Genomic DNA, 113,516 nt, shown 5'->3' with positions numbered 1-113,516 from the left:
CCGTCCTTGACCGCCTTGTGCAGCGACCGCATGACGTCGAGGCGGGTGTAGTTCGGAGAAAGGATCCAGACCGCGTCGACGTCATCGGCCGTCAGCAGAGCCTCCAGGCTCTCGTGCATGCGGCACGAACCGAGGCCAAGGGCTTCAACTTCGCCTGCAAACTTCTCGCGGTTTTCCGGCTTGCGGCTGTAGACACCGGTAACCTCGACATTGCGCACGCCGATCATCGATTTCAGATGGAAATGGGCGATGAAGCCCGATCCAACGAAACCCACGCGCAGGGCCTGCTTGGGTAGCTGTGTCATTCTCTTCTCCCGTTTGTTCCAAAGCAACTCCAGGAAAGCTGAATGGTTCTCCGTTCGGAATTGCGTTATTTCATAGGGTTAGGTCATTTTTTCGGCGGCGCGGTGCTGCCGCGAATGTTGAGCGCCGTGGGCAGAACGATCGCCGGAACGGCGGCGGTGGCGTCGTCCGAAAGGATGTCGAGCAGCAGGGACATGGCCGTACGGCCGATATCGGCGCGCGGCTGGCTCACCGTCGTCAGCGGCGGATAGAAAGCCTTGCTCAAATAGAGATCGTCGAAGCCGACGACGGAAACATCGCCTGGCACGTCAAGGCCACGCCGCCGCAGCGCATGGATGGCGCCATAGGCCATTTCGTCGTTGGCGACAAAGATTGCGGTTGGTGGCTCCGGCAGGGCGAAGAGCGTCTCGACACAGGCTTCGCCCGATTCCAGCAGGTAATCACCGCGCACCTCATAGCCCTCAGGGATCGGCAATCCTGCGGCTGTCATCGCGGCCCGGAAGCCGTCGCGGCGATGGACCGCCATCCCCTCAGGCAAGGGACCGGCGATATGGGCGATGCGGCGGTGGCCGAGGGCGATGAGATGCTCGACCGCGGTGCGCGCCGCCGAGGCATTGTCGATCTGTACATGCGGAAACGCGGCCGTCTCGATCATCTCCAGCGCCACGACGACAGGCAGGTGCGAAAGATCGGCACTTTCTCCCGGCTGCGGTTCCGGCAGCTTGCCTGTCATCAGGATCATGCCGTCGGCATGACCGTCGCGCAGCATGTTGAAATATTCGACCTCGCGGTCGGGATCGTTCTCGGTGTTGCCCATGAGGACGGCGTAGCCCGCCGCGCGGGCGGTCGCTTCCACGCCCTTGAGGATTTCCAGATAGAACGGATTGCCGACGTCGCGAACAACGAGCAGCACCGACATCGACCGGCGGGTCCTTAGGTTTCGCGCGCTGACGTTCGGCCGATAGTTGAGTTCGCGCGCAAGCTCGTGGATGCGCTTGCGCGTCTCGTCGGTCACCAGGCTCGAGCCGCTGAGCGCGCGCGACACGGTCGCGACAGAGACGCCGGCGCGTTCAGCAATATCCTTGATCTTCGGCCGCTCGCTCATGCCCGCATCGCCCGCCCGCGGCCATAGAACAACATCAGAAGAAGTAACGTCGCGCCGAACACCATCTGGCGTCCGGATTCGTCGATATTGACCGTCGTCAGGATGCCCTGGAGGATGACGAGCAGCAGCGCACCCGCCATGGTGCCGGTGTAACCACCCTTGCCACCGGCAAGCGAGGTGCCGCCGAAGACGACCGCGATGATCGACGACAGCATGTACTGCTCGCCGACATTGGCGAAGGACGAGCCGGAGTAGCCGAGCAGACAAAGCCCGGCGATCGCGGCGAACATGCCGGATATTGCAAAGAGACCAATGCGCATCAGCCGGACCGGCACTCCGGCCATATAGGCAGCGTGCTCGTTCGAGCCGATCGCGTAGATGCGATGGCCGAAGACGGTGCGATTGAGCATGAAGGCCATGAACAGCCCGATCGCAATCCAGAGCCAGATGATGCCGGGCGTTCCAAGGACGAGTGGCTGGGTAACGAAGGCGGAGAGCCCTGGTGCGGCTCTTCCGGACGGGATGCCCTGGCGGATCACGACAAGCAGGCCCTGCAGCACGCCGAGCATGCCAAGCGTCATCACCAGCGGCGGTATGCGCAGCAGGGTGACTCCGAGGCCATTCAGCAAGCCAAAGAACGCACCGGCGGCAAGACACGCAAGCACGGCCGGCAGGATGCCGCTATCGGCCCCGTTCATAACGTTGCCGGCGATGATCGCCGACAGCGAGACGACCCCGCCAACAGAGAGGTCGATGCCCTCGCGCCCGCCAAGAATGACGACGTTCTGGCCCGCCGCGACGATGCCGAGCAGGGACGCGACAATCAGCAACCGCATGATCTGGTCGGCAGAGGCAAAGCCGGGCGACAGGTTTTCGCCGAGGGCGAGCAGCGCCACGATGAGCACGAGCGCGACGACCAGTGGCTGCCTGATGAAAGCGGAAATCACACTCATGTGCGCGCCCTCCGGCCGGCAAGCACGCCCGCCATCAACACGATGAGGATGGCGAGGCCCTGGACGAAGTTCTGCCATTCCGACGGCGTGCCCATGAAGAAGACGAGCGAATTGACAAGGCCGATGGTCAAGGCGCCGAAGAGCGAGCCGACTACCGTCGTCCAGCCGCCGGCAAGGGCGCTGCCGCCGAGCACGACGGCGGCGACGCTGTAAAGCGTCATCTTGCCGCCGACGAGCGGATCACCACTGGCGGTATCCCCCGTCAGGCAGAAGGCTGCCAGCGCGGAGAAGAGACCGCAGAACAGGTAGCCCTTGATACGGACGGCAACGACCGGCAACCCCGTCTGGTATGCCGCCTGCTGGTCATCACCAACCGCCAGCAGTTCCGTCACGATCCGCGTGCGCGACAACAGAAAGAGCAGCAGGGCGAGAGCCGCGAGCACATAAAAGACGAAGGGTACGCCGAAGAGGCGGCCGCCATAGGTTCGCCAGAAGAGCGCCGGTGCCGGCGTGCCCGCAACGGGCATGACATAGAGCGCCAGGCCGGTGAAGAAGATGCTGGTGGCGAAGGTCGCAACGATTGCCTGCAGGCGAAGGGCGGCGACGACGACGCCGTTGACCAGACCGCAGGCAAGGCCGATCAGAATACCCAGCGCCATCGCGAGCAGCACCGCGCCTGCCCCTCCGCCCCACCGCTCCATCAGGACGACGATCGCGACATTGACCAGCGACAGCGTCGCGCCGGCCGAGAGATCGATGTCTCCTGCAGAGACGACATAGGTCTGGGCGATCGCCAGCATGATCAGCGCCATATAGGTGCTGAAGAGGCCCGTGATCGAGCGGAAGCTCAAGCTGTTGGGCGAGAAGAGGCCGTTGAGCACCAAGAGGGCGATCACGATGGCGAGCGCGGGCAGGAAGGGATAGCGCTCCAGCCAGGATCGGAGGCCGCCCGCTCCCGAAGCTCGCATGTCTGTGGTGGTCGATGTCATCACGCGGCCTCGTATGCAGCCTGGTAGAGATTGTAGCGGGTGCGATCGTCACCGGTCAGTTCACGCGTCACCGAACCGCCATTGAAGACGAGGATCCGGTTGGCATTGCCGAGCAGTTCGGCGTCTTCCGACGAATAGAGCAGGATGCCGAGGCCTTCGGCGGCAAGTTGCCGGATCAGGGCGAAGAGATCGGACTTGGCCGAAAGGTCGATGCCTTTGGTCGGATCGTCGAGCAGCAGCACGTCGGGACGGTCGATCAGCCAGCGGGCGATGATGACCTTCTGCTGGTTTCCGCCTGAAAGCGAATTGATCGGATGGAACAGGCTCGCAAATTTGGTGTGCATCGCCTCGAGCGCCGGCGTTACTTTCTGCCTCAGGCGCGACGGGCGCGCGATCATCAGCCGATCGCGCAGATAGTGGATCGGCGTGACGTTTTCGATGATCGGGCGGCCGCTGATGACGCCGTCGCGACCGCGGTCGCCGGAAACATAGGCGCAGCCACGGCGGATGGCATCGCGCGGGCTTTTCGCGTCGTAACGGTCCCCACCGATCGTCACGTCGCCCGATGTCACTGGACTGGCGCCGAAGATCGCTCTCAGCAGCGCCGACTGCCCGTGTCCATGCAGACCGCCAAGGCCGAGGATTTCGCCCTGCGCCACGTCGAAGCTGACATCACGAAAGCCCTTGCCGCCGAGGCTTCTAACTGAAATGGCCGCCTTCGCCTGGGCTGCGACTGCCGCCGGCGCGGAAGAACGCGCCGCCGGCATGTCGCTCGACCCGCCGACCATCAGCCGGATGACCGTTGCCGGGTCGGTCTCGGAGAGCTTGAGCGTCTCGATCGTCTCGCCGTCGCGGATGATCGTGACGCGGTCGCCGATCGCGGTGATTTCGTCCATGCGGTGCGAGATGAAGATGATGCCGCGCCTCTGGGCTTTGAGCCCGCGCAGGATTTCGAAGAAGCGGTCGACCTGGGCGCGGTCAAGCGCCGAGGTTGGTTCGTCGAAGATCATGATCGGCGCTTCGCTGGCGAGCGCCTTCATGATTTCGACCAGTTGACGCTGGTCGGCCCTAAGATTGCCCACAAGCGCTTCCGCATGGAAACCTTCGCCTGCCACTTCGGAAAAAAGTGCGATGTAGCGCGCCGCCCGCGCCCTCAAGGCCTGCCGGTCGATGAAGAGGCCGGCCTTCACCGGCAGGGCGGACAGGCAGATGTTCTCTTCGACGGAGCGATGGCTCGCAAGGCTGAGCTCCTGGTAGAAGATGCCGATGCCGGCTGCGCGGGCGGCTTGAGGCCCGGATATCGAAACCGGTTTGTCGTCGATCAGGATCTGGCCGCCATCCGGCCGCACGCTGCCGGCGATGATCTTGCAGAGCGTGCTCTTGCCGGAGCCGTTCGACCCCATCAGCACATGCACCTCGCCGGCGGCAATCTCAAGGTCGCCGCGGCGTAGCGCCAGCGTTGCGCCGTAAGCCTTGCTCACGCCGTTCAGTCTCAGTTTCGACATCGGCTGTCGTCCACCATTTTGGTTGCTTGCCGCATCACCTTACGGACCGCGCTCGGCGCAAGCTCAGGCGCAGCGATTTTTCATGTCCGGTGCGCCCCGCCTCGGCAACGGTTGGCGACGCGGGTCGCCGGGCGGCTCTGTTCAAGCCGCCCGGCAGACGAGAGCTTACTTGAACAGAGCCGTCGCGTCGTCGATCGACAGCGCGCTGGTGTAGGAATAGTAGCCCGGCTTGCCGTCGAGCTGCTTGGCCGCATCGGCAAGGTTCTTCGAGTCGATGAACGGGATCGGCAGGTACATGGCGTTCTTGTACTGCCCGGCCGTTGCCGGCTCCTTCAGTTCCTTGCCCTGAAGCATCAGCACGGCGACGTTGAGCGCACTCGCCATGACGCCCGGCGGATTGACGGTCGCGCCGGAGTTCAGCTTGTCTTTCATCCAGAGATCGATGAAGTCCTTGCGGATTTCGCCAGTTGCGGCGATCTGGCCGGTCTTGCTGGCATCCATGATCGATTTCCAGGCTCCGGCCGCCATGCCGTCCTGCACGACGACGCCGTTGATATCAGGATAGGTCGCAAGGATGTTCTGCATCGCCTGCTGGCCCTGCGCCTGATCCCAGTTGGCGTTGACTTCGTTGACCACCTGGATGTCCGGGAAGTCCTTGAAGACGCTCTTGTAGCCGGCGACGCGCATCTCGTTGGCCGGATGGCCGGCAACGCCGTTGATCGCCACAACCTTACCCTTGCCGCCGAGCGTGTCGGCCAGCCACTTGGCGCCGGCTGCACCCCAGGCCGTCTGGTCGATGCCGACATAGGTCGCGTCCGGCGACGACACTTCGGCGTCGGTCGCAATCACCAGAATGCCGGCCTCCTTCGCCTGGGCGAAGATCGGATCGAAGGCCGTCGGGCTGTTCGGGTTTATGATGATGGCGTTCACACCCTCGGCGATGAAGTTGCGCACATGCGCAATCTGCCCGGGCACGTCGACATTGGCGCTCTGGACCGAGACCTCGACGTCGACGCCTTTTTCCTTCCATTTCGCCGCGGCCTCCTTGGCCTCGTCGATCATCTGCGTGCGCCACTCGCTGCCAACCCAGCCGTTGGACAGGCCGATCTTGAACGTCTCGGCATTGGCGAAAGAAGCGGAAATGGCAATGGTAGCGACAGCGCCAAGCGCTGCGGCGATAAATTTCTTCATAAGATCCTCCCAAATCTTGCGGGATCCATGAAGCCAGAAAATGTAATCGATTTCAATGGGGGCTTTCAGGGATTTTTGCCGGGTTTGGATTTCCGGTCCCGGGCGGTGACTGGGCATTCCGGCAACAACTGGCGGCATCCTTCAGGAAACGCCTCGGACGTGCGGTCGAGCGACGCGCAATATCCCTTGGCTCCCCCCTCCCCGCTGTGCAACAGCAAGGGCAGAGGCGGCGACGATTCGTTGTGCCGCCAACTGGGATGAAATGCAGGAATGAAGCCATGACATGAAGGCGCTTAGGGACTGGTCCCGATGGCCGCCGAAGCGACGGCCGGGCCGTTGCTCAAATTGCAACACTTCGTTGCTTGCCGGCCGGCTAGCCGCAATTTGCCCTCTCCCCCTACTGTGAAATCTGGGCAAAGAACAACAACTGGCTCCCAACCAGAGGAGAACATCATGACCGGAAAAACCGGAGCCGCCTCGGGCGCGCTCTATCTGCACATCCTTGTGCTGGCGATCGTCATCGTCTCCGAGCTGATCGGCATTCAACGCCTTCCGATCGGCATCGGCACAGTCATCTTCCTGCCGATCCTTTACGCGTTTGCGCTCGGCATCCTCGTCAATCCTGCCATTTTCAAGGCCAGCGCCAAGTTCCTGACGCGCGATGCGGTCAAGCTTTCCGGCGCGATGATCACCGTCGCCATCATGCCGTTCATCGCCAAGTTCGGAACGACCGTCGGCCCGCAGATCTCCAAGATCATCGAGGCCGGCCCGGCGCTGGTGCTGCAGGAACTCGGCAATCTCGGCACGATCATCGTCGCCTTTCCGGTCGCGGTATTCCTGCTCAAGATGGGCCGCGAGGCCGTCGGCGCCACCTATTCGATCGACCGCGAGCCGAATCTCGCGCTGATCGCAGACAAGTATGGCCTCAACTCGCCGGAAGGTGCGGGCGCGATGGGCGTCTACGCCACCGGCACACTGATCGGCACGTTCGTCTTTGCCATCATGCCGCCGATCATCCACGGCCTCGGCATCTTCGACGTGCGCGCACTCGCCATGTCCTGCGGCGTTGGCTCGGGCTCGATGCTCGCTGCCTGCACCGGCGGTCTCGTCGCTGCCGTTCCCGACCAGAAGGACATCATCCTGGCGCTTGCCGCCGCCAGCAACATCCTGACATACGCCACCGGCCTCTACGTCGGCATGTTCGTCGCGCTGCCCTTGACCGAGTGGCTCTACAACAAGGCTCGGCCGTCCGAGCGTCGCGCTCAAGCCTGATCGGGAGAAATATCATGGCTAATCAGACCAACACTTCCGCCAACTACGCAGACGATCTCCCGCTCGCCACTGAGGACGAGCGCAAGCTCGATGTCGTCGGCCATGCCGGCCTGCTTCTGATCGCTTGCGCCATCGGGCTTGTCGCCAACTGGGTCGGCACCGGCACGTCGCCGCTGACGGCGCTGCCAGGCATGGCGACGCTCTATGTTGCCTGCATCATCGGCCTGGCGCTTGCGCGCTTCGTGCCCTTCTACCTGCCAAGCGTCGCCTGGGTCTCGCTGATCGCGATCCTGATCACCATCCCCGGCGTGCCCGGTGCTGCCTGGGTCAGCGAAAAGGTCGAGCATCTGAACTTCCTCGCCCTTGCCACGCCGGCGCTCGCCTATGGCGGCCTGGCACTGACCGCGAGCGAATTCGCGATCGCCCGCCGCTCCGGCTGGAAGATCGTCATCGTCGCCATCTGCGTGATGATCGGCACCTATATGGGCTCGGTCGTCGTCGCTGATCTCTTCCTGCGCCTTGGCCAGTAGCAGGAGCGATTCCAGGAAAAGCGTGAAGCGGTTTCCGTCCGGAACTGCGTAAACGAAAACAATTCGGCCGGCGCGTAAGCGCCGGCCGGCCCATTCCCCATCGACAGGATGCACGCCATGACCCGCCACGACATCACCCCCGAGCGCATCGAGGAAACCATCCGTTGGCGTCATCACCTGCATGCCTATCCGGAACTGGCCTTCGAGGAGCGACAGACCGCGGCCTTCGTTGCCGGCCGGCTCGCGGAGTGGGGCATTGCGGTGAAGGACGGCTTTGGCGGCACCGGGCTTGTCGGGACGCTCTCGCGCGGCACGTCGAAACGCACGATCGCCATCCGCGCCGACATGGACGCGCTGCCGATCGTCGAGACGAGCAGCGTCGCCTATGCGTCGAAGACGCAAGGAAAGATGCATGCATGCGGCCATGACGGCCATGTGGCCATGCTGCTTGCCGCCGCCCGGCAGGCGAGCGAAATGGACTTCGACGGCACAGTGCACTTCATCTTCCAGCCGGCCGAGGAGGCCGAAGGCGGCGCACGGACCATGGTCGCCGACGGGCTCTTCCGCGATTTTCCGGCTGATGCCGTCTATGCGCTGCACAATTGGCCGGCGCTCGACGCCGGTTCGGTCGTTGCCCGCGACGACGCGATGATGGCCGCCTTCGGCGTCTTCGAGATCATCATTACCGGTCGCGGCGCCCATGGCGCGATGCCGCATGAGGGCGCCGATCCGCTGGTCGCTAGCGCCCAGATCGTCACGGCCCTGCAGACCATCGCCAGCCGCAACGTCTCGCCGCTCGAAGCCGCCGTCGTCTCCGTCACCCAGATCCACGGCGGCGACGCCTGGAACGTGATCCCCGAGAAGGCCGTGATCCGCGGCACGACGCGCTGGTTCGACAAGGCGGTCGGCGACACGCTCGAAAACCGTATGCGCGCGCTCGTCACGGCGCTTGCCGAAGGGCTCGACTGCAGGGCTGAACTCGACTACCAGCGACGCTACCCGGCCACAATCAACGATGCAGCAGCGGCAGCGTTGGTGCGATCTGTTGCCGCTGAGGATCCTGCGCTGACCGTCGTCGATGCCGCCCCGAGCATGGCGGCGGAAGACTTCGCCTTCATGCTCGACGAGCGCCCCGGCTGCTACCTCTGGCTCGGCGCAAAGCGCGACGGCGAAAACCCCGGCCTGCACTCGCCGCACTACGATTTCAACGACGCGATCATCGGTCATGGCGTAAACCTCTGGACGCGCCTGATCGCGACCTCGCTTGGCCGTTGACCCCAAAGGGAATCCGTCGCATCCATGACCGCCATGGACGTACTCGACGCGAAAGCGCTCAGGATCTTTATGGCGGTTGCGCGCATCGGCTCGATCCGGGGCGCGGCCGAACATATGGGGCTGGCACCATCGGTCGTCAGCCGGCAGATCGCCGACACCGAGCGCGACATCGGCCTTTCCCTGTTCGAGCGCACCGCCCGCGGCACGGTGCTGACCGACGCCGGCGAACTGGTGCTCGAACACGGCAAGCGGGTGCTCGAGGACAATGGGTTGCTCGCCGAACAGCTCGACCAGATCCGGGGTGTGCAGCAGACCCGCATCCGCATTCGCTGCGGCGAAGGCTTCATGGCCGACCTGGTGGAAAACGGGCTTTCCTCATTCTCCAAGGCGCATTCCTACGTCCGCTACATCGTCGAACTCGGCAGCACCGAAGACGTGGTTGATGCCATCGCCAACAGTGACGCCGATATCGGCATCGCCTACACCCCCTTCACCGACCCGCGCATCCGGGCGCTCGCAATCGCCCGCCAGCCACTCTGCGTCATCGTGCCGACGGGGCATCCGCTCGCGGAACGAAACGATCTGAGCCTCGCGGATTGCCTGACGTCGCCTTGCGCCCTGCTCGGTAAGGGCAACGGCGTGACACAACTGGTGGCGCGGGTGGCCGCCGATGCCGGACTGGCGCTGGCGCCACTGCTTGAAACCCATTCGATCGAGGTGTTGCGCCGTTTCGTCGCCGCCGGCCTCGGCGTCACCTTCCTGCCGCGAACGGCCGTTGCGGTCGAAATCGCGCGCGGCGCCATGAGGGCCATTGATCTTGCCGATCCGCTGCTGAGCGAGGCGACCGCCCACCTTATGGTGCGGGCGCACCGCCGTCTGCCGATTTCGGTCGAAAAGCTCGGACAGCACCTGGCAACGGAAATGCAGTCGTTTCAGCGCTGACCGGCCGGCCCCTTCCCGCCCTTCCCGATACTCGCGCCCTCTACTCCCGGTGACTGCGGCGTCCTTTCGCCAGCAGTCGGGCGCCCGTCCCGCACCGAACGCAACGGCTTAGACGTTGCGACACCAGCAACGCATTGTACCAGCCACGCCGTCTACCGACCCACCACCCCGCATGCCACCCTCATCCGATCATCAGAACGATACGAGGGTAGAACGGATCATGACAGCGGAACGAACGAATGTTGGCGTGGTGGGATTGGGGGCCATGGGGCTCGGCATGGCGACAACGCTCGCGGCCAAGGGCTTCGCGGTCAAGGGTTTCGATCTGTCTGAGGCGCGGCGCACACTTGCCGCCGAAGCCGGCGTCTCCCCTGTTGCCGCACTCGCCGAAGTGTTCTTCGACACCGATTTCATCGTCTTCTCACTGCCGACGGCCAAGGACGTCGCAGCCGTGGTCGAGGCCAATCTTGAAGCGCTGAAAGCGGCCGGCCGCCGCGTCGTGATCATCGACACCTCGACATCGGAGCCTGATGTCTCGCGCGATCTGGCCGCCGCCCTTGCCAGCCTCGGCCATGGCTTTATCGACGCGCCCGTTTCCGGCGGGCCAGCCGGTGCGGCGAACGGCAAGCTGACGATGATGATCGGCGGCAGCGACGCCGATGTCGCGCTTGCCGCTCCGGTCATCGAGGCGATGTCGGCAAAGGCGCTGCATGTGGGTGAGAGCGGCGCCGGCAACGTCGCCAAGCTCGTCAACAACCTGCTTGCCGCCGCCCACATGGTGACGACGGGCGAGGGCCTGAAGCTGGCGCTTGCCGCCGGGCTCGATGCGGAAGAAGCGCTGACGGTGCTGAACGCTGCCTCCGGCAAGTCGATGATCAGCGAAGTGCATTTCCCGACCTGGGTGATGAACGGCCGCTTCGACAGCGGCTTCACCATGGGGCTGATGCGCAAAGACGTGCGCCTCGCCAGTGAGCTTGCGGCACGAACTGGCGCCCAACTGCCGCTCGCGGCCGCTGTCGCCAAGCTCTGGGCCGAAAGCCCGCTCGACAATGCCGAGGATTTTACCCGCATGGGCGCCTTCCGCCCGGCCAACGACAACTGACACCAAGGGAACAACGATGAACGACATGACCATGCCCGCCAAGGCCGAGCGCATCCGCGCCCTCTTCCACGGCCTCATTCCCGGCACCGAGATCGGCAGCTTTGTCGACGGCGCGCTTGTGCCCGGCTCCGGCGACGAGCAGAAGCTGACCGATCCGGCAACCGGCGAAGTCTTCGCCACTTTCAAGGATGCCGGCGCAGATGTCGTCGATGCGGCGATGCAGGCAGCCGCGCGCGCCCAGTGTGAGTGGATTTCGATGACGGCGTCCGCCCGCGGCCGGGTGATGAACGAGATCGCCCGCAAGATCCGCGAACGCGCCGGCGAAATCGCCGAGCTCGAAAGCCGCTCGGCCGGAAGGCCGATCCGCGACATCCGTGGCGAGGCCGTGCGCGTCGCCGAAATGTTCGAATATTACGCCGGCTGGTGCGACAAGCTGCATGGCGAAGTCATCCCGGTTCCGACATCGCACCTCAACTACACCCGCAACGAGCCGCTCGGCGTCGTTGCCCAGATCACTCCCTGGAACGCGCCGCTCTTTACCGGCGGCTGGCAGATCGCGCCCGCCATCTGCGCCGGCAATGGCGTGGTGATCAAGCCGTCGGAGCTGACGCCGCTCAGCACGCTGGTGCTCGGCGCGCTCTGCGAGGCCGGCGGTGCGCCGCGCGGCCTCGTGAATGTCATTGCCGGGCAAGGGGTGACGGCGGGCCAGGCGATGGTCGCCCACCCGAAGACGGCGCTCGTCGTCTTCGTCGGTTCGGCCCTTGCCGGTTCGGCAATTGCGGCTGCGGCCGCAAGGAACGTCGTGCCCTGCATCCTCGAACTCGGCGGCAAGTCCGGCAACATCGTCTTTGCCGATGCCGATCTCGACCGCGCCATTGTCGGCGCCCAGTCGGCGATCTTCTCCGGCGCCGGGCAGAGCTGCGTTGCCGGCTCCCGCCTGCTCGTGCACCGCTCTGTGCACCAGCAGTTCGTCGAACGGTATGCAGAGGCCGCCGAGCGCATTCCGGTGGGCGATCCCTATCTGGACGCCACGCAGATCGGCCCGATCAACAACGCCCGCCAATGGGCAAAGATCGAAGAAATGGTGCGCCAGGGCGTGGCTGAGGGCGCGACGCTTGCAACCGGCGGCGCCAAGCCGGCAGCGCTTCACGCCTCTGGCGGCTTCTATTTCGCGCCGACCATCCTCGACAATGTCAAGCCGAACATGACGATCGCCCGTGAAGAGGTGTTCGGCCCGGTCGTCGGCGTCACAGTCTTCGACGACGAGGAAGAGGCAGTAGCCCTTGCCAACGACAACCCCTACGGCCTTGCCGGTGCGGTCTGGACCCGTGACGTCGGTCGCGCGCATCGGGTGGCCTCCCGGGTACGCGCGGGCACCTTCTGGATCAACGGCTACAAGACGATCAGCGTCATGTCGCCCTTCGGTGGCTTCGGCCGTTCCGGCTACGGTCGATCCTCCGGCCGCGATGCGCTGATGGCCTATACCCAGACGAAAAGTGTGTGGGTCGAGACCGCGGAGAACCCGGCCGTCGTCTTCGGCTACGCCCCGGAAGCGTGAGCATCAGATCACCCGCCTGAAACGAGAATGGGCCGGCATTTGCCAGCCCATTCTTTGTCTGTTGGTATCGCACGATCAGGCCGCGCGGCCCCAGCTTTCGCGGACGCTTTGTGCCTCGAGCTTGAACTTCGCCAGCATCGTGCGCAGCTGACGGCTTTCTTCGGCGAGCGTACCGCTGGCCGCCGTGGTTTCTTCCACCATCGCCGCATTCTGCTGGGTCATCTGGTCCATGTGGTTGACCGAGGTGTTGATCTCCTGCAGCGCCGTCGCCTGTTCGCGGGCGGCCGTCGCGATCGTGTTGACGTGGCCGCTGACGTTGTTGACCAGCGTCTCGATCTCAAGCAACGCCTCGCCGGTGGAACGCACGAGCGACACGCCGTTCTCGACCTCCGATGCCGACCTGTGGATCAGCGTCTTGATCTCCTTGGCGGCGTTGGCCGAGCGCTGGGCGAGCTCGCGCACTTCCTGGGCGACGACGGCAAAGCCGCGGCCGGCTTCGCCGGCACGGGCCGCTTCGACCCCTGCGTTGAGCGCCAGAAGATTGGTCTGGAAGGCGATCTCGTCGATGACCGAGATGATCTGGTTGATGCGGTTAGAGGAATCCTCGATCCGGCCCATCGCGTCGACCGCGCTGCGCACGATCTCACCGGAACGGCCGGCGCTTTCCTTGGTGGCGCGCACCATCTCATGCGCCTCGTTCGCCCGCTCGGAAGCGGTGCGCACGGTCGAAGTGATCTCGTCGAGGGCGGCTGCGGTCTCTTCGAGCGCTGCCGCCTGCTGTTCCGTACGCTTCGACAGGTCATTGGCAGCCGAGCTCAGCTCGGCGGAGTTGTCGTTGATCGTGCTTGCTGCGGTGCGCACGTTCTGCATGGTCGAGCGCAGCGTCACCATCGTCTGGTTGACGTTCGTCTGCAGCTCGGCAAAGGCGCCGTGGAATTCGCCGCGCATCGTCTGCGTCAGGTCGGCATCGGCAAGTGCTGCGATCACCCGTCGCACTTCGTTGACCGTCTGGTCAACGCTCGAGACCAGTTCGTTGACGCTTGAGGCGAAGCGATTGAGGTCATCGTTCTCATAGTCCTTGGTGATGCGGCCGGTGAAATCACCGGCGACGGCCGAGGCAACGACCACGCTGATATTGGACTGGAGATCGCTGCTGCGGGCATGAAGTGCTGCTTCCTGCGCCTTCATCGACCGCATGGCGATGCCGTTCTTGCGGAAGACTTCGACCGCACGGGCCATCTCGCCGATCTCGTCCTTGCGCGAGACATCCGTGCCAATGCCGTCGAGCTTGCCGTCGGCCAGTTCGCTCATGGTCGAGGTCAGTTCGCGCACCGGAATGACGATGCCACGGCGGGCAACGACGAGGCTGACGCCGACGCCGAAAAGCACGCAGGCCGCAGCGGCCGCGGCAAGGATGGTCATGGCGACGGACGAAGAGTTGAGGGCTTCGGCGCGGGCCGCGGCCAGCGCGTCACCGGAATAGGTGCTGTAGGCCTTGACCGTCGTCGTCACCGTCTTCTGCGCGTCGAGCGCCTTGTCGAGTGCGGCCTTAACGGCAGCCGCGTCCGAGGCGCCCTTGTCGGCGGCAACGGCGACCATCGCCCGGATCTGGTCGAAGTAGCTGTTCAGCGTGATGCGGATGTCGTTCAGAAGCTTGTCTTCCGCATCGTCGGCGACCGCCTCGATCTTCGTCAGACGGCCGAGCATTTCTGCGGCGCGCTTCTCGGTTTCCGTGCCGAAATCGGCGGCCTTCTCGGGCGCCGCGGCAAGCTGATAGGTCATGCGGCTGATGGCGATGATATCGACGCGCAGGTCCATTGCCTCGCGCGCGGCCTCTTCGCGCGCGCCGACATCGATGATCGTCGCGCCGAGCGAGGAAAGACCGCGCGCACCGGCAAGCGCGATCAGGATGGAGGATATGCCCATGACCACGACCACGAGGCCGACCTTGGTCAATATCGAAAGGTTCTTGAACGTCACTGCCGTGACTCCTTGGATGTCGCGATCGCGCTGTTGGCAGGGGACATGGTCAGCCATACCGGCGGGAGGAAGACCGGCTGTTTGCGAGCGCTGTTCGGGAGGGATTGCAGCGCGCACTGACCAATAAGTACTTAGTAATTTCGAATTTAAATTCGGGTTAAAAAAGCGATCGCGTCTTTTCGCAATCGCAGCAAAAACAATTCTGCATGTCTCTGAAACGACGACGGGCGGGCGATCGCTCGCCCGCCCGCAGACCACCGCAGCAGTCTTGGGAGATTTCAGTCTGCCGCTCCCCAGGGAAAGGGGATGAATTCAGGCCTCGAAACGGGCGATTTCCGTCCCGGCCTGCAGATAGGCGCCGGCCGCCGCACTGAGGCGAATTTTGCCTGCCCGCGATGCTGTGACCTGGGTTTCCATTTTCATCGCCTCCATCACGGCGATCAGATCGCCGGCGGCAACCTCTGCGCCATCCTCGACCTTGAAGGCCTGCAGCGTGCCGGAGATCGGCGCGGCAATGCTCGCCGCATCCTCGACCTTTGCCGCAACCGGTGCGGCGCGCGTTCCGGAAAGCCCGCCGAGCCCTGCGAGCAACACTGCAGGGATGCCGAGTGCGTGTCGCTTGCCGTCAATCTCGACATGGGTGCGGATCAGATGCTGGTCGGCCACCGGCTCCGGCCGGGCAGCGGCGGCAAGACGGTCGGCAAAATCGGTCTCGATCCAGCGCGTGTGAACCTTGAAGCCGTTCTCGCCGACAAATTCCTCCGTTTCGATCGCGGCACGGTGGAAGGGCAGAACCGTGGCAATGCCTTCGATCCGGAACTCCATCAGGGCGCGCCGGGCGCGCCTCAATGCCTCCTCGCGGGTGGTGCCGGTGACGATCAGCTTGGCCATCAGCGAATCGAAGGTGCCAGGCACGGTCGAACCCGCGCTCACGCCGCTGTCGAGCCGGATGCCGGGACCGGACGGCGCCTCAAAGGCGGTGATGGCGCCCGGCGTCGGAAGGAAGCCCCTGCCAGGGTCCTCGGCATTGATGCGGAATTCGATCGAGTGGCCGCGTGGTGCGGGCGTCTCGGTGACGCGCAACGGCAGGCCGTCGGCGATGCGGAACTGTTCGATGACGAGGTCGATGCCGGTCGTCTCTTCCGTCACTGGATGTTCGACCTGCAGGCGCGTGTTCACTTCGAGGAAGGAGATCGTGCCGTCGAGGCCGAGCAGGAACTCGACCGTGCCGGCGCCCGCATAGCCGGCGGCCGCGCAAATCTTCTTGGCGGCGTCATGGATCGACTGGCGCTGCGCGTCGGACAGGAACGGCGCCGGCGCCTCCTCGACGAGCTTCTGGTTGCGCCGCTGCAACGAGCAGTCACGGGTGCCGAGCACCAGCACGTTGCCATGCTTGTCGGCAAGCACCTGTGCTTCGATGTGACGCGGGCGATCGAGGAAGCGCTCGAGGAAGCACTCGCCGCGGCCAAAGGCGGCCTTGGCCTCGCGAACGGCGGATTCGTAGAGTTCCGCCACTTCCTCCATCTTCCAGGCGACCTTGAGGCCCCGACCGCCGCCGCCATGGGCCGCCTTGATGGCGACGGGAAGCCCGTGCTTCTCGGCAAAGGCGATGACTTCGGCTGATGTCTCAACAGGGCCGTCGCTGCCGGCAACGAGCGGCGCGCCGACACTCAACGCGATGCGACGGGCCTCGACCTTGTCGCCGAGCGCCTCGATGACCTCAGGATCCGGACCGATCCAGATCAGACCCGCATCGATCACTGCCCGGGCGAATTCGGCCCGCTCGGACAGAAAGCCGTAGCCGGGATGGACCGCGTCGGCGCCCGAGCGCTTGGCGATTTCGATCAGCTTGGCGATATCGAGATAGGTCTCGGCCGGGCGGCTGCCGGAAAGGCCATAGGCCTCGTCGGCCAGCTTGACGAACAGCGCGTCCATGTCCGGATCGGCATAAACGGCGACCGATTGCAGGCCGTGGTCGCGACAGGCCCGGATGATGCGCACTGCGATCTCGCCGCGATTGGCAATCAGGACTTTCTGCATGGGTGTCTCCTCACTAACTTCTGGGCGGCCGGGCTGTGGTCTCAGGCCCTTGCGGGCCGAACATCCGCGAACGTCGTCACGGGCCGGAAACGGATCTGGGCATTGACCGGGATCTGCCCGGCGAGATCGAGATGATGTTCGGCGACCGTGCCGATGACCGGGTAGCCGCCGGTCAACGGATGGTCGGCGAGAAAGAGCACGGGCTGACCGCTGTGCGGCACCTGGATGGCGCCGGTCGCCGTTCCCTCGCTCGGCAATTCCGCCTTGTCCTTGCGTTCGAGCGCAGTTTCACCGGAAAGGCGGATGCCGACACGGTTCGACTGCGGCGTCACCTGAAACAGCTGGCCCGAGAGGCTGGCGATGCCTGCCTCGGTGAACCAGTCGCTGCGCGGACCCATGACGACGTCGAGCGTCACGGTTTCACCGGGCACGGGAAAGGCGAAGGCCGGCGCTTCGGTGAGCGACACGCTCGCCAGCGCCCCGCTCTCCTTCTCGACGATCAGCACGGCACCCGCCGTGACCGGGGCCGGACCGACGACTGCGAGCGTGTCGGTCGAGGCGCTGCCGAGCACCGGCTTCACCTTGAAGCCGCCACGGATGGCGAGATAGCTGCGCGCGCCTGATGGCGCCTGGCCGAGCGTGACGGTGTCGCCGGGTTCCAGCGAGACCGGCTGATAGGTCTCGGCGCTGATCATGCGGCCAGCGGCGTCTAGGATCGATATTGGACAGGGCGCGCCGGTGAGCGCGATGACGGCGCGGCCGGACACCTCGAACGAAAAGCCGCCGAGGATGATTTCAAGGCAGGGTGTTCCGGCGGCATTGCCGACGACACGGTTGGCCGCCTGCAGCGCCCCGCGGTCGAGCGCCCCGGAGGACGATACGCCCTGACCGGTCTGGCCGTAGCGGCCGAGATCCTGGAACAGTGCCGGCATGGGTGCCGCCAGCACCTTCAGTGTGACCGCTGCCGTCGCGGCACTTGGCTGGGCAGTATCCTCCGCCTTGACCGGTGCAGGCGCAACCGTAACCGGCCGCTTTGCCAGATCGACGAAGCGCACCCGATGGCCGGGCTGGAACAGCGCCGGTGGATCGCGCGACAGGTCCCACATCTTTTCCGGCGTCGTGCCGATGATCTGCCAGCCGCCGGGGCTTGCCTGCGGATAGACGCCGGAAAACGCGCCTGCGAGAGCGACCGAGCCGGCCGGGATCCGGGTGCGCGGGCTCTGGCGGCGCGGCACCTGCAGCGCCGGATCACCGCCGACAAGATAGCCGAAGCCGGGCGCAAAGCCGCAGAAGGCGACGGTAAACGTGCTCTCGGTGTGGCGGCGGATGACCTCGTCGACGGAAAGCCCGGTCAGCTCGGCCACATCAGCAAGGTCTTCGCCGTCATAGCGCACCGGAATCTCGACCAGCTCCTCCGACGGAGCGATACGGGCCGAAAGGTTACGCGTGGCAATTTCGCCAGCCAGCCTCTCCGCGGTGAGCTTTTCCGCACGGAAGCGGATCATCAGCGTGCGGGCAGCCGGGACCATGTCCACGATGCCTTGCACCGGATCGGCTTCGAGCGACGCAAACAGCGCCAGCGTCTCGTCGAGATCGGCAAGTTCGACCAAAAGGGTCGTCAGGTTGACGGGCAGGAAGCGCATCGGATCCTCAGGCGTGATAGGCGGTGTCGGGAATATCGGTGATGAACATATGCCCCGGCGCGTGGGTGATGGCAAAGGGCACGCCGGACGCCATCACGGCCGCCTGCGGGGTCACGCCGCAGGCCCAGAACACCGGGATTTCACCGGGTTCGATCCTGACGGGATCGCCAAATTCGGGCCTTGCCAGATCCTTGATACCAAGTTCTTCGGGTGCACCGATATGAACCGGCGCGCCGTGCACGGCCGGGAATCGTCCGGAGATGGTTGCGGCGTCGGCAACCCGGCTCGCCTTGATCGGCCGCATGGAGACGACCATGTTGCCATGCAGGCGGCCGGCCGGGCGGCAGGCCCTGTCGGTCAGGTACATCGGCACGTTGGACTTGTCGGTGATGTGGCGGATCTCGATGCCGGCTTCGACCATCGGCGTTTCGAAGGTGAAGCTGCAGCCGATCAGGAAACTGACGAGATCGGGATGCTCCGCCCAGGCGGCGGTCGCATCGGCCGTTTCTTCGGCCAACTTGCCATCGCGCCAGATGCGATAAAGCGGCAGGTCGGTGCGCAGATCCGCTCCGGGCGCCAAAAGGGTTGCATGCGAGCCAGGATCGGAAACGTCGAGCACCGGGCAGGCCTTCGGGTTGCGCTGGGCGTAGAGCAGGAAGTCGAAAGCCCAGTCGCGCGGCAGCACGATCATGTTTGCCTGGGTGAAGCCGGGTGCAACCCCGGATGTCGGCTCGACGCTGCCGCCGCGGTAGCGCGCGCGGGCGGCGCGTGCCGGTGCGGCATCGATGTGCCCAAGGTTCTCAATCGCAATCATGGTTTCCTCCCAGTATCGCTCAGGCAGCCAGGAACGACCGGACGGTGATGCCGTCGGCTTCGAAGGCCCCGCGGATCGCCTGCGCGATTGCGACTGCGCCGGGGCTGTCGCCATGCACGCAGATCGACTGCGCATCGATCTTGATGGTCGAGCCGTCGATCGCCTCGAGCGTGCGCTCGCGGGCAAGCTGCAGCATGCGGCGGGCGATCACGGCCGTATCGTGCAGCACGGCACCCGGCTCGCGGCGCGAGACGAGTTGGCCATCCGGCGTGTAGGCCCGATCGGCGAAGGCCTCGGCGACGGTTTTTAGGCCCGACTTGCGGGCAAGGTCGAGAATGGGCGCACCGGCCAGACCCATGAGCACCAGATCCGGGTCGATGGCCTTGATGCCATCGATCACAGCCTGGCCCTGTTTCGGGTCATGGGCGATGCGGTTGTAGAGCGCGCCGTGCGGCTTGACATAGGTGACAGCGACACCGGCAGCGGCGGCGACGCCCTTCAGCGCGCCGATCTGGTAGATGACGTCGGCGGTCAGTTCCGCGCTCGTGACGTCCATGTCGCGTCGGCCGAAGCCGACGCGATCGGGATAGGAGACGTGCGCCCCGATCGACACGCCCTTTTCGGCGGCCGCCTTGACGGTTTTCAGGATGCCGAGCGGATCGCCGGCATGAAAACCGCAGGCAACATTGGCGCTGGAGACGATGGAAAGCATCGCCGCATCGTCGCCCATGCCCCAGGCGCCATAGCTTTCACCAAGGTCGCTGTTCAGATCGATGGCAGTCATGTCGGATCTCCCTGGATCGCGCCGGCCCCGGCCATTCTGGTTCGAGGTCGCGAGCTTAATCGGTTCTCGTGGTGCGGGCGGAAGTGCGGGCGAAGGACCGCCCGCACTTCAACTCGTTGCGCGCTTAAGCCGAAAGCAGCGCGAAGATCGGGCCGATGGACTTGTAGCCCATGTACCAGGTCAGCGCGCAGACGAGCACGCCGAGCGCCAGCAGCCAACGGGGATAGCGGTAGCCACCCATAAGGTCGGAGCGGGCCCAGGCCGCATAGATGAAGATCGACAGTCCGATCGGCAGGATGAGACCGTTGAGACCGCCGACGAAGACGAGCATCTGGGCCGGAGGCGTGGTGATGACCACGTAGAAGAACAGCGACACGGCGATGAAGATGACGGTCGCGGTGTTGCGGCCGCGTTCGGTGATGTCCTGCTTGAAGATAGTGATGAAGGAAACCGAGGTGTAGGCGGCGCCGATCACCGATGTGATGGCCGCGGCCCAGAGGATGACGCCGAAGATGCGCATGCCGATGTCGCCGGCGGCTGCCTGGAACGCCTGGGCTGCCGGGTTCGCACCCTTGCCGGAAATGTCGATAACGACGCCGCTGGCGACAACGCCGAGAACGGCGAGGAACAGCACGTAGCGCATGACGCCGGTGACCGCGATGCCGGTCAACGCTGCGCGGTTGACCGCGCCGAGGTTCTCGATGCCGACCGTGCCCTTGTCGAGCAGGCGGTGGGCGCCGGAATAGGTGATGTAGCCGCCAACAGTGCCGCCGACGATGGTGGTGATGGTGGCAAAATCGATGGTGGACGGCAGGAACGTCTGGAACAGCGCATCGCCAACCGGCGGAGCCGAGGCGAAGGCAACGTAGACGGTCAGCGCGATCATCAGGATGCCGGCAAGAATAATGAAGCGGTCAACCGCCATGCCGGCGCGCTTCGACAGGAAAATCCCGATCGAGAGAAGCGCGCTGATCGCACCGCCGATTTTCGGGTCAAGGCCAATCATCGCGTTCACGCCAAGGCCGGTGCCGCCGATATTGCCGATGTTGAAGAACAGGCCGCCGACGATGACGAGAACGGCGAGCAGATAGCCGGAGCCTGGAATGGCCGCATTGGCGAGATCCGAGGCGCGCATCTTCGTCAGCGTCACGATCCGCCAGATGTTCAACTGCACGACGAAGTCGATCAGGATCGAGGCGAGGATCGCGAAGGCAAAGGCCGCGCCAAGTTTGGTGGTGAATGTCGCCGTCTGGGTGATGAAGCCCGGACCGATGGCCGATGTGGCCATCAGGAAGATCGCGGCGGTCAATGCCGCACGACGCGACTTGACCGACATCGGCGCCGGTGCAACCGGCACGGCTCCCGTGGATGAAATAGCTGACTGTTCCATGAACCCCTCCTTTGTGCGGACCGCCTCTCTGAAGTCTCCGAGGACGGCCCGTGTGAATTCGTTAACGGATGCCACGGTGACACGTTTCACAATTCTGTCAAGATTGTTCAACAATTTTACGCATCGTTCTACCAATCTGCTTAAATGTTGAGCAAAATGCTTGTACCAGAGCGCGAACTGGCCATGTCTGCGCACGTTCTGGCCACATTTGCGACCGCCCTTGCCTCTTTTCACGCTTCAACGATAAGGAGACGGCTGCGGGACTTCTCATTCCATGTCCGTCCGATGGACCATTGGCGTGATGCGGCGTGCCTCAGTCCACAGGCTGCGTCGCTCCGCTCATGGCTCCGGCGGGCGCAAACCGCTATATCGATGCGCAGGGGCGCGGCGTTTCATGCCCGCCCGGGTCAAGGGGCTCTGATGGTCGAAAACGATACCACATCGGCGCTTGCGCCGCGGCTGGCGGAGGAGATCCGCGACAAGCTGATCGCTGGCGAATTGAAGCCTGGGCAGCGCCTGTCGGAAGCGGCACTCAGCGCCGGCCTGGATGTGTCGCGCAACTCGCTGCGCGAGGCATTCCGTCTGCTGACCAAGGAAGGCCTGCTTCGGCATGAGCCCAATCGCGGCGTCTTCGTCGCAACACCCAGCATGGCCTCGATCATCGACATCTACCGGGTGCGACGCATGATCGAATGCCAGGCGCTTGCCAAGGCCTACCCTTACCATCCGGCAGTGGCGCGCATGCGCGCCGCCGTCGGGCGCGCCCGGGCGGCTCGCGCCGCCAAGGACTGGGTGACCGTCGGTAGCGAGAACATGGTCTTTCACGCGGCGATCGTCGATCTTGCCGACAGCCAGCGGCTGAACGTGTTTTACGCCCAGATCGCCGCCGAACTGCGCCTGAGCTTCGGCCTGCTGGCCGATCCCGAACTGCTGCACGCGCCCTATGTCGACCTCAACGCAGCCATCCTCGAAAAGCTCGAGGCCGGCATGACGGCAGAGGCTGCCGCATCGCTTGAGGCCTACCTGACGCAGTCGGAGCGTACGGTGCTTGCCGCCTTCTCGCGGATTGATTCGGCCAACGGGTAATGCGAGGCTCGTCGGTGCTGGCGCCTCTGACAGGCTCCACCCGGCAAGGCTTAGCAATGACGACGATTTTTGCTGCCACCTTCGAACGCACGCTCGACAACCTGCTTGTAACCTACGGCCGGGAAGTGGCGCGCGGAACGAAACTTCAAGCCTGGCTTTTCAACGATGTCGCGAGCCGCAAGGCGGCGGAAGAGAGGCTCGCCGCCTTCGGCGTCGAAGCAAGATTGCACAGCGCCTACAAGCCGCTGCTGCACTTCTTCCTCGAAGAGGTGGACCGCCGGGACCTTCGCCTTGTTGTCATCGGCTATCCGCAGCATGAGAACGCAGCGCAGAACCGTTTCCTGCTCGAAGCCTATCCGCTCGCCGCGATGGTCGGCGATGCCGAAATTCGCTTTAAAGGGGGCAGCAGCACCGCCCTTACCTACGATGTGGCGCTGACCTTCAGCGACGGGCGTCAGGAAAAGCACGTCGTTTTTGCGCCGAACCGCATCCACGCCGATTTCATCGGTGAAACCCAGCTATCGCCGACCGGCTGGATCCGCGTCGACGGCTTCGGCAGCCTTCACGACGGCCATCTCGAAACCGACTACGAACAGCTTTTTGCCGGCGCCATGCGGGCGATCGTCGACCATGCCTGGGGCGATCGCGAGCCGTACTTCGAGGAGCTCAACATCCGCGTGGGCCTGCCGATAGCCGACCTTCGTCTGCCCGTCGGCGAGGAGACCGTGAGCCTTCTCGAAGCGCTGCACGAGGAATTCTACTTTTCGCTGCTGGAAGTATTCCAGAAGAGATCGGACCGACCAATCGGGGACCGCGGTCTGCAGCCCGGCCAGATCGTGCCCGAGGTTGCCCTTGCCGCCGGCGACCCAGCCGTCATCGTCGAGACGCGCCCGCTGCAACAGAGCGACAGCGAAGCTGCACCGCAACGCCTGCAGACCGCCGAAGCGCCGCTGACCCTGGCGCAGATCCACGCCGAACTGGCCGCAATCAACGGCGATGCGTTCACGGCCACATCGCGCGCCGGTCGAACGGTGCGCGCCCGTTACAGACAAGGAACCGACGCGGCCGTCATGATCAGTGGCGGCCAGCACGCCAACGAGACAAGTGGGATTGTCGGGGCGCTTCGCGCTGCACAGGTGCTCGCCACCCGTCCGGGCGCCCATTTCACCATTTCGCCACTCGAAAACCCCGACGGCTATGCCGTGCACCAGCGGCTAAGGGCCGACAATCCTGCGCACATGCACCACGCCGCCCGCTATACGGCCTTGGGCGACGACCTCGAATACCGCACCGGCGCAGCACTTCACGAGCGTGAGATCCGCCTGCAGGCCGAGCGGCTAAGCGGTGCGCAGTTGCACCTTAACCTCCACGGCTATCCTGCGCACGAATGGACCCGCCCCTTGTCCGGCTATGTGCCACGCGGCTTTGCGACGTGGACGCTGCCGAAAGGTTTCCTCCTGATCTTGCGCCATCACGCCGGATGGGAGGGCCGGGCCGAACACCTGCTCGAAGCGGTCACCGGGCGGCTCCAGGCGGTCCCGGAACTGCTCGCTTTCAACAGCCGCCAGATCGCCTCCTGTGAAACCTATGCCGGCGAGATCGGCCTTCGCATGGTCAACGGCTTTGCCTGCATGATCTCATGCGACGAGCGCCATGTGGCGCCGCTGACGCTGATCACAGAGTATCCCGATGAGACGATCTACGGCGCCGCCTTCGTCGCCGGCCACACCGCGCAGATGCAAACCGTGCTCGCCGCCTATGACGCGTTCCAGCAGATGATGGCTGTTTTTTGAGGACTTTACGGCTCGACCCATTCGCGGCGAAGGCTGCAGCGTTGACGGGGAATACGGTAAAGCCTCTGCGAGCCGCATTGCGCCGTCATTCAGTGTCCCGATAAACCGTCGCCTGTCGCGCTGCCGCACGCCGCAACGTTGCTGCAATCGTGGTCGACCAGACGTGGCGCACACGCCCATCGGATTCGGAGATCTTCAATGCGCCTGCTCCTTGTCGAGGACGAACTGGAAATGGCGGCAGCCCTCAGGGCAGCCCCTGGTCGCTACGACATGATCCTGGACCATGCGCCATCGCTCGACCACGCTTTGGCCGCCCTCGCAAACCACGTTCACGACGGCATCATCCTTGACCGGCAATTGCCTGACGGAGACGGACTGTCGTTGATCCCGCGGGTGCGCGCGCTGAAATCGGGCATTCCGGTGATCGTTCTGACAGCGCGCGGCAAGCGTCGAGCGTTGCACCGTGCCCCCTGTCTGCGCGCCAGCGTCTCCAGCACCAGGAGTTCCCGCCGCGGACAATAAAATCAGCAGCTTGATTGATTTGTGCAATGTTGGCGCAATCCGTCCAACCGGCAAATGCCCCGTAGCTTCCAAAGCCCATGGCCGCACACTTCGTGCGCGAACCGCGGTCAGAGGAAGCAAGCGCCGACCGGCGCCTGTCCCATCCACGGAGCAATGTCATGCGGCAAGTCCACAACCGCCCCATCTGGTTCAGTCTCACTCTCCTCGCCGTCCTCGGTGCCCAGCCGTCCCGGGCCGCGGATTTTTCCGCGCCCGATTATCAGGATCAGCCTGCCTTCAGCTGGAGCGGTGCCTATGTCGGTGCCCATGGCGGCCTAGGTTTCAGCGGCAGCCCCAATCCCTTCGCTGACCGCAACGGCGTCGCACTCGGCGTCCAGGCCGAAAGCCGGCCTCACCTTCGACCAGACGCTCGTCTACGGCACGGCCGGCTATGCCATGACCAACTACAAGAAGGGCGGCGACGTGAAGAACGATGTCGACTTCAAGGGCGGCTACCTCCTTGGTGCCGGCGTCGAACAGGCGTTCGCCGGCGGTCTCTCGGCCAAGATCGAGTACAATTACATCATGACGCCGGATGTCCGCACCAGCACCGCTTCGGGTTCGAGCGAAAAGGACATCAACAGCCACGTCATCAAGGCGGGCGTCAACATGCGCTTCTGAGCGCGATACGCTCACGTGCACAGCGGCGCCGCCCTCTCGGCGGCGCTGCAACAATCGCGGATCGCCCGCGGCCGCATCCGGTTTTGCGGGCTCACGGAAACCTCGTTCATCCGGTAGGCGGACGGCTAGGCGGCCGCCTCCGTCGCCAGATGGTCGGGCGTTGCAAGTCGGCGCCAGATCGGTGTCAACGCCGCGACAATTTCACAATAGAGGTCGTATCGTCGGGTGTAATGTGCACCGAGCGCGGCATTCGGCCGATAGTGCCGGTCCGTTCGCACCATTGCGGCAGCTCCGGCAGATACGTCGGCAAAGAGCCCGACGCCGACACCGGCGGTGATCGCCGCGCCGAGCGCGCCGGTTTCCCGCGACCGAGCGACCGTCACCGGCACATTCAAGACATCGGCGAAGATCTGTGGCCAGACCAGGCTGCGCGATCCGCCACCCGACAGCACCGCTTCGTCGAAACCGGCGCCTGCAGCGCGCATCGCTGCGATATGCTGGCGATGACCGAAGGCGACGCCTTCCAGCAAGGCGCGCACCAGGTGGCCCTTGGTGTGCCAGCCGGCGATGCCGTAGAACCCGGCGCGCGCACTGCCATCCTGTTGCGCTCCGTAGAGGAACGGGTGATAGAGCGGGTCGTTAGCCGCCGGCTTGATCTCGGCCGCCAACTGGCAGCAAATATCGAAAGGCGAGCGACCATCCTTGCCGTCGTGCGGAAAGAGTTCGCGCACCAGCCATTCGAGGTTGGCCGCCGAGGTCGCGCTCGCCTCGATCGCCATGTAGCGATTTCGATCAAAGGTCGAGAACATGAAGATTGGATTGGCGAGGTCGGGCTGATCGATGATCACCTGGTTGATGCTCCAGGTGCCCGCAATGATCGAGGCCGCTCCCGTCTTTGTCACACCCGAGCCGATCGCCGAAGCGACCACATCGAAAAGGCCACCGACAACAGGCGTTCCGGCTGCAAGCCCCGTCTGCGCCGCAGCCTCCTCGGTGACCCTGCCGACGATTTCATCGCTTTCCGCAAGCGCGGGCAAGATCGCCATGCATTCCGCCAGGCCATAGGCCTGCATCAAATTGCGATCATAGCGGCGGCCGGCGACATCGATCAGGCCCGCCCCACTCATGTCGGAAACGTCGCTGACGCGCGCACCGGTCAGCCGGTTGACGACAAAATCCTTGCACAGGAATACGGTCCCGATCTTTGCAAAGAGGTCCGGACGATAGCGCTTGAGCCAGGCAAGCAGCGTCGGCGTCTGCGATGCCCAAGGCTTCTGCCCGGCAATCGCATAGGTCTGCTCGCCCACGCCTTGCGCCTGCCATTCCTCCACGAGGCCGGCGGCGCGCGTGTCGAGCGACTGGATGCCAAGCAAGGGTTCGCCGGCGCGATCGAGCGCATAAAGGCCATTGCCGTGGCCGGCGCAACCGATCGCCGCGATCTCGTCGGCGCGAATACCCGCGCGCTCGATGCAGGTGCGGATCACCACCTTCGCGTGGCTCCAGAGTTCACCGAGCCCCCGCTCGACATGGCCCGGCGTCGGAACATGGCTATGTCCCTCCTCGGAGGCCATGGCGACCTCGTTTCCTCTTCGATCGAAAATCACCGCCTTGATCACGGTGTTGCCTGCGTCGATCCCGAGCAGATACTCTCCCATGCGCGAACCCCTCCCAAGGTTCTATCCTTTTCGGCCAAAGTGCAGCCGCAGTCCTCGACGGCGTCGCGCTCCACCCTGTCATAAGCGACATCGCGCCTTGAGGCGCGACGCCAATCCAGCCATGCTCAACCGCGCTGGTAAAGCGCGTAGGCTTCCTCGCCGCCGGCATCCTCGTGGATGATCGCCATCAGGCCGCGCACAACGGCGCTCGGATTGGCATGCTGGTAGATGTTGCGGCCATAGACCATGCCCATTGCGCCCTGGCGCATCAAGGCCGCCGATTTGTCGAAAACATTGCGCAGATCCTCCTTGCCGCCGCCACGCACGAGAACCGGGCAACGCGCCGCTTCGACAACCCTGTGGAAATCCTCCGCGTTCGTTGTCGGGTCCGCCTTGACGATATCGGCGCCCATCTCGCGCGCCAGTCGGGTCAGGGTCACGATCTTCTCGGCATCGCCATCGACCATGTAGCCGCCATGCTCGGTGACAGGCTGCATCACCAGGGGCTCGATCATCAGCGGCATGCCGTACTTGTCGCAATCGGCCCGCACCCGCGAGATATTGGCGACGCATTGGCGGAAGAGATCGGGCTCGTCCGGCAGCATGAAGAGATTGACGACGACGCAGGCCGCGTCCATCGCCAAAGCGCCGATCAGCGGTTCGGCCTCGTTCTGCAGCATCGCCCACATGTGCCGGTGGCGGATGCGATTGTACGGGTTGCCCATGTCGAGGCGCATGACGAGCGCCGGCTTGTCCTTGCCGGGCAGGTCCTGCAACAGATCCGCCTGGCCGTAGTTCATCTGGATCGCGTCCGGACCGGCGGCGACCAGTGCCTTGACTACGGATGACATGTCTTCGAGACCGTTCAGGAAGGACGGTTCGTTGCAAACGCCGTGATCGATCGCGACATCGAGGCAACGTCCACCACCGAAGAGACGGTTCATCCGGACCTTGCTGTTGTTTCGCATAGTGCACTCCTTTGTTCGTTCCGTGCGGAAAGGGTTTCCTCGTCGACGCCGTGGCGTTCGGCAAGGATGGTAAGAAAACGCTTACGCTCTGCGGCGACGCGGGCCGGCTGCCAGTGCCTCTCGACCGCGAGCAGGGCCAACACCGCATCGGCCATATCGAGCGACAGTTCGCCTGTGATCGCGAGCGTGGTACGACGCAAGAGCAGATCGTCGAGATGTTCGACGGCTTCGTTGCGGATCAGGAACCGCAGTTCGCGCGTCGAGTAGCCGGGATGGGGCAAGACCTCGTCGGGGCCGGCGGCGATGAAATCGGCCATCAGCGACGCGTGGGTGCCGTAACGCGAGAAAAGCGTGTGCATGCGCCCCCTCGAAAGACCGGTCGCGGCTGCGACGTCGTGGATCCATGCCTGGCGGTCCGAAGGAAAATGTTGCCCGCCACCGATGGCGCGGTCGCCGGTCGACACCAGGCGCGGCCGGCCGAGGCGATTGAGGGCGAGATCGGCCGCCAGTTCGCCGAAGGAACGAAACGTCGTCCACTTGCCGCCGATCATGCACAGTACCGGCGACTCATTCTCGCCCCCCTCCACGAAGGTGCAGAAATGATCGCGCGGAATGCGGCCGGTAAAGCTGTCCTCGCTTGCCGGCAGCGGTCGCACGCCCGAGAACTGAAAGACGATCTCCTCTGGCCGGATCCGGATATCCGGCAACACGAAGGCGAGCGACTGCAGGATGTAGTCGCGCTCGTCCGGTTCGCAGCGCACCGTCTCGGGGTCGTCGACGCGGATATCGGTGGAGCCCACGAGCACCTTGCCGAGATAGGGAAAGAGGATGCAGATGCGGCCATCCTCGTTCTCGTAATAGATCATGTGGCCGTCGAGTGCCTGCATCAGCGCCGCATTGTCGATGATGAGGTGAGATCCCTTGGTGCCGCCCATCAGCGGCGCCGGCTTCGGCGCCCGGGGAAACAGCGCGCCATTGGCGATGTCGATCCAGCCACCGGTGGCGTTGACGATGAGCGTGGGCTCGATCTCGGCAACGGCGCCCGTCACCTGGTCTTTCAGTTCGTACCGTCCAGGCGCGACGCGCGTGACGTCTGAATAGTTGAGGGCAAGGGCGTGCGCGCCTGCGGCAAGCCCGTCCTTCAGAAGCTCGACGCCGAGGCGTTCCGGCTGGCTGACCCAAGCGTCATAGTAGGTGGCAGAACTCTTGATCTGAGGGTTGAGCGCCGGCCAACGGGAGAGCGTGGCCCGACGACCGCGAAAGGCATGGCGTGGCATCAGCGCGCGTTTGCGCGTCAGGAAGTCATAGATGCCGAGGCCCATCTTGACCGCCACGGCGCCACGGCGGCTCGGACGGCGCGTCAGACCAAGGAAGCGAACAGCGCCGTTGGCAAGCCCCGAAAACAGGTCAAAAATCGGCACCGTCGTCGGCAACGGCGCCACGTAGTGCGGCGCGTTCTTCAGCAGCCGGTCGCGCTCGACCAGCGATTCCCTGACCAGGCTGAACTCGCCGTTTTCGAGATAACGCAGGCCGCCATGCACCATGCGCGAGAGTGCCGCACTCGCGCCCGAACAGTAGTCGTGCTTGTCGACGAGCAGCACGTTCACCCCCTGCAGCGCCAGTTCGCGAAAGACGCTGAGGCCGTTGATGCCGCCGCCGAGGACGCACACGTCCACCTTCGGGCTCTCCGCGAGCCCGTTGAAAATCTCTTCACGGTTCATGATGGCAGTCCGTTAGCTGTCCATGTTGACGAGTTTCGCCGCGATCGCCGCGTCGATCCCCTTAAGGTCGTGTTCGTCGAGCCGGATCGTCCCCGCCCTTGCATTGTCGAGCGCCTGGGCCGCATTGCGCGCGCCACAAAGGGCAAAGGTCACGCCCTCCTGGGCAAGCGTCCAGGCGATGACGATCTCAGCAATCGTCGCGCCATGTTTTTCGGCGATCGGCCGGATCGTCTTGGCAAAGGCCGCAACCTTCTCGCGGTTGCCGACGGAGAAGCGCGGGTTGTCGCGCCGCTGGTCGTCACCGGAGAATACCCGCTCCGGGCCGATGCCGCCGGACAAAAGCCCGAGCGCCAGCGAGGAATAGCTGAGCGTCGCCACGCCGTTGCGACGCGTCTGCGGCAATAGATCCGCCTCGATCTCGCGGTCGATCATGCTGAAGCGTTCCTGGATCGCGTCTAGCCCGCCAATGGCAATGTACTCTTCCAGTTCGCCACGGCCGACATTGCTGGCGCCGATCGCCCGGATCTTGCCGGCCCGGCGCAGCTCTTCGAGCGCTGCAACCGTCTCCTCGATCGGCGTCGTCGGATCCTGCCAATGGGTGATGTAGAGGTCGATATAGTCGGTGCCGAGCCGCTTCAGGCTCTGCTCGATCTCATGATGGATGGCATCGCGGCCGAGGTAGCGATGCACCGGCCTGCCGTCCTGGTCGAAGAAGTGCCGTCCCTTGTCCGTGTGCCAGACGAGCCCGCATTTGGTGGCGATGACCGCCTTGTCGCGCCGCCCGGCAAGCGCCTTGCCGACGATCTCTTCGGAGCGTCCGAGGCCATAGGCCGGCGCCGTGTCGATCAGCGTCACGCCGGCGTCGAGCGAGGCCTGGATCGCGGCGATCGATTCCTTCTCGTCGGTGCCGCCCCACATCCAGCCGCCGATCGCCCAGGTGCCGAGCCCGACAGCCGAAGCCTTCACGCCCGATCGGCCGATCTCCCGCGTCAATTGATCCCCGCTCATGCCAGAAGTCCCTTTTCACTTGCCATGGCGAGCACCCGCTCGCCGGTCGCCTCGTCCGTCACCAGCGTGTCGAGGTGGTGCCCCCGCATGACGCTGAGGATCGGTCCAGCCTTGTTCGGCCCGCTCGCCACCCCGATCTTCGTCGGGATCGAGGCGAATTCCTCAAGTGTCAGCGACACCAGCGACCGGTTGAGGCTGTAGTCGCAGACCTGACCCTTCTCATCGAGCAGGTGGGCGAGCAGTTCGCAGCTTGCGCCCGAGCGTTCGATCGCTGCCCGGTCGGTGCTCGAGGATGGGTGCAGGTCGTAGTAACTGGAGTCGTCCGACAGGATCGAACCGATGCCGACGACTGCCACCTTGGCCTCTCGCGCCCTTTGGAAGACATCGGCGACCGAGCGCATGTTGATCAGCATCGCCCGTTCGGCAGCACTATCGGCAAAGAGCGGCGCGTGGATCTGAAAGGAGCGGCCACCGAGCCGATCGGCCATCAATGTCGAAACGTGGTTGACGTCGGTATAGTGCTTGCCCTGCACGCAGCCGGTCGCCGGGATCACTTCGACATCGAAGCGGCGCGGCGCCTGCAGGCCGGCGACGACGGCGCTGACGCCCTTGCCGCCGGTGATGCAGATGGTGTCGCCGTCGCCGATCTCTTCGATGAGCAGCCGGGCCGCCGCTTCGCCGACCGCCTGCAATGCCGTCTGCTGGTTGTCTGAAACCGTCGGCACGACGATCGCGCGGCGGATGCCGCCGATCGCCAGCAACTGCTCTTCCATGTCGACCAATGGCTCGATCGGCGACTTGATCTTGATCTCAACCAGGCCGAGCTGGCGGCCGCGCTTGATCAGCCGGTTGACCGTCGGCTGCGAGATGCCGAGCCGATCGGCGATCTGCGACTGGGTCAGCCCTTCGAGGAAATGCAGGACCAGGGCCTGGTGCATCTGCCTTGCGACGACAAGCTCTTCGCGTGCGCTGGAAACCGGGGACAAGGTGGGTTTGGCAATCGGCATGGTCAGACGGCCTTCCGCTTGTGTAGCAAGTGGTCGATGGAAACAGCGGCAAGCAGAATGCACCCCTTGATCATGTCCTGCCAATAGACGGACACGTCGAGCAAGATGAGCGAACTGGTGACGACCGAAAGCAGCGCGATCCCGAGAATGGCGCCGAGGATCGTGCCGGAGCCGCCGTTGAGCGAGGCGCCGCCGATGACGGCCGCCGCGATGATGTTGAGCTCCATGCCGACACCGAAGGTCGGTGTCGCCGCGCCGAAGCGCGACATGTAGATGACGCCGGCGACACCGGCGAGCGTCGAGCAGAGCACCGTCACCCAGAACTTCACCTGCTTGGTCTTTATGCCCGAGTAGAGCGCCGCCTTCTCGTTGCTGCCGGTATAAAACACCTTGCGGAAGGCGGTCGCGCGGCGCAGCAGGAAGTCAAACAGAATGACAACGGCAACGAAGATCAGGATGACATAGGGGACGCCGTGGAAGGTGCCCTGCCCCACCGCCTTGAAGGACGCCGGCAGCGTGAAGAGCGACAGCGGCGTGCCCTTGGTGATGACGAGGCAAAGGCCACGCACGATCACCATGGCCGCCAGCGACGTGATGAAATGGTTGAGCCCGACGACGGTGACGAAGAAGCCCATGATCATGCCGATCAGGCTGCTGGCGAGGATGCCGACCAGCGAGGCCGTCCAGGGATCGACGCCGGCGAGGAACAGCGAGCCGGCCAGCACCATGGCGAAGCAGACGACCGAGCCGACCGCAAGGTCGATGCCGCCGACGATCAACAGGATCGTCATGCCGACGACGACGATGCCTTCGACCGAGAAGCTCATCAGCATGGCGCGCATGTTGCCGAAGGTGAGAAAATGCGGCGAGGCAAAACTCATGACGATGCCAAGCGCCAGGATGATCGCGATCAGCCCCGCCTCGCGCATCGTGCCGATGCGTTTCCAGGCCGGCGCCTGCCTCCCGGTTGCAACCATCGTATCCACAACCATTTCCGCCTCCCCGGCTCTTTCTGTTCTTTCAGACGACATGATCGACCGTCCGGCCAGCCCCGTCCGCCGGCGTCACGCCGGACGCCAGGCGGATCACCGCCTCCTCGCTCATGTCACTGTCGTTAAGTTCACCGGCGATCGCCCCTTCCCGCACGACCAGCACCCGGTCGCAGAGCCCGAGCAGTTCCGGCAGTTCCGACGAGATCACCACGATGCCGATACCGGTTTCTGCCAGCTCGCGCAGCAGCCGGTGGATTTCGGACTTGGCGCCGACATCGATGCCGCGCGTCGGCTCGTCCATCAGGATCACCTGCGGCCGGACGGCCAGCTGCTTGGCGATCGCCACCTTCTGCTGATTGCCGCCCGAAAGCGACGAGACCGGCATGTCGATGCCGCCCATGCGCACGCCGAGCCGGCGAACGAAATCGCGGGCAAGATCGGCTTCCGCCCTGGAATTCAATAGTCCGAGCCGCCCGGTCAGCGTCTTCAGGTCGAGCACGGAAATATTCTGGGCGATCGAGAGGTCGACGAACACGCCGGACCCCTTGCGATCCTCCGAGAGGTAGACGATGCCGGCATCGACGGCATCGCGGTAGTTGCCGATGCGCTGGACCTTTCCGCGCAGCGCAATCTCGCCCTTCGACTTGCCCCTGAGACCGCAGATCGCTTCGGCGATCTCGGTGCGGCCCGAGCCGATCAGGCCGCCGATTCCGAGGATTTCACCGCGCTTCAGATCGAAGGAAACGGCGTCGATGCGGTCGTCGTCACTCAAGCTGCGCACCGAAAGAATGGTCTCGCCCGAGCGCGCTTCCGGCGCCTGCTTCGGCGGATAAAGCTGGTTGATCTCGCGGCCAACCATACGTCGCACGACTTCGTCGGGCGTCACGTCGGCGATCTTTTCGGTCACCACATGGCGACCGTCGCGGAACACCGTCACGCGGTCGCAGAGCGAAAAGATCTCTGCCATGCGATGGCTGATGTAGATGATGGAGATGCCCGCGGCCTTGAGGTCGCGGATAATGCCGAACAGCGCCTGCGCTTCCGCTTCCGTCAGCGCCGCGGTCGGCTCGTCAAGGATCAGAACGCGGCAGTCGAGCGTCAGCGCCTTGGCGATCTCGACGAGCTGCTGGCTGGAAATGGCGAGGTCGGCGACCTTGCGGCGCACGTCGATCGGCGCCAGCCGGTTCATCACACCTTGAGCTTCCCGCTCCAGCGCGCCGTAGTTCATCAGCGGCGAGCGGCGGCGGTTGGTGGCGGCCATGAACATGTTTTCCGCCACCGTCGCATCCGGGCAGAGCGCGATTTCCTGGTGGACGAGACCGATGCCGAGTGTCTGGGCGATCGCCGGCGAACCGATTTTGACAGCCGCGCCGTCGACCAGCACCTCGCCGTCGTTCGGCTGCAGCACGCCGGCAATGATGTTCATCAGCGTGGATTTGCCCGCGCCGTTTTCACCGCAGAGCGCGTGGATTTCTCCCCGTTCAAGCTGAAAGTCCACCTCGGTCAACGCCTTCACCGCACCGAAATGCTTGGTGACGCGCCGGACCTCCAGAACCGGTTGTGCTGCCATGCCGTCCTCCACCCGCATCACTGGCTGCCCGACACACACCGGGCAGCCAAGTCGCATCCTTACTCGTCGATCCCCTTGGTACCACGACGCTTCAGGTACTTGTCCCAGTAGAAGTCATCAGCATTTTCGGCGGTCACAATGGAAAGGCCATTGTCGACGACGGGGATGCTCATCGGGTTGAAGCCCGAGCGCCTCGCGTCGTTCATCGGGTCGATCAGCTCCGGATGCGTGGCGAGCCAAAGCAGCATGAAGCCCATATAGCCCTGCATGCCCTGGTTCGGGTTGATCGAGCCGAAGACCTCGCCGGCCTTGATCATGTCAAGGATGTTGGCGTTGACGTCGGCGCACATGACCAGCACCTTGCCGCCGCTTTCCTTGCTCGCCTGGGCAGCACCGATTGCGGAGTTGGCTTCCGGCATGAAGACGGCGCCGAGGTTCGGATTGGCCTGGATGATGCTCATCAGGCCCTGATAGGCCTTGTTCGGATCCTGGTTGGAGGCGGCGCGGCCGACTAGCTTCATCTCAGGCCACTTTTCCCCCATGCGGTTGACGAAGGCGGTGATGCGCTTGTCGTGATTGTCCTGGCCCGGGTTTTCGAGCACGGCATATTCACCCTTGCCGCCCATCTTCTCGGCGATCGCGTCGGCGGCATAGGTACCCTCGCGCGAATTGTCCGAGGTGATGAAGGAGACGCGCTTCGACAGCGGCGAGTCCGCCGCGAAGGTCACGACCGCCGTGCCCTGATCGATCGCCCGGTTGATCGGCTCGATGAACGGATCGGAGTTCATCGGATGCACCAGGATGCCGGCCGGGTTCTGGGCGAGCGCCTGGTCAAAGGTGGCGATCTGCTTGTTGACGTCATATTCCGGCGTGCCGGTATATTCGGTCTCGCAGCCGAACTGCTGGCCGGCCTGCTTGAACATCTCATAGACCGGGAACCAGTATTCGACGCCCGAGACCATGACGTTCATGACGTATTTTTCGCCGGGCTGGCAGCGAAACGGGTTCGCCGTTTCGGCGCTGGCCGAGCCAGCCCAGAATGAAGCTGCAATGACCGCCAGAGCGGTCGTGCTGAGAAATTTGCGCACGCGTCCTCCTCGAGGCCGAAGCCCCTCCCAAAAAACCGATGGGCCGCCTGACTGCGGCCGCTGAATGTATGAGTTCGCCGGAACTCCTCCTCGACTTCCGACAGTCACGATTAAAGCGGCGGACTCAGCTGGTGTCAATATAATTCATCGCATGAATAATAATTCATGCCTACCAATCGGATTGGCGATAAATTGCTTCAATCTCCTGTCACGGGGATCGGCTAGAGGGCCTCCATGGCTACCCTTCAACAGATCGCCTTTCATGCCGGCTGCTCACTGGCGACCGTCTCGCGTGTGCTGAACGGCGAAGGCCCGGTCAGCGACGAGATGGTGCGGCGCGTGCGCCGGGCCGCCGCCGAACTCGGTTACCGACCACCGCCTGCTGCGGGCCGCGCCGCGAGCCGTAGCCAGCCAGTGGTCGGCGTGCTGGTGCCAAGCGTCACCAACCCGGTTTTTGCAGCCTCGCTTGCCGGCATCCAGCACCGGCTGCAGGCGGCAAGCCACGGCGTGCTGATCGCCCAGTCCAACTACGACCCTCAGTTCGAAGCCCGCGCCGTGCGCTCGCTGCTTGAACAACGCCCGACCGGCCTTATCCTGACGCTCTGCGACGCCCGCACCAGCGAGGCGCTTTCGGCGGCACTGCCGCCGACCGTGCTTTTGAACAACCGGCCAGTCGCCCGCTTTGCCGCTGCCGTCACGGTCGACAACTATCGCGCAGGATACGAACTGACGCGCCATATTCTGGCAAATGGCCATCGCCGCATCGTCGTCGTGTCGGGCCACTTCCATTCGTCCGACCGGGCGCGCCTGCGCTATGAGGGTTACATGGCAGCCATGCAGGACGCCGGCGTCACGCCGATGGAGGCCGTCGAGATCCCCTTCGTCGACGGCTATGAAAATCTCGATCTCGGTACCGTCATCGCAGTCCATCGACCGACGGCGATCATCGCCTCCAACGACCTGCTTGCGCTTGGAGTGATTGCGGCGCTACGCCGCGAGGAGCTTGCCGTGCCCAACGACGTCTCGGTCGCCGGTTTCGACGGCATTGCGCTTGGCCGGCTGATGAGCCCGACGCTCACGACGATCTCGATGCCCGATGGCGACATGGGGCTCGCTGCCGCCGCCCTTTTGCTCGACATGGCCGAGAATGCATCGGGTTGCCGTCATCTGATCCTCGAATCCCGGCTTTACCCCGGCGGGACCGTGCGGCGTCTCTAGCCCTTTGAGGCCGCGTGGTCGCGAACTGACCCCGTCCCGTTTGCCCGAACTGTCCGGCGTGGAAACGCCGCCCGCGGAGTTGCCTCCGGGGCGGCATCGGTGATCACCATGAACGGGATCGGAAAGTCAGCTGCGCGGCAGCAGGCTTTCGACTTCGGCGGCAGCCTCGTCCAGAGCTTCCTTCGGGGTGGCCGTCTGCTCGACGATGCGCGACAGGTTCTCGACGATCGTCTGCGTCACCTTCACGCCGTTGCCGCCCGGGAAGGCATACCAGGGGCGCATGCGCGGCATCTGCTCGAGACCGGCACGAAACAGCGGGTTTTCCTTGTAGAAGTTGGCGAGATACTCCGGCGACTTGGCGGCAAGCTCGTTGTTCGGCACGTAGCCGGTGCCCGGAACGACGACCGAGGCGCCATAGGGACCGGCGGCGAATTTCGCGAACTTCCAGGCGGCTTCCTGCTTTTCAGCATCGCGGGTCAAGATGACGACGGCATTGCCGCCGGTCGGCAGCTTGCCGCTTTCAGGATCGATCAACGGGATATGGGCGGTGCGCAGGTCGAACTTGTCACCGACATTCTTGATGGTGTTGCGCAGCGCGCCGGTCGTCTGGAAGGCAAAGCCGATCTTGCCGGCGACGAAGGCCTGCTCGCCGGCCTGCTTGGTCAGAACCGGCAGGCCGCCTTCCTTGACCATGCGGTCGAGCACCTCGACGACCTTCTGGCCCTCGGGGCCATTGAAGGTCACCTTGCTTTCGTCCGCACTCAGCATGTCGCCACCGGCGCCGAAAAGCAGGGCCGAGAACATCCAGTCGTCACCCTGCCAGCGGAAGTCGATGCCTTCGTTGCCGTCGCCGAGCGCCTTGATCTTCGCCCCGAGCGCGATGACCTCATCCCAGGTCTTTGGCGGGTTTTCCGGATCGCCGCCGGCTTTGCGCACCAGATCGGCGTTGTAATACATGATCGGGTTGGAGGTGGCGAAGGCGAGGCCCACCTGCTTGCCGCCCACCTGGGCGAGCTTCAGGATGTTTTCGGAAAAGCCCTGCTCGGCCATGTTGCCGTCTTTGGCAATGAACGGGCCGAGATCGACAGGGATGTCGCGTTCGTTGACCATGCGCAGGCGGTTGAGGCCGATGAAGGTGAGATCGGGCATCTCGGCGGTTCCGGCCTGACGCATGATCGTCTGGATGCCTTCCTCATAGGTCGCCGACGGGTTGGCGAAGGTGATCTTGATGTCGGGATTTTCTTCCATGAACTTCTTCGAGATCGTGTCCATCACGTCCTTGAAGAAGCCCGGCATCGGATAGTGGACCGTAAGCTGGGTCTCGGCATAAGCGGGTGCGGCAAGCATCAGCGATGCGGCAGCCGCGGTGAAAAGCTGTCTCAGATGTTTCATGGGTTGCGCTCCAGGTTGGACCGTTCAGCCTTTGAGACCGGTCATGGTGATGCCCTCGACGAAGCGCTTCTGCGCCAGCAGAAATGCGGTCACGAGGGGAAGGGTGATGATGAGGGTGGCCGCCATCAGTGCGCCGTAGTCGTCGCCGGCTTCTGCGGCGCGGAAATAGAGCAGACCGAGCGGCGGGGTGGCATAGTCCTGGTTGGTGACGACGATCAGCGGCCAGAAGAGATCGTTCCAGTGGGCAACCACCGAGAAGATCGCAAAGGCCGTGATCGCCGGCCAGGCGTTCGGCACGATGACGCGGGCGACGATGCCGGCTTCCGACATACCGTCGAGCCTTGCCGCGTGGATCAGGTCGTCGGGCATGGCGCGGAAGAACTGCAGGAACAGGAAGATCGCAAAAACCGAGATCGAGAACGGCGCCACGAGTGCTGTGTAGCTGTTCAGCACCGAAAGCTTGTCGAAGGCCACGTAAATGGGCAGCGCCGTCGCATGGATCGGGACCAGCAGGCCGAGCATGACGAGAACCATCATGGTGCGGGCGGCACGGAACTTCAGCTTCGCCATGGCATAGGCGCAGGGGATGGCGACGACGATCTGGATGGCGAAGATCAGCGCGCAGACGACGACGCCGTTGAAGAGCAGCGTCGTCATCGATACCCGCGACAGCGCCTTGGAAAAGTTCTCGATGTAGGACCACTGCTGAGGGATCAGCGACAGCGACGAGGTGAAGATCTCGCTCTGCGGCTTGCCGGCGGTCGAGATCATGAAGATGTAGGGCGCAAGGAAGAGGAGCGCGCCAAACGAAAGCACCGCGAGACGGATGATGCGGGCGACGGAGAGAGCGTTGGTCATGCGTAATGCACCTTCCGGTCAAGCACGCGATACTGCAGGAACATCAGGACGACGAGGATCGCGAGGAAGACGACGGTCATCGCCGAGGCGTAACCGACGCGCAGGTAGACGAAGCCTTCCTGGTAGATGGTGAAAAGCAGCACTTCCGATGCCTTGTTCGGACCGCCCTCGGTCAGCGTCTTCACCGTCTCGAACACCTTCACCGAATTGATGATGCTGATGGTGGTGACAAACAGCGTCGTCGGCCCGAGCATCGGCCAGGTTACCAGCCGGAAACGGTCGAGCCAGGATTTCGCTCCATCGACCTCGGCCGCCGCATAGAGTTCACGCGGGATGGCGGTGAGGCCGGCGAGAAACAGCACCATGTTGAAGCCGACCGACTGCCAGATGCCGATGATCGACAGCCCGTAAAGCACCGTGCCGGAGGCGCCGAGCCAGTTGGGGCCGGTTATGCCGAAGAGCGCGAGGAAGGTATTGATCGGGCCGATTGTCGGATGGAAGAGGAACTGCCAGACGGTTGCCATGGCCACGAGCAGCGAGGCAACCGGCAGGAAATAGACCGTGCGGAAGAAGGCCCTGCCCTTGGTTTCAGCCTCGATCAGCATGGCGATCGCCAGCGCCAGCACGATCGAGACCGGCGTCACAATCACCGTGTAGACGGCGGTGTTCCAGAGCGAGCGGCGGAAGGTGCGGTCAGAAAAGAGCTCGGCATAGTTCTCGAAGCCAACGAAGCGGAAGCTGCCGTAGCCGAGTTCGTAGTCGGTGAAACCGAGCACGATCACCGCCAGCGTCGGCAAGAGGATGAAGAGGAAAAGCAGAGCGATTGCCGGCAGCGCCAGCAACCAGGCGATACGGGCCTCGCGAACCGCAGGCTCTGCGATCGCGGTTTCGAAGGTCGCGACGCTAGCCATGGATCTTCTCCAACGTGGGGGCAATCGCAACCGGCCCGGCCTGGAGGCGTGCGCCTTCCCGGTCGAAGAGCATCGCACGCTCGGGCATGATCTCGACCTCGACCGGCTGGCCGAGGCTGAGCGAGGCGGCCTCGGAGGGGGTCGATTTCGAGGTCATGATCTCGCCGATCGCGTCGAGGCGGGCGTGCAAGATCACCTCCGAGCCGAGGAATTCCATGCGCTCGATGCGTGCCGTCAGGCGGCTTGCGCTCACCGCATGGAAGCGGACGAATTCCGGGCGAACCGCGAGCTGTACGTCTGCATCCGGGGCCTGCCCCCGTTCCGCCAGCAGCACGAGATCGCCGAAACGGACGATGCCGGCCGCATCGGTGCGGGTCGCAAGCACGTTGATCTTCGGCTGGCCGAGGAAACGGGCAACCTCGATGTGGGAGGGGTCGTCGTAGATCTCCTTCGGGCCCGCCAATTGCAACAGATTGCCGCCAATCATCACCGCTACCCGGTCTGCCATCGACAGCGCCTCCGACTGGTCGTGGGTGACGTAGAGCGTCGGCACGCCGGCGCGGCGATGTAGATCGACGATCTCGCCGCGGGCGTGGACCCGCAGGTTGGCGTCGAGATTGGAAAGCGGCTCGTCCATCAGGAAGACTGCCGGACGGCGCACCATGGCACGGGCCAGCGCCACGCGCTGGCGCTGGCCGCCGGACATCTGGCCCGGCTTGCGGTCGAGCAGATGATCGATCTTCAGGGCCAGCGCCATGTCCTTGACCTGGCGCTGGATGTCAGTGCGGATCTGCTTTTGCCCCGGCAGAAGATTGCCGATGACGGGCAGGCGCTGCGCCGCCGTCAACCGCCGCATGGCAAGCGGCACGGCGATGTTCTGGCCCGCCGTCAGATGCGGATAGAGGGCATAGGACTGGAAGACCATTGCGACGTTGCGATCGGCGGCCGCCGTGCGTGCGACGCTGCGGCCGCCGATGACGATTTCGCCGGTATCGCCGTGATCGAGTCCGGCAACGATGCGCAACAGCGTGCTCTTGCCGCAGCCGGAGGGCCCGACGAGCGCGATGAACTCGCCCGCTTCTGCTTCCAGGCTGACGCCCTTGAGGATGGCGTTGCCGCCATAGGACTTGGTGACGCCGCGAAGTGAAAGCACGCTCATTGCGCCGCCTCCACTTGGGTCTGCTTCTTCTTGGCCGCCAGCGGATAGACCTGCTCGACGATCGGATCGAGCACGTGGTTGACGAGCTCCGGAACGGCGACGATCTCGCTGTCGACGCCAGCGTCGCTGAAGTCATGCACGACGGCGCCGACCAGGCGCTCGCCCGGCATCGGCCGCTCCAGCGTGTCGATGATAAAGGACGTCGGTGGCGCCCAGACGAGCGACATTCCGGCATGTTCGCCGGTCCAGGCCCAATGCAGGTGGCCGCTTGCATGCAGCACCACGTCCGCAGTGGCAAACAGATTGAAAAGACGCTGGCGCTGGCTCGGGCCAATGCCCCAATAGCCGGTGTCGCCTTCGTTGGGGCCATCGACGAACAGCGGCTTATGGGCGAAGACGGCAACCTTGCGCCCGTCGCGGCCCTGCAACTGCTCTTCCAGCCAGCCGAACTGCTTTTCCTCTTCCTCGTCCTCGAAGCCGATGAGCAGGCTGTTGAGGCCGATCAGGCGCCAGTCGCCATGGTCGGAGACCCAGTAGTCCGGGCCGGCAAGGCCGCGCCAACGGGCAAGCCGTGCCGGGTCGACCGGCTGATGCGAACCCGGCAGATGGCCGACGTCGTGATTGCCGGGCACGATCAGGACCGGCACCGAAAGCTGGTTGATCAGGCCGAGCGAAAAGGTGATGTCGTCCTCGTGGTCGGCGCCATCGATCGTGACGTCGCCGGTGTGGATGACGAGGTCGGGCGCTACCTCCTCGATCCAGGCGCGAACCGGTTCCCAATTGCCGTTGAAATGGCTTTTGGCGGGGCTGAGGTGGGTGTCGCTGATCTGGACGATCTTCATGGAAAACGGGCCTCCGACGATGGCTTCAAGCGTGCTCATCGGAGGGGCTTCTCTCCCCTCCGTTGCGGTTGGCCGCAGTCTTTAGGGAGTTGGCATGTCAGTTTGGTAACAACCGTTCTCAGCTGATTTTCAGTTTCTCCATCAAAACTTCACTTTCACAGGACCTGTCCGTTCGCAAAATCCGTGCAAGCCTCTGTCCGCAGAGGTCTGTGCGGCCCTTGTGCCCAAAATTTCACACTATTGTATACAATAAATTGCGCATATTGACGACGAAGAGCTCAATTCATGAGCAGTCGCTCCGAAACGCGTGCCGCCGAAAGCGATAGTCGAAACGGACATTTTCACGCTAAAACATAGCCTTAGGCACGCCAAACGGAATTGGCACGATTGATGCTTCTCTTTTGCTGCAAGGAGAACGCCTCATGTCGAAAGCCGCAGAGATCGATATCGTATCCGTTTCCAAGATGTACGGCGCAACAACGGCCGTACACTCGATCAGCCTGAAAATCCCCGCCGGCAGTTACTGCTGCCTCCTCGGGCCCTCCGGCTGCGGCAAGACGTCGACGCTGCGCATGATTGCCGGCCATGAAAGCATCTCATCCGGGGATCTGAGGCTCGGCAATGTCGTCGTCACCGATTTTCCGCCGGCCAAGCGCAGCACGGCGATGATGTTCCAGTCCTATGCGCTGTTCCCGCATCTCGACCTCATCGACAACGTCGCCTTCAGCCTGAAGATGAAGGGTGTCGACCGTGACATCAGACGCGCCAAGGCGCTCGACATGCTCAAGCTGATGCAGATGGAAGCCTATGGCACCAGGCGTCCGGCCCAGCTCTCGGGCGGCCAGCAGCAGCGCGTGGCGCTGGCGCGCGCGCTGATCACGGAGCCGGAAGCGCTGCTGCTCGACGAACCGCTCTCGGCGCTCGACCCGTTCCTGAAGATCCGCATGCGCGCTGAACTGAAGAAGCTGCAGACGTCGCTCGGCATTACCTTCGTGCATGTCACGCACAGCCAGGAAGAGGCGATGGCGCTCGCCGATCTCATCGTCATCATGAACAACGGCCGGATCGAACAGGCGGCAGCACCCCGCACCGTGTTCGAACGGCCGTCAACCGCCTTCGTCGCGCGCTTCATGGGCGACCACAACGTTCTCTCCGGAAAAGTCCGGGCGATCAGCGACGACATTGTCGAGATAGAGACGATGGAAGGCCAGACGTTCTCGGTGCGCGACATCGGTCAGGAGATCGGCCGGCCGATCGACATCGGCATCCGCACCGATCGCGTGCGGCTCGGAACATCGGGTGACAAGGGCCTCGGCTTTAAGGCGGTGGTCTCCAACATCGAATATCGCGGCGCCTCCGTCAAACTCACCGCCATCGGCGCCGGCAGCGACGACTTCACGGTGATCGTCAGCGACGCCGACTATTTCAGGCAACCGGTCTCTGTCGGCGACGCGGTGTCCCTGAGTTGGACCCTGGAGGACGTCGTCCCCCTCGGCCGCCTCTCCGCATGAGCTAATCAACCATCACAAGAAGGGGAACTGCCATGACGACTGAAACAAAGACCGAGAAACCCTCGAGCGGCCTCACACGCCGTTCGCTCTTGAAGACCGGTGCTGCCGCCGTCGGCGCTATCGCCGGCTCCGGCGTGATCACCGGCTTCCCGACCATCTGGGCGCAGAACCCGATCACGCTGCGCCAGTTCGGCACCGGCGTTTCCAACATCAATGCGATCGCCGAGAAGTGCAAGGAAGACCTCGGCATCACACTCGAGATGACGGCGACCGATTCCGACGCCGCCGCCCAGCGCGCAGTGACCCAGCCCGATTCCTACGACATCGCCGACATCGAATACTGGATCGCCAAGAAGGTCTTCCCGGCCGGCGTGATGCAGCCGATGGACGTGAAGAAGATCAAGTATTTCGACAAGATCGTGCCGCTGTTCATCGACGGCAAGCTGAAGCCCGAAAGCGTCGTTGCCCAAGGCACGGCACCGCACACCGTCGGCTTCGTCGACGCGCAGGATTCAAAGACCTTCGCCAAGTCGCCGACCGACTGGATGACCCTGATCCCGACGATCTACAACGCCGATACGCTCGGCATCCGCCCGGACCTCGTCGGCCGCGAGATCTCCACCTGGGCCGACATCATGGACCCGGCGTTCAAGGGCAAGACGGCGATCCTCAACATCCCCTCGATCGGCATCATGGATGCGGCGATGATCATGGAGGCCATGGGCAACATCAAATATGCCGACAAGGGCAACATGACCACGGACGAGATCGACAAGACGATCGACTTCCTGATCAAGGCCAAGCAGGACGGCCAGTTCCGCGCCTTCTGGAAGTCCTTCGACGAAAGCGTCAACCTGATGGCGTCTGGCGAAGTCGTCATCCAGTCGATGTGGTCGCCGGCCGTCGCTGCCGTGCGCTCCAAGGGCATCGCCTGCAAGTACCAGCCCTTGAAGGAAGGTTATCGCGCCTGGGGCGGCGGTCTCGGTCTCGCTGCGCATCTTCAGGGCGCCCAGCTCGACGCCGCCTACGAATACATCAACTGGTACCTGTCGGGCTGGGTCGGCGCCTACCTCAACCGCCAGGGCTACTATTCCGCCGCGATGGAGACCGCCAAGGGCTTCATGTCCGAGGACGAGTGGGGCTTCTGGGTGGAAGGCAAGCCCGCCAAGGGCGACATCCTCTCGCCGGAAGGCAAGATCATGGAGAAAGCGGGTGCGGTACGCGATGGCGGCTCGTTCGACGAGCGCATGGGCAAGGTTGCCTGCTGGAACTCGGTGATGGACGAGGACCGCTACATGATCAAGCGCTGGAACGAGTTCATCGCGGCGTAGTCGGTCGCGCTTGGCGTCCGTCTCTGGCGCCGGCCGGCCCCTCACCCTAACCCTCTCCCCGCCTGCGGGGAGGGGGGACGTGCCACAAGGCCGGCCGAAGGTGCAGGTGCAAAAAGCCAGGTGCGCGCATGGATGATGCCTGGAGGCGCAGACCGCGCCACACCTCCCTTCTCCCCGCCTGCGGGGAGAAGGTGCCGGCAGGCGGATGAGGGGCGATCCCTCACCGTGCGGATGAGGCGCTGCCCTCCCAAGAAAGTGAGAGAGGATCAACAATGGCGACAATTGCGACTTCGCGGACTGGAGAGATCGGTACAGCGACGGCACCGCGCCGCCGCGGAATTCCGCGCGCCCTCGCCTCCTACATCCAGGCGCTGCCACTCACCCTGATCCTCGGCTTCTTCTTCGTGCTGCCGATCCTGACCATCATCGTCGTCAGTTTCTGGGACTACGATTTCGCCGGGCTCTACCCGGACTTCCTGACGATGAACTACACCGATACCCTCGGCTCCTGGGTGACCTGGAAGACCTATCTCAATACGCTGAAGTTCACCGTGCTCGTCTGGGCGCTGACGCTCGCGATCGGTTTCTGGGTCGCCTATTTCCTCGCCTTCCATGTCCGCACCACCACCATGCAGATGGTGCTGTTCCTCGTCTGCACCGTGCCGTTCCTGACGTCGAACATCATCCGGATGATCTCCTGGATCCCGGTGCTCGGCCGCAACGGGCTCGTCAACTCGACCCTGCTCGAGCTCGGGCTCATCCCGCAACCGATCGAGTGGCTGCTCTATTCCGATTTCGCCGTGGTGCTTGCCATGGTCCATCTCAACACGCTGTTCATGGTGACGCCGATCTTCAACACGCTGATGCGCATCGACCGCTCGCTGATCGAGGCGGCGCGCGATTGCGGCGCCTCCGGCGGGCAGATCCTCTGGAACGTCATCCTGCCGCTTGCCAAGCCTGGCATCGCCATCGGCTCGATCTTCGTCGTCACCCTCGTCATGGCCGACTTTTCGACGGTGCAGGTCATGTCCGGTGGCCAGAGCGCCTCCGTTGCTTTGATGATGAAGAACCAGATGTCGCTGCTGCAGTATCCGGCCGCCGCCGCCAATGCCGTGGTGCTTTTGATCGTCGTGCTGCTGATGGTCGCAGCCATCCTGCGCGTCGTCGACATCCGCAAGGAGCTTTGAGATGAACCACGAGAAACGCGGCAAAGGCTTCTACCTGCTCGCAGCCTTCTTCACCCTGTTCGTGCTCTTCCTCTACGGGCCGCTCTCGGCGGTGCTGATCCTCTCCTTCCAGGGACCGGACGGCGGCCTCACCTTTCCGTTGAACGGCGTCTCCGTGCACTGGTTCTACAATCTGTTCGAAAAGCAGGCGGTCGGCGATTTCGGTGCCTCGTTCCGCCGTTCCTTCACGCTCGGGCTGATGGTGATGGTGGTCAACGTCGTGGTCGCCCTGCTTGCCGGCCTCGCGTTTCGCCGGCGCTTTCGCGGGGGGACCGCGCTCTTCTATCTGACCGTCGCAAGTCTCGTGGTGCCGTCGATCATCATCTCGCTCGGCATTGGCGTCGTCTTTCAGCAGTTCGGCCTGAAGCCCGCGTGGTACTCCTCCGGTTTCGGCGCGCACCTCACCTGGACGCTGCCCTTTGGCGTGCTGATCATGTTTGCGGTGTTCAACCGGTTCTCGCCGGCCTACGAGGAAGCGGCGCGCGATCTCGGCGCGACATCATGGCAGACCTTTCGCCACGTGCTCCTGCCGATGATTGCCCCGAGCCTGATCGGCGTCGGCCTCTTCGGCTTCACGCTCTCCTATGACGAGTTTGCCCGTACGCTGATGACGTCGGGCAGCTACAATACCCTGCCGCTCGAAATCTACGGCATGACCACCAATGTGACGACACCGGTGCTCTACGCGCTCGGCACGGTCACCACGCTCTTTTCCTTCACCATCATCCTCGTCGCGCTGGCTGTCATTCTGATGCTGCGGCGCCGCCAGGCAAAGCTGAGCTAGGCCCATGCGCATCCTGATCGTCAATCCCAACACCACCGCCTCGATGACAGCCAAGGCCGCCACGGCCGCCCGGGCTGTCGCTGGTCCTGGCACGGAGATCCTGTCACGCACATCGAAGTCGGGGCCGGCCTCGATCGAAGGACACTATGACGGTGCGATCGCGCTTCCGGGCCTGCTCGCGGAGATCCGTGACGGCGAGGCCGCGGGCGCCGACGCGGCCGTCATCGCCTGCTTCGACGACACCGGGCTTGAGGCCGCGCGGGCGCTTGCCCGCATTCCGGTGGTCGGCTTGTGCGAATCCGCCGTCGCGACTGCAGCCATGCTGGCGCAGCGCTTCACTGTCGTCACGACGCTCGAACGTTCGCGGGTGCTGATAGAAAATCTGACCCGGCACTACGGCATGGCTGGCCGAGCAAGGGTACGCGCCGCCGATATTCCCGTGCTTGAACTGGAAGACAAGGGCTCGAATGCGCTTGCCAAGCTCCGGCGCGAGATCGAACTGGCGCTCGCTGAGGACGGCGCCGAGGCGATCGTGCTTGGCTGCGCCGGCATGGCGGATCTCGCCCGCATGCTTCAAGCCGATTACAGCATTCCGGTCATCGATGGGGTGTCCGCCGCAGTGAAGCAGGCAGAGGCGCTGGTTTCGCAGGGACTTTCGACCAGCAAGCGCGGCTCCTACGCGGCCCCGCTCAACAAATCCTATTCAGGTTTCGCCAGCGCGCTTGCGCCGGCCTCGACCTGAGGCGACCAGGACGATTCCATCACTCTTGCAAGCAGCGCGTTCGACGCATCGGCCTCGGCGACCACCCAGTCGCGAAAGGCCTGGATCTTCTTCTGACGCCGGTTGCTCTGCGGATAGACCAGCCAGTAGGCCCGGCCGTCCCTGACCACATGTTCGAACGGCCGGATGAGCCTGCCGCTCTTCAGTTCCTCCATCAGAAAGGTCGAGACGGCAATGGCGATGCCGTGGTCCGCAAGCGTCGTCGCCACGTCCATCGCCTGGACATCGAAGATCAGCTCGGTGCCGTTGCTTGCCGGCGGCTCGACGCCCGCTTCGATCATCCATCGTCGCCACCAGTTGGCGTTGCCGAAGCGCCGCACGCGCAAAACATCAGACGGTTCCCTAAGTTGGTGCTTTTCCAGGAAGGATGGCGTGCAGACCGGCACGTAGTCGAGCGGGAACAGCGGAAACACATCATTGCCCGGCCAGTCACCGGCACCGCTGCGCACCGCAAGATCAATGGCGTCGCGCTTGAAGTCGACCAGTTCGGTCGACATGTGCACCCTTATGCTGATGTTCGGATGGGCGGTCTGGAACGAGGCGAGCCGCTGCCCGAGCCAACTCGACACGACCGTTGGCAGCACCGAGATGTGCAGGTGGTGTTCGGTCTTGTCGGCAATCTCGGAGAAAGCGGCGCCCAAGAGATCGATCGCCTCGGTCACTTTTGGCGCAAGCTGGCGGCCGGCAGCGGTCAATCGCACCTCGCGTGGAAGACGAACGAAGAGTGGCGTGCCGATGCGGTCCTCGAGCAACCGGATCTGGTAGCTGACGGCGGCCTGCGTCATGCCGAGCTCATCCGCCGCGCGGGTGAAGCTCAGGTGCCTGGCCGCGGCCTCGAACGCGCGCACGGCACTCATGGGAGGAATCTTGCTCATGGCCTGAGATAAGCATTCTTTATGTCAGCATGCGAGAATTCGCTTTGCGCGAGAGGACAAATTCCCTCAATTTTTTTCGCGAACACACCATCGCGAAACGAAGAGGGTAGCAATGCTTGAGGCAGCGCGATCAACGATCCGTCACGTCTTGACCTGGGCGGGCGAAACCATCCGACCAACGGTATCGCTGGAAGCATTCAGCGAGATCCAGCTCAGGGATATCGGTCTGACGCGCGATGAAGAGCGGATCCGCGCGCGTGTCGCTGACATAGCCGTGCCGTACAATCCCCCGCAATTCTGGAAGGCGCGTCCATTGCAAACACAGGTTCAGGTGAACCTGCCGCGGCCGGTGATCGCATCGCCCCGCGCGTCGGCGGGCGAAAATAAAGACATAAGCATTTCTTTATGCGATTGACGGCGTCGTTTGGACAGGGCATTGTCCTGCCATCGTGGTTCTTCGCCCGCCTTCCGGCGGGATGGAGCTAAGAGGGAATTCGGTGCGGCGCCTTGAAACGCCCATGCCGGAGCTGCCCCCGCAACTGTAGGCGGAGAGCGGCCGTTCGATAATGTCACTGAGGAAGACGCCTCGGGAAGACGGAACGGTTCGTGACGACCCGCAAGCCAGGAGACCTGCCGCGATGAACAACGTCCACGGGCGGGGTGTCCGATGAGGCGCGTTGACGACGCGGGCTGATCCCCGCGCCGCGGCTGCGTCGCGTTCAAAGCCTTGCCCACAACCTTCGGGGTAAGGAAATGACCATCAAGACTGCCAATCTCGGTTTCCCGCGCATCGGCCGCCATCGCGAACTGAAATTCGCGCTCGAACGCTATTGGACGGGAAGGGCGAGCCGCGACGAACTGCTCGATACCGGAGCGAAGCTGCGTGCCGAAAGTTGGGCCGCGCAAAAGGCGCGCGGCATCGACATCCTCCCGTCGAACGACTTCTCCTTCTATGACCATGTGCTCGACACCGCCGTGCTCGTCGGTGCGATCCCGCCGGCCTACGGCTGGAAAGGCGGCCCCGTCGATCTCGACACCTATTTTGCCATGGCGCGTGGCTCGACCGGCACGCCCTGCGCCTCCGGCTGCTCGCACGTCGGAACCGACAGCGGCAACCCCGCGCTCGAAATGACCAAGTGGTTCGACACCAACTACCACTACATGGTGCCCGAATTCGAACCCGACCAACGTTTCGAGCTGACGCACAACCGGCCGCTCGAGACCTTTCTCGAGGCTGAAGCGCTCGGCTATCGCACCCGTCCGGTGCTGCTTGGCCCGGTGGCTTTGCTCAAGCTCGGCAAGGCCAAGGGTGACGACTTCGATCCGGTCGACCTGATCGAGCGCCTGCTGCCGGTCTATGTCCGGGTGCTTACCGAACTTGCGGACGCCGGCGCCGACTGGGTCCAGATCGACGAGCCCTGCCTGGCGCTCGACCTCACGGACAGGGACCGTCGCGCCCTCGACCTCGCCTATCGCACCTTCGCCACTGAGATCCCCCGGCTGAAAATCATGCTTGCAACCTATTTCGGTTCGATCGGCGACAACACGGCGGCGGCACTGGCACTTCCGGTTGCCGGCCTCCATGTCGATCTCGTGCGCGCGCCGCAGCAGATCGATGCCCTCATCCAGTCCGCTCCGGCCGACCGGGTGCTCTCGCTCGGCATCGTCGACGGCCGCAACATCTGGCGGAGCGATCTTGCGGGTCTGTTCCGCCGGCTGCAGCCGCTGGTCTCCACCCATGGCCGCGACCGTATCGAGCTTGCCCCCTCGTGCTCGTTGTTGCATGTGCCCGTCGATCTCGACCTGGAACGCGCGCTCGATCCCGAGCTTTCCTCCTGGCTCGCCTTCGCCGTGCAGAAGCTCGACGAATTGAGCCTGCTTGCCCGCGCCTTCGAGCCGGGACTTGCCAATCCCGAGCAGGTGTTTTCGGCCTCGATTGACGCCGCCAGGGCAAGGCTCACCTCGCTCAGGATCCATGACCCGCTCGTCTCCGGGCGACTGAAGGAACTGACGGCTGCCGACAGCAAGCGTCACGCACCGTTCGACACCCGTCGTCGCCTGCAGGCCGAGAGGCTGTCTCTGCCACTCTTCCCGACGACGACGATCGGCTCCTTCCCGCAGACGTCGGAGGTCCGCCAGGCACGGTCGCTGCATGCCAAGGGCGAGCTCAGCTACGTCGACTACGTCCGCTACCTCCGCCAGGAAACCGAGCAGGCGGTGCGCTGGCAGGAAGAGATCGGCATCGACGTTCTGGTTCACGGCGAATTCGAACGCAACGACATGGTGCAGTATTTCGCCGAACAGCTTTCGGGCTACGCCTTCACCCAGAGCGGCTGGGTGCAGAGCTACGGCTCGCGCTATGTCCGCCCCCCGATCATCTTCGGCGACGTCTCGCGGCCGTACCCGATGACCGTCGATTGGGCCACCTTCGCCCAGTCGCTGACGCAGCGCCCGGTCAAGGGCATGCTGACGGGGCCGGTCACCATGCTGCAATGGTCCTTCGTGCGCGACGACCTGCCGCGCTCGGTCGTTTGCCGGCAGATCGCGCTGGCGCTCAGCGACGAGGTCACCGACCTCGAGGCAGCCGGCATCGCCATCATCCAGATCGACGAACCGGCCTTGCGCGAGGGTCTGCCGCTGCGGCTCGCCGACCGGAAAGCCTATCTCGACTGGGCTGTGGAGTGCTTCCGCCTCAGCGCAGCCGGTGTTGACGACGCAACGCAGATCCACACCCACATGTGCTACTCCGAGTTCAACGACATCATGCCGGCGATCGCCGCCATGGATGCCGACGTGATCTCGATCGAGACGTCGCGTTCGAAGATGGAACTGCTCGGTGCGTTTACTGACGAGGCCTATCCGAACGAGATCGGCCCCGGCGTTTACGACATCCATTCACCGCGGGTGCCGAGCGTCGAGGAGATGGTGCATCTCGTCGAGAAGGCGACCGACGGCCTTGCCCCAGGTCAGATCTGGGTCAATCCCGATTGCGGGCTGAAGACGCGCCGCTGGGAAGAGACGCGGCCGGCACTCGTCAACATGGTCGCGGCGGCGCGCTCGCTCCGACAGACCTTTGCGGCTCCAGCTCGCGAAGCCGTCGGCGCATGACGGACGACATTGCAACGGTGCCGGGAGAAATCCCGGCACCGCAGACCCTGATCGACATCGTTTTCCCGGGCGACAGCAATCACCATGGCACGCTGTTCGGCGGCGCCGGCCTTGCATCCATGGACCGGATCGCCTTCATCGTCGCCACCCGTCATGGTCGTGTCCCGTTTGTCACTGCCTCCTGCGACCGCATCGACTTTCGCGCGCCGGCGCTGATTGGCCAGATCGTCCGCTTTACCGGGCGTCCCGTCCGCGTCGGGCGCCGCTCGATGGAGGTCGAGGTCGAGATGATCGCGGAAGACGTGACCGGCAGCCGGGTCTTATGCAGCCGCGGCACCTTCACCATGGTTGCCCAGCCTTGTGCCAGAAAAGAGCAATGGGTGCTGCCACCGCTCGGTCGAGCCGTGCGCGCGCCCGAAGACGATGCTGTGCTGCGCATGGTCGACATCGTCTTTCCCGACCAGGCCAACAGCTTCGGCGCCATGTTTGGCGGTGATGCCCTCGCGCAGATGACGAAGGCTGCCTTCGTTGTCGCAACGCGCAGGAGCCACCGGACGACGGTGCTCGCCTCCTGCACCGGCATGGACTTCAGGCACCGCATCACGATCGGCTCGATCATCGAATCCGTTGCCCGCATCGTGGACACCGGTCGCAGCTCGGCCACGATCGAAGTCGAGCTCTGGTCGGAAGAGCTTCTGACCGGCACCCGGCAACGGACGGTGACTGGAACCTTTGTCATGGTTGCCGTCGACGCCGACAATTGCCCCGTGCCCGCTTTCACCGGCTAGGAGGATGGGCGCGCCTGCAACACCGGGTGCGCCCTATCCACAGCCTCGGCGATGAACGGTCGTTTACTCCCCGTTATCCACACCGCAAAAGAAATCACCCCCTTGCCCCGGCCTCAGGCACCCCAGACCTATTGACGAAGATTGGCGATGAACTACTATATCTAGTGTTCGAGGTTCTTCCGATTCGCAAGGATAGGGAGCTAAGACGGGAATACGGTGCGCCGGCGGATTTCTGCCCGGCTATGCCGTAGCTGCCCCCGCAACTGTAGACGGCGAGCGACTGTCCGGAATTGGACCACTGAGGCATGAGGCCGCGGGAAGGTCGGGACGGAAGCGGAGACCCGTAAGCCAGGAGACCTGCCTTGAGCACCAAACGTCCACGGGCGGGGTGTCCGGAGGGGTTGAGTTGCGCGTGGCAGGATGAGCCTGCCTGATCGTCTCGACATCTCCCCGGCGGCCTGCCGAAAGCTTCGGGGTGAAGTCATGTCAGTTTCTTCCAGTACAGATCCACCTTCTGCGGACGGGTGCGTATTTTTGCGCGCCTGATCGAAAGGTCGTGCCCTGAAGAGTCGCTTCGACGGCGTTTTTCGGGCGCCCCGCCAGAATTTACCGGCCCGGTTGCCTGAAGCCGACCCCGGGCCAGTTCGCCGACATCAACTCCGGTCGAGATGATCGGAGAACGACGTCCTGCGCCCTGTCGCCAAACCCACGGTTCGCGTCCGCGCGATCCACTGAATTTCTGCGCCCCGAATTCTGCTCAACATCTGAGGAACCCATGTCCATCACCGTCTACAGCAAGCCCGCCTGCGTGCAATGCACCGCCACCACCCGTGCGCTCGACCGCCAGGGCATCGATTACAGGATTGTCGATATCTCCGAAGACACGGATGCCTTCGCACTAGTGCAGGGTCTCGGCTATCGGCAGGTTCCGGTCGTCGTTGCCGGCGAGCGGCACTGGGCCGGTTTCCGCCCGGATATGATCGGTTCGCTTTCCTGAGGGACAGAGGCGATGGGCCTGATCGTCTATTTTTCCAGCCGTTCGGAAAACACCCATCGCTTCGTCGAAAAGCTCGGCCTGCGCGCCGCCCGCATACCGCTTAGGCAAGGTAAGGACACGCTTACGGTATCCGAGCCCTACGTGCTCGTCGTGCCGACCTATTGCGGTGACGACGGCCGGGGTGCGGTGCCGAAACAGGTGATCCGCTTCTTGAACGACGCGGGCAACCGCTCCCACATCCGCGGCGTGATTGCCGCGGGCAACAGCAATTTCGGCGCGACCTACGGGATCGCCGGCGACGTGATCTCGGCCAAGTGCCGAGTGCCTTACCTCTACCGGTTCGAGCTTCTCGGAACCGAAGAGGACGTCGCCAATGTCAGAAACGGGATGGAACGATTTTGGACGTCACAACACTCGAACGCCCCTTGAAGGCGACAGAAGCAGCGCTCGACTATCATGCGCTGAACGCGATGCTGAACCTCTATGACGAGGAGGGCAGGATCCAGCTCGACAAGGACCGGCTGGCCGCGAAGCAGTACTTCCTCCAGCACGTCAACCAGAACACGGTTTTCTTCCATAATTTGCGCGAGAAGCTCGATTATCTGATGACCGAGGGCTACTACGAGCAGGAGGTCCTCGACCAGTATTCCTTCAATTTCGTGCGCGATCTCTACGACCACGCCTACGCGAAGAAATTCCGGTTCCCGACCTTCCTCGGCGCCTTCAAATATTACACCTCCTACACGCTGAAGACCTTCGACGGTAAGCGTTACCTGGAGCGCTACGAGGACCGTGTCTGCATGGTGGCGCTGGCGCTAGCGCGCGGCGACGAACAGTTTGCCCGCGATCTCGTCGACGAGATCATTTCCGGCCGCTTCCAGCCGGCGACGCCGACCTTCCTCAATGCCGGCAAGAAGGCCCGTGGCGAACTCGTTTCCTGCTTCCTGCTTCGGGTCGAGGACAACATGGAAAGCATCGGCCGCGCGATCAATTCGGCGCTGCAGCTCTCCAAGCGCGGCGGCGGCGTGGCACTGTCGCTCACCAACATCCGCGAGATGGGGGCCCCGATCAAGCAGATCGAGAACCAGTCCTCCGGGATCATCCCGGTCATGAAGCTGCTCGAGGACTCGTTCTCCTATGCCAATCAGCTCGGCGCCCGCCAGGGGGCGGGGGCCGTCTACCTGCATGCCCACCACCCCGACATCATGCGCTTCCTCGACACCAAGCGCGAAAACGCCGACGAGAAGATCCGCATCAAGACGCTGTCGCTCGGCGTCGTCATCCCCGACATCACCTTCGAGCTCGCCCGCAACAACGAGGACATGTACCTGTTCTCGCCCTATGACGTGGAGCGGGTCTATGGCGTGCCGTTGACCGAGATTTCGGTCAGCGAGAAATACCGCGAGATGGTGGAGGATGCGCGCATCCGCAAGCGGAAGATCAAGGCGCGCGAGTTCTTCCAGATCCTTGCCGAGATCCAGTTCGAGAGCGGCTATCCCTACATCATGTTCGAGGACACGGTGAACCGGGCCAACCCGATCGAAGGCCGCATCACCATGAGCAATCTCTGCTCGGAGATCCTGCAGGTGAGCGAGCCCAGCGAATTCAACGACGACCTTTCCTACAAGAACATGGGCAAGGACATCTCCTGCAATCTCGGCTCGCTGAACATTGCCGCCGCCATGGACTCAGCCGACTTCGGCAAGACGATCGAGACCTCGATCCGGGCGCTGACGGCCGTCTCGGACATGAGCCACATCTCCTCCGTACCTTCGATCGAGAAGGGCAACGACGACAGCCACGCGATCGGCCTTGGCCAGATGAACCTGCATGGCTATCTCGCCCGCGAGCGCATCTTCTACGGCTCTGCGGAAGGCATCGATTTCACCAACATCTATTTCTACACCGTGACCTATCACGCCATCCGCGCCTCGAACCGCATCGCCGTCGAGCGCGGCGAGAGCTTCAAGGGTTTCGGGAACTCGAAATACGCTTCGGGCGAGTATTTCGACAAATACACCGAGGCCGAATGGCTGCCTGAGACCGAGAAGGTGAAGGACCTGTTCGAGAAGGCCGGCATCAGCATTCCAACGCAGGAAGACTGGCTGGAGCTGAAGCAGGCGGTCATGACGGGCGGCCTCTACAACCAGAACCTCCAGGCGGTGCCGCCGACAGGCTCGATCTCCTACATCAATCATTCGACCTCCTCGATCCACCCGATCGTCTCGAAGATCGAGATCCGCAAGGAAGGCAAGATCGGCCGCGTCTATTATCCCGCAGCCTTCATGACCAACGACAACCTCGAATACTACCAGGATGCCTACGAGATCGGACCGGAGAAGATTATCGACACCTATGCGGCGGCGACCCAGCACGTCGACCAGGGCCTGTCGCTGACGCTGTTCTTCCGCGACACGGCAACGACCCGCGACATCAACCGCGCCCAGATCCATGCTTGGAAGAAGGGCATCAAGACCATCTACTACATCCGCCTTCGCCAGATGGCGCTCGAGGGCACGCAGGTCCAGGGCTGCGTCTCCTGCGCGCTGTAACTTTGCATTCCTGTAACTGCCCCTCACCCTAACCCTCTCCCCGCTTGAGGGGAGAGGGGACGTGCCACACGAAACGCTGATGGATGCGTCAGGACGGTGCGGCTGGTCCCTTCTCCCCACCTGCGGGGAGAAGGTGCCGGCAGGCGGATGAGGGGCCAGCACCATTCTAAAAGGCCCGACCATGAACATGCACACCAAACCCGCAAGCCGCATCCGAGCCATCAACTGGAACCGCATCGAGGACGACAAGGACTTGGAGGTCTGGAACCGGCTGACCGGCAATTTCTGGCTGCCGGAAAAAGTGCCGCTCTCCAACGACATCCCGTCCTGGGCGACGCTGAAACCAGAGGAGCAGAAGCTCACCATCCGCGTCTTCACCGGCTTGACGCTGCTCGACACGATCCAGAACGGCGTCGGCGCCGTCAGGCTGATGGAGGATTCAGCTACCCCGCATGAAGAGGCGGTGCTTTCCAACATCTCCTTCATGGAGGCGGTGCACGCGCGCTCCTATTCCTCGATCTTCTCGACGCTCTGCCTGACACCTGATGTCGACGACGCCTATCGCTGGTCGGAGGAAAACGAGTTCCTGCAGAAGAAGTCGGCGCTGATCATGGCCGAATACGCTTCCGGAGATCCGCTCAAGAAGAAGGTCGCCAGCGTCTTCCTCGAGAGCTTCCTGTTCTATTCCGGCTTTTACCTGCCGATGTTCTGGTCGAGCCGCGCCAAGCTCACCAACACCGCCGACATGATCCGGCTGATCATCCGCGACGAGGCGGTGCATGGGTATTACATCGGCTACAAGTTCCAGCGTGCGCTTGAGCGCATGAGCGAAGAGCGCCGGCAGGAGATCAAGGATTTTGCCTTCGACCTTTTGCTCGAACTCTACGACAACGAGGCAAAGTACACCGAGGCGCTTTATGACGGCGTCGGCCTTACCGAGGACGTGAAGAAGTTCCTGCACTACAACGCCAACAAGGCGCTGATGAATCTCGGCTACGAGGCGCTGTTCCCGGCCGAGGCCTGCAAGGTCAACCCCGCCATTCTCTCCGCGCTGTCGCCGAACGCCGACGAGAACCACGACTTCTTCTCCGGCTCCGGTTCCTCCTATGTCATCGGCAAGGCGGTCGCCACCGAAGACGAGGACTGGAATTTTTGATCTCCGGATTGTCGCTCGTGACATGAAACCGCCGCTCGGAGTGATTGGCTCTTCGGGCGGCTCTTTTTTTGCCCTAGGCGCGCGCTAGCGCGTGATGCGAAACCCGTGAAACTCTTCCGGCATTTCCGCGAACTCGGTTTTGACCTGGGTGACTGAGGCTGCCGGCGGTCCTATGGACAGACGTTCCAGCATCCGTGTCACCTCCGCCTCAGGACCGCTGATCAATGCGGCGACCGAGCCGTCGGCTTCGTTTTTCACCCAGCCATCGAGGCCCAAACTCTGCGCTTCGTCACGCGTCCAGACGCGAAAGCTGACGCCCTGCACACGCCCTACAATCCGAACGCGCACCGTCTTTCGTGCCGCGGCCATGATCGCCTCCCATGATCGCATTCCCTTGCCATTTTCGGCTGTATCTGGAGCAGGCGGCTGCGAAGGCAAGCGGCCCGGCCTGACGCCATTTCGTCTGTCGGAAGGAGGACGGCCCGACGAACCGGCGCGAGAGTCTGGCTCGCCCACAAATTTGCTCGGTGCGCAGTATATTTTTAATTTGTGTATCTTTTAAATTTGACGCGCGCAAAGTTTTGTGGTTTTTACGCACTCACCAAGACGGCGGTGGGAGGGCCTCGCCAGCTTGGCCGAGATACCGAAGGCCCGCGCCGTTTCCAGGGAGGAAACCATGAACATGTTCCGCATTCTGAAATCGCTCGTCGCCGGCACGGCGCTGTCGCTTCTCGCCTCGACAGCCTTCGCCGACGGCATCGGTGCGTCGCTTCTGACCCAGCAGCATCCGTTCTACATCGAGCTCGCCGACGCGATGAAAGCCGAAGCTGAAGCCAAGAACGTCAAGCTCGAAGTCTCGATCGCCAACCAGGATCTCAACAAGCAACTCGCCGACGTCGAGGACTTCATCGTCAAGGGCGTCGATGTCATCGTCATTTCGCCGGTCGACAGCCAAGGCGTGCGTGCCGCGATCGAGAAGGCCGAGAAGGCCGGCATCAAGGTGATCACCGTCGACGTTCCGGCCAATGGCGCGACCGTCACCTCCCATATCGGCACCGACAACTTCACCGGCGGCGTCAAGGCCGGCGAACTGATGGCCAAGGTCCTCGACAACCAGGGCAAGGTCGCCGTCATCGATTATCCGACGGTCCAGTCGGTGGTGAACCGCGTCAACGGCTTCAAGGAAGCGATCGCCAAGCATCCGGACATGGAGATCGTCGCGATCCAGACCGGCATCACCCGCGCCGAGGCGCTGGCCGCCGCCCAGAACATGCTGCAGGCCAATCCTGATATCACCGGCATCTTCGGCTTTGGCGACGATGCAGCGCTTGCCGCCGCCGTCGCGGTCAAGGCCGCAGGCCTCGAAAGCCAGGTGAAGGTCATCGGCTTCGACGGCATGAAGGAAGCCCGCGACGCTGTCGACACCAACCCGGTCATGGTCGGCGTCATCCAGCAGTTCCCCGACCAGATGGGCAAGCAGGCGGTCGATACCGCCGTCAAGGTCGCCGCCGGCGAGACCGTCCCGGCCGAACAGCCGATCGTGCCCGGCGTCTACACCGCGAAGTAAGTCCTCCCAAGGACAGCCGCCGTCTTCGAGCGGGATGAGGAAAAGTGCGTACGGTTTTCCGCCCGCATCCCGCTCCGATCCCATGACGGCGGCAACCACAGAGGTGAACGCTTGGGGCCGGTGGCCGCAAGCGCTCCCTCGGCTCGCCCATTGCGCGACCAAACGGGGCGCGCGGCGCCGTATGGAGGCTGCCATGCATGGTTCGACCACGGATACCGTTCTCGAAATCGACAACATCACCAAATCCTTCGGCCAGGTCGCGGCGCTGAAGGGCATGCGCCTAAAGGTCAGGCGCGGCCGGGTGCACACGCTTCTTGGCGAAAACGGCGCCGGCAAATCGACGCTGATGAAGATTCTGGCCGGCGTGCACGACGCGACCTCGGGGGAGGTTACGCTTGACGGGCGCCCCTACCGGCCCGCCGATCCGCAGGACGCGGCAAGCCTCGGGCTTGCCATCGTCTTCCAGGAGCTCAGCCTCTGCAGCAACCTGACGGTCGCCGAAAACATTCTTGCCACCCGCGAGCCGCGCCGCTTCGGCTTCATCAACGACAAGGCGCTTGTCGCCAAGGCCCGCGCCATCGTCGCCGACCTCGGCCTACCCGTTGATGTCAGCGAGAAGGTCGGCAACCTCTCGATCGCCCAGCGCCAGCTCGTCGAGATCGCCAAGGGCCTCAGCCACGAGGCCAAGGTCGTGATCCTCGACGAACCGACCTCGTCACTCAGCGACAGCGAAGCCGAAATCCTGTTTAGCATCATAGGCAGGCTGAAACAGCGCGGCGTCGCCGTCATCTACATCTCGCACCGCATGGAAGAAATCATGCGGCTCAGCGACGACATCACCGTCATCCGCGACGGCGAATACGTCTCCACCCATGATCGCAACGACGTCACCATCGAGGCGCTGATCGCGCTGATGGTCGGCCGCCGCATGGACGAGATCTATCCCGCGCCAACCCACGAGCAACCGGCGTCGGCGGCGCCGGTTCTCTCGGTCGAAGACCTCACCCGCGATGGCGAGTTCGAGAACATCTCCTTTGATATCCGCCCTGGCGAAATCCTCGGTTTCTTCGGGCTGGTCGGCTCCGGCCGTTCCGAGGTGATGAACGCGCTCTTCGGCATGAAGGCGGCGACCGGCTCGGTGCGCCTCGAGGGGCAGCCTGTCCGCTTCCGCTCGCCGGCCGAGGCGATTGCCCGCGGCATCGGCTTCGTCACCGAGAACCGCAAGGAAGAGGGCCTCGTGCTCGGCCACAGCGTCGGCTGGAACATCTCGATGGCTGCGCTCTCGGATTTCACGGGGCCGCTCGGCTTCACCCGCAAGCGCGCCGAACGCGAGGCCGCGGCCACGGAGGTCGGAAGGCTTTCGATCAAGACCCACTCGCTCGACACGCCGTCCGGTTCCTTGAGCGGCGGCAACCAGCAGAAGATCGTGCTCGCAAAGTGGTTGCTGACCAAGCCCAAGGTGCTGATCCTCGACGAGCCCACCCGCGGCGTCGATGTCGGCGCCAAGTTCGAAATCTACAAGATCATCCGCCAGCTGGCGGCCGAGGGAACGGCGATCCTGCTGATCTCCTCCGAGCTGCCGGAGGTTCTGGGAATGAGCGACCGCGTCGTCGTCATGCACGAGGGCGTCATCGGCGCGACCCTTTCGGGCGCCGACCTCAACCCGGAAACGATCATGGCGCACGCCACGGGATTTAAATCATGACACAACAATCCGAGACCCAGGCCGCCTTCATGCGGGCTCTGAAACAATACGGCGGCATCCTTTTGTCGCTGGTGATGCTCTGCGTCATCTTCTCCTTCCTCAATCCGCGTTTCATGTCGGTCGTCAACTTCATGAACATCCTGCAGCAGGTGGCCGTGGTGGCGATCGCCGCCTTCGGTATGACCTGGGTGATCCTGCTTGGCGAGATCGACCTTTCGGTCGGCTCGATCATCGCCGTCGCCGGCATGGTCGGGGCGCAATGTTTCGCCTTCGGCCTCGGCTTTGCGCCCGCGCTGATCATCACGCTTCTGGCCGGCGCCCTGATGGGCATGCTGAACGGCGTGCTGACGGCGAAACTGCTCTTGCCCTCCTTCATCGTCACCGTCGCGACCATGGGCATCTACCGCGGCATGGTCAGCCTGCCGACCAATGGCGCGCCGGCGATGATCGAGAATTCGACCTGGACGGCGATCGGCACGGAAAGCTTCCTCGGCCTGCCCATCATCATCTGGGTGGTCGCCGTCCTCTTCCTCGTCAACCACATCCTTTTGAGCAGGACGAGCTTCGGCCGCCGCGCCTACTTGACCGGCGGCAACCGCGAGGCGGCAGTCTATTCCGGCATCAAGGTCAACCGGCTGAAGATCACCATCTTCATGATCTCCGGCGTGATGGCAGCAATCAGCGGCGTGCTTCTGTCCTCCCGCCTGTTCTCCGCCCAGACCAATGCCGGCATGAGCTACGAGCTCGACGCGATTGCGGCGGCCGTGCTCGGCGGCACCTCGCTTGCAGGCGGCGTCGGCACCATGGTCGGGACGCTCATCGGCGCGCTCATCATCGGCGTCATGAACAACGGCATGAACATGCTGTCGGTCCCCTACTTCTACCAGCTCATCGTCAAGGGCCTGGTGATCCTGATCGCCGTCTGGCTCGACGTGCGCGCCAAGCAGGCAAAACGCTGATCCTCCAAAGAGAACCATGACCATGCACAAGATACTGACGATCGGCGAAATTCTGGTGGAGATCATCGCGACCGAGAAAGGCGACGGCTTCCGAACGGCCACGCCGCTGATCGGCCCCTACCCCTCCGGCGCGCCGGCGATCTTTATCGACCAGGCCGGCAAGCTCGGCCAGGCGTCCGCGATCATTTCTCGTGTCGGCGACGACGATTTTGGTCACGTCAACCTTGATCGGCTGAAGGCTGATGGTGTCGATATTTCGGGTATCGCCGTCGATCCGCTCGGCACCACCGGCAGCGCCTTCGTGCGCTATCGCCCGGACGGCAGCCGCGCCTTTGTCTTCAACATCCGCCACAGCGCCTGCGGTACGATCCGTCTCGATGATGCAGCCCGCGCGCTGGTGAGACGCTGCACCCACCTGCATGTGATGGGCTCCTCGCTCTACGCCCCAAGCGTCGTCGAGAGCATCATTGCCGCGATCGAGATCATCAAATCAGCCGGCGGCACGGTCTCCTTCGACCCGAACCTTCGCCCGGAAATCCTCGACAGCCCGGGCATGCGCGAGGCGCTGCAGACGGTGCTGGCCAAGACCGACGTCTTCCTGCCGAGCGGGCAGGAACTCTTCCTGTTCACTGAAGCAAAGACCGAGGTGGAAGCGGTTTCCGAACTGCTCGCCACCGGCATCAAGGCCGTGGTCGTCAAGCGTGGTGCCGGCGGCGCCAGCTATTTCGACCGCGAGACGACGCTCTCGCATCCGGGCTTTGCGGTCGAGGAGATCGATCCGACCGGCGCCGGCGACTGCTTCGGCGCGACCTTCGTCACCTTCTGGCTGAACGGCGCGGAACCCGCCCAGGCGCTCGAATTCGCCAATGCATCGGGCGCACGTGCCGTGATGATTTCCGGCCCAATGGAAGGCGCCTCGACCCGCGCCGATCTCGAAATCTTCATCAACGCGCGAAAGGGCTGACGGCCATGCAACAGAACCTTCTGATCGACATTGCCCGCTGGCGTGACCGTCCGGGCCCGCGCGGCATTCCCTCCGTCTGCTCGGCCCATCCGCTGGTAATCGAAGCGGCGATGCTGCGCGCGCTGCAGGAAGACGCCGCCCTTCTGATCGAGGCGACCTGCAACCAGGTCAACCAGGACGGCGGCTATACGGGCATGACGCCGGCCGACTTCACCCGCTTCGTCGCCGACATCGCCGACCGCGTCTCCTTCCCGAAAGCGAAGATCATCCTTGGCGGCGACCATCTCGGCCCCAATCCGTGGAAACACCTGCCGGCCGATGAGGCCATGGCCAAGGCCGTAACGATGATCGAGGCCTATTCGAAAGCCGGCTTCACCAAGCTGCATCTCGATACCAGCATGGGCTGCGCCGGCGAACCGGTGGCGCTGCCGGATGCGGTGACGGCGGAACGTGCCGCCCGGCTTGCCGCTGCGGCCGAGGCAGCCATTTCCGGTCAGGACGGCATCGCCCCCGTCTACATCATCGGCACCGAGGTTCCGGTCCCCGGCGGGGCACTGGAAGAGCTTGACACGCTGGAGGTGACCGCGCCGGAAGCCGCGATCGAAACCGTCAGCATCCACCGGCGAGCCTTCGAAGCTGCGGGTGCCGCCGACGCCTTCAAGCGTGTCGTCGGCGCCGTCGTCCAGCCGGGCGTCGAGTTCGGCAATGAGAACGTCATTGCCTATGACAGGGCTGCAGCAGCAAGGCTCAGCGCCAGCCTGAAGCAGCTCGACGGCATCGTCTTCGAGGCGCACTCGACCGACTACCAGACGCCTGAGGCTCTCCGCGATCTCGTCTCCGACGGCTTCGCGATCCTGAAAGTAGGCCCCGGCCTGACCTTTGCCTTGCGCGAAGCGCTCTACGGCCTCGACCAGATCGCCGCCTTCCTCTTCCCCGAGGCGCGCAAGCTGACGCTGGCAGCGGCAACCGAGATGGTCATGCGCGAAGAGCCGGCCAACTGGGGCAAGTATTACCATGGTTCGCCAGAAGCCCAGCGGCTGCAGCGGCATTTCTCCTACAGTGATCGCATCCGCTACTACTGGCCGCACCCCAAGGTCGCCGCCGCCGTCGAAGACCTGCTGTCGCTGCTGGATGGCGTTACCATACCGGAAACGCTGATCAGCCAGTATCTTCCGGGCAGTTACGAGCGCGTTCGTGACGGACAGGTGGCCGCCAAAGCAAAACCGCTGACACTTGCTGCGGTCGACAGGGTTCTTGAGGACTATTTTACGGCTTGCCGAGCTTAGAGTGGAACGAGTGCATGCGGTCTTCGGGCCGCATCCCGCCCTCACTTGCCAAAAGCAGGCCATGCATTCGGTGAATATTTGCAAGCCGGTACTGCCTATCCCCTCGAAATGAACCTATAAACGAAATCAAAACAATATGGGGTACGGCGACCGTGGACAGACCGATCAAGACGATGGAGGATTTTTCGGAGTTCGTCGGCTTGTCGCGACCCACGGTCTCCAAATACTTCAACGATCCAGGCTCGGTCAGGAAGAAGACCCGCGATGCCATCGAAGCGGCGATCAAGCAATCCGGTTTTCGTCCCAACATCTTCGCCGTCAACCTCAACCGCCGTCGCACCAATATCCTCGGCGTCATCGTCCCGAATTCGACCGACCCCTTCTACATGGCGCTGACGCGCCGGATCGAGCACATCGCCAACCAGGCGGGCTTCCTCGCCTTCGTGCTTTCCTCCGACGGCCGGCCGGAAATGGAGGAGCGGGCGATCGAAACCTTTAAGTCGATGAACGTGGCGGGCGCCATCATCGCGCCGCTCGGCGTCCAGTCGCTTCACAAGACCCTGACGGCGCTCGGCGAAAGCATTCCGCTGATCTATGTGGACTCGCCGCTCGACGACAGCTCTTCCTTCGTCGGCACCGACAACCGCCAGAGCTTCCGGCTGATGGTCGATTACCTCTGCCGCTCGGGAAGCCCGCCCTGCTACTTCGGCATGCCGCCGGTCAACAACAATGCGATCGCCCGGCGCGACGCCTATCTGGAAGCGATGCAGCAGTTGAAGATGGCGCCGGCGCTGGTTACGACCACGCCGAACGGATCCTGGGATTTCGAGAAATTCGGCTTCGACGAGACGCTGCGCATCCTGGGATCCGGCGGTTTCCCGACCAAGACGGTACTTTGCGCCAATGACCGCGTCGCCTTCGGCGTCATTGCCGCCGCCTTCCAGTCAGGCCTCAAGGTCGGACGCGATGCCGATGCCGACCTGCGGGTCGCCGGCCACGACGACCACCCGCTTTCGCGCTACACCTGCCCGCCGCTGACGACGGTGGCGCAGAACTACAACGAGATCGGCCGGCTGGCGATCGAGTTGCTTCTGTTCAAACTCGGGGAAACCACCGACGACGGCGGCACTTTCCCCGAGGACGAGCGCATTCTCCTGAGCGCCGAGATCATGCTGCGCGGTTCGGCCTAGCGGCGAGACAAGCGCCAAGCGCGTTAGGGCACCCCCCCCGGAAGGCCAGACCGGCGGCTTCGGGTCAGCGCCGGACCGGCAGTGCCAACACCTGATCGGTCGTCAGGATATCGCCGAAGGTGTCGTCGATCGCGGCCAGCGATGAGCGATGCAGCACGGCGTGGCCAACGACGTCGCCGTCACCCGTGTCGAGGTCGCGCGTGGCGCAGGCATCGGCGGCGACGATGACGTTGAAGCCGAGCGGGACGGCATCGCGTGCGGCACCCGCGACGCAGGCATGGGTCATCAGCCCGGTGATGACAAGTGTATCCACTCCGGCGCGCTTCAACTGTTCGCCGAGATCGGTGCTGGCAAAGACGCTCACAGAGGATTTGCGCACCACGGCATGATTGGCCGCCGGCTGAATGTCCGGGTGGAACGCGGAGGTCTCGCTGTCCTCGGCAAAGACGGCGCTGCCGGCCGGCGTCACATGCTTGACGTGGTAGACCTTCATGCCCTCGGTATCGGCGCGTTCGATCAGCCTGTTGGCGTTGGCGAGCGCCGTCTCTCCATCCGGGATTGGCATGCGGCCGGCAAAGTACTCGTTCTGGAAATCGATCGCCAGCAGCGCCGTCTTTGCGGGATCCAGGCTTTCGGGCGCGGAAGCACCGGCGATGGTTCGGATGGTCGGGTGTTGTGCCATGGAAGGCTCCTTTCGCGTTTCGACGTCGCGAAAATCGCGAAAACGCCGATGCCGCGAAAGTGGCCAGAACGACAATATATGATAGGTTCCGGCCAACTTCGCGCCACCGGAATCGTCTCGAAATGCACACCATTGCCATCGTCGCCTTCGAGGGCATCAGCCCGTTCCATCTCTCCGTGCCCTGCATCGTCTTCGGCGACGACCTCCTCAAGCTCGGCGTGCCGCGCTACCGGTTGCTGATCGCAGGCGAAAAGACCGGATCCATCCGCACCATGTCCGGCTTCCACATCGAGGTCGAACACGATCTTGCCAGTCTTTCGGATGCAGACACGATCGTCGTGCCGGCCTGGGACAATCCGGGCAACCGTCCATCGGAAGACCTGCTCTGCGCGCTGCGCGTCGCCCATGCGCGCGGCGCCCGGATGGTGGGCCTATGTCTCGGGACCTTCGTTCTGGCCGAGGCCGGATTACTTGCCGGACGGGTGGCCTCCACGCACTGGGCCTGGGCCGATGAATTCGAGCGCGCCCATCCGGGCGTCGCCCTAAATCGCAACGCGATCTACGTCGACGACGGCGACATTCTGACCTCGGCGGGGACGGCCGCCGCAATCGACTGCTGCCTGCACATCGTGCGCAACGACCATGGCGCCGCGATCGCCAACCGCATCGCCCGCCGGCTGGTCGTTGCCCCGCACCGTCACGGCGATCAGGCGCAATACGTGGAAGCGCCCCTGCCTGCGCACGGCAGCGGCGACCCGCTTGGGGCAACGATGGCCTGGGCGATCGAGCATCTCAACGAACCGCTTTCGCTGGAACGACTGGCTGACCATGCAGGCATGAGCCTGCGCAGCTTCACCCGGCACTTTCGCAAGAAGACCGGGACCACCTTCACCCAATGGCTTCTCGCGCAGCGGCTCGCCGTGGCGCAGGGCCTGCTCGAAACCGGCTCCTGTTCCGTCGACCACATCGCCGAAATGGCCGGTTTCGGCTCCACCGTCTCGCTCCGGCAGCATTTTACCCGCACCTTCTCGATCTCACCCGCAAGCTACCGCCGGCAGTTCAGAAACCGGTCGGCAATGGAGATCGCGCGTTGAACGGCGCCTTTCGGTTGGGCGGATGAGAGGCGTGTTGTCGGGAGATGGCGCAAGGCTGGTGAAATGCTCGACCACGTCTCGCCAGCCCGAATGCGCAAACTGCCTCACAAACCCAGGATATGCTTCCGACTGAAAGCAACAGTCTCTAGCAGACGCGCTTTTGGACTTTTCCTTCCATGTCCAGGTAGTAAAACGTATCGCGATCAAGGAATACTGCAGTTATTGCGTCTACCTCGTACTTTTTTCCAGGGCAGTATATATATCCGTAAAGTCCCCTCCTCTTTCCGTCTACAACGTTACGGAAACTAATTGCCCATGACTTTCCGTTCGTGCGCAGCTGACTACCGAATAGATCTTTGAATCTATCATTGAGTCCGTAGAGACCGACTCTTGTGACCAGCCCACCAATCAACTCATACACGCCTTCTCCAGCCTTGAAGGTCAGATCTGATGCGTTTCGAATATCGAGATAGATGTTACCTCTACCCTCATACACGTAGAGACTGTGTATGCCGCCGACCTTCTCGTCGATCGCCGGCGCACTGACGCCCGTTGATGTCTTCATGACCAAGGAACGCACATCCGTCGGTATGTCGGCCCCAAAGGAATAGTCCTCCCAATCGGTTTTGGTGAAGATGTAACCCGTCGCGTAGGGCTGGAAGCTTCGCATCAGATAATTGCCCGACACCTCAACCTTGCATGTTCCAGCGTCGATTCGACAGACGATGCCATTGTAGATGTCGTTCTCGGCATCATAGGAAAAACGCACGCGTGTCCTTAACTTATCGAAGAACGTTTCGACCGATTTCGCCGTCAGAGCGATTTCGTTGCCACGAACAATCAATTCCTTAATTTCGTAATTTCCAAAGGGGACGAATGTCTCTGCACCCGATTGTAAGTCACGCAGCGCGATCGCCTTGTCCTTGATGTAGAAAAGCGTATTGCCCTGGATCCAATGGGTACGCACCTGATCGGCAAGGTTCGGGAACCCAGCGATCAGGTCCGCCGGCTTTTCTGCAACGCTTGGCCCGGCCATTGCGATCACCAAACAATGAATGAAGGACGTTATTGCAGCATCCTCGCTCGCATGAAACACCCCCAAAAGCATCGTTTAATATATTTCTATCGAAATCTCACATCTCCAGCGTTACTAACCCATACAACAATATCAGTAAATATAACCCATCATCTCAATTTCGCGAGGGCATCAATATTTAGTCGGGGGGATTTAGATAGAGTGTTTATGAAAACATAACTATAAGTATCACATTCATCCAATTTAGATCAACATAAATTCATGACGTTTACTTGGGTCCCAGAGGTAACAGCGCTGCTTTTCCAGCCGCATCAGCCACAGGCTTGTCGCTGGACGCTGCCAGGCATCGATTGCCGACGCAGCAACATTGCCAGCAAAGGCACGGCGACGATGGAAACTCCGGCCGCGCAGACGAAGAAGACACAATAGCCGAAGCGCTCGGCGATCCAGCCGGCACCGAGGCCGCCAGCCATGCTGATCAGGCTGTCCATGCACTGGAACAGGGTGAAGTCGACACCCGCCTGGCGCGGATCGGCCCAGCCCATGAACTGGGCGTAGAGCGCGACGAAGCCGATGGCCATGACGCCGGACGAACTGGCAACAGCCAGCGCCATCACGACCGGGCGGGAGACGTCGCCGGACGCGCCGACATAGGCGAAAGCCATGAGCATCGCGATCTGCAGCAGCAGGGCGCCAATCAGCACGGCACGCGCGCCGCAAAGGCGCACGAGCAGGCCGCCGAACAGCGCACCACCGAAGCCGACGAGCATGCTGCCGACGCCGTTGAGGACGCCGACAGAAGCAAGGTTGAAGCCGTAGTCGATGAGGAAGGGGCCGAGCATGGCGAGACCCCATTTTTGCGCGGAGACGTAGATCGCTGCAAGCAACAGCCCCTTGCGCACCTCCGGCCGCCGAAGCGCTGCGGCGAGCGACGGCACATGGCTGCGCGTTGCGCTCACTGGCCGCAAACCTGGCCCGAGCAGGAAGGGAAGGCCGAGGGCAAGGACCACAAGCGCCATGGCCCAAACCGCCGGCCCCCAGCCGAACCGGTCGACGAAGACCAGAAACAGACCGGCGCCGATCGCCGAGCCGACGTAAGAGCCGCCGACCTGGGCGGCATTGCCCCAGCCGTGATGCTCTTCCGCCAACGTCTCGACCGCAAAACCATCGCAGGCGATGTCGACCGTCGAGGTGAAGAGAGCGATGAACACCAGGCACGCGAGAACCGGGGCCAGTCGCTCCGGCCCGAGCAAGCCCAGGACGGCCAGCATCGCCGCGGCAAGCACACCTCCGGCCAGAATGATGACATGCGACCGGTTGCGGCCGACCGCCGGCAGGCGAAAGCGCTCCACCTGCGGCGACCAGAGGAACTTCAGCGCCCAGGGCAAGACGGTGAGGTAGACAAGACCGATCTGGTCGAGCGGCAGCCCTTGAGTCCGCAGGACCGCCGGCAGGCCGAGCATCGTCAGCCCGCCGATCACGCTCTGCGCCACATAGAGCCCGCCGACCGCGACGAAGATCGCGGCCGGCGATGGCCTTGGCTGTTGTGCCGAAAGCTCAGTCATCAGAAGCGGTAGCGCACGCTGGCGACGACCTTGCGGCCTTCGTCGAAGTAGCAGAAGCCCGTGGTGCAAAGCTGCTCCACCTCGTTGAAGAGGTTGGTGGCGTTGAGCTGCAGCCGCACACCCTCGAAGTTCGGATTGGCGGCGCCGAGGTCATAGCGCACTGAAGCATCGACGAAGGTGCGTGCCTCATTGTTCAGGATCGGAGTATGGACGTTGTCGCCGAAGCTTGACCCGACATAGCGCACGCCGGCACCGACACCGAGCCCTTCAAGCACGCCGGACTGCACCTCATAGTCCGCCCAAAGCGAGAACATGTGATACGGCGACGAGTTCAGCTGGTTGCCGAGCGTCTCCGACGTCAGCTTGGTGATCTCGACGTCGTTGTAGGAGTAGGAGGCGATGAAGTTCCAGCCGTTGTCGAGCGAGGCCGTGCCTTCGAGCTCAAAGCCGCGCGACTTCAGATCCAGCTGACGCAGGAGGTTCAGGCCTGAAGACGTCTCGTAGACGGTGGCGTTTTCCTGATCGATGTTGAAGAGAGCGGCGGTGATGGTCGCGTTCTGGCCGGGGATCTCGTACTTGACGCCGGCTTCCCATTGCTTGCCAAGCGTCGGCATGGCCGGGGTATCGGTCCCGCCGAGATTTATGATCACGCCCGGATTGGAAACGAATGCGGTGCCATAGCTGACATAGGGCATCATGCCGTTCGGCAGCACATAGCCGAGAGCCGCACGCGCCGTCGTTTCGCTGTCGTTACGGTTGAACGGAGAGCCGTCGACCGAGTACTTGTTGTCCACCCAGTCATGGCGAAGGCCCGCCGTCAGGCGCCAAGCCTCATACTCGATCTGGTCCTGGATATAGATGCCGATGCCGCTTTGCGACTGCTTCTGCGTCGAGGTCAGCGCCGGCACATAGGTGAAATCGTCGGTGAAGAGATCCGGCCCGCTGCCCTGCTTCGAGGTGTACTTCATGTAGCTGTAGTCGATGCCGGCGATCAACTGATGGGCCGCAGCGCCGGTGTCGAAGTCGAACTTCAGGTAGGTATCGCTGGCAACGCCGGTATTGTCCTCAACCGTCAGGCCCGGATACTTGTCGAACACCCATTCCTGCCGCGTCGAGATGTCGGAATAGCGCAGCTTGTGAAAGAGCGTGACGCTATCTGAGAGCTCATGCTCGAGCTCGTAGCCGATACGCCCCTGCTTCTGGGTGAAGTCGTTGAAGCGGGCGTCGCCGCCATAGGTCGGGATGGCGCCGATCGACTTGCCGTCCGGCCCGTAGCGGTTGATGTAGCCCCAGGTGCCACCGGTGGTCGAATCCATGTATTCGCCGAGCAAAGTGAACTTGGTGCCTTCGTCCGGCTGCCAGGTGAAGGCCGGCGCAATGAACAGTCGGTCGTCCTTGACCGCCTCGATCTCGGTGCGCCCGTCGCGCGCAAGACCAGTCATGCGGTAGAGCATCGCGCCTTCGTCATCGAGCGGCCCGGAGACGTCGAAGGCGCCCTGAACCCGGCCGTAGGAGCCGTATTGCACCTCGACTTCGCCCAGCGGATCGCTGGTCGGACGCTTCGACACGATATCGACGATGCCGCCGGAGGAGCTGGCGCCATAGATCGAGGCGGCCGGGCCGCGCAGCGTGGCGATCGCCTCGACACCATAGGGTTCCAGTCGGAAGAGACCGTTGGGGCTGGCGATCTGCCTGAGACCATCACGGAAGATGCCCGTCAGCGTCAGGTCGATGCCGCGCACCTTGAAGGCGTCGAAGCGCGGTTCGGCGCCGTATTGGCCGACGCGGGCGCCGGGGGTGTAGCTCAATGCTTCCTGAAGGTTCTGCGGTTTCAGGTCCTGCAACTGCTTCTGGCTGATCACCGACATCGACTGCGGCGTCTGCATGACCGGCGTATCGATCTTGGTGGCAATGCGGGCCGATTTGGCGACATAGCCGTCGGTATCGACGATGCCTTCCGCGCCGGTGCGATCCCCCGTCGCGGTGATCTTTTCCAGTTGCGTCGTACCGTCCCGAACGACGGCACCGGTGGTGATCGACGCATCCGAGGGGTCGAAGATCTGAACCGTGCCATTGCCGGCCATCCGGTAGCGAAGGCCCGTGCCCTCGAGCAGTTGCGCCACAGCCGCCTCGGTCGTAACCACCCCGCTGACACCCTTGGTGCTTTTTCCCTTGGTCAGCGCGCTCGGATAGAGAAGGCGGAGATCGGCCTGCTGCCCAAGCTTCAGAATGCCCGCCTCGAGAGAGCCTGCCGGGACCGAGATCGGGCGCGATGCCATTTTGGCTGCCGGCGTCGTCGCCTGTGCCTCAACTGCGCTTACGCAGCCGATGAAAGAAACGCTGGCGAGCGCCAAGCATACGAAAGAACGGCGCCGTGATCCGCGACCCTGCAAAATTCTCATCCGAGATCCCCTACTCAACTCCTGGGCAACGCCGATCGGCGCGACCACTTCTGACTAAGAGTGCGGGAGGCTCGACCTCCTGACGTCGCCAGGAGGATTTTTTAAGAATTTCTGTTCAAGGGGACCTGAGCCCAGGTCCCCATTGGTCACGCGGGCGCGAACATCGGATTGCCGCTAGCCGTCTCCGAAGCGGGAACCTCGTCCTGCATGACGTCCCAGTGTTCGGCGACCCGCCCGTCCTTGACCCTGAAGATGTCGTCGGCGACCAGCGGTTTCGGCCCCCAGCCGACATATCGCCCTTGGACCATCACGAGATCGCCCTCCGCGGCGACCATGCCGATCTCGTAGGACAGATCCTTCAGGTTCGGAATGAGTGCGAATGCAATGCCTGGCTTCGTCGGGCGGCAGCGTCGTCGGGAGCGGATAACCCGGAGGCAATCGCCTTTCATGTGACCGCCCTGTTGCCCTGTTGTGGGGAGCCCTGATACAGGCCGTCGCCCTGAATAGCGTGGGCAGCTACGACATGGCCACGGAACGGCTCACCTTTTTCGTAAAGTGATGCGACCGATGTCCCGGCTTTTGCCGGGAACGCCTCTAGCGCGACTGAACGACGACCATCAGGCCGGAAAGCCTGAGGACCCGCAGCGGCAGGCTTGCCTCCAGGACCTGCAAGGCATCGTCGGTGTCGTGCAGATCGAAGATGCCGGAGACTTCGAGGTCGCCGACGGACCCGTCGAGCAGCAGGATGCGGCCATGGCGATAGCGCTCGAGCGTCGCCAGCACCTGGCGCAGCGGCCGACGGGAAAAGACGAGCTTGCCATCGCGCCACGCGGTTCCGGCGGCGACGTCCGTCTTGGTGAGCGACAGGCGCCCCTCAGGGTCGATCGTGGCCGCCTCGCCTGCGCCAAGGATGGCGTTCTGTCCGGCCGCCTCTACCTGGACACGCCCTTCCTCGACTTGCACGTCGGTTGGAAAGTCCGCCCCTGCCGAACCGACCGAATAACGGGTTCCGAGCGCCGTCGCGCTCAGTGACCCGTCCTCGACCACGAAGGGCCGTTGTGGGTTCTTCGCGACATTGAAGAAGGCTTCCCCACGCAGCAGCCACACCCTTCTGAGCCCCTGCTCGTAGCGGACCACCAACGCAGTGTCGGTGTTGAGATCGACCTCGGTCCCGTCCTCCAGCGCGATACGCCGGACCTCGCCGACGCCGGTATAGTAGTCGGCACGCCAGCGGTCGCCGTATGGCGTCGTCAGCGACAGGATGGCGAGCCCCCCCGCCAGACAGAGACCAACGAAACCACCCACCCGGCGGCGGCGCTGGGCCCTGAGCTCGCCGAGCCTTCCTTCGGAGATCGGTACGTCCTCCAGATCGCTCCAGAGCGCGCGCAATTCGTCATAGGCCGCCCGGTGATCCGGATGCTCGCCAATCCAGACATCGAACGCCTTTCGGTCGGCGGCGGTCGCGTCATCGGACTGCAGCCGCGCGACCCAGGCAGCCGCCGCTTCGAGAATGCTGTCATCGATTGTCTGGCGATCGCCACTCATCGTGTTTTCCAGTCGAACTGAAACTGCCGTCGGGCGATCCAGGGAAGAATCGCTCCAATCATCTTAGAGTTGAAAGGATGGTTTTGCCTGACGTCGGCTCAGAAAATAATCTCGGCGCGCATCTTCCGGCACTCGAGCAGCGCCCGGATGATGTGTTTTTCGACCATGTTCCTGGAGATGCCGAGCTGTTCGGCGATCGCGCCGTTGCTCAAGCCGTGCAGGCGACTGAGGATGAACACCTGCTGGCAGCGATTGGGAAGCCCCTGGATCGTGCGCGCCATGATGATGAGGCATTGGCGGCCGTTGACGATCCGATCCTGAAGAGGCCGGTCTTCCGCGTGTTCGACCCCTTCGCTGTCGGCGGCAAACAAGATGCTCTCGCGCTGAGCTCGCTGCGACGCGACCCGGGCCACCGATCGGGCGACCTGAAACAGATAGGCCTGTGGATTCTCGATCAGGGTCGAGCGGGAGGCCTCCAGCATGCGCATGAAGGTCTCCTGCGTCGCGTCGGTCGCATCTTCGCGGTTTCTCAGGCGGCGACTGAAGAAGCGACGGATCCTGCCTTCCTCCTGCTCGTGAAGCCCCTGCAGCATCGCATCGGTCATCAATCTGCTCTCCATGGCGCCGGCCCCGCAGCCAACACCGGAACCATCGGGACGCCTGCGCGTCTCGCTTATGTTGAATGTGTTACTCATGTTTCATAGGCGAAGAGGAGATCGGCCGCAATGCGCCAGATGCGCCGCTGGCCGACGCAGGGTTTGCCGACCCCTTCGCCGGATATATTAGCAAAGCACTGTTGCCCGACGGCCACGACGGAGGCATCGCGGCCATCCGATCTCAAACGCGCCCTTGGCCGCCGAGAACCTTCTCCAGTAACCCCAGTTCCGAGGCAATGCGGTCGATCAACAGCCGCACGCGACGCGGCTGGACGCTGAGCGGCGGGTAGACGACCTGCAGTCCGGTCCCGCCGGCCGAAAAACCTTCGAGCAGTTCGACGAGGGCGCCAGAGGCCAGATCCTCGGCAACGTCCCAGATGGATTTGAGAGCAATCCCGTGCCCCGCGCGGCACCAGGTCGCCACCAGCCCCCCATCATTGGCGACGCGCCTGCCGCGCACCATGACCTTATGCGGCTTGCCATCGACCTGGAACGCCCATTCCCGATCGAGATTGGGGCCGAACCGCATGACGATGCAGTCGTGCCGCGACAGGTCGTCCGGATGCTCGGGCCTGCCTTTGGCATCGAGATAGGACGGGGCGGCGCATACCACACGCCGGTTCTCGCCCAACGCTTTCGACCGTAAGGTGCTGTCGGCCAGCGCGCCGTGGCGGATGGCGAAATCCAGACCCTGGCCGACCAGATCGAGGTAACCGTCGGTGAGGTTGAGATCGACCGTCACGTCAGGGTGCTCGGCCAGGAAGCGGTCGAGGATCGGCACGATGTAGCGTCGCCCCATGTCCTCCGGCGCGCTGAGTCGGATCGGTCCTGAGATCGTGCGCGTGCCCGCGCGGATACCGCTCTCGAGTTCGTCTGCTTCCGCCAGCAGGCGACGGGCGCCGTCGACCAGCAGGCGCCCCTCCTCCGTCAGGCTGATCGCGCGGGTCGTTCGTTTGAGCAGCGCTGCCCCATAGTACGTTTCCAGGGCCGCCAGCCGCTCGGAAACCGAAGCCGGCGAAAGCCCCTTCTCGCGCCCGGCAGCGGAAAGTCCGCCTTTTTCGACGATCAGAAGGAAGAGGGCGAGATTGTCGAGCAGCATCTTTCGTCTTTTCCGAAATATAATTTTGGAATTAAGCCAATTATCCGGATGAGCCGCAATAGCTAGATTTCGTTCGAAAAGGAGACGCGTGATGCAGCTCGACCATGTGACCATCCGAACAGGCGAAATCGCGGCGGCGCGCGCGTTCTTCGAAACGGTCTTCGACCTGACGGTCGGCGAACGACCGGCGGCGATCCGCCGTATTCCTGGCTGCTGGCTCTACTCCGACGGAAAACCGCTTGTGCACATCATCGGCAGCTATGGCAGCGGTTATGACGGTGCCGCCGAAGCGATCGATCATGTCGGTTTCCGGCTTGAAGGCTATGCGGCCTTCCGCGCGAAGCTCGACCGGCTCGCCGTTCCCTATTCGACGATGGACCTTGCCGACATCGGCGAGCGCCGGCTGTTTTTGCGCGCGCCCGGCGGCCCGCTGCTCGAAGCCGTCTTTTCCGAACCCGTTCCCCACATCGCCTTGGAGCATGAGCATGACCTTCACTGACAATACCGTCTCCGTCGTCATCGGCGGCACCAGCGGTATCGGCGCCGCCGTCGCCAGGGCGCTCGCCCGGCGCCCCGGCCGGGTCGAGATCGCCAGCCGCGCCACCGGCCTCGACATCGCCGATGCGACCGCGGTCGCCGCCTATTTTCGCAAGCTTGGACCGATCGACCATCTGGTCATTACCGCCGGGTCCGCCGCGCCCGGCGGCACGGTAAGCGATGTCGATTTCGAAGCCGCCAAGGCCGCCTTCGACGTCAAGTTCTGGGGCTCGATCGTACTTGCCCGTGAAGCTGCCAAGTACATGCGTTCCGGCGGCACCATCACCTTCACCTCGGGCTTCCTTTCGCGCCGGACCGTTCCCGGCACCTTCGTCAAAACGGCGATGAATGCGGCCCTCGAAGCCGCGGCGAAGGTCCTTGCCAAGGAGCTGGCGTCGCTGCGCGTCAACGTCGTCAGCCCCGGCCTGACGCAGACGGAAGCCTATGCGGGCATGGCATGCGACGCCCGCAACGCCATGTTCGAGCGCGCGGCCGCAAGCCTGCCCGCCGGCCGCTTCGGACGCCCCGACGACATCGCCCAAGGCTATCTCTTTGCCATCGACAACCCCTTCGTCACCGGATCGGTGATCGACATCGAAGGCGGCGCCCTCATCAGCTGACGCATCGCATACGCCCTTTCCATGTCTGCCTCCCCCCGCGCTCTTCACAAAGGAATTGCTCATGTCACCGACACTTTTCTCCCCAATCTCGCTTGGTCCGCTGACATTGCCGAACCGCATCGCGCTTGCGCCGATGACACGGGCACGCAGCAGCCAGCCGGGCAACGTGCCCAACGCGCTGATGGCTAAGTATTATGCCCAGCGCGCCTCGGCCGGCCTCATCGTCACCGAGGCCGCGCAGATCTCGCGGCAAGGGCAGGGATACTCGTTCACACCCGGCATTCATTCCCCCGAGCAGATCGCCGGCTGGCGGCTCATCACCGACGCCGTGCATCGTGCCGGTGGCCGCATCGTCTTGCAGCTCTGGCACGTCGGCCGCATGAGCCACGAGAGCTTCCAAGCGGATGGCCGCCCGGTCGCGCCGTCTGCGATCTCGCCGGACGCCAAGGTCTGGGTGGCCGATCCGAAAACCGGCGTCGGCATGATGGCCGACAGCCCCACCCCGCGGGCTTTGGAAATCGGCGAGATCGCCGGCATCGTCGATGATTTCCGAAAGGCGGCCGCCAATGCGATCGCTGCTGGTTTCGATGGCGTCGAGATCCACGGCGCCAATGGCTACCTGGTCGACCAGTTCCTGCGCCGCTCTTCCAACCGGCGCGACGACCAGTATGGCGGCCCGAGCGAGAACCGTATCCGCTTCCTGGTGGAGGTTGCCGAAGCCGTCGCCTCGGAAATCGGCGCGTCGCGTGTCGGCATGCGGCTTTCGCCCTATATCACCCAGCGCAATATGGCCGATGGCGAAATCATACCGACCACGCTGCTTGCCGTGCGGGCGCTCGACCGCATCCGCCTTGCTTACATCCACCTCGCAGAGGCCGACTGGGACGACGCTCCGTCGATCCCGGACGATTTCCGCCGCGACCTTCGCGCCGCCTTCTCCGGTCGGATCATCGTCGCCGGCCGCTATGACAAGGACAGGGCGTCTGACATTCTCGCGAAGGGCCTTGCCGACATCGTCGCCTTCGGCCGTCCGTTCATCGCAAATCCCGATCTGCCCCGCCGGCTGAAGGAAGGATTGCCGCTCGCAGGCTTCGACGGCGCCACGCTTTTCGGCGGTAGTGCCGAGGGCTACTCTACCTACTCAGCGCTGGAGGACGCCGCATGATCGGGCCATTGACGGAGCGGGAACGGGCAGAGGCCGCTATCAACGACCGCATCGGCACCGAACTCGTGCTCGAAGGCGAGGGTTTGCGCGTCTGGCACCTGCGGCTTAAGCCCGGCGAAACGCTTTACCCCCATCGCCACGACCGACCGTATTTCTGGACGGCGCTGACCGACGGCACCGCGCGCTCACGTTCGGGCGACGGCAAGGTCACCGACGTCGTCTACCGCGCCGGCGATACGCGGCACTTCAGCGATCTGATGCCCGAGACCGCCTTCGTGCACGATCTGACCAACACTGGCGATGCCGAACTCGTCTTCGTCACCGCCGAATTCACGCCCAATGACCATTCGTCCGCCACAAGGAGCAAGCCATGAAAGCCGTCGCCCTCACCCGCTATCTGCCGGTTTCCGACCCTGAGTCTTTCCTCGATGTCACCCTGCCGAAACCGGCGCCTGAAGGACACGACATCCTCGTTGCCGTCGCCGCCGTCGCCGTCAATCCGGTCGACGTCAAGATGCGCGCGCCGAAGGACAAGGTCGAGGAGACACCGCGCGTGCTCGGCTGGGATGCGAGCGGCGTGGTCGAGGCGGTCGGCCCCGATGTGACGCTGTTCAAGCCCGGTGACCACGTCTACTACGCCGGCGACCTGACCCGGGCGGGTTCAAACCAGCAGTACCAGTTGGTGGACGAACGCATCGTCGGCCGCAAGCCGAAGAGCCTTTCCTTTGCCGAAGCCGCAGCCCTGCCGCTGACGACGATCACCGCCTATGAGGCATTCTTTGACCGGCTCGGGATCGACCGGGACGGCGCGGATCGCGGCCAGTCGATCCTGATCGTCGGCGGTGCCGGCGGTGTCGGCTCGATCGGCATCCAGCTTGCCAGGCGCGCCGGCCTGACCGTCATCGCCACGGCCTCGCGGCCGGAGACTATCGCCTGGGTGAAGGAACTCGGCGCCGATCACGTCGTCAGCCACCGCGAGCCGCTGGTGGCGCAGGTCCGCGCACTCGGCTTTCAGCATGTCGACCACGTCGCGATCTTCAACGACATGCGCCACTGGGACGCCGCCGTCGAACTGATCCGCCCGCAGGGCGGCATCGTTTCGATCGACAACACCGACGTGCCGATGCCGATGGCCGGCATGAAGACCAAGGCGGCGAGCCTGCATTGGGAATTCATGTTCGCCCGCCCGATGCATCAGACGCCCGACATGATCGAGCAGCATCGTCTGCTCTCCTTCGTCGCCGAGGAGATCGATGCCGGACGGCTGAAGACGACGCTTGCCGAGGTGCTGTCGCCGATCAATGCCGAGAACCTGCGCGAAGCCCATCGCCGCATCGAGACCGGCGCGGCCAAGGGCAAGATCGTCATCGAAGGATTTGGCGGCTAGCGTCGGCAACACCGCAGTCAGTATTGCCGATGAGCAAGCGGCCCGGCGAACCGGCTTAAGCGAAATCGCTCGCTGCGAGGTAGATCGCGGCGAGCGCCTCGAAGCCGACCTCGTCCTCCGCGTCGAACCGGCCCGCAGTGGGACTGTCGAGATCAAGCACGCCGAGCACCTTGCCGTCCTTGATCAGCGGCACCACAAGCTCGGAACGGGACGCAGCATCGCAGGCAATGTGCCCCGGAAAGGCATGCACGTCCGGAACCAGCATCGTTTGCCCCAGCGCCACCGCACTGCCGCAGACGCCCTTGCCGACAGCAATGCGCACGCAGGCGACCTTGCCCTGGAACGGCCCGAGCACCAGTTCGTCGTTCGAGCGCAGGAAGTAGAAACCCGCCCAGTTCAGATCCGGCACCAGATCGAAGACCAGTGCCGCAAGATTGGCGGCATTGGCAATGAAGTCGCGCTCGTCGTGCAGGAGGCCTGCGAGCTGGTCGGCTAGCTCGCGATAGAATGCGGGCTTGTCGCCGGCCTCGATGGTCTTGGTGGCAAACACTGTCTTACCTTTCAAATCTCGGCATCGAACCACCTGGCCTCTCGCCGAGCGGCTCGATCCGCCCACGGGAACCCCGGCCCATGTGGCTATTGCACAGCGATATCACCAGTGCCGGACAGGGCAAAATTGCGAAGGCGTAGCATAGTCGATATATCCATCCAGACATATCGGAACCATTTGCCGACCGTTCGTGCCAATTCCCCTCGTGCCTAAAGGTCACAACAAACCGTCATGCAAGCCGCGGCCTGCGGGCTCTGGGAAAGCGGCCACGGCAGCGGGCTGAACCCGGCACAAGTCGTCATTGTCGGCGTGCGCGACATCGATGGACCGGAAGCGTTACTGATGCAGCAGGCCGGAGTGCGCAAGCTTTCGCCTGACGAAGCGACGGCCGAAACTGTCCTTTCGATCATCGGCGACAAGCCTGTCTGGATCCACGTCGACTGGGATGCTCTGGAGCCCGGCAACGGGCCAGCCGCCTACGCCATTGCCAATGGCCTCCAGCCAGAGAGGCTGCGCGCCATTTTCGAAGCGATCCCGGAAGCGCAAATTGCCGGCATCGAGCTCGCCGAATTAGAGGCGTCACGGGATCGGTCCAGCGACGCGGCCGCCATCGACTGCCTGCTGGAGATCGTATGGCCACTCGCAGGGACCCGGAAAGCCTAGGAGGACCGGCCGGCACGCAAAGGCGACGCGCCGTCGCGGTTTCTCAGCCGTCCGTTTCGGGACTGGCTTTCACCGTCGTGACGATTTCGCCAAGGACCAAATGCAACGCGTCGCGGTAGCCGTTGCGGGCGGATGGCCCGCTCTCGGCCGAGGTCATCACCACTGTCAGATCAAGGCTCGGGATGATGTAGAGCATCTGGCCGCCATAGCCCCAGGCGAAATGCACAGTCTCGCCGGCGATCTGGCGGGTGAACCAGCCGTAACCGTAGCTGTCACCGGAGAAGCGCGAATTGGTGCGGTGCTGCCAGGAGGCTTCGACCCATGCCGGCGAAACGAGCTGTTGTCCTGAAGCTGTGCGGCCGCCATTGCGGTAGAGTTCGCCGAAGGCAAGCAGGGAACGGGGGCTCATGGCCATCTGATTGCCGCCGAGATAGATGCCTTGCGGGTCGCGCTCCCAAGCGCCGATGCGAAAGTCGTCGAGCGGTCCAAGCCATTCGCGCGCAAGCGTGAGCGTCGACTGGCCGCTGACCTTCGTCAGGATCGCCGAGAGCAGATGGGTCGAGGCGGTGGAATAGAGCATCTGGCCACCCGGATCATCGTCGAAAGGCTGGGCGAGTGCGGTGCGCACCCAGTTACGGCTCGCAACCCATCGGCCGTAGTTCGGACCCGAGAGGCGCCCGAGCCCAGCCTGCATCGACAAGAGGTTGCCGATGGTGATGTCGTTGATGCGCGGATCGGGCGATGCCGGCAGATCGGCCTTGAGGATTGGGGCAATCTTCTGGTCCGGCCCTTCGAGCAATCCCTTGTCGATGGCGATGCCGACCAGCGCCGAGATGATCGATTTCGACGCAGACTTGATGTTCGTCGGGGCCGTTATCCGGTTGCCACGGTAGCCGCGTTCGGCGAGGACCGCACCGTCACGGGCAACGATCACGGTCTTCAACGGGCTGAGATCCGGACGCTCTCCTAGCGCATAAAGGAGAGCCGAAACCGGCGCCGGCGTCTGGGCCGCGGCTGGCAGGACGACAAGCATCAGGGCGAGGACTGCGACGACAAATCTGGTCATAGGACAGCATCTAAGACCGATGCGCGTCGCCGTCACCCGTCGCGGGGCCGGCTCACGGCGATTTGAAAGTCGGGTGAACGGTGACCGGTGGGAGCCGCTCAGGCCATCGGCTGTTGCGCGAAGGCGTCGACGAAGCGCCGAAGGCTTTGCTCAACGAACGCAGTGACCGGAACGCTTGGGTCGAAACTCCACCAGAGCAGCGATCCCTGCCATTGCGATGCCATCAGCAAGCCAAGGCCGGGCGCTGCCCGCGGAAGCCCCGCAAGGCATTCGTCGAGCACGTTTGAAAGCACGTCGCGCCACTTCGCGCCGCGGGCCCGCAGCAACGGATCGCGCAGGTCTTCCCGCAGGATCCGCAGATCGTCGGCGTAGCTGTCGATGCCGCCGTAGTCACCGGAGAGCCCGACGAGAAGCGCAATCGCGCCCTCGGGCGTTCGCGACACGCTTGCCATCAGTTCCGTCGTCTGGTGATCGAGCCCATCCCAGGCGTGCACGAGCGCACTCTGGATCAGCCTTGCCTTGTTGTCGAAGCGCTGCACCAGCGTGGCGCCGGAGAGGCCGGTCTTTGCGGCGAGCGCAGCAAAGGTCAGCCCCTCCGGTCCTTCCGCTCGCATGATCGTAAAAGCCGCTTTCAGCACGTCTTCGTCGGGCATTGTCTTTGGGCGAGGCATCTTGACTCTCATTTATAAACGAACAATCATTTATATATAAAAATTCCGAAAAACACCAGAGGCCACCTGGCCCGGAGGAGGACGTCATGACGCTTGACGGAAAGGTCGCACTTGTCGCTGGCGCCACGCGCGGCGGCGGCCGCGGCATCGCCGCCGAACTCGGGGCCGCCGGCGCCACCGTCTATGTCACCGGCCGCACGACAAGGCAGCAGCAATCCGACTACAAACGGCCCGAGACGATCGAGGAAACCGCCGAGATCGTCACCGGCCTCGGCGGCAAGGGCATTGCCGTTCAGGTCGATCATCTCGAACCCGCCCAGGTCAAGGCACTCGTCGATCGCATCCGCAGTGAACAGGGCCAGCTCGATATCCTCGTCAACGATGTCTGGGGCGGCGAATTGCTGTTCGAATGGAACAAACCCGTCTGGGAGCACAATCTGGAGAACGGCCTGAAGCTGCTGCGGCTCGGTGTCGACACGCACCTGATCACCGCGCACCACGCCCTGCCACTGATGATCGAACGGCCGGGCGGGCTGCTGGTCGAGGTGACCGACGGCACCGCCGACTACAACGCCGAGCATTATCGATTGTCCCCCTTCTACGATCTTGCCAAGGTTTCGGCCAACCGCATGGCCTGGGCGCACGCCAAGGATCTGGCCCCGCACGGCGCCACCGCCGTTTCAATCACACCGGGCTGGATGCGGTCGGAGATGATGCTCGAGCACTATCAGGTCCGCGAAGACAACTGGCGCGATGCGACCGCGAACCAGCCGCATTTCGTCATCTCCGAAACACCACGCTTCGTCGGCCGGGCAGTTGCGGCGCTTGCGGCAGACCCCGAAAAGGCCCGCTGGAACGGCCAGTCGCTCTCAAGCGGCGCTTTGGCTCAGGTCTATGGCTTTGACGACCTCGACGGCTCGCGCCCCGACTGCTGGCGCTACATGCGCGAGGTGATGGAGGCCGAAAAGCCGGCCGATGCCACCGGCTACCGCTGATCACAGGGCAAGCCTGCGTCGCACGCATCCAGAAAGGCGGCCTTGAACAGGAAGGCCGCCTCCTATAGTTCGAACGCAAGGCAACCAAATCGCCGCCGCGTCGAGCATCCGGATCGAGACAGCGGCGCTGTCGAGTGTGATAGACAATGGCATCGCGGGATCGGTACTCGAGAAAACTGGAATGCGCCAAGTGCGGGGCCTCGGGCTTTGCCGAAGCATCCGAGAACGACAGCGCCAAAGGCGGCAACCGCGGCTTTCTCATCGACCTCATGCCCAAGGGCTTCTCGACGGAGCGCACCTCCGCGGACCCCGCCAAACACATGATCCGCTGCCGCTGTGGCAACGTCTTCGCATTCAAGCAGAAGACCGTCTACGCCCCCGGCAGCGAGCCGCGCGACTAAGCCTCGCGGAAGTCCGCGTCTCCATGTTGAGAAAAAATTCACCATCTTGTCTCAACATCGTCTCAATCAGCGGGCAGCTAGAGCGCCGACATGCGTTCAAGTTTTGTTGATCGCCGAGGCTGACGGCAAAGGCTTGCGGACAGAGGTGCCACCGCTTAATCGCAGAAATTGACGCCGACAAACGCAATCTGCGGAAAGCCGGCTACCGCTCCGCTCGAGTTGCGTTTGAAGGCGGAAGCATTTCCAGGAGCCCGAATGCGGCGCGAGACGACAAAGAGCCCTTCTTCCAACAAGCCCATTGCCGGCAAGGTTTTCACGCAGTTGCGGCGGATGCGGCATGTGCTCGCGATCGGAGCGACGGCGCTTGCTCTGTCGGGCTGCATGGCGCTCGATGCCGATGACGTTCGCGAGCCGCCGCCAATCCCGGCCAAGCTGATTGCCGCAATGGCGAAAAATGGCAGCAAGCCCGAGAGCCCGGTGCTCGTTCGCATCTTCAAGCAGGAAAGCGAGCTGGAAGTCTGGAAGCAGAACAGCAAAGGCCAGTACGCGCTGTTGAAGACCTACCCCATGTGCCGCTGGTCGGGAAAACTGGGTCCGAAGATGAAGGCCGGTGACCGCCAGGCGCCGGAGGGCTTCTACCATGTCTCGGCCCGCATGCTGAACCCGAAATCGCAATATTTCCTGTCGTTTAACCTCGGCTACCCCAATCGGCTGGAATCAGCGCTCGGCTATACCGGCGAGGCGCTGATGGTGCACGGCGCCTGCTCGTCTTCGGGCTGCTACGCCCTGACCGACCAGGGCGTCGGCGAGATCTACTCCGTGGTCCAGCGCGCCCTTGCCGGCGGCCAGGGCAATTTCCAGGTGCAGGCCTATCCCTTCCGCATGACGGCGGAAAACATGGCCAAGCACCGTGGCGACCCGAATTTCGACTTCTGGAAAAACATCAAGCAGGGCTACGACATCTTCGCGGCGACGAAACGCCAGCCGAAGGTATCGGCCTGCGGCCGCCGCTACGTCTTCAACACCGAGTTTGCGGGTGGCGAGCCAACCGATCCGCTCGCCGACTGCCCTCCGGCCATGTCGACGCCCGACTCCGGGCTCGTGGCGAAGCTGCAGTCGGAAGATGCCAAGCTCGCGGGCCTGATGGCAAACCCGACGTCGGCACCGCTCAACGCCTATGTCGATGGCGGCATGCATCCGAGCTTCCGCGAACTTCTCGAGAAAAACGGCGCCGAAAAGCTGGCCGCAAAAATCTCGGGAACTAAGTATCCTATTAGCCGACCCGAAGCGGCACTGGCAGACCCCTATGCCGGCCTGTGATCGCTTGCCGGCCGGGGACGCGCTATCGGCTTGAGGCTCGATGGCGGCGCGCAGCAGTAAGAGGGCTACGGCGACCTTTGCCCGTCCAACAAGACGCGCGGCGCCGTAGAGCGAACAAGAGGACGACCGAGGTTCCCATGCCCGAACGAGAGATCCGCCGCCGCACCTTCCTGCAACTTTCCGCGGGGCTCGCGGCAGCCGGTCTTGCGGGCTGTGCCTCGACCCGGCCGACGGTGACCCGCTCCTATGCACCGGAGCCGGTGCCCGCGGCCAACACCTTCCTTGCGGACATGTACGGCGAAAAGCCGAATGAGCCCTATCCACTGCCGGCCATTCCCTACGAGAAGATCGATCCTCGTTTCTACCGCCAGATGGTGGCCGATCCGACCGGCGAAAAGCCGGGCACGCTTGTCGTCGACGTCGGCGGTCATTTCCTCTATCGCGTCTATGAGGGCGGCCAGGCAATGCGCTACGGCGTCGGGCTCGGACGTGCAGGTTTTGCCTGGGCCGGCCGCGGCGTCATCCAGTACAAGCGCGAATGGCCGCGCTGGAACCCACCGAACGAGATGGTGGCGCGCCAGCCGGAACTGCAGCAGTACAGCATCGACGCCGGCGGCATGGACCCCGGCCTCAAGAACCCTCTCGGCGCCCGCGCCATGTATATCTTCCAGAACGGCGAAGACACGCTCTTCCGCATCCACGGCTCGCCTGAATGGTGGACGATCGGCCAGTCGGTGTCCTCGGGCTGCGTGCGCATGATCAACCAGGACGTCGTCGACCTCTACAACCGGGTGCCGAACGGCACCCCGATTGTCGTCACCGACCTGTCCGGCGGCGGCATGGCCCAGACACTGCCGCAACCGCAGTACCAGCCGGTGCAACCGCAATACCAGCCGGTGCAGCCGCAGTACCAGCCGGAAGGGCAGCCGCTGCAGCAGTCTCCAAACTACATGCGGCTTGGCCCTGACGGACTTCCGGCGCTCTAGCGATCGACAGGTCCGAAGATGGCGGCAACGCCGCCATCTTCTGCCTCCTAAAGGACGAGCAGCGGCGTCTTGCCCCTGACCCGATCATAAAGGTCGATCGCGTCCTGCTGCAGCATACGCACGCAACCGGCAGACGCATTCTTGCCGATCGAGCGCCACTGCGGCGAGCCGTGGATGCGATAGAGCGTATCCTTGCCATCCTGAAAGATGTACATGGCGCGCGCACCGAGCGGATTGTCGAGACCCGGGTCCATGCCGCCGGCGTCGATGCCGTATTTCTTCAGGTGCGGCTGGCGCGCGACCATGTCATCCGGCACGGTCCAGCGCGGCCACTTGCGCTTCCAGTGCACGACGGCGCGCCCCTTCCAGGCGCGGCCGGCGGCACCGAGACCGACGCCGTAGCGGATGGCGCGGCCGCCGGGCAGCACGTAGTAAAGGAACATCGTCTGGGTATCGACGACGATCGAATAGGGCGGCTCGTTGGTGGTATAGGCCACTTCCTGGCGCAGGAACTGCGGTTTGATCTCCTGATACTGGATGCCCGGGACGTCGTAGCCTTCGTCCTTCACCGGGGCGTAGATCGTTGCATAGTCGAAGGTCTTCGTCGGCACACCCGCCGCATCGGCAGCCTTCTCCGGCGAACCGCCGTTACCGCCGACAGGCTCAATCAGCTTCGGCTTCGGTTCGGGTTTCGGGATCTGCGTGCATGCGCTCAAGACAGAGCTGGCGATCACCGCGAGCAGCGACCGGCGGGACAAATTCATCGACACTTTATTCTATTCCAGGTTGGAGATTTCGGTTGGGAGGGTCCGAGGGGAGGCCCAAGCCTGTTGGGCCGAACCGTGACCGAAATGTGGTGAAATGCACTGTTTGACGTGGATCGATTGCAGCCGCGGACACGCGATCTTGCAACTGTTGCAGAATTCCCGCGCTCACCATCATGGCCACCTATCCGACGGCCAGATCGCCCTTGGTCGGATCCGGAATGACGACGATGGTGCTGCCGTCGCGGACTTGGTCGTAGAGATAAACGACATCCTGGTTGAGAAGGCGGATGCAGCCCGACGACACCGCCTTGCCGATCGAATGCGCTTCGGGACTGCCATGGATGCGGTAGAGCGTGTCCCGGCCGTCGTTATGAATGTAGAGCGCCCGCGCCCCGAGCGGGTTGTTCAAGCCCGGCGGCATGCCGCCATTGGCGATGCTGTATGGGCTAAGTTTCGGCTGGCGCGCCACCATCTCGTCGGGCGGCGTCCAGCGTGGCCATTTGCGCTTGTAGGCAACCACGGCCCGACCCGACCAGGCAAAGCCCTCGCGACCGACGCCGATACCGTAGCGCATCGCCCGACCAGCTCGCAGCACGTGGTAGAGATACTTTTCCGGCGTATCGACGATCAGGGTGCCGGGCTTCTCGTCGGTCGGATAGTCGACCTCCTGCCGCCAGAATTTCGGATCGACCTCGACAACCCTAACCTCGGGGATCGGAAACTCTTCCTCGGGCATGGCGTAGTACATCGGCGGCACCGTACGCCGATCCGGAAGCGGCACCGCGGCAGGTGCAGTCACCACCGCCGGTGTCGGGCGTGCCGTCGCGCAGCCGGTGACCAACAGCGATGCCGCCCCGACAAGCAAGCTGCGACGGGTGAGCGTGATGCCGCTCTTGTGATCAGCCGTGGGTGAAGAAAGCTCGTTTGGTTCGGTCATATCGGGCATTCAACGATTCGATGGTTGCAATGCCATCTTGAGGGGAGTCCTACCTTAAGGCTGCCTTAAGGGAGGGATCCAAGAGTTCCGCTCGCAAAAATGTGAGGAATAACAATGCGGATCCTGATCGTCGAAGACGACGATATCTTGCGTGACGGCCTGAAGGTGGGGCTGGCGCTGGCGGGCTGCACCACCGATGCGGTCGGAACCTGCGATGAAGCGGCGACGGCGCTTGCCGCCAACGGCTTCGATGCTGTCGTGCTCGACCTGATGCTGCCCGACGGCTCAGGCCTCGACGTCCTGCGCGACCTGCGCGCCGGCCACAACGATATCCCCGTGCTTTTGCTCACCGCCCGCGACACCGTTCGCGACCGGGTGGCCGGCCTCGACAGCGGCGCTGACGACTATCTCGGCAAGCCGTTCGATCTCGACGAGGTTGCCGCACGGCTGCGTGCGCTGGCGCGGCGTTCCAGCGGCCGCGCGACCGCGGCACTCGAATGGTCGACGCTGAGACTCGATCCGGCACGGCAATCGGTGGAGCAGGCAGGCAAGCCGGTGCAGCTTTCACGGCGCGAATATTCAATCCTGCACATGCTGATGGCCCATCCAGGCGTCATCTTTTCCAAGGCCAAGCTCGAGGACAAGCTTTACGGCTGGCAGGAGGAAATCGAGAGCAACGCGGTCGAGGTGCATATCCATCACCTGCGCAGCAAGCTCGGTCCCGGCCTGATCGAGACGGTCAGAGGCATCGGCTACCGGCTGGGTGGCGCGGATTGATGCGGTCTCTGCGCACACGGCTCTTCGCCATCCTCCTGATCACCACCGGCTTGCTCTGGCTGTCGGCCACGGTCTGGATCTTCCTCAGCACCCGCGCCGAGGTCGAGCGCGTGCTCGACGCGCGGCTGATGGAAGCCGCGCGCATGGTCAATTCGCTGATCGTCAGCCAGGACATGATGAAGGACGATGGCGACGATCGTCTCGCCCAGAGCGCAATGAAAATCCCGGTGCTGGAACACCCGCATTACGACCGGCAGCTTTCCTGCCAGATCTGGTCGCTCGACGGCACGCTGATCGGCAAATCGGACAGTGCGCCCGACACGACACTTGCCGCGCACGCGACCGGCTTCTCCGAAACCGTCATCAACGGCGAGACCTGGCGCGTTTTTGCGGTCGAGAATGCCGGCCTCGGCGTGCGCGTGCTCGTTGGCGATAACCTGCGGATCCGCGACCGGCTGGTCAACGATCTGGTCAAAGGGCTGCTGTTTCCGGCGCTTTTAATCATTCCTCTGCTTGCCGTGCTGATCTGGCTGAGCGTCGGGCGCGGCCTGGCGCCGCTCCGGAAACTCGCTGGCGAGCTTGCGGCGCGGGAGGCCTCGGACCTGCATGCGATTGAGGGCCTGGGCGCGACACGCGAGATCGCACCCGTGCTGAAATCGCTGAACGGTCTCTTTGCCCGCGTCGCTGGCGCGCGCGAGCGCGAGCAGAACTTCATCGCCTTTGCCGCTCACGAACTACGCACGCCGCTCGCCGGCCTCAAGACCCAGGCCCAGGTCGCGCTCTCCAGCGATGACGACGCGACGCGCGAAAGGGCCCTCGGCCACATCGTTGCTGGCGTCGACCGCACCGGCAAGCTGGTGCGGCAATTGCTCGACATCGCCTCGGTCGAAGCAACCGAAGGCGGCAAGACGGTAAACACGTTCGATGTCGGCGAGATGCTCGCGGGCCTCATGGCCGAGTTGCGGGGCAACGGCACAGCGGCGGCAGGCATCAGCATCGATGAACGGCTCTTCGGTCTGAAGACCCGCATGGAACCGGAACTCTTTCGACTGGCCGCGCGCAATCTTCTGGAAAACGCGTTCAATCATTCGCCCTCCGGCACTGCGGTCCGTTGCGGTATCGAAAAACAAGCCGGCAGCCTCATCATCCTGATCGACGACGCCGGCCCCGGCATCCCCGAGGACGAGATGCCGCATGTCACCGAGCGCTTCTTTCGCGGGCGCTTCAAGACCACGGCCGGCAGCGGTCTGGGCCTCAGTATCGTCGAGCGCGCGCTTGATCGGGCCGGGGCAGACCTGCAATTGCGCAACCGCGCCGAGGGCGGCCTTTCAGCCCGCATCGTGCTGCCGCAAAGTCTCCTGCCATAGGCGCCATCCGCGGACCGGGCCAGCGGCCGCGACATCATAAGCGCTCTGTTCTTACGCCCGGCTGGATCTCTCGTCTCCGCCAAGCCGTCGGTCGGCGTGTTGCAAACTAGCTCGAAAGGAGGCGTTGACCTCTGGAACAGGCGTGAGACGCTGTCGCGTCATTCACACCGGTCATCCGCGAGGACCTGACCTCCGGAGAACACGCACCGGAAGGAGGAAGTCATGGCAGCGAACGGTAGCTTTAACGGAAAGTGCTTCTGCGGCGCAGTCGAGATCGAAGTGACGGGAGAGCCAGCCGCCATGGGTTTCTGCCACTGCTCCTCCTGCCGCACGTGGTCGGCCGGACCGGTCAACGCCTTCACGCTCTGGCCGCCGGAGAAAGTCAGGATCGTCAAGGGCGCCGACAATCTCGTCGGCTATCAGAAGACCGCGACCAGCGTGCGCAAGTGGTGCAAGGCCTGCGGCGGGCATCTCATGAACGAACATCCGCTCTGGGGTGTCACCGACGTCTATGCAGCAGTGCTCCCGGCGCTGGCGTTCAAGCCCATGCTGCATGTCAATTACCAGGAGACGGTGCTGCCGATGAGAGACGGACTGCCGAAATATCGGGACTTCCCGCCAGCCTTCGGCGGGACGGGAGAACTGATGCCGGAATGACTGGGGAAGCACGCGCTTGCGAGCGGCTCACATGCGGTCCGCTCGGTTTCCTTCGAGAAGTTTCTACAACGAGAGCTCAGCCGGAGCCGTGCTTGACAGATAGCGCTGCAGGGCGGTGCGCGTGTTGACGAAAAGGCGGTCGGGGCCAAGTTGGTCGGCAAATCCGGAGGCCCTGACATAGGCGAGCACGTCGGGGTTCAGTTCGGCCAGCCAGACACTGACGCCGTGACTGGCGATGCGGCGTTCGCCCTCCATCATCATCTGCAGGGCCGAATATTCGATGTCGAAGACGCGGCTCATGTCGAGCACGAGCACCCGCGGCTTCTGGGCGGCGACCAGTGCCTGGGCCTGATCGGCGACCTGCTGGGCGTTGGCAAAGAACAGCCGCCCCTCCGGTCTGAGGATCAGCAGCCCTTCGAAGGTTTCGTCATCCGGATGATCGGGCGACAGCGGGCGCAGCCGGTCGGTCCCGCGCTTGCGGCCAACGACGTAGACCTTCGCCGACGCCGCCTGGCGCGCCAGTCCAATGAAGGAAAGGATGATTGCGACGATGATGCCCTGGAGCGTACCGAAGAAGAGCACGCCGAGGAAGGCGGCAAGCGCCCACTGGAACTCCATTCGCCGGACCTTGCGAACCGACCAGAAATCCGCGGGCTTGATGAGGCCGACCGAGTAGACGATGACGATTGCCGCAAGAACGGCCTGCGGCAAAAGGCCGAGCAGCGGTGCCAGCACCAGCATGGTTGCGGCGGCGGCCGCCGCGGTCACCAGCGACGCCACCTGCGAATGTCCGCCGACCGCGCGCACGACGGCCGTCTGCGACGTGCCGCCACCCGCACTCATGGCGCCAAAGAAGCCGCCGGCAAGATTGGCAGCGCCGGTTGCAAGCAACTCGCGATTGGGCCGGATCGGCGGATCGGACGGGGCGGCAAAGGCACGACCGGCAGCGATGGTTTCGGTGAAGCTCATCAACGCGATCCCGAGCGCTCCGGGCAGAAGCTCCTGAGCCAGCCCGAGACTCGGAAGGGTGATCGATGGCAGCGAGCGCGGGATGAAACCGACGGTGGAAACCCCCAGCGCCTCCAGGCCGGCGAACCACGAAAGCCCGATGCCGGCGGCGACCGCCAGAAGCGGCGCCGGCGAATGCGGCCAGAGCCGCTCCAGTGCCAGCAGTGCGACCAGTGCCACACCCCCGATCGCCAAGGTCAGGAGCGACGTATCGGAGAGGTGACCAGCAATACCAAGGATGTCGCGGAAGAAGCCTTCCTTGGTGATGTGGATACCGAGCAGCTTCGGCACCTGATCAAGCACGATGACGAGGCCGATGCCGGCCTTGAAGCCGATCAAGACCGGCGACGAAATGAAATTGGCGACAAAACCGAAACGGAGCACCGACGCCAGCATCAAAAGCACGCCGGTCAATGCGGCAAGCGTCGCGGTTGCCGTGATCAGCTTGCCCGGATCGCCATCCGGCACCGCAAGTCCGAGTTGGGTGCCGGCAAGGATCGCAAGCGTGGTCGTCGAGGAAACGCTGAGCACTTTCGACGTGCCGAGCAGCGCGTAGACCATCATAGGCACGAAGGCCGTGTAGAGGCCAACGCTGACCGGAAGTCCGGCAACCGTTGCGTAGGCCATGGCCTTTGGCAGCACCACGGCGGCCGCCGTCAGTCCGGCAATCACGTCGAGCCGCAGCCCGGCGCCAAGGCCGCGATCATCGCCTGCAAACGGGTGCTCGTTCGATGCCATCCGGACCGGTCTCCGGTAGAAATATCATGAAGTTATCATAAGCGATAACATCGGGTCCGAGCCGTTGCAAGGAAGATCGCGCGTGATCAAAGAACGCGCGTCCCACTGCCTGCTGAGGGCCCACTGGCATCGTGAAAACCGGTGGGAGGCAACCGCTGGCTGCCTGACCGAGTTACGGCTATGGTGGCAATGCGTTGGGCAAGCGAGCCGAGAGAGGACGCCGTCTGTGGGGCCGAGGCCTGCACCCCATTGCCGGGGAACCGCCTTAACGGGATGGCCGGCACGATGGCTCTATCGACCGGCTAGAGGGAGGGTTGCGTGCCGAAAAAGGATGCCAGAGCTCATTCGAAACGAATGCGGCGCCGGTTCTTCTACGAGCTCTATGGACAGCTCCACCTATTGTGGCCGATCTTCTCCGCGATCCTCGTCACCATGGCCGGATCGGGTGTCGTCATCGGACGTATCGAGGACTGGCGGCTCGACGAAGCGCTCTATTTTACCTTCGTCACCGGCTTGACCATCGGCTACGGCGACCTCACCCCCAAACACCTGAGTGCCCGACTGCTGGCGCTCGTCATCGGCTGCTGCGGCATCGTGCTGACGGGTCTCGTCGCCGCCGTCAGCGTCCAGGCGCTGAACGCGACCAGCAAAGACGACGCTGACGATCGCTGACGATCGGGAGCGGGTGACATCGAATGCCCCGCTCCTTCGGTAGGCAAGCAACCGATCAGCCGGCGACGAACCGTCCTTCGGAGACGATCTGCGGGAGCGCCTTGCGCGGGCTCGGCTGCTCACGCTGTTGCAAGGCCTCGGGGAGCTGCGCCTTGTCGCCGAGACGGCCGATCGCGACCGCTGCCTCGATGCGAAAACTCTCCGGGACCTCGAGTTCGGCGCGGGCGCGGTCGTAGTCGAGCCCGGCCATGCCGTGGGCCTGCCAGCCGGAATGGGCCGCCTGCAGGGCCAGCGCGCCCCAGGCGGCACCGGCATCGAACGAATGCGTGTACGAAGGCACCTCTTCGCTGGCGCCCGGCGGCAGGAGCGATGTCTTCGACAGCACGAAGATCAGCGCCGAGGCCTTTTGTGCCCAGCTGCGGTTGAACTCGTTCAAGAGCCCGAGCAGCTTGTCCCAGCCGTCTGCCCCACGGCGCGCATAGACGAAATGCCAGGGCTGGGCATTGTAGGCAGACGGCGCCCAACGCGCGGCTTCGAGGATTTCGAACAGCTCGGCCTTAGAGATCTCTGCGCCGGAATAGGCCCGCGGCGACCAGCGTTCGAGGAAAAGCGGGTTGATTTCGTGATCGGCAATGCGTGAATTCACATGCAACGTCATGGGGATGTTCCGTTTGTCGGCGGCGCTTTGCCGTCATTTGAGGTTTGTCACGGGCGGCCGATCTCGTATCGATCGCAACGGCTTCGCATCGTCGACATCTCCTCGGAGAGTTCGGCGATACGGTCTCTGAGTTCATGGATCGTCCCGTCCTCGATATCGTCGACGCCGAAGCAGAAGCGCGCCTCGTGAAGCTCAAGCCGGCCCTGCAGAACCTCGCGGATTGCGCTCAAACGTTCATATTGCCTCAGCATGCTCATGTCAGACCTCATCTCAGCCAGCCGCCGCAGACTTGCGCCGACCGGGGGCATACCCAGGCTCGGTTGTCGACCGAGCACTTTTGAGATTATCTACTCAAACAGTAGATTAAAGGAATTCTGACCCAAAGAACCGGGGCGGCATGAAAAACTGCTCCGCCTATCGGTGCCGGCCAGGCCCCTTGCGGGAGGCCCTGTCCCCGATGAGCAAACGGCGACATCGGGCAGAGAGATACTTTCCATCGTTGGTGGACCCGGGCGATGGGAGGCTCGCCCGGGTTGGAAGTGTCATGTGAGCTGGTAGGTCTTCTCCTCGGGGCGGTTGCCATCAAGGAAACCCATGTCCCGCTTCAGATGATCCGAAAGGTTGCGAATGTCGACAACATCAGGTGCTCGGCGCTTGCGCGTGAACAGAAGCGCCAGCCACGAACGCACAGAAAAATCGTTTGTCGACGAAAAATCACGGACTTGAACGGTCGTCATAGCTGTCATCCTCTTCATCAATCCGTCTAATGGACGGACCTTGAAAATGGTGATGAACAGCATCACCTTCCAATCGAATATCGCGTAACATGCATAAGGCCATTTAATGCATAAGACACTTCCGCTCCCGCCGCTGACAGCGATACGCGTCTTCGAAGCGGTTGCCCGCCATGGGAGTTTCACCAAGGCGGCCGCCGAACTCGGCATGACCCAGGCTGCGGCCAGCTATCAGATCAAGGTTCTCGAGGACCGGATCGGTGCGCCACTGTTTCTGCGCCGGCCGCGCCAGATCGCGCTGACCGAGGTTGGCCAGCGGCTCGCGCCCGCCGTCACGCAAGCCTTTGAGCAGTTGAGCGAGGCCTATGTCACCGCACGCGGCGGTGCACAGGGAACATTGGTCATCAGCACGATCGCGACCTTCGCGTCCAACTGGCTGGCCCGGCGCCTCGGCTCCTTCCAGATCGCCCACCCGTCGCTTGCCGTCCGGCTGCAGACGGAACCCCATCTCGTCGACTTTACCCGTGAAGAGGTGGACATCGGCATCCGCTCGGGCGGTGGGAACTGGCCGGGGCTCGCATCCCACCGGCTGATCAACGCCGATTTCACTCCGATGCTCAGCCCCAGCCTTGCAGCAAGCATTGGCGGGGTAAAAGAACCGGCCGACCTCCTGCGCCTGCCGCTGCTCGATACGGCCGACCCCTGGTGGGCGGAATGGTTCAAAGCCGCGAATGTGGCGGCAGAGGGGCTTGCCAGCCGGCCCGGCAGCAGTATGGGCGCCCAAGTCTACGAGGGCAATGCAGCAGCGGCCGGCCAGGGCGTTGCAATCCTGACACCAGCATTCTTCGCGGCGGAACTCGCGGACGGACGCCTCGTCCAACCCTTCGACCTTCTCTGCAATGACGGCCACGCCTATTGGCTTGTCTATCCGGAGACCCGGCGCAATTCGCCGAAGATCAGCGCCTTCCGTCAATGGATCCTGGGCGAGATCGAAACGCCCGCCCGCTGAGGCGCAAGCGGCATGACGTGCCGTCCTGCGTTGCGAGTACCGATTTTCAGGCTTTGCCCGGAACCCCGAGCCCTGCCCGGGAGTTGCATCCCCGTAGCAGCGCCACGCGGCAACGGGAGCGAAGATGCAAAGCGAGCCGACCGATCGTCACCGCTCAGCCACGGAAAACGACTGGTGGACCACCTATCGCGGCGACAGCCCGATCGTCGCCACAGCGATCCACAATGGCCATGCAATGCGGCGAGATGCCCAAGCGCTGGTGGCTCTCTCGAACGAAGAGAGACGGCGCGAAGAAGACCCGTTCACCGAATTCATCATTCGGGACGTCACCAATCGCATCATCGTCCACCGCTCCCGCTTCGAGGTCGACCTCAACCGTACCCGCACGGGCGCCGTGTATCTCCAGCCCACGCAGGCCTGGGGTCTTGCCGTCTGGCGCGAGCAGCCGCCTCCCCAGCTGATCGAGGCATCGCTTGCCGTCCACGACGAGTACTATGCCATGCTCAAATCCACGCTGGCGGCGATCGAGCAGCGCCACGGGCGTTTCGTCGTTCTCGACGTGCATAGCTACAACCACCGGCGCCAGGGGCCGGAGGCCGAGCCGGCGCAGCCCGCCGAAACACCGGAAATCAACATCGGGACCGCGTCGATGAGCCGGGCGAAGTGGGCGGATATCATCGATGCGGTGATTTCGACGTTGAGCGCATCGAAAGTGTGTGGTCGAACCCTCGATGTGCGCGAGAATGTCGCGTTTCAGGGCCGCGGCGAGCAGACGCGTTTCATTCACGAACACTTCCCCGATAGCGGTTGCGCAATCGCGATCGAGTTCAAGAAGACCTTCATGGACGAATGGACCGGCAAGCCGGACCTCGAGGCGCTGCGAGCGCTGCGGACACTGGTCGCTTCGCTCGCCCCGGTCCTCACCGATGCGCTGGCAAGAAAGCGATGACCGAGCGGAGCGACACCCCTGCAGATGCCAACGAGCAGTGGCTCGTCGAGGCCATTGCCCGGCTAAAGGACGGCCGTGCCGTGCGACGAGATTTTGGCGGCGGCGGGCGGCTGCATATCGACCGTCTGCTTCCCTTCCTCTGCGTTCATCTCGTCGGGGATCGCCACCAGCCGGTCGCACGCGACATTGCCCAGGCCAACGCCGCTTATCTCCTGGCGCCGGACGAAGAGACGGCGACGCCGGTCATCGCCGCGGTCGGCCGGGTGATCGAAGAACACCTGGGCATGTTCCTGGTGCTTGAATTCGCCGAACTCGAAAGCGACGATCCGCCCGTAAGGGATGCCCCCTTCCTGCCACCCTTCCTGATCGAGGTTGTCACCGGGGCCAGTGCTGCGGAAAGAGCGGCGGCGAACGCCATGATCGAGACCGCTTCGACCATCGAAGGAAAGTTCCGAACCCCGCATGCGGCGCTTGTCGAGCGCGCGCGGGAGACAAGGGCCGAGAAAGTGGCCCTGCGGCTCGATTGTCCCTATCTCACCGTGCGCTTCGCGCCGATCTACTGCGAACCGGGCACGCGTCGCACCTATCCCCAATTGCGCGAGCGGCTGATCGCAAGCCTTTTCGATGCGGGCCTCAGGGCCGTCGCAGCCTTCGCCAGCGCCAGATCCGACGCCTTTCGGCTGCCAACACATCGGGCGTTTGGCCGCAAGGCCTTTGTCGATGCGGTCGTCAGGGCGGATCGCGGCATCGACGAGATCGCCTCGAGCTTCGATTTTCTGCTGGCGGTGACGCCGATCAACGCAGACGCTGCATGGGCGGAGTTTTCGTCGAGCGGCTTTTCTCTGAGCCCCCGCCTCTACTATCGGCCGCTGACGCTGCAAATCGAGATGGCCAAGCGTAAGCTCTTTTCGCTCAACTTCGAGCATCTCGAAGATCCACTTCTCTATGCACTCTATCGGGAGAAGCAGCAGGAGGTCGATCTGCAGCTTTCGATGATTTCCGCCCGTGAGACGCGAAAATTCGTCGAGCTCGGTCGCGCGCTCTATGGCCCGGTGGAAGCAGGACTCTTCAATGTCGCTGCCGAGATCCTCGCGCAAACCGCGCCGGAGGTCCGTTTGCCATCGGCGCCCGACTATAAGCGCGACTGCGACTACATTCGCGAACGCGCCCAGGCGATGATATCGGCCTATCGTCGGCAGTCGCCCGATTTCGCGGCCTCCGTTGAAGTGCGCGACGATTTGCCGGCCGGTCTGCTCGTCTCGCGCGGGCAGCTGCTGATCGCCCGAAGCTCAGCACTCGACGCCGATCGGGTTGAAGCGCTTCTCAGCCACGAGGTCGGCGTTCACCTGCTCACCTATTTCAACGGCTCGGCCCAGGGCCTCAGGATCCTGCGCTCCGGGCTTGCAGGCTATGAGGGCATGCAGGAAGGGCTGGCCGTCTTTGCCGAATACTTAAGCGCCGGCATGACCGTTGACCGGCTTCGCGTGCTCGCAGCCAGGGTCATCGGCTGCGCAGCCATGCTTGACGGCGCGACCTTGCCGGAGACCTACAGGCTGCTTGCCGATGACCATGGGTTTGCCAAGGCAGAGGCGTTCAACATCGCCTTGCGCATTCATCGCGGCGGCGGGCTGGTCAAGGATGCGATCTACCTGCGCGGCCTCCTGCAACTGCTCGCCCATCTGGCAGAAGGCGGCAGTCTCGAACCGTTCTGGATCGGCAAGATCGCCGCTTCACATTTCGGCGCGATCCAGGAACTCAGCTTGCGCGGCCTGCTTGGTGCCGCCGCTGTCCGCCCTCTCTTCCTCGATGACGTCAACGCGCGCGACCGACTTGAGCGGGCCCGCAAGGGCATCACCCCGCTCGACATGGTCGCAGACTAGGAAACCGGATGCGCATCGTCTTTCTCGTCAATTCCATCGAAGGTGAAGAAACCTTCTACGCAACGACGTCGCTTGCGCTTGCAGCGCTCGCCCGTGGACATGCGGTCTTCTATGCCACGCCAGGCGACTTCGTGCTTCGACCGGATGGCCGGCTGATGGTTCACGCCATTGGCCTCGGTGCGGCAAGGCCGCGCAAGGCCGAAACCTTTGTCGCGGCGCTCAGGGGCGACGCAACGGAGCGGCACGTGCTTGATATCGCCGATGTCCAGGTGCTGTTTCTCAGGAACGACCCATCGGAAGACGCCGGCCCGCGCCCCTGGGCCACACAGGCGGGCATCCTCTTCGGGCGGCTTGCGGCCGAGCGCGGGGCAATTGTCGTCAACGATCCCGACGGCCTGGCGCGGGCGCAGAACAAGCTCTATCTGCAAGGGTTTCCCGAAACCGTCCGGCCGACCACGCTGATCACGAAACATATTCAGGAGATCAGGGCCTTTGTTGACGCGCATCCAGAGGGCGTGATCCTGAAACCGCTGCAAGGCTCAGGCGGCAAGAACGTCTTCAAGGTCAGCTCCAGCCACGAGACAAACCTCAACCAGATCTTCGAAGCGGTCAGTGAGGCGGGCTACGTGATTGCGCAGGAATATCTGCCGGCCGCGATCGAAGGCGATGTGCGGCTGTTCCTGATGAACGGCCGGCCGCTCATGCGCGGCGATACCTATGCCGCGGTTCGGCGCGTGCCCGCAGAAGGCGATCTGCGCTCCAACATGCATGCCAACGGCAGGCCCGTTGAGGCGGTGGTGACCGCAGAAATGCTCGTTGTCGCCGAACAGATGCGCCCCAAGCTGGTACAGGATGGCATGTTTCTTGTGGGTCTCGACGTGGTCGGCGACCGGCTGGTTGAAGTCAACGTCTTTACCCCGGGCGCCCTTCCCGAAATCGCCGAACTCACATCCGTCGACTTCAGCGAGGATATCGTGATCGCGCTCGAACAGAAGCACGAGATCCGGCGCACCAATGGCGGTGCCCTTACCAATCGCGAGCTCGCGACGCTTTGACCTGAGCAAAGGTGCGACACGGTAGGTGGCGGGGGAAATCCGGCCTTTCACGCTGTCAAAGCGCGCCTCACGCGCTATAAGCCCCCCGCAGCCCCGGTGCCTTGGCGCCTCCCAAGCCAAGGCCGGGCCGCCGCCGGCGCGTCCATCGGACGTCCTCCCAAGACCCAAGCTCCGGCGTCAACGACATCAAGAGGTTCATCCATTGGCAGGTATCATCACCAAGGTCGCCCCGTCCGCGGGCGCGGCCGCAACCACGGCGACCGGTGCGACGGGTCATCGCTTCGCCCTCTTCGCACTCACCTCGCTGTTTTTCATGTGGGGCTTCATCACGTGCCTGAACGACATTCTCATCCCGCACCTGAAGAACGTCTTCTCGCTCAACTACACGCAGTCGATGCTGATTCAGTTCTGCTTCTTCGGCGCCTATTTCATCGTCTCGCTTCCAGCCGGCGCGCTCGTCAGGCGCATCAGCTATAAATGGGGCATCGTGCTTGGCCTTGTCATCGCCGCGATCGGCTGCGCGCTGTTCGTGCCGGCAGCAAGTTACCGCATCTATGCGCTGTTCCTCGGAGCCCTTTTCGTGCTTGCGAGCGGCATCACCCTGCTGCAGGTCGCGGCAAACCCCTATGTCACCGTGCTTGGCCCGCCCGATACCGCGGCAAGCCGCCTGACGCTCACCCAGGCGTTCAATTCACTCGGCACGACGCTGGCGCCGATGTTCGGCGCAACGCTGATCCTGTCGGCCGCAGTCGTCGCAACGGCAGGCGCGACACCGGAACAACTCGACGCCATGCGCCTCGCCGAAGCCAATGCAGTCAAGCTGCCCTATCTGCTGCTTGCCGCCGCGTTCCTGCTGCTTGCGGCGCTCTTTGCCGCCCTCAAGCTGCCGACCGTCGAGGTTCATGACGAGATCGAGCCGATAACCGATGGCGGGTCCGCCTGGCACTATCGCCACCTGGTCCTCGGTGCGATCGGCATCTTCGTATATGTCGGCGCCGAGGTCAGCATCGGCAGCTTCCTCGTCAACTTCCTGAACCAGCCCGACATTGCCGGCCTCTCGGAAGCCGAAGCCGCCCACTATGTCATGTATTTCTGGGGTGGTGCGATGATCGGCCGATTCATCGGCTCGGTGGCGATGCGCTTCGTCAACGACGGCAAGGCGCTGGCCTTCAATGCCCTAGCGGCGATCGCGCTGCTGCTCCTCACCGTCTTTGCCGGCGGCAGCGTCGCCATGTGGTCGGTGCTTGCGATCGGGCTCTTCAACTCGATCATGTTCCCGACGATCTTCAGCCTGGCACTCTACGGCCTTGGGAAATACACCAGCCAGGGCTCCGGCATCCTGTGCCTGGCGATCGTCGGCGGCGCCTTGTTGCCGCTGGTCCAGGGTGGTCTTGCCGATACGATCGGCATCCATCTGGCTTTCCTGATGCCGGTCGTCTGCTATGCCTACATCACCTTTTACGGACTGAAGGGCCACAAGCCGACCTGACGTAACAGGCCTGCACCTCGCCGCCCCGGGCGGCGCGGTGCACATCTTTCGAACCATGATCGTGCGCCCTCAGGTCGAAAGGCGCGCAATCGGCGTCGCAGACGCCTCGTTCCATTGGCTCGCTGGCAGCACGACACCCTTGGTAAAGAGGAAGCAGCCATAAAGGCGCGCCTCACCGGTGACGACAATGCAAAAGGCACGCTTTGCCTCCTCATAGAAGGCGAAGCGTTCGACAGCATACATCTGCGGCGCATCCCCATCCGCGCGGTTGATTTCCGCCTGGACCTCGCGCTGAACGTCCGGCATCTCGCCCGCGTTTGCGCCAGGCGCCATGCGCGCCGCCGAGGGCTGTAGCGGCGTGTCGAGCGGCATCACCGAAAGCACCGCCCGTACCGCCCGCGCCGCGGAAACGTTGTCGATGTGCAACGGCAGGCCGAGCCGGGTGTGACGGGCAATCGTTTCAGCGGGAAAATTGGCATCGACCAGTGCGATCCTGTCACCGTGTCCCATCGAGCGCAGCGCATGCAGCACGTCGGCATTCAGCGCCGGATCAACATTCTTGAGCATCAGCGTAACCTTCCTCTGGATTGGCAAACGGCGGCCGGGATCGCAGCGCGGCGCGTTTGGCTTCGCAGCCCGCACGGTGCGCTTGTGCATGTGTCGAACTCTGGCGAAAGCCGGGTGCTGGCTGCCGGACTAGATGCCCGTCAGCCGCTCGCGATACTTGTCGATGATGACGGCGAGGATGATGACGACCCCGGTTATCATCTGGCGCATGAAATCGCTGAGGCCGAACAGGATGAGGCCGTTGGCGAGCACCCCGGTGATGCAGGCGCCGAGCAGCGTGCCGATCACCGTGCCGCGGCCGCCATTGAGGCTGGTTCCGCCGATGATGACGGCAGCGATCGCATTCAGTTCGAAGCCGATGCCGATGATCGGGCTCGCGATGTTGAGGCGGGCCATGTAAACCATTGCGGCAATGCCGACGAGCGCACCGGCAATGGTGAAGGCCGCCACCTTGTAGAACATCAATGAATGGCCGGCGAGGCGCACGGCTTCCTCGTTGTTGCCGATGCCATAGAGCAGCCGTCCAAACACCGTTTTCGACAGCACGAACCAGGCGATGGCGACGAGCACCAGTGCGATCAGGAAGACCACGGGGATGCCGAAGATCATCTGCGATCCGAAGGCATTGAAGCTCGGTGGGAAGGAGTAGATCGTGCGCGCATCGGTCACCTGCAGTGCCGCGCCGCGGGCGATGTTGAGCATGCCGAGCGTGACGATGAAGGACGGCAGCCCCCAGAAGGCGCTGATCCAGCCATTGAGGAAACCGCAGACGACACCGGTACCGACGGCCGCAAGCGTTGCAAGGGTGACAGCCTGGAACACCGAGAGATCGGGGATGGTCAGCACCGTGCCGCCGACGACGGCACAGAAGGCAAGCATGGAACCGACCGAAAGATCGATGCCGCCGATCAGGATGACGAAGGTCATGCCGACGGCAAGGATCAGGTTGATGGTGATCTGCGTCAGGATGTTGGAGATGTTGTTGGCCGTCAGGAAATGCTCGGTCGAGACCGAGAAGAAGACGATCAGAAGCAGGAGAGCCAGGCCGATACCGGCATCGCGCAACAATACCTTGGGTGACCAGCCCGCCAGCCGGCGCGTGTCGATGGTTTCGCCCACTTCCGTCTTTTCGAGTGCTTGCATGTTACTGCCTCGCCTGTTGCTGCTCGCCCTGGTAGGCGTATTGCAGGATACGTTCTTCGGAGAATTCGGGTCGTGCCAGTTCGCCGACGACGCGGTGCTGCGACATGACCAGGATCCGGTCCGACAGCGTCATCAGTTCCGGCAGCTCGGAGGAGACGATCAAAAGTGCAAGACCACGCTCGGCAAACTGCCGGATCAGCGCATAGATCTCGGCCTTGGCGCCGACGTCGACGCCGCGGGTCGGTTCATCGAGCAGAAGCACCTTCGGATTGCGCGCCAGCCACTTGGCAAGCACCACCTTCTGCTGGTTGCCGCCCGAAAGCGTCGCGGCGTTTCTGCCCGGCCCGCCATATTTCAGCTTGAGCTCGGCCCCGAGCCTCTCGGTCACCGCGATCTCCGCCTTGCGGTCGAGAATGCCGGCGCGCGAAACGTCCGACAGCGACGCGAGCGTGACATTGGCCGCGATCGGCATGTTGAGGATCAGTCCTTCCTCCTTGCGGTCTTCGGTCACGAAACCGATGCCGGCATTGATCGCCTCGCGCGGCGAACGGAAGGAAACGGGAGTTCCTTCAAGGCGAAGCGCACCGGAAAGCGGCAGTTCCGCCGCGGCGATCGCCCGCAGGAGCTCGGTGCGACCGGAACCGACGAGACCGGCGATGCCGAGGATCTCGCCCTTGTGCAATTGAAGCGATATGCCGTCGGCATGCGGCGATTGCGCATGGCGGAAGTTGACGAGCGACAGGGCTTCCTCAGGCCGCGCCAGCGAAACCACCTCTGTGGCCATCTGCTGCTGTAGTTTGCGACCGACCATGGCACGCACCAGCTCATCCTGACTGGTCTCGGCGATCGGTCGCGAAAACACGGTTTCCCCATTGCGCAGCACCGTCACCCGGTCGCAGATACGGAAAACCTCGTCCAGATGATGAGAGACGAAGATGATGGAAACGCCGCGACTGCGAAGGTCGTCGATGATCTTGAACAACCGCTCGGTTTCACGCGAGGTCAGCGTTGCCGTCGGCTCGTCGAGGATCAGGATACGGCTTTCCGTCATCAGTGCGCGCGCCACCTCGACAAGCTGGCGATGGGCGATGCCGAGCCTTTCGACCGGCCAGCGCACATCGATGTCGCTGAGGCCGATGGCGTCGAGCGCCGCACGCGCGCGATCATGCATCTCCGGCCGTTTGACGATGCCGAGAGCGTTGCGCGGCAGATGTTCGATGAAGATGTTTTCGGCGACCGACAGATAGGGCAGCAGATTGAATTCCTGGTGCACCACCTGCAGACCATTGGCCTTGGCCTCGCGCGGCGTCGTCGGTGCGTAGACACGGCCGGCGAGATTGATGACGCCCTCATCCGGGCGAACAACGCCGCAGAGCACCTTGATCAGGGTCGATTTTCCGGCACCGTTCTCGCCGATCAGGCCGTGTACTTCGCCCGGCTGAACAGACAGGCTGACGCCGTTCAGTGCCTTGGTACCACCGAAGGCCTTCTTCACATCGTGCAGTTCCAGGACCGGCGGCGCCGCCACGCCGGCCGCTTCCGCAAGCACGGTTTCGGTATTGATCATGATATCTCGCCCTTCGAAAATCAGGCAGCCCAAGACGGAGCGCTTCACTGCGCCAGGGCCACTGTCTCTTGCTCAAGCCGCACCGGGCATCGCCCGGCGCGGTTCGAAGCCAGGTAAGGGCTATTTCACGTCGCCCTTGGTCACGAGCTTGATGTCGGTCTTGACCCAGCCTTCGAGCTTGGGACCACCGGCAACCACTGCGAGCGCCTTGTCGATGGCATTCGCCGCCATCTCGGATCCGAACTGGTCGACAGTCGCCAGCAGCTTGCCATCCTTCAACATGGGCGCAACCGCCGGCACGTTGTCGAAGCCGACGACCTTGACGTCGCTGCGGCCAGCCGCGTCGAGCGCCTTGACCACGCCGATCGCCATGGAATCGTTGGCGGCAAGCACGCCCTGGATGTCGGGGTGAGCGGTCAGCATGGTGGAGAAGACGGCATTCGCCTCCTCGGTTTCCCAATGGGCCGTTCTTGAGTCGAGAAGATCGAGCTTGCCGGCGGCAATCGCGTCCTCAAAGCCGAGCTTGCGCTGTGCGGCATTGTCGGCACCGGGGTTGCCCTCGAGGATGACGACTTTTCCGCCCGCGCCCAAATCCTTGGCGAGCGCATCGCCGACCAGCTTGGCACCGCCGCGGTTGTCCGGCCCGACGAAGGCGAGATCGACGCCTGCGTCCTTCTTCGCCTGCTCGTCGAGCGAGACGTCGAAATTGACGACGACGATACCGGCATCCATCGCCTTCTTCAGCGGCGCGACCATGGCACGGCTGTCGGCCGGCGCAATGACGATTGCATCGACGCCTTGGGTGATAAAGTTCTCGACGCCGTTCAATTGGCTCTCGAAATCGGTCTCGTTCTGCATGCCGATGGCCTTCAGCTCGTAGTCGCCGCGCTTTTTCGCGTGCGCTTCGGCGCCTTCGAGCATGTTCTTGAAGAAGTCGTTGGCAAGCGACTTCATGACGAGACCAACAACGGGCTTGTCGGCAGCGGCCGCAATCGTCGGCAGTGCGGTGGCGACGGTGAGTGCGACGATGGATGCAAATCGTGAAAGTTTCATGGGTTCTCCTCCGGTGAAAAGATGGTCCTCCAACCATCGATGAAACGTTTCATCGCAGAGATGCAAATGAGCCGCTTCTGCGCATTAGAAGATCGAAACAAGGGGCGCCTGTCAATATGAAACGTTTCATCGTGAGAAAATTTGAGTTGGAAGGCGCTACCCGTCGTCGGCATTCTCTGCTTTAACAGGAGTAAGCGTGGATTGACCGAGCGCTTGAACGATGCCGTACTGCGTTGATCCGCTGTATGAATTCGACTCGGGGACCGACCTTGAGAAAGAGACTGGAGCCAGCCGCTTGAACCCGACGATAAAGGATGTTGCGCAACGCGCCGGCGTCTCGGTCGGAACGGTTTCGCGCGTGCTCGCCAAGAACAAGACCGTCAGCGAAGACATTCGCTTGAGGGTCGAAGCGACGATCGAGGCGATCGGCTACCGGCCGAACATTCTCGGCCGCAGTCTCCGGCTCAACAAGACCGATATCATTGGCCTAGTCGTTCCCGACATCACCAACCCCTTCTTCGCCGAACTCGCCAAACACGTCGAGATGCTCGCTTCGGCCGAAGGCTATTCGGTGCTGCTCGCCAACACCCACGACGACCCAAAAGCGGAGAAACAGCAGATCGAGACGCTACTCGGGCGGCTGCCGGCCGGGCTGATCCTTGTTCCCGTCAGCAACAGCCTTTTCGACGGCATGGTCACCGGCACGCGCACCGTCACCGTTGACCGGCCTTTGAGCGGGCATGCGCTCGTCGCGGTCGACAACCGCAGAGGCGGCTATCTCGCCGCCGACCATCTGCTGTCGCTTGGCCATCGCCGCCTTGGCTACATCAGCGGCCCGAGTTCGACCGACGTATCGGCCGAGCGCCGCGATGGCTTTCTGGCGCGTCTCGACGCGTTTCGGGAAACGCATCCCGGCGAGTATGTCGCACCGCAGCTTGTTGAAGGCCACTTCGACTATCGCTCAGGCGAAGAGCTCGGCAAGAGGCTCCTGTCTCAACCCCTCGTCTCACGTCCGACGGCGATTGCCACCGCCAGCGACCAGCAGGCGATCGGCCTTCTGCGCGCCGCCGGCGACATGGGCGTGCGCGTGCCGAGCGACCTGTCGATCGTTGGTTTCGACGACATCCCGCTCGCGTCCCTGGTGCTGCCGCGACTGACGACCATCCGCCAGCCGATCGACGAGATCGCCCGCCTCGCCCTCGAGGGTGTGCTCGGCAGCCACGCGCTGCAGGAAGAATACAAGCTGCAACCGGTCCTCATCGAGCGCGGCTCCTGCACGAAACCTGCCGATCTCTGAAGGCTGCCGCTACAGGCCAAGCACCACCGCGCCGCCGGTAAGCCCGGCACCGGCAGCCGTCAGCAGCAGCTTTTCGCTAGGAGCAAATGGCCTTGCCTCGTGCGCCAGCGACAAGGACAACGGGATCGTCGCGGCGGAAGAGTTGCCATAGTCTTCGATGGTGCGCACCGTTTTCGATGCGTCGATGTCGAGGCGATCACACACCGCGTCGAAGATCCGGCTGTTGGCCTGGTGCGGCACGAAACGGCCGATGTCACCGGCATTGCTGCCACTCGCCGCCATCGCCCTGATGGCGCAGGTCGTCATCATCTCCACGGCGCGGGCAAACATCTCCCTCCCGTCGCGCATGGTCATCAGAACATCGCTCGTCGCCATCCCAGGCATGAAAGGCCGGCTGCTGCCGCCGGCGGCGATCGAAATCAGGTCATACCCGTCACCATCGGCGGCAAGATCGACGCCGAGCAAGCCGCCTTGCGGATCATCTGAAGGCGCGACGACGACGGCGCCGGCGGCATCGGCAAAGAGCACCGCACTTGCCCTTTCCATTGGGTTGATGCGCCGGCTAAGGATGTTGGCGGCCACCACCAGCACCGGCTTGCCCTGTGCACGGGCAAAACCATCGGCGAGCGTCAGGGCATAGAGGAACCCGGAGCAGGCGCCGGCCAGGTCGATGGCGCCGGAATTGCGGAGCCCGAGGTGATGGGCAAGCAACGGTGCGGACGGTGGCAACAGATGATCGGGCGTCGAGGTTGCCAGCAAGGTGAGCGCGATATCACTGCGCGAAAGCGCGGCGTCCTCGAGCGCCGCCGCGCCAGCTCTTGCGGCAAGCCCCGTGAGGGTATCGCCCTCCGCGGCCCAGCGCCGCTCGCGAATGCCGGTGCGGCGTTCGATCCAGCCGGGCTCCAGCCCGAGTTTCGTTTCGATTTCCGCATTTGCCACCCGGCGCGAAGGCACCGCATGGCCGAAACCGCTAAGACGCGCTGAACGGGCAACGCTCATAGCCGGCCCGCCACAAAGAGAGACGCCGCCTCGTCGATTGCCTCGTAAGCCCGGCCGAGATCGGCATCCGTGACGCAATAAGGCGGCATCAGGTAGATGACATTGCCAAGTGGGCGGATGAGGAGCCCACGCTCGCGGAAGAACGCCCTCAAACGCGGTCCAACCTCGGAGAGATAGCCGCCGGTCGGCACCTTGAGGTCAAGTGCTGCAATGGTGCCGACCTGGCGGATATCATCGAAACGGGGATCCCCGGCAAAACGCGACAGGTGCTGACGGTGCCGCTCGGTGAGGCTGTCAATGCGTTCGCGCACCGGCTCCTGCTTCCATACGTCGAGATTGGCGAGCGCGGCGGCACAAGCGATCGGGTTGGCGGTATAGGAACTCGAATGGAAGAACGTCTTGCGCCGATCGGTCGACAGATGCGCGTCGAAGATCTCGGGCGTGCACAGTGTGACCGCGAGCGGCAAGGCGCCACCGGTCAGGCCCTTCGAGGTGCAGAGGATGTCGGGCGAGATGCCTGCCTGTTCGCATGCAAACAGGCTGCCCGTGCGCCCCCAGCCGGTCATCACCTCGTCGGCAATCAGCAGGCTGCCGTGACGTTCGGCAATGCGTTTCAGCTCCGCGAGCACCGAGGCTGGGTAGGATTTCATGCCACCAGCGCCAAGAAGCAGCGGTTCGATCAGGAGGGAGGCGACCTCACCCGTCGCACAAAGCGCCTCGAAGGCATCGAGCGTCTGCTGTTCCCGGCCCGATTCTGGAAACGGAAGTTGGTCGACGGAGAAGAGCAGCGGCGCATAGGCGGCATTGAAGACGCCCCTTTCGCCCACCGACATCGTGCCGATCGTATCACCGTGGTAGCCGTGTTCCATGACGCAGATGCGGCTGCGTGGCCGGCCCAGATTGTGGAAGTAGCCAAGCGCCATCTTCAGCGCGACTTCCACCGCAGTCGAGCCGCTGTCGGAGTAGAACACGTGCGCCAGCCCCGGCGGCGCAATCTCTATCAGCCCTTTGGCAAGCTCCTCGGCCGGCGCATGGGTGTATTCGGCAAAGATGATCTGGTCGTAGGTTTCCGTTGCCTTGCGGATCGCCTCCATGATGACGGGATGGCGATGACCATGGGTGATCACCCACCAGGACGAGAGTGCGTCAAGGATGCGCGCGCCGTGCTCGTCGATGAGGTGGGCGCCTTCGGTGCCGACAACGTGTCGCATGGTTGGCTCCAGCGCATGCTGGGTGAAGGGATACCAGACCGCCGAGGTTCTCATGCCGTCACCTCGCGGAAGCTGTTGATGTCGAAATTCTCACGAAATGCCTGCTGCAGGCGTTGTGGAGAAAGCGGATCGAGCCGTGGCAGCCGCCCCAGTGGACGCACCTGTCCGAGTTCGGAAATGATCGCCTCACTGTCTGCCTGTTCGTCGCCGATGAAGGCAACGCCGACGACGGGAATGGCGCGACGGCGCAGCGCCTCGAGCGACAGCAGCGTGTGGTTGATGGTGCCGAGCCCGGTGCGGGCACAAAGGATCACCGGGATCTGCCAGCGCGCAAAGACATCGGCAAAAACCACCCGCTCGCTCAAAGGCACGAGCAGCCCGCCCGCCCCCTCGATGACAAGCGGGCAATCCACGGTTGGAGGCGACAGAAGCTCCGGCCGGATCGACACGCCGTCGATCCGCGCCGAAAGATGCGGCGAGGCAGGCATATTCAGCCGGTATGCCTCCGGCAGAATGCGCTCTGGTGGGACCCGGCCAAGCCGCGCCACCGTCTCACTATCGGTCTCTTCATCAAGCCCCGATTGCACCGGTTTCCAGTAACAGGCTGAAAGCGCATCGGTGAGTGCCGCGGCAAAGACAGTCTTGCCGATGCCGGTATCCGTACCGGTGACTACAAAACGGGGCGGCATCATGGTTGCTCCTCAAGCATCACGCGTTTCAATTGCTCCAGCATGTGGGTGATCATGGACCGGTCGACGTTCAGCGTAATCGCGATCCTGAGCCGCGCCGTACCTTCGGGAACCGTCGGCGGCCGGATCGCCCGGATATCGAAACCCTCCTGCCGCATGTGCGCAGCGATCCGCACCGCGCGCCCGTTGTCGCCGATCAGCACCGGCAGGATCTGCGAGCCGCTGCCCGGTAGCCTGAGCGTTTCGGCCAGAGCCTGGTTGGCAAATGTCCTCAGCTGGTCGAATTCCGCCAGGCGCTCCGGCTCGTCCGCCACGATCGCCAACGCCTCGCGCACGGCCGCAGCGATCAGCGGCGATGGCGCGGTCGAGTAGATGAAGCTGCGGGCGCGGTTGACGAGATAGTCACAAAGCACGCCGCTTGCGCTTAAGAGTGCGCCCGAAACACCGAGCGCCTTGCCGCAGGTGTGCAGCGCGACGAGATTGTCCTGACACTCCAGTTCCGCGGTGAGACCACGTCCGTGTGGTCCGAAGACACCGGTCGCATGCGCCTCATCAACCACAAGAAATCCATCATGCCTTCCGGCAAGGGCGGCGAGCTCGGCGAGCGGCGCCCTGTCGCCATCCATGGAGTAGAGGCTTTCTACGGCGATCCACGGGTGGCCCTTGCCGCCGCGCTTGCGCCAAGAGCCGATCGCGTCGGCAAAAGCATCGACATCGTTGTGTGGCACGGCCACGGCTTGGGCCCTGCTTGCGGCGATCCCTTCATGCGCACTTGCATGGATCAGGGCGTCATGGACGATCAGATCCTCGCGCTGCGGCAGGGTCGAAAACAGCGCCGCATTGGCGGCATAACCGCTGGCGAAGAAAAGTGTCCGTTCAGCGCCGAAGAACGTCGCCGCTTCCGCTTCCAGCGCCTCGTGCTCCGGATGGTTGCCACGCAGCAGCCGCGAGCCACCCGACCCGACGGGCACGCCACGCTCGATGGCCGTGGCAATCGCCGCCTTCAGCCGCGGCGAGCCCGAAAGGGCCAGATAATCATTCGAGGTGAAATCGATGCCACCACCGCAAAGAAGCGCACGGCGACGCCCTTTACGTTCGAGCCCGTGGAGCGTCCTTTCGTGGTGGCCGAGCAGGCCCGCCGTCATTCGGCCGCGTCCCGTGCCGCCCCGCCGTGCTCCCTGGAAAGGGCCATCGGCTTCAGGCCGAGACGGCGGAACAGTGCGGCATCGTGATCTTCCCCGGGATTGTCGGCCGTCAGCAGCGTTTCGCCGACGAAGATCGAATTGGCGCCGGCGAAGAAACAGAGCGCCTGCATCTCATCGCTTATATCCGTGCGCCCGGCTGACAAGCGGACGTGAGACGTGGGCATCAGGATGCGGGCGAGCGCGATGGTGCGGACGAAGTCGATCGGGTCGACCGGCGCCGCATCGGCGAGCTTCGAGCCTGGGATCGGGATCAGCATGTTGATCGGTACGCTTTCGGGCGGCACGGCCAAGTTGGCGAGCGTCACCAGCATCGAGATGCGATCGTCAACCGTCTCCCCCATGCCGAGAATACCGCCGGCGCAAACCTTGATGCCGGCGTCGCGGACGTTGGCCAGCGTTTCAAGCCGATCGGCAAAGCTTCGGGTGGTGATGATCTCGCTGTAGAACCGTTCGGACGTATCGACATTATGGTTGTAGTAGTCGAGCCCGGCTTGCGCCAACCGATCGGATTGCTGCGGCGTCAGCATGCCGAGCGTCATGCAGGTCTCCATGCCGAGCGCCTTGACGCCTGCGACCATGGCGACAATTGCCTCCATGTCGCGCTCCTTCGGGCTGCGCCAGGCCGCTCCCATGCAATAGCGCGTGGCGCCACCGTCCCTGGCCTTCTGCGCCTCGGCCAGAACTCTCTGGACCTCCATCAATTTCGAGGCCTTGAGCCCGGTCGGATAATGCGCAGACTGGCTGCAATAGCCGCAATCCTCGGCGCAGCCGCCGGTCTTGATCGAAAGCAGCCGGCTCATCTGGATGGCGTTCGGATCAAAGCTCTCCCGATGCACCGTCTGCGCCCGAAACAGGAGATCATTGAAGGGCAGATTATAGATTTTTTTCGCATCCACCTGATTCCAGCGGATTTCGTCGAGGCTCATTGAGGTCGGGTCGGTGTCGGTCGATGGGGCTGCGTCCAACATTTTCGGCATGTCCTCCTGGATTGCAATCATGAAATAGATAGATTTCAATATTATCTATAATTTTATTCCGAAACGAAGAAGGCAAGCATTCAAAAGACGCATATGGGGTCAACTTCCTCCTAAGATTGTATTCTCGCCGGATGAGCAAACTTCGCCGTTCAGCCGTAAAGACGAAATAACAGGAAGCAGGATGACGCCGGACCACGGCTGACGCGACGTCACAGACGAGAGAAATATTTCTTTTTATACAGATGCTTATACGGGTTTCGCCAAATCTAGATGCGACCGCCGGATCCTTTCTCACCGGTCGCCAACGGGATCGCGACTGGATACCGCACCACCCAAATAATTTTATAGATAATTTCCCAACGCATCACGCGGATTGCCCCGAACCCTGGAGATCGGGCCTTGACAAGATCCGCCCATGCCAGTCAGTTTGCAGCATTCACCAGGGGTGTCCCGGCAAGGGGCTGAGATTCTGCCAGGCGGTTTTCGCGGCGCAGTGACCCGTTGAACCTGATCCAGTTCATACTGGCGTAGGGACGGTGCAGACATCGCTGCCTGAGCAATCGCCTCCGCGCGCACTCTCGGCAACGCGTCCTTCCTCCCCGCCATCGTGAAATGGGTCTCCGACGACAGATTGGAGCACGCCATGACGATCGCCACCCTCCTCCGCCCTGCCGCAAGGTGCAGGACCATTCATCGCGTCATTCAACGATGACCACGCGCATTCTCGTCAAAGGCGCTGGCGTCGCCGGCCTGACCTTGGCGCACGAGTTCAGCACTCGCGGCGCCGAGGTCACGGTTGCCGAGCGCCAGCCGGGTTTCACGGCGGCCGCCTCCTGGTTTGCCGGCGGCATGCTGGCGCCCTGGTGCGAGCGCGAAAGCGCCGAAGAGGTGGTGCTGACCCGCGGTATTGGCGCCATCGACTGGTGGGACCGGGTTGTTCCGGGCGAAGTGTCGCGCAACGGCACGCTGGTCGTTGCCCCGCCGCGCGATACCGGCGAACTCAAGCGCTTCGCTTCTCGGACCTCCGGCTTCGAATGGCTCGACGCAAAGGCGATCGAGAGACTGGAGCCGGCGCTTGCCGGACGTTTCCAGCAGGCGCTGTTTTTCCCCGGCGAAGCCCACCTCGATCCACGCCGGGCGCTCTTCCTGTTGCGGCAAGAGCTGGTCGAACGCGGCGTGGCGTTCGTCGACGGATCGGACGGCGAAGGCGAGAGCGACCTCATCGCCGACTGTACCGGTGCCGCAAGGATCGGCGATCTCGACGGCCTGCGCGGGGTACGCGGCGAAATGCTCACCCTTGAGACCGCAGAAGTCGTGCTGTCGCGGCCGGTGCGGCTCATCCACCCGCGCATTCCGCTCTACATCGTGCCGCGCGGCAACGGCCTGTTCATGTGCGGCGCAACGATGATCGAGACCGACGTCGACGGGCCTATCACCGCCCGGTCGCTGATGGAACTTCTGAACGCCGCCTATGCGCTGCATCCGGCCTTCGGCGAGGCCCGCCTCATGGAAACCGGCACCGGCATCCGGCCGGCCTTTGCCGACAACCTGCCGCAGCTCATGCGCGCCGGAAACACGATCACGATCAACGGGCTTTACCGCCACGGCTTTCTGCTTTCACCGGCCCTCGCCAAGGAAGCGGCGGAGCTTGCCCTTACCCGGAACCTGAAGGGAAACGCCGCATGAAATTGACCGTCAACGGCGAGGATCACGACCTCGCGGTCACGACCCTCGCCGACCTCCTGAGCGAACTCGACTTCGAGGGGGACTGGCTTGCCACCGCCGTCAACGGCGAGCTGGTGCACCGCGCAGACCGGACGGCTCACACACTCAACGACCGCGACCGGATCGAAATTCTCTCGCCGATGAAAGGAGGCTGAGACATGCTGACGCTTTATGGACAGGACCTGCGCTCCCGCCTGCTCTTGGGCACCGCCCGCTACCCCTCGCCCGCCGTGCTCGAAGATGCGGTGCGGTCGTCGGGCACCGAGATCGTCACCGTTTCCTTGCGCCGCGAAACCGCCGGCGGGCGTCAGGGTGGCGCGTTTTTCGAACTGATCCGGTCGCTTGGCGTTCGCGTACTGCCGAATACCGCGGGCTGCCACTCGGTGTCGGAGGCAGTGTTGACGGCCAGGATGGCGCGCGAGGTCTTCGCCACCAACTGGATCAAGCTTGAGGTGATCGGCCATCACGACACGCTGCAGCCCGACGTCTTCGGACTGGTCGAAGCGGCCGGCATCCTGTGCGCCGAAGGCTTCGAGGTCTTCCCCTACACGACCGACGATCTGGTGGTCGCCGAACGCCTCGTCGAGGCCGGCTGCAAGGTGCTGATGCCCTGGTGCGCGCCGATCGGCAGCGCCATGGGGCCGCAGAACATTGCGGCGCTCCGGGCGATGCGGGCGCATTTTCCCGATATGCCGCTGATCGTCGACGCCGGCATCGGCCGGCCGTCGCATGCAACCACAGTGATGGAACTCGGCTTCGATGCGGTGTTGCTCAACACCGCTGTCGCCGGCGCTGCGAAACCGGCGCTGATGGCCTCTGCCTTCGCCCGAGCGGTCGATGCCGGGCGCGAGGCTTTCGAGGCAGGCATGCTCGAACCGCGCGATTTTGCCGTTCCCTCCACCCCCGTCATCGGAAAGGCTGTGTTTGCATGAAGTTCGATCCCTTCTACCTCATCGTCGACAGTGCCGAATGGATCGAGCGGCTGGTGCCGCTTGGCGTCAGGCTCGTGCAGCTTCGCATCAAGGATCTTCCGGAGACCGACCTTCGCAACGAGATCCGCAGGGCCAAGGCGGTTTGCACCGACCATGGCTGCCAGTTGATCGTCAACGACTACTGGCGGCTTGCGATCGAGGAAGGCTGCGACTTTGTCCATCTCGGGCAGGAAGATCTTGCCGATGCCGATCTCGGCGCGATCCGTGCCGCCGGCCTAAGGCTCGGCCTCAGCACCCATGACGAGGTGGAATTGCAGGCAGCCCTTGACGCCAAACCCGACTATGTCGCGCTTGGGCCGATCTACCCGACGATCCTCAAGCAGATGAAGTGGGCGCCGCAGGGGCTGG

107 protein-coding genes and 3 riboswitches (2 of these 110 running past the window's edge) are annotated in these 113,516 nt (G+C 63.5%); of the genes, 54 read left to right on the top strand and 53 right to left on the bottom strand.

The features are described from left to right. From MKZ91_RS04565 to MKZ91_RS04540, 6 genes are all read right to left on the bottom strand, one after another. On the bottom strand, positions 1–305 hold the 5' portion of the coding sequence (locus MKZ91_RS04565) for a Gfo/Idh/MocA family protein (protein WP_336168403.1). The gene continues 940 nt to the left of window position 1, outside the view; 305 of the gene's 1,245 nt are visible here — the first part of the coding sequence; it begins with the start codon at positions 303–305; the stop codon falls past the left edge of the window. Between the two features lie 83 nt (positions 306–388). Then, a complete protein-coding gene (locus tag MKZ91_RS04560; RefSeq protein ID WP_336168401.1) occupies positions 389–1,408 on the bottom strand; it encodes a LacI family DNA-binding transcriptional regulator in 1,020 nt (339 codons plus the stop codon). Next, entirely contained in the window at positions 1,405–2,361 is a 957-nt protein-coding gene (locus MKZ91_RS04555) for an ABC transporter permease (protein WP_336168398.1), read from the bottom strand. Before MKZ91_RS04555 ends, MKZ91_RS04560 begins: the two co-directional genes overlap by 4 nt. Next, the gene (locus tag MKZ91_RS04550; RefSeq protein ID WP_336168396.1) at positions 2,358–3,350 is read right to left on the bottom strand and encodes an ABC transporter permease; all 993 of its coding nucleotides are present in this window, start codon (positions 3,348–3,350) and stop codon (positions 2,358–2,360) included. Before MKZ91_RS04550 ends, MKZ91_RS04555 begins: the two co-directional genes overlap by 4 nt. Further along, positions 3,350–4,855, bottom strand: coding sequence for a sugar ABC transporter ATP-binding protein (locus MKZ91_RS04545; protein WP_336168394.1), 1,506 nt, complete (start codon positions 4,853–4,855; stop codon positions 3,350–3,352). The genes MKZ91_RS04550 and MKZ91_RS04545 overlap by 1 nt, the downstream gene beginning before the upstream one ends. A 165-nt stretch (positions 4,856–5,020) precedes the next feature. Next, a complete protein-coding gene (locus MKZ91_RS04540; RefSeq protein WP_336168392.1) occupies positions 5,021–6,046 on the bottom strand; it encodes an ABC transporter substrate-binding protein in 1,026 nt (341 codons plus the stop codon). A gap of 453 nt (positions 6,047–6,499) precedes the next feature. Here MKZ91_RS04540 and MKZ91_RS04535 point away from each other — a divergent pair, with 453 nt between their 5' ends. The 6 genes from MKZ91_RS04535 to MKZ91_RS04510 all read left to right on the top strand — a co-directional run bounded on the left by MKZ91_RS04535 (position 6,500) and on the right by MKZ91_RS04510 (position 12,725). Next, on the top strand, positions 6,500–7,318 hold the full coding sequence (locus MKZ91_RS04535; RefSeq protein ID WP_336168390.1) for a DUF3100 domain-containing protein: 819 nt from the start codon (positions 6,500–6,502) through the stop codon (positions 7,316–7,318). A gap of 14 nt (positions 7,319–7,332) precedes the next feature. Next, entirely contained in the window at positions 7,333–7,848 is a 516-nt protein-coding gene (locus MKZ91_RS04530) for a hypothetical protein (RefSeq protein WP_336168388.1), read from the top strand. A gap of 117 nt (positions 7,849–7,965) precedes the next feature. After that, positions 7,966–9,123, top strand: coding sequence for a M20 aminoacylase family protein (locus MKZ91_RS04525; RefSeq protein WP_336168386.1), 1,158 nt, complete (start codon positions 7,966–7,968; stop codon positions 9,121–9,123). 24 nt (positions 9,124–9,147) lie between these two features. After that, the gene (locus MKZ91_RS04520; protein WP_336168383.1) at positions 9,148–10,065 is read left to right on the top strand and encodes a LysR family transcriptional regulator; all 918 of its coding nucleotides are present in this window, start codon (positions 9,148–9,150) and stop codon (positions 10,063–10,065) included. 220 nt (positions 10,066–10,285) lie between these two features. After that, a complete protein-coding gene (locus MKZ91_RS04515) occupies positions 10,286–11,167 on the top strand; it encodes an NAD(P)-dependent oxidoreductase (protein ID WP_336168381.1) in 882 nt (293 codons plus the stop codon). Between the two features lie 16 nt (positions 11,168–11,183). After that, entirely contained in the window at positions 11,184–12,725 is a 1,542-nt protein-coding gene (locus tag MKZ91_RS04510; protein WP_442892194.1) for an aldehyde dehydrogenase family protein, read from the top strand. 75 nt (positions 12,726–12,800) lie between these two features. On the opposite strand, the gene MKZ91_RS04505 is transcribed toward MKZ91_RS04510, so the two are convergent. The 6 genes from MKZ91_RS04505 to MKZ91_RS04480 all read right to left on the bottom strand — a co-directional run bounded on the left by MKZ91_RS04505 (position 12,801) and on the right by MKZ91_RS04480 (position 21,376). Beyond that, on the bottom strand, positions 12,801–14,705 hold the full coding sequence (locus tag MKZ91_RS04505; RefSeq protein ID WP_336168380.1) for a methyl-accepting chemotaxis protein: 1,905 nt from the start codon (positions 14,703–14,705) through the stop codon (positions 12,801–12,803). Positions 14,706–15,017: 312 nt separating this feature from the next. Then, a complete protein-coding gene (locus MKZ91_RS04500) occupies positions 15,018–16,745 on the bottom strand; it encodes an acetyl/propionyl/methylcrotonyl-CoA carboxylase subunit alpha (protein WP_336168378.1) in 1,728 nt (575 codons plus the stop codon). Between the two features lie 41 nt (positions 16,746–16,786). Then, positions 16,787–18,388, bottom strand: a complete 1,602-nt coding sequence (locus tag MKZ91_RS04495; RefSeq protein WP_336168376.1) for a 5-oxoprolinase/urea amidolyase family protein — start codon at positions 18,386–18,388, stop codon at positions 16,787–16,789. Between the two features lie 7 nt (positions 18,389–18,395). Further along, positions 18,396–19,202, bottom strand: coding sequence for a putative hydro-lyase (locus MKZ91_RS04490; RefSeq protein WP_336168374.1), 807 nt, complete (start codon positions 19,200–19,202; stop codon positions 18,396–18,398). A gap of 19 nt (positions 19,203–19,221) precedes the next feature. Next, complete coding sequence (locus MKZ91_RS04485) at positions 19,222–19,986, bottom strand: LamB/YcsF family protein (protein ID WP_336168371.1); 765 nt, start codon at positions 19,984–19,986, stop codon at positions 19,222–19,224. Positions 19,987–20,110: 124 nt separating this feature from the next. Then, positions 20,111–21,376: an NRAMP family divalent metal transporter gene (locus MKZ91_RS04480; protein WP_442892193.1), complete on the bottom strand. Its 1,266-nt coding sequence runs from the start codon at positions 21,374–21,376 to the stop codon at positions 20,111–20,113. A gap of 420 nt (positions 21,377–21,796) precedes the next feature. On the opposite strand from MKZ91_RS04480, the gene MKZ91_RS04475 reads away from it, so the two are divergent. The 4 genes from MKZ91_RS04475 (at position 21,797) to MKZ91_RS04460 (ending at position 25,437) form a co-directional block, all read left to right on the top strand. Further along, a complete protein-coding gene (locus MKZ91_RS04475; protein ID WP_336168369.1) occupies positions 21,797–22,462 on the top strand; it encodes a GntR family transcriptional regulator in 666 nt (221 codons plus the stop codon). Between the two features lie 56 nt (positions 22,463–22,518). Continuing rightward, positions 22,519–24,255, top strand: a complete 1,737-nt coding sequence (locus MKZ91_RS04470) for a peptidase M14 (RefSeq protein ID WP_336168367.1) — start codon at positions 22,519–22,521, stop codon at positions 24,253–24,255. A gap of 198 nt (positions 24,256–24,453) precedes the next feature. Then, positions 24,454–24,777 carry a response regulator transcription factor gene (locus MKZ91_RS04465; RefSeq protein WP_336168364.1) on the top strand — a complete coding sequence of 108 codons (324 nt, stop codon included), beginning with the start codon at positions 24,454–24,456 and terminating at the stop codon, positions 24,775–24,777. A gap of 435 nt (positions 24,778–25,212) precedes the next feature. Further along, the gene (locus MKZ91_RS04460) at positions 25,213–25,437 is read left to right on the top strand and encodes an outer membrane protein (protein WP_336168362.1); all 225 of its coding nucleotides are present in this window, start codon (positions 25,213–25,215) and stop codon (positions 25,435–25,437) included. A gap of 125 nt (positions 25,438–25,562) precedes the next feature. On the opposite strand, the gene MKZ91_RS04455 is transcribed toward MKZ91_RS04460, so the two are convergent. From MKZ91_RS04455 to MKZ91_RS04420, 8 genes are all read right to left on the bottom strand, one after another. After that, positions 25,563–27,092 carry an FGGY-family carbohydrate kinase gene (locus tag MKZ91_RS04455; protein ID WP_336168360.1) on the bottom strand — a complete coding sequence of 510 codons (1,530 nt, stop codon included), beginning with the start codon at positions 27,090–27,092 and terminating at the stop codon, positions 25,563–25,565. A gap of 125 nt (positions 27,093–27,217) precedes the next feature. Further along, positions 27,218–28,060: a class I fructose-bisphosphate aldolase gene (locus MKZ91_RS04450; protein ID WP_336168358.1), complete on the bottom strand. Its 843-nt coding sequence runs from the start codon at positions 28,058–28,060 to the stop codon at positions 27,218–27,220. Continuing rightward, positions 28,033–29,781 carry a glycerol-3-phosphate dehydrogenase/oxidase gene (locus tag MKZ91_RS04445; protein ID WP_336168356.1) on the bottom strand — a complete coding sequence of 583 codons (1,749 nt, stop codon included), beginning with the start codon at positions 29,779–29,781 and terminating at the stop codon, positions 28,033–28,035. The genes MKZ91_RS04450 and MKZ91_RS04445 overlap by 28 nt, the downstream gene beginning before the upstream one ends. A 12-nt stretch (positions 29,782–29,793) precedes the next feature. Then, positions 29,794–30,789: an aldo/keto reductase gene (locus tag MKZ91_RS04440; RefSeq protein WP_336168354.1), complete on the bottom strand. Its 996-nt coding sequence runs from the start codon at positions 30,787–30,789 to the stop codon at positions 29,794–29,796. Then, entirely contained in the window at positions 30,786–31,796 is a 1,011-nt protein-coding gene (locus MKZ91_RS04435) for a sugar-binding transcriptional regulator (protein ID WP_336168352.1), read from the bottom strand. Before MKZ91_RS04435 ends, MKZ91_RS04440 begins: the two co-directional genes overlap by 4 nt. Before the next feature lie 2 nt (positions 31,797–31,798). Further along, positions 31,799–32,788, bottom strand: coding sequence for an ABC transporter permease (locus tag MKZ91_RS04430; RefSeq protein WP_336168350.1), 990 nt, complete (start codon positions 32,786–32,788; stop codon positions 31,799–31,801). 28 nt (positions 32,789–32,816) lie between these two features. Next, the gene (locus MKZ91_RS04425) at positions 32,817–34,358 is read right to left on the bottom strand and encodes a sugar ABC transporter ATP-binding protein (RefSeq protein WP_336168348.1); all 1,542 of its coding nucleotides are present in this window, start codon (positions 34,356–34,358) and stop codon (positions 32,817–32,819) included. Positions 34,359–34,417: 59 nt separating this feature from the next. Further along, complete coding sequence (locus MKZ91_RS04420) at positions 34,418–35,446, bottom strand: substrate-binding domain-containing protein (RefSeq protein ID WP_336168346.1); 1,029 nt, start codon at positions 35,444–35,446, stop codon at positions 34,418–34,420. A gap of 234 nt (positions 35,447–35,680) precedes the next feature. Here MKZ91_RS04420 and MKZ91_RS04415 point away from each other — a divergent pair, with 234 nt between their 5' ends. Next, a complete protein-coding gene (locus MKZ91_RS04415; RefSeq protein ID WP_336168343.1) occupies positions 35,681–36,664 on the top strand; it encodes a LacI family DNA-binding transcriptional regulator in 984 nt (327 codons plus the stop codon). Positions 36,665–36,790: 126 nt separating this feature from the next. Here the strand turns inward: MKZ91_RS04415 and MKZ91_RS04410 are convergent, their stop codons facing one another. The 5 genes from MKZ91_RS04410 to MKZ91_RS04390 are packed head-to-tail and all read right to left on the bottom strand — an operon-like array spanning position 36,791 to position 41,826. Continuing rightward, complete coding sequence (locus tag MKZ91_RS04410; protein ID WP_336168342.1) at positions 36,791–38,056, bottom strand: ABC transporter substrate-binding protein; 1,266 nt, start codon at positions 38,054–38,056, stop codon at positions 36,791–36,793. A 24-nt stretch (positions 38,057–38,080) separates the two neighbouring features. Next, on the bottom strand, positions 38,081–38,914 hold the full coding sequence (locus tag MKZ91_RS04405; RefSeq protein WP_336168341.1) for a carbohydrate ABC transporter permease: 834 nt from the start codon (positions 38,912–38,914) through the stop codon (positions 38,081–38,083). Next, a complete protein-coding gene (locus MKZ91_RS04400) occupies positions 38,911–39,825 on the bottom strand; it encodes a carbohydrate ABC transporter permease (protein ID WP_336168339.1) in 915 nt (304 codons plus the stop codon). The genes MKZ91_RS04405 and MKZ91_RS04400 overlap by 4 nt, the downstream gene beginning before the upstream one ends. Further along, positions 39,818–40,984, bottom strand: coding sequence for an ABC transporter ATP-binding protein (locus MKZ91_RS04395; RefSeq protein ID WP_336168337.1), 1,167 nt, complete (start codon positions 40,982–40,984; stop codon positions 39,818–39,820). The genes MKZ91_RS04400 and MKZ91_RS04395 overlap by 8 nt, the downstream gene beginning before the upstream one ends. After that, the gene (locus MKZ91_RS04390; RefSeq protein WP_336168599.1) at positions 40,981–41,826 is read right to left on the bottom strand and encodes a metallophosphoesterase family protein; all 846 of its coding nucleotides are present in this window, start codon (positions 41,824–41,826) and stop codon (positions 40,981–40,983) included. Before MKZ91_RS04390 ends, MKZ91_RS04395 begins: the two co-directional genes overlap by 4 nt. 422 nt (positions 41,827–42,248) lie before the next feature. Between MKZ91_RS04390 and MKZ91_RS04385 the strand changes: the two genes are divergently transcribed. From MKZ91_RS04385 to MKZ91_RS04365, 5 genes are all read left to right on the top strand, one after another. Continuing rightward, entirely contained in the window at positions 42,249–43,337 is a 1,089-nt protein-coding gene (locus MKZ91_RS04385) for an ABC transporter ATP-binding protein (protein ID WP_336168335.1), read from the top strand. A gap of 32 nt (positions 43,338–43,369) precedes the next feature. After that, positions 43,370–44,668, top strand: coding sequence for an ABC transporter substrate-binding protein (locus tag MKZ91_RS04380; protein ID WP_336168334.1), 1,299 nt, complete (start codon positions 43,370–43,372; stop codon positions 44,666–44,668). A 272-nt stretch (positions 44,669–44,940) separates the two neighbouring features. Then, positions 44,941–45,855: an ABC transporter permease gene (locus MKZ91_RS04375; RefSeq protein WP_336168333.1), complete on the top strand. Its 915-nt coding sequence runs from the start codon at positions 44,941–44,943 to the stop codon at positions 45,853–45,855. 1 nt (position 45,856) lies between these two features. After that, a complete protein-coding gene (locus MKZ91_RS04370; RefSeq protein WP_336168331.1) occupies positions 45,857–46,678 on the top strand; it encodes an ABC transporter permease in 822 nt (273 codons plus the stop codon). Between the two features lie 4 nt (positions 46,679–46,682). Then, the gene (locus tag MKZ91_RS04365) at positions 46,683–47,420 is read left to right on the top strand and encodes an aspartate/glutamate racemase family protein (protein WP_336168329.1); all 738 of its coding nucleotides are present in this window, start codon (positions 46,683–46,685) and stop codon (positions 47,418–47,420) included. Here MKZ91_RS04365 and MKZ91_RS04360 read toward each other — a convergent pair. Continuing rightward, positions 47,378–48,316, bottom strand: a complete 939-nt coding sequence (locus MKZ91_RS04360) for a LysR substrate-binding domain-containing protein (protein WP_336168327.1) — start codon at positions 48,314–48,316, stop codon at positions 47,378–47,380. The two genes, MKZ91_RS04365 and MKZ91_RS04360, sit on opposite strands and share 43 nt — an antisense overlap. 130 nt (positions 48,317–48,446) lie before the next feature. Here MKZ91_RS04360 and MKZ91_RS04355 point away from each other — a divergent pair, with 130 nt between their 5' ends. The 7 genes from MKZ91_RS04355 to nrdF all read left to right on the top strand — a co-directional run bounded on the left by MKZ91_RS04355 (position 48,447) and on the right by nrdF (position 56,935). Further along, positions 48,447–48,749: a hypothetical protein gene (locus MKZ91_RS04355; RefSeq protein ID WP_336168325.1), complete on the top strand. Its 303-nt coding sequence runs from the start codon at positions 48,447–48,449 to the stop codon at positions 48,747–48,749. A gap of 18 nt (positions 48,750–48,767) precedes the next feature. Beyond that, a riboswitch (cobalamin riboswitch) is annotated at positions 48,768–48,986 on the top strand. Positions 48,987–49,087: 101 nt separating this feature from the next. Further along, positions 49,088–51,442, top strand: coding sequence for a 5-methyltetrahydropteroyltriglutamate--homocysteine S-methyltransferase (metE, locus tag MKZ91_RS04350; RefSeq protein WP_336168323.1), 2,355 nt, complete (start codon positions 49,088–49,090; stop codon positions 51,440–51,442). Then, positions 51,439–52,230: an acyl-CoA thioesterase gene (locus tag MKZ91_RS04345; RefSeq protein ID WP_336168321.1), complete on the top strand. Its 792-nt coding sequence runs from the start codon at positions 51,439–51,441 to the stop codon at positions 52,228–52,230. The genes metE and MKZ91_RS04345 overlap by 4 nt, the downstream gene beginning before the upstream one ends. Positions 52,231–52,384: 154 nt before the next feature. Further along, a riboswitch (cobalamin riboswitch) is annotated at positions 52,385–52,609 on the top strand. 396 nt (positions 52,610–53,005) lie between these two features. Then, positions 53,006–53,227 (top strand): glutaredoxin-like protein NrdH, encoded by a 222-nt coding sequence (nrdH, locus tag MKZ91_RS04340; protein ID WP_336168319.1) that lies wholly within the window; start codon positions 53,006–53,008, stop codon positions 53,225–53,227. 12 nt (positions 53,228–53,239) lie between these two features. Further along, positions 53,240–53,656: a class Ib ribonucleoside-diphosphate reductase assembly flavoprotein NrdI gene (nrdI, locus tag MKZ91_RS04335; RefSeq protein ID WP_336168317.1), complete on the top strand. Its 417-nt coding sequence runs from the start codon at positions 53,240–53,242 to the stop codon at positions 53,654–53,656. Continuing rightward, the gene (gene nrdE / locus MKZ91_RS04330; RefSeq protein ID WP_336168316.1) at positions 53,626–55,779 is read left to right on the top strand and encodes a class 1b ribonucleoside-diphosphate reductase subunit alpha; all 2,154 of its coding nucleotides are present in this window, start codon (positions 53,626–53,628) and stop codon (positions 55,777–55,779) included. Before nrdI ends, nrdE begins: the two co-directional genes overlap by 31 nt. Before the next feature lie 181 nt (positions 55,780–55,960). Further along, positions 55,961–56,935, top strand: a complete 975-nt coding sequence (gene nrdF / locus MKZ91_RS04325) for a class 1b ribonucleoside-diphosphate reductase subunit beta (RefSeq protein WP_336168313.1) — start codon at positions 55,961–55,963, stop codon at positions 56,933–56,935. Between the two features lie 84 nt (positions 56,936–57,019). Here nrdF and MKZ91_RS04320 read toward each other — a convergent pair whose 3' ends face one another. Beyond that, positions 57,020–57,304, bottom strand: a complete 285-nt coding sequence (locus tag MKZ91_RS04320) for an acylphosphatase (protein ID WP_336168311.1) — start codon at positions 57,302–57,304, stop codon at positions 57,020–57,022. A 307-nt stretch (positions 57,305–57,611) separates the two neighbouring features. Here MKZ91_RS04320 and MKZ91_RS04315 point away from each other — a divergent pair, with 307 nt between their 5' ends. The 6 genes from MKZ91_RS04315 to MKZ91_RS04290 all read left to right on the top strand — a co-directional run bounded on the left by MKZ91_RS04315 (position 57,612) and on the right by MKZ91_RS04290 (position 64,606). Beyond that, complete coding sequence (locus MKZ91_RS04315) at positions 57,612–58,502, top strand: substrate-binding domain-containing protein (RefSeq protein ID WP_336168309.1); 891 nt, start codon at positions 57,612–57,614, stop codon at positions 58,500–58,502. Between the two features lie 193 nt (positions 58,503–58,695). Continuing rightward, positions 58,696–60,207: a sugar ABC transporter ATP-binding protein gene (locus MKZ91_RS04310; RefSeq protein WP_336168306.1), complete on the top strand. Its 1,512-nt coding sequence runs from the start codon at positions 58,696–58,698 to the stop codon at positions 60,205–60,207. Then, entirely contained in the window at positions 60,204–61,166 is a 963-nt protein-coding gene (locus MKZ91_RS04305) for an ABC transporter permease (protein WP_336168304.1), read from the top strand. Before MKZ91_RS04310 ends, MKZ91_RS04305 begins: the two co-directional genes overlap by 4 nt. A gap of 22 nt (positions 61,167–61,188) precedes the next feature. Continuing rightward, positions 61,189–62,130, top strand: a complete 942-nt coding sequence (locus MKZ91_RS04300) for a tagatose kinase (protein WP_336168302.1) — start codon at positions 61,189–61,191, stop codon at positions 62,128–62,130. 5 nt (positions 62,131–62,135) lie between these two features. Further along, a complete protein-coding gene (locus tag MKZ91_RS04295; protein WP_336168300.1) occupies positions 62,136–63,416 on the top strand; it encodes a D-tagatose-bisphosphate aldolase, class II, non-catalytic subunit in 1,281 nt (426 codons plus the stop codon). 173 nt (positions 63,417–63,589) lie between these two features. Then, positions 63,590–64,606: a LacI family DNA-binding transcriptional regulator gene (locus MKZ91_RS04290; protein ID WP_336168597.1), complete on the top strand. Its 1,017-nt coding sequence runs from the start codon at positions 63,590–63,592 to the stop codon at positions 64,604–64,606. Positions 64,607–64,670: 64 nt separating this feature from the next. Here the strand turns inward: MKZ91_RS04290 and MKZ91_RS04285 are convergent, their stop codons facing one another. Then, positions 64,671–65,288: a cysteine hydrolase family protein gene (locus tag MKZ91_RS04285; protein WP_336168298.1), complete on the bottom strand. Its 618-nt coding sequence runs from the start codon at positions 65,286–65,288 to the stop codon at positions 64,671–64,673. A gap of 122 nt (positions 65,289–65,410) precedes the next feature. Here MKZ91_RS04285 and MKZ91_RS04280 point away from each other — a divergent pair, with 122 nt between their 5' ends. After that, entirely contained in the window at positions 65,411–66,382 is a 972-nt protein-coding gene (locus tag MKZ91_RS04280; protein ID WP_336168296.1) for a GlxA family transcriptional regulator, read from the top strand. A gap of 145 nt (positions 66,383–66,527) precedes the next feature. Here the strand turns inward: MKZ91_RS04280 and MKZ91_RS04275 are convergent, their stop codons facing one another. From MKZ91_RS04275 to MKZ91_RS04245, 7 genes are all read right to left on the bottom strand, one after another. Beyond that, complete coding sequence (locus MKZ91_RS04275; RefSeq protein ID WP_336168294.1) at positions 66,528–67,490, bottom strand: hypothetical protein; 963 nt, start codon at positions 67,488–67,490, stop codon at positions 66,528–66,530. A gap of 239 nt (positions 67,491–67,729) precedes the next feature. Then, the gene (locus MKZ91_RS04270; protein ID WP_336168292.1) at positions 67,730–68,983 is read right to left on the bottom strand and encodes an MFS transporter; all 1,254 of its coding nucleotides are present in this window, start codon (positions 68,981–68,983) and stop codon (positions 67,730–67,732) included. Continuing rightward, entirely contained in the window at positions 68,983–71,262 is a 2,280-nt protein-coding gene (locus tag MKZ91_RS04265) for a TonB-dependent siderophore receptor (RefSeq protein ID WP_336168291.1), read from the bottom strand. The genes MKZ91_RS04270 and MKZ91_RS04265 overlap by 1 nt, the downstream gene beginning before the upstream one ends. 269 nt (positions 71,263–71,531) lie before the next feature. Beyond that, on the bottom strand, positions 71,532–71,834 hold the full coding sequence (locus MKZ91_RS31575) for a nuclear transport factor 2 family protein (RefSeq protein WP_442892192.1): 303 nt from the start codon (positions 71,832–71,834) through the stop codon (positions 71,532–71,534). Positions 71,835–71,979: 145 nt separating this feature from the next. Next, positions 71,980–72,930 carry a FecR family protein gene (locus MKZ91_RS04255; protein WP_336168289.1) on the bottom strand — a complete coding sequence of 317 codons (951 nt, stop codon included), beginning with the start codon at positions 72,928–72,930 and terminating at the stop codon, positions 71,980–71,982. A 98-nt stretch (positions 72,931–73,028) separates the two neighbouring features. Then, positions 73,029–73,535, bottom strand: coding sequence for a sigma-70 family RNA polymerase sigma factor (locus MKZ91_RS04250; RefSeq protein ID WP_336168287.1), 507 nt, complete (start codon positions 73,533–73,535; stop codon positions 73,029–73,031). 232 nt (positions 73,536–73,767) lie between these two features. Next, a complete protein-coding gene (locus MKZ91_RS04245) occupies positions 73,768–74,685 on the bottom strand; it encodes a LysR family transcriptional regulator (RefSeq protein ID WP_336168286.1) in 918 nt (305 codons plus the stop codon). A 91-nt stretch (positions 74,686–74,776) separates the two neighbouring features. Here MKZ91_RS04245 and MKZ91_RS04240 point away from each other — a divergent pair, with 91 nt between their 5' ends. The 5 genes from MKZ91_RS04240 to MKZ91_RS04220 all read left to right on the top strand — a co-directional run bounded on the left by MKZ91_RS04240 (position 74,777) and on the right by MKZ91_RS04220 (position 78,394). Next, a complete protein-coding gene (locus tag MKZ91_RS04240) occupies positions 74,777–75,184 on the top strand; it encodes a glyoxalase (RefSeq protein WP_336168285.1) in 408 nt (135 codons plus the stop codon). Next, complete coding sequence (locus MKZ91_RS04235; protein ID WP_336168284.1) at positions 75,171–75,842, top strand: SDR family oxidoreductase; 672 nt, start codon at positions 75,171–75,173, stop codon at positions 75,840–75,842. Before MKZ91_RS04240 ends, MKZ91_RS04235 begins: the two co-directional genes overlap by 14 nt. Positions 75,843–75,903: 61 nt before the next feature. Next, positions 75,904–77,007 (top strand): alkene reductase, encoded by a 1,104-nt coding sequence (locus MKZ91_RS04230; RefSeq protein ID WP_336168282.1) that lies wholly within the window; start codon positions 75,904–75,906, stop codon positions 77,005–77,007. Then, positions 77,004–77,381 carry a hypothetical protein gene (locus MKZ91_RS04225; protein ID WP_336168280.1) on the top strand — a complete coding sequence of 126 codons (378 nt, stop codon included), beginning with the start codon at positions 77,004–77,006 and terminating at the stop codon, positions 77,379–77,381. Before MKZ91_RS04230 ends, MKZ91_RS04225 begins: the two co-directional genes overlap by 4 nt. Further along, positions 77,378–78,394, top strand: a complete 1,017-nt coding sequence (locus MKZ91_RS04220) for a zinc-binding alcohol dehydrogenase family protein (protein WP_336168278.1) — start codon at positions 77,378–77,380, stop codon at positions 78,392–78,394. The genes MKZ91_RS04225 and MKZ91_RS04220 overlap by 4 nt, the downstream gene beginning before the upstream one ends. A 55-nt stretch (positions 78,395–78,449) precedes the next feature. Here the strand turns inward: MKZ91_RS04220 and MKZ91_RS04215 are convergent, their stop codons facing one another. Next, complete coding sequence (locus MKZ91_RS04215; RefSeq protein ID WP_336168595.1) at positions 78,450–78,944, bottom strand: GAF domain-containing protein; 495 nt, start codon at positions 78,942–78,944, stop codon at positions 78,450–78,452. Between the two features lie 231 nt (positions 78,945–79,175). Between MKZ91_RS04215 and MKZ91_RS04210 the strand changes: the two genes are divergently transcribed. Beyond that, complete coding sequence (locus tag MKZ91_RS04210) at positions 79,176–79,607, top strand: arginase family protein (RefSeq protein WP_336168276.1); 432 nt, start codon at positions 79,176–79,178, stop codon at positions 79,605–79,607. Positions 79,608–79,650: 43 nt separating this feature from the next. Here MKZ91_RS04210 and MKZ91_RS04205 read toward each other — a convergent pair whose 3' ends face one another. Both MKZ91_RS04205 and MKZ91_RS04200 read right to left on the bottom strand, forming a co-directional pair. Next, the gene (locus MKZ91_RS04205; protein ID WP_336168273.1) at positions 79,651–80,673 is read right to left on the bottom strand and encodes a serine hydrolase domain-containing protein; all 1,023 of its coding nucleotides are present in this window, start codon (positions 80,671–80,673) and stop codon (positions 79,651–79,653) included. A 98-nt stretch (positions 80,674–80,771) separates the two neighbouring features. After that, the gene (locus MKZ91_RS04200; protein WP_336168271.1) at positions 80,772–81,344 is read right to left on the bottom strand and encodes a TetR family transcriptional regulator; all 573 of its coding nucleotides are present in this window, start codon (positions 81,342–81,344) and stop codon (positions 80,772–80,774) included. An 86-nt stretch (positions 81,345–81,430) separates the two neighbouring features. On the opposite strand from MKZ91_RS04200, the gene MKZ91_RS04195 reads away from it, so the two are divergent. The 4 genes from MKZ91_RS04195 to MKZ91_RS04180 all read left to right on the top strand — a co-directional run bounded on the left by MKZ91_RS04195 (position 81,431) and on the right by MKZ91_RS04180 (position 85,046). Continuing rightward, entirely contained in the window at positions 81,431–82,339 is a 909-nt protein-coding gene (locus MKZ91_RS04195; RefSeq protein ID WP_336168269.1) for an SDR family oxidoreductase, read from the top strand. Between the two features lie 146 nt (positions 82,340–82,485). After that, positions 82,486–82,740: a hypothetical protein gene (locus MKZ91_RS04190; protein WP_336168267.1), complete on the top strand. Its 255-nt coding sequence runs from the start codon at positions 82,486–82,488 to the stop codon at positions 82,738–82,740. 330 nt (positions 82,741–83,070) lie between these two features. Continuing rightward, complete coding sequence (locus MKZ91_RS04185; protein WP_336168594.1) at positions 83,071–84,060, top strand: murein L,D-transpeptidase family protein; 990 nt, start codon at positions 83,071–83,073, stop codon at positions 84,058–84,060. A 137-nt stretch (positions 84,061–84,197) separates the two neighbouring features. After that, positions 84,198–85,046 (top strand): L,D-transpeptidase, encoded by an 849-nt coding sequence (locus MKZ91_RS04180; protein ID WP_336168265.1) that lies wholly within the window; start codon positions 84,198–84,200, stop codon positions 85,044–85,046. A 47-nt stretch (positions 85,047–85,093) separates the two neighbouring features. Here the strand turns inward: MKZ91_RS04180 and MKZ91_RS04175 are convergent, their stop codons facing one another. After that, entirely contained in the window at positions 85,094–85,810 is a 717-nt protein-coding gene (locus MKZ91_RS04175; protein ID WP_336168264.1) for a L,D-transpeptidase, read from the bottom strand. A gap of 184 nt (positions 85,811–85,994) precedes the next feature. Next, entirely contained in the window at positions 85,995–86,750 is a 756-nt protein-coding gene (locus tag MKZ91_RS04170; protein ID WP_336168262.1) for a L,D-transpeptidase, read from the bottom strand. 114 nt (positions 86,751–86,864) lie between these two features. Here MKZ91_RS04170 and MKZ91_RS04165 point away from each other — a divergent pair, with 114 nt between their 5' ends. The 3 genes from MKZ91_RS04165 (at position 86,865) to MKZ91_RS04155 (ending at position 89,551) form a co-directional block, all read left to right on the top strand. Further along, positions 86,865–87,527: a response regulator transcription factor gene (locus MKZ91_RS04165; protein WP_336168260.1), complete on the top strand. Its 663-nt coding sequence runs from the start codon at positions 86,865–86,867 to the stop codon at positions 87,525–87,527. Then, positions 87,527–88,894: an ATP-binding protein gene (locus MKZ91_RS04160; RefSeq protein ID WP_336168258.1), complete on the top strand. Its 1,368-nt coding sequence runs from the start codon at positions 87,527–87,529 to the stop codon at positions 88,892–88,894. The genes MKZ91_RS04165 and MKZ91_RS04160 overlap by 1 nt, the downstream gene beginning before the upstream one ends. 222 nt (positions 88,895–89,116) lie before the next feature. Then, positions 89,117–89,551, top strand: a complete 435-nt coding sequence (locus tag MKZ91_RS04155) for a GFA family protein (RefSeq protein ID WP_336168256.1) — start codon at positions 89,117–89,119, stop codon at positions 89,549–89,551. 63 nt (positions 89,552–89,614) lie between these two features. On the opposite strand, the gene MKZ91_RS04150 is transcribed toward MKZ91_RS04155, so the two are convergent. Next, positions 89,615–91,297 carry a SulP family inorganic anion transporter gene (locus MKZ91_RS04150; RefSeq protein WP_336168254.1) on the bottom strand — a complete coding sequence of 561 codons (1,683 nt, stop codon included), beginning with the start codon at positions 91,295–91,297 and terminating at the stop codon, positions 89,615–89,617. Positions 91,298–91,651: 354 nt separating this feature from the next. On the opposite strand from MKZ91_RS04150, the gene MKZ91_RS04145 reads away from it, so the two are divergent. After that, on the top strand, positions 91,652–91,969 hold the full coding sequence (locus MKZ91_RS04145) for a potassium channel family protein (RefSeq protein WP_336168592.1): 318 nt from the start codon (positions 91,652–91,654) through the stop codon (positions 91,967–91,969). A 55-nt stretch (positions 91,970–92,024) separates the two neighbouring features. On the opposite strand, the gene MKZ91_RS04140 is transcribed toward MKZ91_RS04145, so the two are convergent. The 3 genes from MKZ91_RS04140 to MKZ91_RS04130 all read right to left on the bottom strand — a co-directional run bounded on the left by MKZ91_RS04140 (position 92,025) and on the right by MKZ91_RS04130 (position 93,427). Then, entirely contained in the window at positions 92,025–92,627 is a 603-nt protein-coding gene (locus MKZ91_RS04140) for a nitroreductase family protein (protein ID WP_336168252.1), read from the bottom strand. Between the two features lie 47 nt (positions 92,628–92,674). Further along, positions 92,675–92,884 carry a hypothetical protein gene (locus MKZ91_RS04135; RefSeq protein WP_336168250.1) on the bottom strand — a complete coding sequence of 70 codons (210 nt, stop codon included), beginning with the start codon at positions 92,882–92,884 and terminating at the stop codon, positions 92,675–92,677. A 285-nt stretch (positions 92,885–93,169) separates the two neighbouring features. Next, positions 93,170–93,427, bottom strand: a complete 258-nt coding sequence (locus MKZ91_RS04130) for a hypothetical protein (RefSeq protein WP_336168248.1) — start codon at positions 93,425–93,427, stop codon at positions 93,170–93,172. A 43-nt stretch (positions 93,428–93,470) separates the two neighbouring features. On the opposite strand from MKZ91_RS04130, the gene MKZ91_RS04125 reads away from it, so the two are divergent. The 5 genes from MKZ91_RS04125 (at position 93,471) to MKZ91_RS04105 (ending at position 99,743) form a co-directional block, all read left to right on the top strand. After that, the gene (locus MKZ91_RS04125; protein WP_336168247.1) at positions 93,471–94,370 is read left to right on the top strand and encodes a LysR substrate-binding domain-containing protein; all 900 of its coding nucleotides are present in this window, start codon (positions 93,471–93,473) and stop codon (positions 94,368–94,370) included. Between the two features lie 124 nt (positions 94,371–94,494). Next, positions 94,495–95,319: an N-formylglutamate amidohydrolase gene (locus tag MKZ91_RS04120; protein WP_336168245.1), complete on the top strand. Its 825-nt coding sequence runs from the start codon at positions 94,495–94,497 to the stop codon at positions 95,317–95,319. Beyond that, positions 95,316–97,199, top strand: a complete 1,884-nt coding sequence (locus MKZ91_RS04115) for a flavohemoglobin expression-modulating QEGLA motif protein (RefSeq protein ID WP_336168243.1) — start codon at positions 95,316–95,318, stop codon at positions 97,197–97,199. The genes MKZ91_RS04120 and MKZ91_RS04115 overlap by 4 nt, the downstream gene beginning before the upstream one ends. An 8-nt stretch (positions 97,200–97,207) precedes the next feature. Continuing rightward, the gene (locus MKZ91_RS04110) at positions 97,208–98,254 is read left to right on the top strand and encodes a glutathione synthetase (RefSeq protein WP_336168242.1); all 1,047 of its coding nucleotides are present in this window, start codon (positions 97,208–97,210) and stop codon (positions 98,252–98,254) included. A gap of 202 nt (positions 98,255–98,456) precedes the next feature. Next, entirely contained in the window at positions 98,457–99,743 is a 1,287-nt protein-coding gene (locus MKZ91_RS04105) for a sugar MFS transporter (protein WP_336168241.1), read from the top strand. Positions 99,744–99,812: 69 nt separating this feature from the next. Here MKZ91_RS04105 and MKZ91_RS04100 read toward each other — a convergent pair whose 3' ends face one another. From MKZ91_RS04100 to MKZ91_RS04085, 4 genes are all read right to left on the bottom strand, one after another. Continuing rightward, positions 99,813–100,310 (bottom strand): RbsD/FucU family protein, encoded by a 498-nt coding sequence (locus MKZ91_RS04100; protein WP_336168239.1) that lies wholly within the window; start codon positions 100,308–100,310, stop codon positions 99,813–99,815. 129 nt (positions 100,311–100,439) lie between these two features. Then, positions 100,440–101,453: an ABC transporter permease gene (locus tag MKZ91_RS04095; protein ID WP_336168237.1), complete on the bottom strand. Its 1,014-nt coding sequence runs from the start codon at positions 101,451–101,453 to the stop codon at positions 100,440–100,442. Position 101,454: 1 nt separating this feature from the next. After that, positions 101,455–103,020 carry a sugar ABC transporter ATP-binding protein gene (locus MKZ91_RS04090; RefSeq protein ID WP_336168234.1) on the bottom strand — a complete coding sequence of 522 codons (1,566 nt, stop codon included), beginning with the start codon at positions 103,018–103,020 and terminating at the stop codon, positions 101,455–101,457. A gap of 120 nt (positions 103,021–103,140) precedes the next feature. Continuing rightward, the gene (locus MKZ91_RS04085) at positions 103,141–104,073 is read right to left on the bottom strand and encodes a sugar ABC transporter substrate-binding protein (protein ID WP_336168232.1); all 933 of its coding nucleotides are present in this window, start codon (positions 104,071–104,073) and stop codon (positions 103,141–103,143) included. Between the two features lie 295 nt (positions 104,074–104,368). Here MKZ91_RS04085 and MKZ91_RS04080 point away from each other — a divergent pair, with 295 nt between their 5' ends. After that, complete coding sequence (locus MKZ91_RS04080; RefSeq protein ID WP_336168231.1) at positions 104,369–105,370, top strand: LacI family DNA-binding transcriptional regulator; 1,002 nt, start codon at positions 104,369–104,371, stop codon at positions 105,368–105,370. Between the two features lie 9 nt (positions 105,371–105,379). Here MKZ91_RS04080 and MKZ91_RS04075 read toward each other — a convergent pair whose 3' ends face one another. The 5 genes from MKZ91_RS04075 to bioB are packed head-to-tail and all read right to left on the bottom strand — an operon-like array spanning position 105,380 to position 110,400. Continuing rightward, complete coding sequence (locus MKZ91_RS04075) at positions 105,380–106,369, bottom strand: beta-ketoacyl-ACP synthase III (protein ID WP_336168229.1); 990 nt, start codon at positions 106,367–106,369, stop codon at positions 105,380–105,382. Further along, positions 106,366–107,634, bottom strand: coding sequence for an adenosylmethionine--8-amino-7-oxononanoate transaminase (locus MKZ91_RS04070; RefSeq protein WP_336168227.1), 1,269 nt, complete (start codon positions 107,632–107,634; stop codon positions 106,366–106,368). Before MKZ91_RS04070 ends, MKZ91_RS04075 begins: the two co-directional genes overlap by 4 nt. Then, positions 107,631–108,269: a dethiobiotin synthase gene (bioD, locus tag MKZ91_RS04065; RefSeq protein ID WP_336168225.1), complete on the bottom strand. Its 639-nt coding sequence runs from the start codon at positions 108,267–108,269 to the stop codon at positions 107,631–107,633. The genes MKZ91_RS04070 and bioD overlap by 4 nt, the downstream gene beginning before the upstream one ends. Beyond that, complete coding sequence (locus tag MKZ91_RS04060) at positions 108,269–109,414, bottom strand: 8-amino-7-oxononanoate synthase (protein WP_336168223.1); 1,146 nt, start codon at positions 109,412–109,414, stop codon at positions 108,269–108,271. Before MKZ91_RS04060 ends, bioD begins: the two co-directional genes overlap by 1 nt. Beyond that, positions 109,411–110,400: a biotin synthase BioB gene (gene bioB / locus MKZ91_RS04055; protein WP_336168590.1), complete on the bottom strand. Its 990-nt coding sequence runs from the start codon at positions 110,398–110,400 to the stop codon at positions 109,411–109,413. The genes MKZ91_RS04060 and bioB overlap by 4 nt, the downstream gene beginning before the upstream one ends. 482 nt (positions 110,401–110,882) lie before the next feature. Then, positions 110,883–111,003: riboswitch (TPP riboswitch) on the top strand. A 156-nt stretch (positions 111,004–111,159) separates the two neighbouring features. On the opposite strand from bioB, the gene thiO reads away from it, so the two are divergent. The 4 genes in view from thiO to MKZ91_RS04035 are tightly spaced (at most 3 nt apart) and all read left to right on the top strand, a layout consistent with a single transcriptional unit that may run on beyond the window. Beyond that, a complete protein-coding gene (thiO, locus tag MKZ91_RS04050; RefSeq protein ID WP_336168221.1) occupies positions 111,160–112,137 on the top strand; it encodes a glycine oxidase ThiO in 978 nt (325 codons plus the stop codon). Beyond that, complete coding sequence (gene thiS / locus MKZ91_RS04045) at positions 112,134–112,331, top strand: sulfur carrier protein ThiS (RefSeq protein WP_336168220.1); 198 nt, start codon at positions 112,134–112,136, stop codon at positions 112,329–112,331. The genes thiO and thiS overlap by 4 nt, the downstream gene beginning before the upstream one ends. Positions 112,332–112,334: 3 nt before the next feature. Further along, positions 112,335–113,108: a thiazole synthase gene (locus MKZ91_RS04040; RefSeq protein WP_336168219.1), complete on the top strand. Its 774-nt coding sequence runs from the start codon at positions 112,335–112,337 to the stop codon at positions 113,106–113,108. Beyond that, positions 113,105–113,516, top strand: the 5' portion of a protein-coding gene (locus tag MKZ91_RS04035) for a thiamine phosphate synthase (RefSeq protein WP_336168218.1). Its footprint extends 194 nt past the window's final position; only the first 412 of its 606 coding nucleotides appear in the window; the start codon lies at positions 113,105–113,107; the stop codon falls past the right edge of the window. Before MKZ91_RS04040 ends, MKZ91_RS04035 begins: the two co-directional genes overlap by 4 nt.

Origin of the sequence: Ensifer sp. MJa1 (assembly GCF_037026475.1) — a bacterium.
Taxonomy (GTDB): Bacteria; Pseudomonadota; Alphaproteobacteria; order Rhizobiales; family Rhizobiaceae; genus Ensifer.
This window is presented reverse-complemented; position numbering and strand designations above follow the sequence as displayed.

Coding starts and splice junctions, on each gene's coding strand:
- MKZ91_RS04560 (WP_336168401.1), bottom strand. CDS start 1,408: ATGAGCGAGCGGCCGAAGATCAAGGATATTGCTGAACGCGCCGGCGTC.
- MKZ91_RS04555 (WP_336168398.1), bottom strand. CDS start 2,361: ATGAGTGTGATTTCCGCTTTCATCAGGCAGCCACTGGTCGTCGCGCTC.
- MKZ91_RS04550 (WP_336168396.1), bottom strand. CDS start 3,350: ATGACATCGACCACCACAGACATGCGAGCTTCGGGAGCGGGCGGCCTC.
- MKZ91_RS04545 (WP_336168394.1), bottom strand. CDS start 4,855: ATGTCGAAACTGAGACTGAACGGCGTGAGCAAGGCTTACGGCGCAACG.
- MKZ91_RS04540 (WP_336168392.1), bottom strand. CDS start 6,046: ATGAAGAAATTTATCGCCGCAGCGCTTGGCGCTGTCGCTACCATTGCC.
- MKZ91_RS04535 (WP_336168390.1), top strand. CDS start 6,500: ATGACCGGAAAAACCGGAGCCGCCTCGGGCGCGCTCTATCTGCACATC.
- MKZ91_RS04530 (WP_336168388.1), top strand. CDS start 7,333: ATGGCTAATCAGACCAACACTTCCGCCAACTACGCAGACGATCTCCCG.
- MKZ91_RS04525 (WP_336168386.1), top strand. CDS start 7,966: ATGACCCGCCACGACATCACCCCCGAGCGCATCGAGGAAACCATCCGT.
- MKZ91_RS04520 (WP_336168383.1), top strand. CDS start 9,148: ATGACCGCCATGGACGTACTCGACGCGAAAGCGCTCAGGATCTTTATG.
- MKZ91_RS04515 (WP_336168381.1), top strand. CDS start 10,286: ATGACAGCGGAACGAACGAATGTTGGCGTGGTGGGATTGGGGGCCATG.
- MKZ91_RS04510 (WP_442892194.1), top strand. CDS start 11,184: ATGAACGACATGACCATGCCCGCCAAGGCCGAGCGCATCCGCGCCCTC.
- MKZ91_RS04500 (WP_336168378.1), bottom strand. CDS start 16,745: ATGCAGAAAGTCCTGATTGCCAATCGCGGCGAGATCGCAGTGCGCATC.
- MKZ91_RS04495 (WP_336168376.1), bottom strand. CDS start 18,388: ATGCGCTTCCTGCCCGTCAACCTGACGACCCTTTTGGTCGAACTTGCC.
- MKZ91_RS04490 (WP_336168374.1), bottom strand. CDS start 19,202: ATGATTGCGATTGAGAACCTTGGGCACATCGATGCCGCACCGGCACGC.
- MKZ91_RS04485 (WP_336168371.1), bottom strand. CDS start 19,986: ATGACTGCCATCGATCTGAACAGCGACCTTGGTGAAAGCTATGGCGCC.
- MKZ91_RS04480 (WP_442892193.1), bottom strand. CDS start 21,376: ATGGAACAGTCAGCTATTTCATCCACGGGAGCCGTGCCGGTTGCACCG.
- MKZ91_RS04475 (WP_336168369.1), top strand. CDS start 21,797: ATGGTCGAAAACGATACCACATCGGCGCTTGCGCCGCGGCTGGCGGAG.
- MKZ91_RS04470 (WP_336168367.1), top strand. CDS start 22,519: ATGACGACGATTTTTGCTGCCACCTTCGAACGCACGCTCGACAACCTG.
- MKZ91_RS04465 (WP_336168364.1), top strand. CDS start 24,454: ATGCGCCTGCTCCTTGTCGAGGACGAACTGGAAATGGCGGCAGCCCTC.
- MKZ91_RS04460 (WP_336168362.1), top strand. CDS start 25,213: ATGACCAACTACAAGAAGGGCGGCGACGTGAAGAACGATGTCGACTTC.
- MKZ91_RS04455 (WP_336168360.1), bottom strand. CDS start 27,092: ATGGGAGAGTATCTGCTCGGGATCGACGCAGGCAACACCGTGATCAAG.
- MKZ91_RS04450 (WP_336168358.1), bottom strand. CDS start 28,060: ATGCGAAACAACAGCAAGGTCCGGATGAACCGTCTCTTCGGTGGTGGA.
- MKZ91_RS04445 (WP_336168356.1), bottom strand. CDS start 29,781: ATGAACCGTGAAGAGATTTTCAACGGGCTCGCGGAGAGCCCGAAGGTG.
- MKZ91_RS04440 (WP_336168354.1), bottom strand. CDS start 30,789: ATGAGCGGGGATCAATTGACGCGGGAGATCGGCCGATCGGGCGTGAAG.
- MKZ91_RS04435 (WP_336168352.1), bottom strand. CDS start 31,796: ATGCCGATTGCCAAACCCACCTTGTCCCCGGTTTCCAGCGCACGCGAA.
- MKZ91_RS04430 (WP_336168350.1), bottom strand. CDS start 32,788: ATGGTTGTGGATACGATGGTTGCAACCGGGAGGCAGGCGCCGGCCTGG.
- MKZ91_RS04425 (WP_336168348.1), bottom strand. CDS start 34,358: ATGGCAGCACAACCGGTTCTGGAGGTCCGGCGCGTCACCAAGCATTTC.
- MKZ91_RS04415 (WP_336168343.1), top strand. CDS start 35,681: ATGGCTACCCTTCAACAGATCGCCTTTCATGCCGGCTGCTCACTGGCG.
- MKZ91_RS04410 (WP_336168342.1), bottom strand. CDS start 38,056: ATGAAACATCTGAGACAGCTTTTCACCGCGGCTGCCGCATCGCTGATG.
- MKZ91_RS04405 (WP_336168341.1), bottom strand. CDS start 38,914: ATGACCAACGCTCTCTCCGTCGCCCGCATCATCCGTCTCGCGGTGCTT.
- MKZ91_RS04400 (WP_336168339.1), bottom strand. CDS start 39,825: ATGGCTAGCGTCGCGACCTTCGAAACCGCGATCGCAGAGCCTGCGGTT.
- MKZ91_RS04395 (WP_336168337.1), bottom strand. CDS start 40,984: ATGAGCGTGCTTTCACTTCGCGGCGTCACCAAGTCCTATGGCGGCAAC.
- MKZ91_RS04390 (WP_336168599.1), bottom strand. CDS start 41,826: ATGAAGATCGTCCAGATCAGCGACACCCACCTCAGCCCCGCCAAAAGC.
- MKZ91_RS04385 (WP_336168335.1), top strand. CDS start 42,249: ATGTCGAAAGCCGCAGAGATCGATATCGTATCCGTTTCCAAGATGTAC.
- MKZ91_RS04380 (WP_336168334.1), top strand. CDS start 43,370: ATGACGACTGAAACAAAGACCGAGAAACCCTCGAGCGGCCTCACACGC.
- MKZ91_RS04375 (WP_336168333.1), top strand. CDS start 44,941: ATGGCGACAATTGCGACTTCGCGGACTGGAGAGATCGGTACAGCGACG.
- MKZ91_RS04370 (WP_336168331.1), top strand. CDS start 45,857: ATGAACCACGAGAAACGCGGCAAAGGCTTCTACCTGCTCGCAGCCTTC.
- MKZ91_RS04365 (WP_336168329.1), top strand. CDS start 46,683: ATGCGCATCCTGATCGTCAATCCCAACACCACCGCCTCGATGACAGCC.
- MKZ91_RS04360 (WP_336168327.1), bottom strand. CDS start 48,316: ATGAGTGCCGTGCGCGCGTTCGAGGCCGCGGCCAGGCACCTGAGCTTC.
- MKZ91_RS04355 (WP_336168325.1), top strand. CDS start 48,447: ATGCTTGAGGCAGCGCGATCAACGATCCGTCACGTCTTGACCTGGGCG.
- metE (WP_336168323.1), top strand. CDS start 49,088: ATGACCATCAAGACTGCCAATCTCGGTTTCCCGCGCATCGGCCGCCAT.
- MKZ91_RS04345 (WP_336168321.1), top strand. CDS start 51,439: ATGACGGACGACATTGCAACGGTGCCGGGAGAAATCCCGGCACCGCAG.
- nrdH (WP_336168319.1), top strand. CDS start 53,006: ATGTCCATCACCGTCTACAGCAAGCCCGCCTGCGTGCAATGCACCGCC.
- nrdI (WP_336168317.1), top strand. CDS start 53,240: ATGGGCCTGATCGTCTATTTTTCCAGCCGTTCGGAAAACACCCATCGC.
- nrdF (WP_336168313.1), top strand. CDS start 55,961: ATGAACATGCACACCAAACCCGCAAGCCGCATCCGAGCCATCAACTGG.
- MKZ91_RS04320 (WP_336168311.1), bottom strand. CDS start 57,304: ATGGCCGCGGCACGAAAGACGGTGCGCGTTCGGATTGTAGGGCGTGTG.
- MKZ91_RS04315 (WP_336168309.1), top strand. CDS start 57,612: ATGAACATGTTCCGCATTCTGAAATCGCTCGTCGCCGGCACGGCGCTG.
- MKZ91_RS04310 (WP_336168306.1), top strand. CDS start 58,696: ATGCATGGTTCGACCACGGATACCGTTCTCGAAATCGACAACATCACC.
- MKZ91_RS04305 (WP_336168304.1), top strand. CDS start 60,204: ATGACACAACAATCCGAGACCCAGGCCGCCTTCATGCGGGCTCTGAAA.
- MKZ91_RS04300 (WP_336168302.1), top strand. CDS start 61,189: ATGCACAAGATACTGACGATCGGCGAAATTCTGGTGGAGATCATCGCG.
- MKZ91_RS04295 (WP_336168300.1), top strand. CDS start 62,136: ATGCAACAGAACCTTCTGATCGACATTGCCCGCTGGCGTGACCGTCCG.
- MKZ91_RS04290 (WP_336168597.1), top strand. CDS start 63,590: ATGGAGGATTTTTCGGAGTTCGTCGGCTTGTCGCGACCCACGGTCTCC.
- MKZ91_RS04285 (WP_336168298.1), bottom strand. CDS start 65,288: ATGGCACAACACCCGACCATCCGAACCATCGCCGGTGCTTCCGCGCCC.
- MKZ91_RS04280 (WP_336168296.1), top strand. CDS start 65,411: ATGCACACCATTGCCATCGTCGCCTTCGAGGGCATCAGCCCGTTCCAT.
- MKZ91_RS04275 (WP_336168294.1), bottom strand. CDS start 67,490: ATGCTTTTGGGGGTGTTTCATGCGAGCGAGGATGCTGCAATAACGTCC.
- MKZ91_RS04270 (WP_336168292.1), bottom strand. CDS start 68,983: ATGACTGAGCTTTCGGCACAACAGCCAAGGCCATCGCCGGCCGCGATC.
- MKZ91_RS04265 (WP_336168291.1), bottom strand. CDS start 71,262: ATGGCATCGCGCCCGATCTCGGTCCCGGCAGGCTCTCTCGAGGCGGGC.
- MKZ91_RS31575 (WP_442892192.1), bottom strand. CDS start 71,834: ATGAAAGGCGATTGCCTCCGGGTTATCCGCTCCCGACGACGCTGCCGC.
- MKZ91_RS04255 (WP_336168289.1), bottom strand. CDS start 72,930: ATGAGTGGCGATCGCCAGACAATCGATGACAGCATTCTCGAAGCGGCG.
- MKZ91_RS04250 (WP_336168287.1), bottom strand. CDS start 73,535: ATGACCGATGCGATGCTGCAGGGGCTTCACGAGCAGGAGGAAGGCAGG.
- MKZ91_RS04245 (WP_336168286.1), bottom strand. CDS start 74,685: ATGCTGCTCGACAATCTCGCCCTCTTCCTTCTGATCGTCGAAAAAGGC.
- MKZ91_RS04240 (WP_336168285.1), top strand. CDS start 74,777: ATGCAGCTCGACCATGTGACCATCCGAACAGGCGAAATCGCGGCGGCG.
- MKZ91_RS04235 (WP_336168284.1), top strand. CDS start 75,171: ATGACCTTCACTGACAATACCGTCTCCGTCGTCATCGGCGGCACCAGC.
- MKZ91_RS04230 (WP_336168282.1), top strand. CDS start 75,904: ATGTCACCGACACTTTTCTCCCCAATCTCGCTTGGTCCGCTGACATTG.
- MKZ91_RS04225 (WP_336168280.1), top strand. CDS start 77,004: ATGATCGGGCCATTGACGGAGCGGGAACGGGCAGAGGCCGCTATCAAC.
- MKZ91_RS04220 (WP_336168278.1), top strand. CDS start 77,378: ATGAAAGCCGTCGCCCTCACCCGCTATCTGCCGGTTTCCGACCCTGAG.
- MKZ91_RS04210 (WP_336168276.1), top strand. CDS start 79,176: ATGCAAGCCGCGGCCTGCGGGCTCTGGGAAAGCGGCCACGGCAGCGGG.
- MKZ91_RS04205 (WP_336168273.1), bottom strand. CDS start 80,673: ATGACCAGATTTGTCGTCGCAGTCCTCGCCCTGATGCTTGTCGTCCTG.
- MKZ91_RS04200 (WP_336168271.1), bottom strand. CDS start 81,344: ATGCCTCGCCCAAAGACAATGCCCGACGAAGACGTGCTGAAAGCGGCT.
- MKZ91_RS04195 (WP_336168269.1), top strand. CDS start 81,431: ATGACGCTTGACGGAAAGGTCGCACTTGTCGCTGGCGCCACGCGCGGC.
- MKZ91_RS04190 (WP_336168267.1), top strand. CDS start 82,486: ATGGCATCGCGGGATCGGTACTCGAGAAAACTGGAATGCGCCAAGTGC.
- MKZ91_RS04185 (WP_336168594.1), top strand. CDS start 83,071: ATGCGGCATGTGCTCGCGATCGGAGCGACGGCGCTTGCTCTGTCGGGC.
- MKZ91_RS04180 (WP_336168265.1), top strand. CDS start 84,198: ATGCCCGAACGAGAGATCCGCCGCCGCACCTTCCTGCAACTTTCCGCG.
- MKZ91_RS04175 (WP_336168264.1), bottom strand. CDS start 85,810: ATGAATTTGTCCCGCCGGTCGCTGCTCGCGGTGATCGCCAGCTCTGTC.
- MKZ91_RS04170 (WP_336168262.1), bottom strand. CDS start 86,750: ATGACCGAACCAAACGAGCTTTCTTCACCCACGGCTGATCACAAGAGC.
- MKZ91_RS04165 (WP_336168260.1), top strand. CDS start 86,865: ATGCGGATCCTGATCGTCGAAGACGACGATATCTTGCGTGACGGCCTG.
- MKZ91_RS04160 (WP_336168258.1), top strand. CDS start 87,527: ATGCGGTCTCTGCGCACACGGCTCTTCGCCATCCTCCTGATCACCACC.
- MKZ91_RS04155 (WP_336168256.1), top strand. CDS start 89,117: ATGGCAGCGAACGGTAGCTTTAACGGAAAGTGCTTCTGCGGCGCAGTC.
- MKZ91_RS04150 (WP_336168254.1), bottom strand. CDS start 91,297: ATGGCATCGAACGAGCACCCGTTTGCAGGCGATGATCGCGGCCTTGGC.
- MKZ91_RS04145 (WP_336168592.1), top strand. CDS start 91,652: ATGCGGCGCCGGTTCTTCTACGAGCTCTATGGACAGCTCCACCTATTG.
- MKZ91_RS04140 (WP_336168252.1), bottom strand. CDS start 92,627: ATGACGTTGCATGTGAATTCACGCATTGCCGATCACGAAATCAACCCG.
- MKZ91_RS04135 (WP_336168250.1), bottom strand. CDS start 92,884: ATGAGCATGCTGAGGCAATATGAACGTTTGAGCGCAATCCGCGAGGTT.
- MKZ91_RS04130 (WP_336168248.1), bottom strand. CDS start 93,427: ATGCTGTTCATCACCATTTTCAAGGTCCGTCCATTAGACGGATTGATG.
- MKZ91_RS04125 (WP_336168247.1), top strand. CDS start 93,471: ATGCATAAGACACTTCCGCTCCCGCCGCTGACAGCGATACGCGTCTTC.
- MKZ91_RS04120 (WP_336168245.1), top strand. CDS start 94,495: ATGCAAAGCGAGCCGACCGATCGTCACCGCTCAGCCACGGAAAACGAC.
- MKZ91_RS04115 (WP_336168243.1), top strand. CDS start 95,316: ATGACCGAGCGGAGCGACACCCCTGCAGATGCCAACGAGCAGTGGCTC.
- MKZ91_RS04110 (WP_336168242.1), top strand. CDS start 97,208: ATGCGCATCGTCTTTCTCGTCAATTCCATCGAAGGTGAAGAAACCTTC.
- MKZ91_RS04100 (WP_336168239.1), bottom strand. CDS start 100,310: ATGCTCAAGAATGTTGATCCGGCGCTGAATGCCGACGTGCTGCATGCG.
- MKZ91_RS04095 (WP_336168237.1), bottom strand. CDS start 101,453: ATGCAAGCACTCGAAAAGACGGAAGTGGGCGAAACCATCGACACGCGC.
- MKZ91_RS04090 (WP_336168234.1), bottom strand. CDS start 103,020: ATGATCAATACCGAAACCGTGCTTGCGGAAGCGGCCGGCGTGGCGGCG.
- MKZ91_RS04085 (WP_336168232.1), bottom strand. CDS start 104,073: ATGAAACTTTCACGATTTGCATCCATCGTCGCACTCACCGTCGCCACC.
- MKZ91_RS04075 (WP_336168229.1), bottom strand. CDS start 106,369: ATGAGCGTTGCCCGTTCAGCGCGTCTTAGCGGTTTCGGCCATGCGGTG.
- MKZ91_RS04070 (WP_336168227.1), bottom strand. CDS start 107,634: ATGAGAACCTCGGCGGTCTGGTATCCCTTCACCCAGCATGCGCTGGAG.
- bioD (WP_336168225.1), bottom strand. CDS start 108,269: ATGCCGCCCCGTTTTGTAGTCACCGGTACGGATACCGGCATCGGCAAG.
- MKZ91_RS04060 (WP_336168223.1), bottom strand. CDS start 109,414: ATGACGGCGGGCCTGCTCGGCCACCACGAAAGGACGCTCCACGGGCTC.
- bioB (WP_336168590.1), bottom strand. CDS start 110,400: ATGAGCCTCGACGAAATCCGCTGGAATCAGGTGGATGCGAAAAAAATC.
- thiO (WP_336168221.1), top strand. CDS start 111,160: ATGACCACGCGCATTCTCGTCAAAGGCGCTGGCGTCGCCGGCCTGACC.
- thiS (WP_336168220.1), top strand. CDS start 112,134: ATGAAATTGACCGTCAACGGCGAGGATCACGACCTCGCGGTCACGACC.
- MKZ91_RS04040 (WP_336168219.1), top strand. CDS start 112,335: ATGCTGACGCTTTATGGACAGGACCTGCGCTCCCGCCTGCTCTTGGGC.